The sequence below is a fragment of the Uliginosibacterium sp. TH139 genome, assembly GCF_002855595.1.
GTDB classification, from domain to species: Bacteria; Pseudomonadota; Gammaproteobacteria; order Burkholderiales; family Rhodocyclaceae; genus Uliginosibacterium; species Uliginosibacterium aquaticum.
In genome coordinates this window covers 56,322-167,050 of the sequence record NZ_PKRR01000005.1, presented here as the reverse complement: position 1 = coordinate 167,050, position 110,729 = coordinate 56,322, and the positions used below count along the sequence as shown (strand labels likewise).

The following is a 110,729-nucleotide window of genomic DNA, read 5'->3' as shown; positions in this document are numbered from 1 at the left end:
AGCCATGTGCTGCTGGCCCCGGCGGGGGGCGTAACACTCGGCAACGCACTGGCCTATGCCCGGGCTGGGGCGGATTTTCTCGTCAGCTCCGCGCCGTATTTTGCCGCCCCGAAAGACGTCAAGGTCACCTTCTCCGCGCGCTGAAGCTTTTCGCCGCTTCTGTTTCTGGCATGCAATTCGCTATATACAAAAATACATAACGAATGCGGATGCCGATCCGGAAAGGAGAGAAATTCATGAATGCCCTGAATCTATCTGCGCAGGCCAGTGGCCTGCCTCAAGCTGGGCGCTGCCAGCGCCGTGAAGCGCAGCCGGATTGGCGCGCCGTATTGCCCAAGCAATGGGCGAGCAGCGTGCTGGCACCGCGCGCTTTCGAGCGTTTCCGCGACTACGAAATCCTCTCCGAGCGTGTGCTGGGCTATCTCTGCGAGGGCGATGAGTCGCCTTGTTATTGCGAGCATTACTTCGTGCTGACGGATCTTCGCTCGGATGACGACGAGAACTACTACCTTGCACCGAGTTACGGCGAGCACCTGGTGGCTTGGCAGATGAAGGATGGCCGCTGGCTCATCCATCGCCGCATCACACATGGCGAGGCTTGCCAGTCACAGGCCTTTTTTTCCTTCGCGGATGAAATGCCGCGCTGAGCGGCGGGGAGCGTGTCATGAAACGAACAAGGTTCTTGAAACTGATTGGCTTCCTGCTGGCGCTCTTTCCCTTGCTGGCGATCGCGCAAGAGAGCCTGCTGATTGCGGGCGGGGCAGGCTACAAGCGGCCGATTGACGAGATCGCGCAGGCGTTTGAGGCGGCCAGTCGCATTAAGGTCGAGCGTATCTACGGCCATATGGGACAGGTGCTGGCCCAGGCTCGGGCCAGCGACAAAGTGGCGGTGGTGTTCGGTGAGCAGGATGTGCTGGAAAAGGCTGGTCAGCCTGCATTCAACCGTTTTATTCCGATAGGCAGGGGCAGGCTGGTGCTGGCCTGGCCGGTCGGGCGGGATTTCAAATCGCTGACAGATCTTCAGGCGGCTGGTGTGCAGCGGATCGGCGTGGCAGATCTGAAGCAGGCCATCTTTGGCAAGGCTGCGCGGGAGAGTCTGCAGAAGGCAGGGCTGCTGGATGTGCTGGAGCCTCGCTTGGTGGTGGTGCCGACGGTGCCGCAGGTGTCGGCCTACCTGATCAGTGGCGAGGTGGATGCCGGTTTCATCAATCTCACCGAGGCTCTGGGAATTCGCACGCGCATCGGGGGCTATCTCGAACTGGCCCAGGAGCAATATGCGCCAATCCACATTACGGCCGGCGTGCTTGCCGGGCAGGAGTCGCCGGCCCTCAAGGCCTTCCTGGATTACCTGCAGACCCCGGCTGCTCGGGCCGTGCTGCAGCGTTACGGGCTCTGAGTCGTCATGCAGGATCTGTTTGCCGCTGTGCTGCCGACACTGACCGATCCGGCTGTGCGCCATGCCGTGTGGCTGACCGCTGAGGTGGCCGGGCTGACGCTGCTGCTGCACGCGGCGGCGGGAGTGCTGCTGGGCTATGCCCTGAGTTGCAAGGGCTGGCCGGGGCGGAACTGGCTGGATGTAGCGGTGACCTTGCCGCTGGTATTTCCGCCGGTGGCGCTGGGCTTCTTGCTGCTCCTGCTGTTTGGCCGCGAAGGGGGGTTCGGTCGTTGGCTGCTGGCCTGCTGCGGGCAAACACTTGTTTTCAGTCTGTCCGGCGTGGTGTTGGCGGCTTTTGTGGCGGGTCTGCCACTGGTCGTGAAGCCGGTGCAGGCTGCGATGGAGTCCCTCTCAGCGAGGCTCGGCGAAGTTGCGCGAACCCTTGGCAAGCGCGAATGGGAGATTGCGTGTTTCGTGCTCCTGCCCAATGTGAAGCGGGCGCTGGTGACCGGGCTGGTCCTCGGGCTAGGGCGTTCGCTGGGGGAGGTCGGCATCACCCTGATGCTGGGCGGCAATATTATCGGGCGCACCAATACGGTGTCTCTGGAAATCTACAACGCCGTCTTCGCGGGTGAATATCCACGGGCAATGGTACTGACTCTGTTGCTCGGTGCACTGTCTGTGCTGGTGTTTGTTGGCTTGCGCCGGATGGGGGCGCAATGAAGCCCCGGAAACCGAAACGGGCCGCGCTGATGGCGCACGACCCGGCTCTGGCGGGCTCAGTTTCTGACCGCGATGATGACCGAAGAGGCCTTGATCACTGCCGTGGCGGCTGCACCTTCCTTGATGCCCAGTTCGGTCGTGGCATCACGCGTGATGCTGGCGAAGATCTCGGCGCCGCCGGGCAGGGCGATGATCACTTCGGCGCTGACCGGGCCCTGTGCCAGCTTCTTCACAGTGCCGGTGAGGCAGTTGCGAGCCGAGAGTTTCACCCCGCTGCCATCGGTCATGACCATGACGTTCGACGCCTTGACGAGGGCTACTACCGGCTTGCCAACGGCCAGCCCCAGCGTTTGCACGCTGCCCTGGGTGATGGTGGCGACGAGCTTGTCGCCGCCTGCCGTACTGATTTCAACTTCGGCACTCACCGGCCCACTGCTGAGGGCGCTGATCGTGCCTTCAAAACTGTTGCGCGCGCTGATTTTCATCTTCTTGCCTTTCCTGAGAGCTTGCGTGGAGGGATGGGCGGACTGTATCGGGTGCCTCTGCGACAGCTCAACCATAACGGGCCTGGATTCAGAATCTGGAATAAGCACAATTCAAGTCAATTCGCTGTATTAGTGAGAATATAACGATATGAACAAATCGGACATTTCTGGCATGAAAAAAGTCCCACGCATGATTGGCCGTTTCGGCGTCGATCTCGCCGCCGGCAGTTTTCTCGGCGATACCCGCATCCGCCTGCTAGAGGCCATCGAGCAGTGCGGCTCTATTTCGCAGGCGGCGCGCGAGGTGCCGCTTTCCTACAAGGCCGCATGGGATGCCGTGGATGCCATGAACAATCTGGCCGAGGAGCCGCTGGTGGAGCGCTCAGCCGGTGGCAAGCATGGCGGCGGAACCTTGCTGACCGCTTATGGCAAGCGCGTGGTGAGCCTTTACCGGGCTATGGAAGCGGAATATCAGCTGGCGCTGGACCGGGTGACCGCCAGCCTCAGCGATCCGGCCGGCGAAGATCCGCAAGCCCTGCGGCGCCTGATGCGCAGCGTGGGCGTGACACCCAGCGCCCGCAACCAGTTTGTGGGCCCGATCACTACCTTGCGCGCCGGAGAAGTGACCTTCGAGGTGGGCATCCGCTTTGACGGCATGAACGAGGTGGTAGCCCAGGTGTCGCGCGAAGGTGCCGAACAGTTGCAGCTGACCATCGGTCGGGAACTGCATGCCTGGGTCAATTCGTCGGCGGTGATCCTGATGACAGATGAAAGCTTGCGTATCTCGGCACGCAACCAGTTGTGGGGTGAGGTGCTGCGCATTCACGAAGGTCCGGTGTCGGTGGATGTGGTGCTGGGCCTGCCGGCCGGCCGCACGGTGAGCGCCCTGATCACACGCGAATCCCTGCATGAGCTGGGCCTGAAGGAAGGCTTGCGCGCCTGCGCGGTGTTCAAGGCTTCCAGCGTGATGCTGTGTTCTTTTGATTGATTTTCCTCCTGTTGTAGTCAAGAAAGGTCATTGTCATGAAGGTCCTGATTTCCCTGCTGGCCGCCATCGGCCTTGTTTCACCCGTTCTGGCCGATGAAGTGAAGGTGGCCGTGGCGGCCAATTTCACGGCTCCGATGCAGAAGATTGCCGCCGAATTCGAGAAGGACACCGGCCATAAAGCCGTGGTGTCCACGGGTGCGACGGGTGCTTTCTATGCCCAGATCAAAAACGGTGCGCCCTTCGAGGTCTTCCTTTCGGCCGATGACGAAACCCCGGCAAAACTGGAGGCCGAAGGCGCAGGGCTTAAAGGCAGTCGTTTCACCTATGCGATTGGCAAGCTGGTGCTGTGGAGCGCCAAGGCTGGCGTGGTCGATGACAAGGGGGCAGTGCTCAAGAAGGGGGATTTCGCAAAGCTGGCACTGGCCAATCCGAAGACTGCGCCTTACGGGGCAGCGGCTATCGAGCTGATGAAGAAGCAAGGCGTGTTCGATAGCCTGCAGGCGAAGATCGTGCAGGGGGAAAATATTTCGCAGGCCTTCCAGTTCGTTAGCACCGGCAATGCCGAACTGGGTTTCGTGGCACTGTCGCAGGTCTGGCAGGATGGCGCCCTGAAGAGTGGTTCGGCCTGGATCGTACCCGCCTCCGAGTACACGCCAATCCGTCAGGATGCGATCCTGCTTGGCAACGGCGCGGGCAAGCCCGCCGCTGAGGCGCTGCTGAAGTATCTGAAGGGCGACAAGGCGCTCGCCGTGATCAAATCCTACGGCTACGACATCTGAGGAAAAGCATGCTGCAAACCCAGGATTGGTCGGCCATCTGGCTCACCCTGAAACTGGCCACCACGGTTACGGCGCTCTTGCTGCTGCTCGGCACGCCGCTGGCCTGGTGGCTGGCCAATACGCGATCGCGCCTGCGTGGGGCGGCGAGTGCCCTGGTGTCGATGCCGCTGGTGCTGCCACCGACCGTACTGGGTTTCTACCTGCTCTTGCTGATGGGGCCTAACGGCCCGCTCGGCCAGCTGACCCAGTCCCTCGGGCTGGGCCTGCTGCCTTTCACCTTTGGTGGTCTGGTGCTGGCCTCCACCTTCTATTCCTTGCCTTTTGTGGTCCAGCCGATCCAGAACGCCATCGAAGCCATCGGCGCCCGTCCGCGCGAAGTGGCCGCCACCTTGCGCGCATCTCCCTGGGACAGCTTCTGGTCGGTGATCCTGCCCCTGGCCCGCCCCGGTTTTCTGACGGCTGCGGTGCTGGGCTTTGCACATACGGTGGGCGAATTCGGGGTGGTGCTGATGATTGGCGGCAACATCCCGGGGCAGACGCGAGTGGTCTCGGTGCAGATCTTCGATCATGTCGAGGCGCTGGAATATGCGCAGGCGCACTGGTTGTCGGCCGGCATGGTGGCTTTCTCCTTTCTGGTGCTGCTGTTGCTCTACAGCCTGAACCCGGATTCGCGCAGGAGGGGCGTATGAGCGAATCGATGAAGATCCGGGTTCGGCATGCCTTCACGGGTTTTACCCTGGATGTCGATCTGCAATTGCCGGGGCGCGGCGTGACGGTGCTGTTCGGCCACTCCGGTTCCGGCAAGACCACCTTGTTGCGCTGTGTGGCCGGGCTTGAGCATGCTGAGCAGGCGCACATCGCGCTGCAGGGCGAGTGCTGGCAGGACGAAGCCGGGCGCTTCGTGCCGACCTGGCAGCGCTCGCTGGGTTACGTTTTCCAGGAAGCCAGCCTGTTTCCGCACCTTGATGTGCGTGGCAACCTGGCCTTCGGCATGAAGCGTGCGACAGGGGCCGTACACGAGGATGAGATCCGGGCGATGGCTGCACGCTTCGGCATCGAGCACTTGCTGGCGCGCAAGCCGGATGGCCTCTCTGGCGGCGAGCGCCAGCGCGTGGCGATTGCGCGGGCCTTATTGACGCGCCCGCGCCTGCTGCTGATGGATGAGCCGCTGTCGGCACTCGATGCTGCGCGCAAGCAGGAGATCCTGCCTTACCTTGAGAGCCTGCACGATGAGCTGGATATCCCCGTGCTGTATGTGACCCATCAGATCGAAGAGGCTGCGCGCCTTGCCGATCATCTGGTGCTGATGGAACAGGGGCGGGTGCTGGCCAGTGGCCCGCTGGGTGAGACGTTGGCCAGGCTCGATCTCCCGCTGGCGCGCGATCACGATGCCGGGGTGGTGATCGAGGCGCAGGTGCTCGATCACGAGCCGGCCTGGCAACTTACGCGTCTGGGCTTTGCTGGCGGTGAGCTGTTTGTCTCGCAGCGCCCGCTGGCAGCAGGCAGCCCGGTGCGGGTGCGCATCGTGGCGCGCGACATCAGCATCGCATTGAGTGGCGATAATGCTTCCAGCATCCAGAATCGCTTTCCGTGTACGCTCAGCGGGATTGCCCCGGCTGAAGATCCGGCGCAATGCCTGGTTGGCCTGGATGCTGCCGGCGTGCCGCTGCTGGCCCGCATCACGCGGCGTTCGGCCGAGCAGCTCGGACTGCTGGTGGGGCAGAAAGTGTGGGCGCAGGTGAAGGCGGTGGCGCTGCTGGATTGAGCAAGCATGCGGCGGGTAGCGGGCAGCGGACAGGGATTGTGCAGCGCAGCTGCGTGCTATCTTGAGTCCTGCCACCGGGACTTTCGCCCGACTTCCAGAGGAGTTTGCTGCGTGACTGCCGCCCTTTCGCGCCAGGATGAAGTGCTCAGCCGCCTGCTCGATCTCGCGCGCAGCGAGACGCCCTTGCCCTGTCTGCGCGTGCGGGCCTGCCGCGCCCATCTGGTCAAGGCCTTCGATGTGCCGGGGCCTTCGATCGGTTTTCTCCTGCAGGGGCGCAAGCGCGCCCTGCAGGGTGGGCAATGGCTCAGCGTTGAACCGGGCGAGTTGTTCCTGGTGCCTGGCGCGCGCAGCGTGGACGTGGAGAACATCCCGGATCCACATAGTGGTGAGTACCTCACGATTTTCATCGTGCTGTGCGAGAACGTGCTGGAAGCTGCGCGCCAGTTGCTGCCGACCTTCCCCCAGGGGGAGCCGGGGCCACTGGCGGCCGTGCCGCTGGCGGGGCTACTGGGGCCGCTGGAGGACTGGTGCGAGGCACTGCAGCGAGGGGATGAAACGCTGGCAGCCCACGCCATGCTCGGGCTCGTGCTGCATCTTTGCCGGCTGGGCCATCAGGGCCTGCTCAATCGTCCGCCGCCAAGCCTGGCGGCACAGATTCGCAGCATGGTGACGCAGAGGCCTGAGCGTGAGTGGAGTTCGGGTGAGATCGAGGAGGCGCTGGCCATGAGCGGCGCTACCCTGAGGCGCCATCTCGCGGCGGAAGGGACGAGCCTGCGCGAGCTGATTGCCAATGTCCGCCTCGCGCATGCCCTGCAGTTGCTGTATTCGACGCGTTTGCCGCTCAAGGCGGTGGCGCAGCGGGTGGGCTATGCCTCGGTCTCGAGCTTCAGCAAGCGCTTTGCCGAGCGCTACGGGATGGAGCCGTCGCGCATCGGCAATGCCTGAAGGTCCGGTCTGAACGATTGGCGCGTGTTTTTGAGCGTTTTGCGGCGCTTGGGCGACCTACACTGCATGCGTGCGCCGGCTTTGCGGCGCTCACGACTGCCGTGTCCATCCAGGAGAAGAACGCGATGATCCGATTCCCCACTGTCCTGACCCGTAAACTGCTCAGCGCCGCACTGGCCCTGAGCAGCCTCTCTGCCGCCATGGGTGCGCTCCCCGCCCAGGCTGCGCCACCCGCCCAGCTCAAGACCCAGGTGCCCGGCTTCTATCGCTACGCGGTGGGTGATTTTGAGGTCACCGCACTGTATGACGGTTATGTCGATCTCGACAGCAAGCTGCTCAAGGGCATGCGTGCCCAGCAGATTCAGAGCCTGATGGCGCGCATGTTCATGCAGGACAGCAAGGGTGTGCAGACCGCGGTGAATGCCTATCTGGTGCATACCGGCGAACGCCTGATCCTGGTGGATGCCGGTTCGGCCAGCTGTTTCGGCCCGACCCTCGGGCGCGTGCTGGAGAATGTACGGGCTGCGGGCTATGCGCCGGAAGCCGTCGATACCGTACTCCTGACGCATATGCACCCGGACCACATGTGCGGGCTTCTGGGCGCCGATGGCAAGCCGGCCTTTAGCCGGGCCACGGTGTGGGCTGCGCAGGAAGATGCCGACTTCTGGCTTAGCGAGAAAATCGCTGCTGCGGCACCTGAAGGCAACCAGCCTTTCTTCCGGATGGCACGCGAGGCGGTGGCGCCTTATCAGGCCGCCGGCACCTTCCGCACCTTCAAGGCGGGGGAGGCCATCGTGGCGGGTGTGAGCGTGCTGCCTACGCATGGGCACACGCCTGGCCACAGCTCCTATCTGCTCACTTCCGGTACCCAAAAGCTCCTGGTGTGGGGCGATATCGTGCATAACCACGCGGTGCAGTTCATGCATCCGGAAGTTTCGCTGGAGTTCGATACCGATAAGAAGAAGGCCATTGCTACGCGCAAAGCCTTGTTTGCGCAGGCGGCCAAGGCCGGGTGGGGGATTGCCGGTGCGCATCTGCCTTTCCCGGGCCTAGGGCACATCCGCAAGGATGCCCAGGGCTATGCCTGGGTGCCGGTGGAGTTCGGACCGATCCGCTCGGATCGTTAAAGCATTGCGCGACAAGTCGATTGTTAAAGGCGATGCCTCCTCTTCAGCCCAGGGGGCTGATTGTGTGAGTGCCGCTGCCTTGACCAATCCAGCGCAAAGCTATTGGGCCAGCCTGTCTTTCAGGCTGGCCTGGGCTGTGCACAGCACACCGGCTGCGGCAGCGCAGAGCAGACTCTGCTACACCTTGCCTCAGCCTCTGCTGACGGCCGCTCGCTACAGATCGTGAACAGCTTCTTGGATAGCCTGAAACCCAGCCCCTAAAACAAACGGCGCATCGCAATCGATGCGCCGTTTGTTTTAGGGGTTCAGTAGTGCTGAAAAGGGCTTTTCTACGGCTTCAACCCGGAGGCTGACTTGGGCTCCGTCCTCTGCCTAGCTCCGCGAGTGTGTGAGTTGTGAAATGGTAACGCCTGTGTAACCTGGGCTGACTAGGCTGCCGCTCACTCTCAGCCGCAGCTCAACATCACCGTGCAATCAATCTGTCGTCGCGCATCTTTGGCTGCTGCGGCCGTATTCATGCTCACCGTGCTCACAGCCTGTTCGCCGCGCCAGCTGGTGGTGCGCAGCATGGCCGATGAGCTGGCTGGGCAGGGAATGGGCGCGGAGTCCGATCTCGATCTGGCCCGCGAGGCCAGTGCCTTTTACCTGAAGCTGTCCGAGTCGGTGCTGCAGCAAGCGCCCGATCATCGCCTGCTGGCCGAGTCCGTCGCGGCAGGTTTCACCCAGTACGCCTATGCCTTCGTGGCCTTTGATGCCGACCGCATCGAGGCGCGCGATGTGAAGCAGGCCGAGCGCCTGCGCCAGCGCGCTGCGCGTTTGTATCTGCGGGCACAGCGCCATGCCATGAATGCGCTGGAAACTGCCCGGCCGGGTTTTGCTGCGGCCTTGGCGCGCCCGCAGGCGAGTGAGTGGCCCGTGCTGCGTAAGGATCAGGTTGGGCTCGCTTACTGGGCTGCGGCTGCCTGGGGCGGTGCGATTTCCTTGTCCAAAGATGATCCGGATGCGGTGGCCGATCTGCCGCTGGCGATCCGTCTCGCCGAACTGGCCTGGGCGATGGATCCCGAGTGGGGCGAGGGCGCCCTTACCAGCTTAATGGCGACGTTTGAAGCGGCCCGCCCGGGCGGCAGCAGCCAGCGTGCGCAGGCCTTGTTCGAGCGCAGCTTTGCACAGAGCAAGGGCCGCAGCATCGGGCCGCTGGTGGGGCAGGCTGAAGCGATTGCCTTGCCTGCCGGAGATCGTGCCGTATTCGAGACATTGTTGAACCAGGCGCTGGCCTTCAAAGACGCCCCGGCCGGCCCGCAAGCCTTGCAGAACGAAGTCATGCGCCGCCGTGCGCGTTGGCTGCTGGACGCTGCAGACGATCTGTTCTGAATTCCTCCCGGAAGATGTTCATGACAAAACAATTCATTGCATTGCTTGCCGGCTGCCTGCTGGCGCTTAACGCATTCGCGGCCGACAAGCCCTTGCGTATCGGCACGCTGGCGCCGAAGAACTCGCTCTACCACCGCCAGCTGATGGAGCTGGGTGAAGCCTGGCGCCAGTCGCAGGGCGAAGGCGCGAAGTATCTGGTCTATCCGGATGGCAGTCAGGGTGGCGAGACCGACATGGTGCGCCGCATGCGTATCGGCCAGCTGCAGGGTGGCTTGCTCTCGGTGGTGGGTCTGCGTGAGATCGAGCCTTCGATTGCCGCCTTGCAGAACATGCCGCTGATGTTCCGCAACTGGGAAGAAGTGGATTACGTGCGCGAGAAGATGCGCCCGGCCATGGAGAAGAAATTTCTCGACAAGGGCTTCGTGGTGCTCGCTTGGGGCGATGCTGGTTGGGTGCGTTTTTTCTCCCGCGAAGCCGCGCTTTGGCCGGATGACTTCAAGAAAATGAAATTCTTCACCTGGGCCAGCGAGCTGGAGCAGCAGGAAATCATGAAGAGTTTGGGCTACACGCCGGTGCCGCTGGAAACGGCGGACATCCTGCCTTCGATCCAGACCGGCATGATCAACGCGGTACCGTCCACTCCGTATTTCGCGCTCGCCACGCAGGTCTACACCAGCGCGCCGAACATGCTGGACCTGAACTGGGCGCCGATTGTGGGCGCATTGGTCGTCACCAAAAAAGCCTGGGACGAGATGAGTCCGGCCACGCAAGCTGTGGTGCGCGCTGCCGGCGCCAAAGCCGGCGGCCAGATCCGCACGCAAGCGCGCAAGGAAGTGGATGAAGCAGTCGAGGCGATGAAGAAACGCGGGCTGAAAGTGAATGTGCCGGACGCCGCGCAAAGCCGCGAATGGGCCGAGCTGGCGGACAAGCTCTATCCGAAGATTCGCGGCAAGATGGTGCCGGCCGAAACCTTCGATGAAGTGCAGGGCTATCTCAAGGCTTTCCGCGCCGGGCAGGCTAAATGAAGCGCATGTTTGCGCGCCTGATCGGGCTGGATGAATGGGTGGTCAGCGGCGCACTGGCGCTGATGCTGGCCATTCCCCTGCTGGAAATTGCCTTGCGCCCTCTACTGGGCAAAGGCATCGAGAACGCGCCGGTGCTGGTCCAGCATCTGGGCTTGCTGCTGGCGATGTTTGGCGCGGTGATGGCAGAACGCGGCGGGCATCTGAGCAGTCTGGGCAGCGGTTTTGGCTCGACCAGCAACCCGCAGGTCCGCGAGGCCGCACAGCTGTTCGCGCGCAGCAGCACGGCGCTGTGTTGCGGCTTGCTGGCACAGGCGAGCTGGACTTTTGTGATCAGCGAAATGGAAGCGCCGCGTGCGCTGGCCTACGGCCTGCAAGGCTGGTGGATCGAAGCCGCCATGCCGTTGGGATTCCTGCTGCTGGGCATGAAGCAGGCCTCTCGACTGAGCACGCGTTGGCCGCTGCGATTCGTGCTGGCCATCGTTCTGCCGGGCCTGGGATTTCTGTTTGCGCAGCATTTTGATGGCAGCGTGTTACCACTGTGGCCCTTTGTGGTCTGTCTGCTTGCGGCCTTGTTCTGTGGCGCGCCGATCTTCGCGGTGCTGGGCGCGCTGTCACTGGCCTTGTTCTGGCAGGAAGGTCAGCCGCTGGCTTCGGTGCCGCTGAGCCATTACCAGATCACGGTGAATCCCTCCCTGCCGGCTTTGCCGCTGTTCACCCTGGCCGGGCTGATCTTCGCGCGGACCGGCGCAGCGCAGCGCCTGGGCGCACTGTTTACAGCCTTGTTTGGCACTGGCGTCACCGGCACTGCGCTGGCCGCAGCGGTGCTGTGCTCATTTTTCACGGCCTTCACGGGCGGTAGCGGCGTGACCATTCTTGCGCTGGGTGGTCTGCTGCTGCCCTTGCTGACCCGGGCCGGCTTTCCGGAGCAGCGCGGCATCGGTCTGGTCACCAGTGCCAGTGCGCTGGGCGTTTTGCTGGCGCCTTCGGTGCCGCTGATCATGTACGCGATCATCGCGCGCGTGCCGATCAATGACATGTTCCTCGCGGGCGTGCTGCCTGCCGGCGTGATGGTGATCAGCCTGCTGGTGTTTGGCGGCTTTCTGAAATCGCAGAGCATGCAAGCACCCACGCACCGGCCGGACTTGTCGGAAGTTGCTGCCGCAGCCTGGGCTGCGCGCTGGGAAATCCTCGCCCCGGTGGTGGCGATCGTGTCGCTGGTGGGCGGCCTTGCCACGCCTACCGAGAGTGCTGCGCTGACTGCGGCTTATGCGCTGCTGACTCAAGCTGTCGCGCACAAGGAACTGGACTGGCCCAAGCTGCGCGCCGTGTTCGCCAATTGTGGCGAAATCATCGGCGGCATCATGCTGATTCTCGGCATGGCGCTGGGGCTGACCAATTTTCTGGTGGACGCGGGCGTGCCGGATGCGGCCATCGAGTGGGTGCAGTCGGTACTGCCCAACAAGTTCGCCTTCCTGATCGCGCTGAATGTATTCCTGCTGATCGCTGGCGCGCTGATGGAGATCTATGCCGCCATCGTGGTGCTGGTGCCGCTGCTCCTGCCCGTGGCCCTGGCTTATGGCATCGATCCGCTGCATTTTGGCGTGATCTTTCTCGCCAATATCGAGATGGGTTTCCTGTGCCCGCCGGCCGGCATGAACATCTACTTCGCCTCGGCCATGTTCCGCAAGCCGATCCGATATGTTGGCGTGTCGGTCTTGCCTGCCTTGCTGGCGATTCTCATCGGCGTGCTGGTGATCTCCGCGCTGCCATTTCTGGCCACCGGGCTGCCGGTCTTTTTCTCGACGGCACCTTGATCTGACCCGGGCTGTGACCGTAGGTGCGACTTCAGTCGCACGCCACGCGTGACTGGCCGACTGAAGTCGGCCCTACGGAAACATGATTTTGATAATACAAGGAGTGACTTCAGTCGCACGCGGAACTTGGTGGCGGACTAAAGTCCGCCCTACGAGCAGCCTGATCAGGCAATCACTGCCTGCGTCAGGCGGGCGACTTCCTGCAGCCATTCCGCGCGCTGTTCAGGCGTGCTGGCGATCACCGATTCGAAGTTGCGGCGCTCGACTTTCGGTACCCCGCAGAAGCCCCATACACAGGCTTTCCAGAAGTTATCCAGCGGATCGCCGTAGAGGCGCAACTCGGCTTCGCGCGGGGTGTTCGAGGTTGTAAATACCAGCGCAGCCTTGGCCTTGAGCAAGCCGATGATCACGCCTTCTCCTTGCTCGTTGGTGCCGAAGCGATAGGCTTCGCCGGCACGCAGTACGCGGTCCAGCCAGCCCTTGAGAATGGCTGGCGCTTGCGCCCACCAGTTCGGGTGCACCACAACGATGGCATCGGCATTCAATACGAGGTCGGCGTGTTCGCGCACTTCAGGCGTTGGCACATGCCCCCGCGCCAGTTCATCCGGCGTGAAGAGCGGATCGAAACCTTCTCCATGCAGATCGCGCAGGGTGACCTGATGGCCAGCGGCTTCCAGCGTGTTGCGCACGGTGTCGGCAATCGCGTGGTTGAAACTGCCGGGCTTGGGGTGGGCGAGAACGATCAGGATGTTCATTTTTTTAGTGCTGAGTGCTGAGTGTTGGATGGGACTTCCCGGGTTCCGGTTTTCGCCTTCATCCGGGCTACTTTCTATTTCCAGGTATTGAGTGCTGGGGACTTCGCTGATTTTTCTGCGCATATTGACCCAGCACTCAGTACTCAGTACCCAGCACTGCTTTTACACCGCGCCGCGCATTTCGCGCTGCTTGCCGTTGGAGAGCGCCGGCACGTCGGCCAGAGCCACGCTGACGGCATTGCGCGGGCGGAAGCTGGTCAGCTCGCGATATACGGCCTGAATCTTGTCCGGCGAGGAGAGGCTCTTCACGTCAGCCTTCTCGAGCCCGGCTAGTTGCATCAGCTCGGACCAGGGCAGGCCATCGTCCATCGGGATCAGGTACACGGTGCTGGTGTAGTAGTCGAAGATGGCCGGCTTGTTGATGTTCACCACGAAGATCACGCTCAGGGTATCGGCAGCCATGTCTTTGCCATAGCGTTCGAGCAGAGTGGGCACATCGGCCACGTCGTCGAGCATGCCAGTGAAAAACTTGAGCTGACTGTCGTCGGCCAGCATGGCAGCCTGCTGCAGCACTTTCAGGGGCGGCTTGCGGCGGCCGGAGGTATCGAGCATGGCACCTTCCAGCAGGATCAGTTCGCCACGATAGGCTTCGAGTTTGCCATCGCTGCAGGCTTCGAACAGGTTGGCGTTGAACAGGTGGCCGGCTTCTTCGTATTTCTTCAGCAACATTTTCAAATCCTTCGGGAGTGGGTAATGGCGTGGTCTGCGCTGAGGGCGTGATTCAGGATTGATCCGGTTTGCAATCGCAGCCGGTTTGCTGACCGGGGCCGCTGCAGCAATCATTTTTCGGCGTGCGCCCGAGGATCAGATTGAACAGCGAGCCGATGGCCTGTGCAGCTTTGCAGGGCACACCATGGGTAGCAGCACAGAATTTCTCGTGCAGGTTCTGGGCTTCGCCTGCGGGCTTTCCTTGGCACATGAGGGGTTCTCCAGAGGCTTCAGCAGCATTCCATTTCGATCTTGTCGAGCAGCTGCAGGGCTTCGACATCGTTCAGGGTTTCCAGCTGGTCGCGCAGGATGTTGATGTGCGCGTGGATCAGGAACAGCTCGTCATGGCGCGGCCCACTGATGGGAGAGAGCTTCTTCGCAAACAGCGTCCAGAATGGATTGCTGTACTCGGGCTGCTCCATGTAGGGGCGCAGCATGCCCACCAGCTTGCGGGCCTGGCCGTTGCAATCGAGGCCGACAAAACTCACGTAGCGATCGCGCGCCTCGCCGGTTTCATCGGCGCCTTCCTGCAGGCAGGGGCAGGGGGCGTCATTCCTCATCGTTGAGCAGTCCGATCGCAAGGCCGCCTGCGCCTTCAAGCTGGGCGGTGAGAGCGGCGCAGTGCTCGCCGGTGTTGATGGCATACAGCGCAAAGCCTTCTCCTTCGGCTACCGGTTTGAGGCGCGAAGGGATGTCGTTGTCGTCGCAGACCTTGAAGATGAGGCCGGGAAAGGCCTCGCGCAGCTCGGCGTCTACGCCCGGGCGGCGGGCATTGCCGTTGGCGAGTGCGTGGCACACGGTGTCGAGAAACTCCGGCGTGAGGCTCATGCTTCCTCCTCCTCGGCCTCATCGATCATGCTGGCAAATTGGGCCAGTGAGGGGGGGGCCATGCCCATCACCCGGGCCAGCCAGGGCGGTGGACTGGAAAGGCTGCTTTGCAGACGAGCTACGCTGGCGCGGGCCGGGCCGGTCTGCGGGATCTTCACCGGATGCACGCTGGCGCGGATGACCTTGGCAGCGGCCGGACCACCGATGGATTGCACGTAGAGCACATCACAATCGGCGATCAGATTTGCGCGGGCGACGTTTTTGTCCTCGGCCATTTCGGTGTCGAGGGTCGGGCGGATGCCGATCAGGCGGGATTCACTGGCCGAAACCTGATAGATCAGGAAACGTTCGCAGCTGCCGAAGTGCCCATCCAGGATTTCGCCGGTATTCGATGCGCAGGCGAGACGGATCGAACCGGGCATGTCGCCTTCGAGGTAGATATCCAGCGCCGGCAGGTCGCTGCCGGATACGCCTTCACCCCATAGCAGGCGCACAGCGCGCTTGAGATCTTCCTTCTCCATCTGGCAGATGCCACCATCGCCATCCATGGCTTCGCGCAGCAACTCGACCGAGCAGGTGGCGAGCTTGGTTTCGGTGAGGGGCAGGTCGATCTTCTCGGCGATCGCAAGGGTCAGCTCACGTGGCGTGACCTTCAGTTCGAGCGCCGCCAGACCAATGCGCAGTGCGGCTTCGCGGGTGATGGAGGTGTTGGTCATGGCGAGGCTCCCTTTTGGGGCTGGGGTTCAGGGGTGGTTCGGCGGGAGGCGGTGGGTCGTCCGGCGGGAAAACCCACTTGGGCTGTCACATATAGACGATGCAGGCATCACCCGAAGCGCAGGTGGCCTGGCACTTGGGGCCATCGTCACCGTCTTCGCATTCGTTGCAGGTATCGGCCTTGATCTTGACGATGCCGCCCTTGTCGAAGATCGAATTGGTCGGGCAGACCGGGATGCAGTCGCCACAGCTGCTGCATTCGGCGACGAGGATTTTCATTGCCATGATGTGCTCCTTGGTCTCAGGTTCATTCCACGCCATCTACACGCCTGGCCCGTACGGAAATGGGCAGGCGTGGCGCGGGGATCGGATCGATGTAATAGACGCCCCCGTTCCCCAGCTTGATTTCGCCGCCCCATTTTTCCGGGGAGTCGAATTCGATGGAGGTGATGCTGTCCTCGATGTCGCGTTTGGGCAGGTAAAACGAGAGACCGCCGTCTGCGCTTTTACGAACCATGATGTTGGCCATGGGGAAGTACCGGGTGCTGGGTTAGGCGTTGTAGGGTGCGCACCGCGCACCGTATGCGCGGGTACGGTGGTGCGCAGTGCGCGCCCTAAGCTTGGGTTAGCGAACGATGTCGAAGTTGTAGTCCGTGTCGGCCATGAACTTGGTCTTCTCGTCGAGTTGCTCCAGCACTGCGTTGGTCAGCGTGGTGACGAGGTACATGCCGCCCTCGTAACCCAGCGTGGTCATGCGGTGCAGGTGGTGACGATCGAAGATCGGGAAGCCGATACGGATCAGCGGCACTTCGAATTCCGGCCCCTTGTGCAGGGTGTCGCGCTGGATGGTCTTGCCGTAGGTGCTGCCGACGATGAAATCAGGCTTGTCGGTGAAACACAGGCTGCGCATGTGCCACAAGTCGTAACCCGCATACACCTTGCCATGCACGCCGTAGGGCGAAGATTCGAGCAGGGCCTTCATCCGCTTTTCCCAGCGTTTGTTGCTGTTGTTGCAGAGGATGTGGGTCGGCTCGATACCCAGTTCCAGCATCACCTTGACGAGGCCCAGCAGGAAGTCCGGGTCACCGAACACGGCCATCTTCTTGCCATGCAGCCAGGCGTGGGAGTCGGTCATCATGTCGACCAGGCGGCCACGTTCCTTCAGCAGCGATTCCGGGATCGGCTTGCCAGTGACTTCCGAGACCTTCATCAGGAACTCGTCGGTCCACTCCACCCCCATCGGGATGTTGATCTTCGGTACTTCGTGGCTCCAGGTGCCTTCCACGAACTTGCGGCTCTTTTCCAGGCTGGTGGGCTGGAGCATGAAGGTGGTGATGGCGTTCGGAGCATCCACCACTTCTTCAATGGTCGTGCCGCCGGCATACATTTCGTATTCGCCGTTGGCCGGGGTGTCGAGCACTTCTTCCGGGTCGCACAGGAAGCTGTAGCCCACGCCCATCTCGCGCATGTAGCGCTTGATCACGCGGTAGTTGCCCAGGTAGGTTTCGAAGCCCGGCACGATGTTGATCTTGCCATTGCTGCCCGGGGTGGCCGGCACTTTTGTGGTGGCCTGGCCAGTGGCTTCATCCACGCCTGCCGTGAAGTAGCTCACGATGCCTTCGAACATGTTGTCCCAGCCAGTGATGTGGGAGCCGACGAAGGACGGAGTGTTGGCGTAGGGGATCGGGAAATCCTTATCCACATAGCCTTCCTTGCGGGCGTTGCCGATGAAGGCGCCCAGGTCGTCACCGATCACTTCGGCGATACACGTGGTGCACACCGCGATCATCTTCGCGCCGTAGAGCTTGGTGGCGTTCTGCAGGCCTTCATGCACGTTCTTCTGACCGCCGAACACCGCAGCATCTTCCGTCATCGAGTCGGCGATGTAGGCGATCGGCTCCTTGAAGTGACGGTTGAAGTAGGTGCGGAAGTAAGCCACGCAGCCTTGCGAGCCGTGGATGTACACCATGGTCTTCTCGAAACCCATGCCGCACAGGGCACCACCGAGCGGCTGGCAGACCTTGGCCGGGTTGATCGTCAGCGCTTCGCGCTTGAAGTTCAGGTCCTGATATTCCTGAGTGGTGGTCCAGGCAAAGGTCTCGGCAACCTTGTCCTTGGAGGGCATTTCTTCCCACAGCTCACGCTTCTTGGCGAGCAGGTCCTGATATTCCGGTTCGTTGAAGAGCGGGAAACAGGTCTTGGTATCTTCGACGGTTTGCATCTTGTATCTCCTTGCCCGGCCAACTAGCTGTGGACGCGGGCGAAGCTTGATTGATCGCGGCGCATACATGCCGCGGCTCATAGGTAGGGTGCGCAATGCGCACCCTACGGTCCGGCTTAGGCTGCCTTCAGTTCGCCTTCGGCCTCATCCTTGAGCCAGGGCGCCTTGAGCATGTTCCAGCACGGGTTATTCACGGTCATGTCCATGTCGCGGGCGAAGATGGCGAAACCATCGAAGCCGTGATACGGGCCGGAGTAATCCCAGGAGTGGAGCTGGCGGAAGGGCACGCCCATCTTGTGGAAGGCATACTTTTCCTTGATGCCGGAGCCGATCAGATCGGGCTTCAACTGACGCACGAATTCTTCAAACTCGTAGCCAGTGACATCGTCATAGATCAGGGTGGCGTCCTTCATTTCCTTCATGGTGCGATCGTAGTCATCGTTGTGCGCGAACTCGTAACCGGCACCGATCACTTCCATGCCCAGATCTTCGTAAGCACCGACGGTGTGGCGCGGACGCAGACCACCCACGTAGAGCATGACCTTCTTGCCCTGCAGACGCGGCTTGAACTTGGCGATGATCGCGTCCATGGCCGGGGTGTACTTGGCGATGACGCGCTCGGCACCTTCCTGGATCTTTTCGTCGAAGTGCGAGGCGATTTCGCGCAGGCTCTCCTTGATCTTGGTCGGGCCGAAGAAGTTGTATTCCAGCCAGGGAATGTTGTACTTCTCTTCCATGTGGCGCGCGATGTAGTTCATCGAGCGGTAGCAGTGGAGGAGGTTCAGCTTCACCTTGGGGGTGTTTTCCATTTCGGTGAGGGTGCCGTCGCCGGACCACTGGGCCACCACGCGCAGGCCCATCTCTTCGAGCAGGATCCGCGAGGCCCAGGCGTCGCCGCCGATGTTGTAGTCGCCGAGGATGGCTACGTCATATGGCGTGCCTTCGAAGGCTTTCTCGTCGCGGTTGGAGATGATGAAGTCGCGCACCGCATCGTTGGCGATGTGGTGACCGAGCGATTGCGACACGCCGCGGAAGCCTTCGCAGCGCACCGGGATGATGGTCTTGCCGATTTCAACCGCCTTTTTCTTGGAGACGGCTTCGATATCGTCACCGATCAGGCCGACCGGGCATTCGGATTGCACCGAGATGCCCTTGGAGAGCGGAAACAGGCCTTCCAGCTCATCGATCAGCTTGGCGAGCTTCTTGTCGCCGCCGAACACGATGTCCTTTTCCTGGAAGTCAGAGGTGAAGTTGATGTCGCAGAAGGAATCCACGCCCGAGGTGCCGACAAAATAGTTGCGGCGGCCACCACGCGAGTAAGCGCCACAGCCAACGGGGCCGTGCGAAATGTCGATGATGTCCTTGATTGGACCCCACACCACGCCTTTGGAGCCTGCGTAGGCGCAGCCGCGCTGGGTCATCACGCCCGGCAGCGACTTGCGGTTGGAGGTGATGCACTTCTTGGATTGCTCGATGGACTTGTCATTCACCATCAAGTGTTTGGCACGGTCCTTCTTGGCCTTCTCGGGATAAACCTCCAGCACCTCTTCAATGAGGGCCTGGGCTTGCTCGCGGGTGAGCTCAGACATTTGATTCTCCTTTGCACCGGGCTATAGCGCGCCACGGGGCACAAGCGTTGAATATTCACTCTGGCGTCACCCCGGCACAGGCCGGAATGACGTCTTGTTTGATGCTTTGCTTGTGATCAGGCAGCCAGTTCGGCGGCGGTCTTGCCGACGATCTTTTCGTCTTCCACTTCCATGATCCCGAACTCCATCAGCAGCTCTTCCAGCTCTTCCATTTCGAGCGGGTTGGGGATGATGAACTTCTTGTTTTCCACGATCTTGCGGGCCAGTTCGCGGTACTGATCGGCCTGGCCGTGGGTCGGGTCATACTCGATCACCGTCATGCGGCGGATCTCGGCGTGCTGCACCACGTTGTGACGCGGCACGAAGTGGATCATCTGGGTGCCGATCTTGGCGGCCAGGGCTTCGATCAGTTCATCTTCGCGGTCGGTGTTGCGGCTGTTGCAGATCAGGCCTGCGAGGCGCACACCACCCGAGTTGGCATACTTCACGATGCCCTTGGAGATGTTGTTGGCGGCATACATGGCCATCATTTCGCCGGACACGACGATGTAGATTTCCTGTGCCTTGCCTTCACGGATCGGCATGGCGAAACCGCCACACACCACGTCACCCAGCACGTCGTAGAACACGAAGTCCAGGTCTTCCTCGTAAGCGCCTTCTTCTTCAAGGAAGTTGATGGCGGTGATCACGCCGCGGCCGGCGCAACCCACGCCCGGCTCCGGGCCACCGGATTCGGCGCATTTCACGCCCTTGAAACCCACCTGCAGCACGTCTTCCAGCTCCAGGTCTTCCACGGAGCCGGCATCAGCGGCCAGCTGCATGACGGTGTTCTGCATTTTTGCGTGCAGGATCAGACGGGTCGAGTCGGCCTTCGGATCGCAACCAACGATCATGACCTTCTTGCCCGCCTCGGCCAGTGCGGCCACGAGGTTCTGGGTAGTGGTGGATTTTCCGATACCACCCTTGCCGTAAATTGCGCATTGACGCAGTTTTGCCATGGTGCTTCTCCTTGTGGAACAGTGAGTCGGGGGTCAGGCATATGTGTTGCGTGATTTCCTGCGACACTGGCCTGACGGCTCGCACTACAAGTCGCAACGCTCGTGCCAGAAGCCCGAAAACCCACCCAATGCCTTGTGTGGCAAGGAGAAAGCCCGAAATGAATGATTCCTCAGGCAGTGCGGCTTGCGACAAAGCCCCGGCGCTGTGTAGGGATGGCGACAAGGCTGGAGGCGCAAACGAGGGGGTTGTTCACGACAATCCCACTTTGCCGAGCTGGGCCCGCTTGCCGATCAATCGTTGCAACCTGCCGGCGGTGATTCTGGGCAGCCTGACCTATCAGCACACGCCTGCGCCGCTCATGCTCGACGGAGTACATGAGCTGCACCGCGACTTCTTCCGCATGCTCAATACACGTGAGACGGCGGAAGAGCGCGTGCAGCTTTTTCACGACTACATGACGATGTGCTTCCGGCTGGAATCGCTGGAGGACGCCGGCTTCGCGCCGGGCATGGCGAAGAACCGCGGCAAGCTCAATTACCTGAAGCTCATCCGCGGCTGGCATTTCAACTCCGACAGTGTTGAAGGCGCGGTGCTGAAAGCCTGGGTGGAATCACGCTTCGGCCTGCTGCCGCGCCATCACCGCGCCCCGATCCGTGATTTCTCCAGCGAACCTTACCGCCTCTATCTGGAGCAGCGGGCCACCGGGCTCTACAACACCAATGCCCTCGAATCCCAGCTTGATCTGGTCTACACCTTTACCCAGATCGAGCTGGCCCGCCGCTATCCGGAAACGCAGCACTTTCGTCTCTATCGCGGCGTGAATCGCTGGGAAGCGCACGAAATTCTGGGCGAGCGGGTTTCGGGAGGAAAGCGCGAATCCATCCTGCTGCTCAATAACGTGAACTCCTTTTCCACCGACTTTGAACGGGCCGGCGAATTCGGCGATCACGTGATTGCCAGTGAGGTTCCGCTGACCAAGATCATCTGCTGTGCGCAGGTGATGCCGGGGAAGCTGCAGGGGGAGGGCGAAGCGCTGGTGGTGGGCGGTGTCTATGAAGTCAGGCGCATGTAATGCTCAGGCGCTCTGCAACTGGCGATGGCCGGCTTCGGCCCGACGCAGCTCGGCCAGCCGGATCAGGCGCTGATTGGCCGAGCCGCGCCAGGGCAGGGTAGTGGGCTGGTCCTGCAGATAGGGGCCGTCGATCAGCACATCGACATCCTGCAGCAGTGCCAGATGCTGTATGTCTTCATACAGGTAGCCGGTCCACAGCCAGATGTCCTTGTGTGGATAGCGCTGCTTGAAGGCGCGGCACAGCGCAGCGATGGCTTCGCGGTTGGCCGGCAGTAGCGGGTCGCCGCCGGAGAGGCTCAGGCCATCGTGATCGGCGCACAACTCCAGAATCCGCTCGCGGACTTCAGCCGTGAAGGGCTGGCCGGCGAGCCGGTTCCAGGTGCTGCGGTTGTAGCAGCCGGGGCAGGCATGCGCGCAGCCGGTGACGAACAGGGTCAGGCGCAGGCCTTCACCATTGACCACGTCACAGGCGTAATAGCGCTCGTAATTCATGCCATCAGGGCTTCGCTCTGCGCGGCTTGAACTGGCATGGCTTCCGGTGTCTGGGTGGCCAGATGCTTGACGCGGCGCATCACCTCTTTCTGCTTGCCGGCATTGAAGGGGCGTGCGTTCGGGCTGCCGAGGTAGCCGCAGACGCGGCGCGTAACCGAGAGACTGGCGCCATCGTGGTTGCCGCATTCGGGGCAGGTGAAGCCTTCGGCGGTGGCCAGTGCTTCGCCCATGAAGCCGCACTTGCCGCAGGAGTCCACCGGGGTATTGGTGCCGAAGTAGGGCACGCTTTCCACGGCGTGATCCCAGATGCGCTCCAGGGCCTTCAGGTTGTGGCGCATGTTGGGCAACTCCACATAGGTGATGTGGCCGCCCGAGGCGGAGTCGGCGAAGCCTTTTTCGTACTGGATCTTCTCGAAGGGCGAAACCTTGCGTGCCACGTCGAGGTGGAAGGAGTTGGTGTAATAGCCCTTGTCGGTCACGCCAGGCAGCTCGCCGTAGCGCGCCACATCCAGCTTGCAGAAGCGGTGGCAGAGGGATTCGCTGGGCGTTGAATAGAGCGAAAAGCCCCAGCCGGACTCGGCTTTCCAGCGTTGTACGGTGTCACCCAGATAGGCCACCACCCGGCGCAGGAAGGCTTGCAGGGCCTCATTGTCGAAGGGGTGTTCGCCGCCCGACATCAGCAGCGCCACTTCATGCAAGCCGATGTAGCCCAGCGAGATCGAGGCGCGGCCATTCTTGAACATCGGCAGGATTTCCTCATCCGGCTTCAGGCGCATGCCGAAAGCGCCTTCGGTGTAGAGGATCGGCGCAATGTTGGCCTTCACGCCTTCGAGGCGATCGATGCGCGTCATCAAGGCCTTGTGCGCCAGGGCCAGGCGTTCGTCGAGAATCTCGAAGAAGCGCGTCTGGTTCTGCTGCGCTTCGATGGCGATGCGTGGCAGATTGATGCTGACCACGCCGAGGTTGTTGCGACCGGCCAGAACCTCTTGCCCGCTCTCGTTGCGCCACACGGACAGAAAGCTGCGGCAGCCCATCGGCGAAACCGGCACGCTGGAGCCGGTAAGCTCGCGATTGAGCCTGGCGGAAATGATGTCCGGGTACATGCGCTTGGAGGCGCACTCGAGGGCGAGCTGCTTGATGTCGTAGTTCGGATCTTGCGGCTTGAGGTTGAGCCCTTCCTCGATGAAGAACACCAGTTTGGGGAAGACCGGCGTGATGCCTTCCTTGCCCATGCCCTTGATGCGTACCTGCAGGATGGCGCGTTGCACGGCGCGCTCCTGCCAGCCGCGGCCCATGCCGAAGGAGAAGGTCACGAAGGGCTGCTGGCCGTTGGAGGAAAACAGGGTGTTGATTTCGTACTCGCAGGCCTGGATGCCGTCGTAGGTTTCCTTCTCGGTGCGCTCGCGGGCATAGCGTTCCGGCTCGGCGATGGCGTACTGGCGCGCCACTTCCAGGTTCTTCTCGTAGCTCTTCTGAACGTAGGGTGCGAGGGTCTCGTCAATGTTCGGAATGGTCGTGCCGCCGTACTGATGGCTGGCGACCTGGGCAATGATCTGGGCGGTGACCGCGCAGGCTACGCCGACCGACTTGGGGCTCTCGATGCCGGCATTGCCAAGGTGAAAACCGTTGGCCAGCATGCCTTGCAGATCCACCAGGCAGCAGTTGGTGAAGGGCAGGAAGGGGGAGTAGTCGAGGTCGTGGTAATGCAGGTCGCCGCTGTTGTGGGCCTGCATCACATCCTTGGCGAGAAAATTGCCGGCGAACTGCTTGGAGACGATGCCGGCCATCAGATCGCGCATCACCGGGAAGACGTTGGCATCCTTGTTGGCATTCTCGGTCACCGCATCCTGATCGGTTTTGTCCACCAGGCCCATCAGTTGCGCATGCATCTGGGAGCCGCGCACGCGGATGCTGTCGCGATCATGGCGGTATTCGATGTAGAGACGCGCAACTTCCGGATGCGATTGCATCAACGCGTCTTCCACATACTGCTGGATGGTCGGGATATCGAGCGAGCCAGCCGGGTGTTCGCGGCACTGGGCTTCCACCGCGGAAGCCACCGTCAGTGCCACCGCATTCGGGTTGGGCAACTCGGCTGCCATGGCGGCCTTCTGGCAGGCCACGGCAATCTTCATGATGTCGAAAGGCGCAGAGGTGCCGTCCCGCTTGAGAACTCGCAGCATGGAGATATCCAGGAAAGTAAGAGGTGGAGAGGCCAGGAGGATTGGCCGATTGACTACATATAGTGGCGCTGACGATATTACGCACTACCTATAGTTGGATTGATTCAGGTCAACTTCCGCCACCCCTCCTGCCTCGGCCCACCGGCGCCTGCCTCAATGGGCAGGCGCCCCGGTCTGCAATGCCGGTTTTCAGGTCTGCCCGGGCTTGCTGGCGGGCGCCAGGATTGCCACCGGGATGGCCAGCGCAGCCATGGCCATGACGATCAGTGGCCCGCTGGGCAGATCGAACAGGGCTGAGAGGGTCAGGCCCAGCCCATAGGCCAGTGCGCCCATGCCCCAGGCCACGGCGAGGGCACGTTGGCCCCAGTGGCGGGTGGCCAGTGCCGGGATGATCAGGCTGGCGAATACGAGATAAACGCCGACCAGTTGTACCGAGGCCGTCACGGCCAGGGCGAAGAGCAGGTAGAAGCCGACGCGCCCGAGGTGCTCGCCACTGGCAAACCAGGCGCACAGCACGGCAAAGCTCAGTGCGCCGGTGATGACCAGCTGGGGGGTACTGACCCACAGGATCTGGCCGACCAGCATGTCCTTCAGATGCTCACCACCTTGCGGGTTACCAGCCAGCAGTAGCAGCGCGATACAGGAGGCGAGCACGAAGAGCACGCCAATCAGGGCTTCCTGGATCTCGGGCCAGCGCGCTTCGCTCCAGGTCAGCAGCAGGGCGCCGAGGCCGGCCGCTACGAGGGCGGCAAACTGCACCGCGAGCGTCGAGTCGGCCAAGCCCAGGCTGCCGGCGATGATCACGCCGAGCCCGGCAATCTGCGCGATGGCCAGATCAATGAACACGATGCCGCGCGCCAGCACCCGCTGGCCGAGCGGCACATGGGTGGCCAGCACCAGCAGCCCGGCCACGAAGGCCGGGCCGAGGATGCTGAGTTCGAGCCCGGCGCTGTTCATCGCGCAGCTTTCAGGAGCTGCGCGAGAGTCTCGTCGAAGAGGCTGAAGAGATCCTTGGCGCGCTCATTGCCGCCCACCGTGAAAGGCAGCACCACGACCGGAATTTTCGCGCGGCTGGCAAACCACTCGGCGGCCCGGCCATCGTTATAGGCCGCGCGCAGCACCATGCGGGCCGGGTTCTGCTGCTGGCGCTCGATCAGGGTGGCGAGATGGCCGCTGCCCGGCTCGATCCCCGGCTTGGGCTCGAGCGTGGCGACTTCACGCAGGCCCAGCCAGTCCTGCAGGTAGGGGAAGGCCTTGTGCTGGACGACGATGGGCAGGCCGCGCAGCGGTGTGGCAGCGGCTTCCCAGCGCTGGATCGCGGCTTGCCAGCGGGTACTGAAGTCCGCCAGGCGACGGGCATAGTCCGGGCTGCCGGCCGGGTCCAGCTGGCTCAGGCGCTGGCTCAGCGCTGTGGCCACGCGGGCGATATTGCGCGGATCGGTCTGGATGTGCGGATTGCCGGCAGCATGCACATCGCCATCGGCGCGGTCGGCCTTTGTCGGCACCTCCAGCATGCGCACCGTACTGGCGGCCTCGAAGTAGCCGGGCTGGCCCACCTGTACCGCGGCATTGCCGGACTGGCGCTGCAACACCGGCAGCCAGCCGGTTTCCAGCTCGGCTCCGGTGCATACCAGCAGGTCGGCCGTGCGCACGGCGGCGATCAGGCTCGGGCGGGCCTGGATGTGGTGTACGTCCTGCAGTGCGGTGGTGGCGGTGTAGAGGCTGGCGCGGGGGCCGGCCAATTCCTGGACCAGTGCGCCCCATTCCGGTTCGCAGGCCACCACCTTGAGGCTGGCATGGGCCAGGTTGGCGGCCAGCAGGCCGGCCGCGAGGGCGAGGAGTTTGAGTCGTTTCATGTGGGCCTCCTTAATAGCTGTGGGCGCCGTGGGCGCCGAGGCTCATCTGGTACTGGAGGAAGAACTGATCGTCCTTCACGCCTTCGCGGGATTTATCCAGCGCGTACTGAAAGCGGATGCGCGAGAACTCGGTGGGGGACCAGTCCAGCATGGTGCTGGTGCGCTTGGGCTTGTAATCGCTGTTGGCGAGGAAGGCATTGTTGCTGGCGTAATCGACTGTGCCCGAATCGAGCTGGTCGTAACGCAGGCCCACACGCCAGCGCGGCATGAACTGGAATACGCTTTGCGCATACCAGCCCGATTGTGCCGAGCGGTAGGCATCGCTGAGATTCTGGTTGGCTGTGTCGTAAGCGAGCTCGCCCGTTTCGCGGCGACGGAAGTACTCGCCCTGCAGCTTCAGGTTCATGCGCTCGCCGTTGCCGGCCGGCGCCCACTTCCAGACGCCGTCCAGCACCCATAGCTGGCTGCGGCCGGAGAAGCTGTTGCTGACTTCGGTGCCGGTGAGATCGCTGCTGTCATAGCTGCGCTCGCGCGGGGCAGCCCGCAGCCAGCCCGCGCCGAGCTGCCAGCTGTGGCTGTCGCCCACATCGCCGCCCAGCTTGGCGAAGAGACTGGTGCTGCCGGCGCCGTTCTGCTTGCGCTCAGCGCCGGGGAAGTTTTCGCCTGCGCCGAGTTCGCCGCCGAACTCGAGGTAAGTGCTGGAGGGGGCCAGCCAGCGGAACTGCAGACCGTCCTGGCCATACTGGCCGCCGAGGAAGGCCTGGTAGGCCAGCGGCGCATCAACGAAATCCCAGGTGTGGGCATGCTGGCCGTTCAGGTAGCCGATGCCGGAGAAGAAGCGGCCGGCCTTGAGCTGGGTGCCGGCGGGCAGCGCGCGGGTCTGCACGAAGGCTTCCTCCACGCCGACTTCATTGTCTGCCGAGAGCGCCAGGGTGGCCTGGCCGTAGAAGTAGGGGTCGATGTTGGAGCGCAAACCCAGTTCGGTCTCGCCCAGGCTGAAGCCTTTCTTGCCCGGACCAGTCTCGTCACCGGAAGGCACGAAGTTGCTCATCTGCCAGTTGGCCGGATCGCGCGAGAGATTGGCGTAGGTGCCGGAGAGGATCAGCGAGATTTCCGGGTTGAAGGCATTGGCGGAGGCGGGTGTTGCGGGCGGCGTGGCGGCTGCGGCGGCGACTTTTTCGGCGCTGGCCTGGGCACTCTGGCTGGCTTGCTCGGCGGTGCCCTGAACCTTCTGGAGGCGGGCTTCAAGCTCGCGGATGCGCGCTTCGTAGCCCTGGCGCAGGGCGTCGATCTCCTGGCGGATCTGGTTCAGATCGGTGGCGTTGGCGGGCGTGGCGGAATAGGCGGGGGCGGCGCTCAGGGCGAGCACGGCCAGGGCAATCGAGTTGCGGCGGAACATGGGGAATCCTCGTGAAATACGCTGTGGCGCCCGGTATCGGGCGCGGGAGGCCGAGCCGTGCAAGGGCTGGCTCGGCTGGCAAAGCGGATCAGGCGAGGAGGGCGGGTGGTGCGCGCGAGCGATAGTGCGGCAGCGTGCTGTGCGCGAGGTGCTGAGCGGGAGTGATGAAGCTGATGTGGGTAACGGGCTGGAGGAGCCCGAAGCTTGCCTGGCCGGGCGCAGCCGCGTCGAAAACGGCGAAGGCCAGGCAGAGGGTGCAGGCTTGTTCGCCAGCCGGGTGTTTCCCCCCTTGAGGCAGGTGCTGCACCGTGCTGAGTGCTTCTTCGGCGTGCCCCAGTGCATGCAGCAGGCTGCCCTGCAGCGAGAGCAGGAGGGCGCAGGCGAGTAGCAGGGACAGGAGGGGCCGGAGCGGGCGACGCAGCATGGCCGGCAGGATACGGGGAAGCTGATTTACATGCAACGTTGTTGCATGTGTGGTTTTGCGGGGCCGAATGCGCCTGAAGTGCTGCTCAGCATGCCTGCCAGGCAGGTGAACGCTCGATCAGCGCATCGGCATAGTCGTTGCAGCGGCGCAGCGTTGAACTCTCCAGCTCGCGCAGCCAGCGCTCCGGCAGGCCGGCCTCGCCCACCAGTGCGCCTATCACCATGCCCGCTATCGCGCCGGTGGTGTCGGCATCGCCGCCGCAATTGACCACGTGCACCAAGGCGGACTCGAAGTTGTCGTTGAAGGCGATTCCGCGCAGCACCACGCGCATGCTGTCCACGATGTAGCCGCTGGGGTTCTCGGCGGGGTGGGTGCGGAACTGGAAGAGCGGGAATTCGCGTACCAGCAGATTGGCCTGGGCCATCACGGCGCGCAGGCCACCGCCGCCAGCCTTGCCGACGATGCCGGCCTGCACCATGTTGACCACCGCCAGGGTGGCAGCGTCGGTAAGGATGTTGTGATGGGTGACGCGGGCCTGGGCCAGGGTGGCACGGCCGACCGTATCGGCCGGCGCGCCGAGCAGCGCGATGGCCGTGGGGGCGCAGCGCATCGTGGCACCGTTGCCGGCGTCCTCCGAATACGGCGTGCAGGCCAGACCGGTGTTGCGGAAGCGGGCGATGCCGCGGCGCACGGTGTGGCCGATGTCCACCGGTTTGGCGCGCATCCAGGCATCGAAGGCGCGGGCGTAGTCCTCGGCAGACGGAGCGTGATGATGGGTGAGCCAGGCTTCAGCGAGGGCGAAGGCCATGGTGGTGTCATCCGTGACCTGGCCCGGTGCAAGGCGCAGCCAGCCGCCGCCGCGAATACGATCGTGGCACCCGTACTGGCTGCGGATCTCGCGTGGCGTCATGAACTCCACCGTGGCGCCCAGCGCATCACCCAGCGCCAGGCCCTGCATGGCGCCACGGGCGTGGCTGCGCAGGCGCAGGCGCTCCGGATGGCTGCTGATGCCACGCAGGCTCAGCGCGATGGACTGGAACAGGGGCAGGGTGGCGAGCATGGCGGCGTGGCTCAGCCGCCGCAGGTTGCTTCAACGGCGCTGCAGGATTCGCCTACAGCTTTTACGCCCAGGCCGATCAGGGCATCGAGGCGCTCGGTATCGAAACCGGCGACGCAGGTCGTGCCAATCTGAAGCAGCGGGCGGCGGATCAGCAGGGGCTCGGCGATCATTGCGCGCAGGGCCGAGCTGGTATCGAACATGCCCGGGATCACTTCGCCGGATTTCACGCGTGGGGCGTTGTGGTTGAACCAGTCGCGTACCGGCAGATCGATGAAGAAATCCAGCAGGCGCTGGGCGCTCCAGGGTTCGCGCAGCAGGTCGTGAACGATGAGCTCATGGCCGGCGGCCAGCAGCGCGACCTTTTGCCGGGCATTGGTGCGGCAGCCCGGTTTCTCCCAGAAGTGAACGGTGGCCATCTCATGCTCCTTTCCGTATTTCGGGTGCTGCCAGCGCAGCGATGCAAGCCGTGAGCGAGCCGGGCGGATTCAGTGCGACCCCCAGCTCGTCGAGGATCACGCCTTCAACCGGACAGATTGCCGCGCACTGCGGTGTGGCATACGCCTCCACACATTCGGTGCATAAAGCGCCATCGATCAGGAAGTGCGGACTGGCCTCAAGGATGGCCTCATTCGGGCACACGGGCAGGCAAGCCCAGCAATTGACGCAACCTTCAACGATTTCGAGTGCCATGCATGGACCTCTTGCCGGCTTGGCTCAAGCCATTCATTGCAGGTTTCATGCCCGCATCTGTTCCGCAAACGGAGCCCGCTCGAGCTTGCCCGCAGCCAGCATCTCCTGCCAGACACTCAGCACTGCAGCCTCGATCGCTTCCATGGCGTGCTCGCCATTGGGCTGGATGCCTGCTGCTTCGAGCTTGCTCCAGGGCTCGAAGCCGATGCGCGAGCACAGCACCACTTCGCAGTCCGCCAGGGTGGCGATGGTGCGGGCCAAGGTGTTTTCGGCCTCGCCGCACTCGCTCTCGCCGCCGCAGTATTGCGCGGCGCGGCGTGAGCCGAGAAAGCGCACGCCGGCACTGCTAGCCTCGTAGATCAGGAATTCGCGCGCATGGCCGAAGTGCTGATTGACCAGATCCTGCCCGCTGCTGGCAACCGCCATCTGCACCGGGCGTCCGCGGCTCGGCGCCTTGATCTGCACCACCGGCGCAGCATGGCGGGCGGCTCGTTTCGCTTCCAGCTCGGCATTGATCGAAGCACGCAGGGCCACGCGGCGCGCCATTGCGGCCACTTCATCGATCTCCATGGCCTCGATCTTGTCGAGCGTGAATTCAGCGCCGCGATCCTCGCCGAGCATGCCTACCGCATCGGCGCGGCACTGGCGGCAGTGGCGCATCATGTTCATGTCGCCTGCGCAGGCATCCTGCAGGGCCTGCAGCTCGGCCGGGGTCGGGCCGCGCTGGCCGCTGAGACCGAAGTGGGTGCCGTGCTCGGCCTCCGAGATCAGCGGCATCACGTTGTGCAGGAAAGCACCTTTGGCGCGCACCACACGCGAGACTTCCTTCAGATGTTCGTCGTTAATGCCGGGGATCATCACCGAATTGACCTTCACCAGAATGCCGCGCGCCACCAGCATCTCAAGGCCCTTCTGCTGCTGGGCGATGAGGATCTCGGCGGCCTCGCGGCCGCTGACGCGGCGATGCTCCCAGAAGATCCACGGATAGATCTGTGCGCCCACGTCCGGATCAATGCAGTTGATCGTGATGGTGACGTGATCCACATTGGCGGCAGCGATCTGCTCCACATACTGCGGCAGCATCAGGCCGTTGGTGGAGAGGCAGAGCTTGATGTCCGGTGCGCGCTGCTGCAACGCGCGGAACACTTCAAAGGTTCTGGCCGGATTGGCCAGGGCGTCGCCCGGCCCGGCAATGCCCAGCACGCTCATCTGCGGGATCGCCGCAGCGACAGCCAGAGTTTTCTTGATCGCCTGAGCAGGGCTCAGCACTTCGGACACCACGCCCGGGCGCGATTCATTGCTGCAGTCGTACTTGCGATTGCAGTAGTTGCACTGGATGTTGCAGGCGGGGGCCACCGCCACATGCATGCGGGCAAAGTGATGATGGGCTTCCTCGGAGTAGCAGGGGTGATCCTGCACCTTCTTCTGGATGTCGGCCGTGAGGCCGGCCACCCGGGAGGGCTTGCTGCCACAACTGCCGGCGCTGCAACCGGAATGGGCGGGCGGCGCGCTGAGCGGAGTGCCGAGAATCTGGGAAAGGCTGGGGGCGGACATGCTGGACTCCCGATGTGCTGTTTGCGAAGAGTTCAGCAAATGCCGTGCCCATGGCCGGAAGCCTTTACGGATCAATGGCTTGTTGGCTTCGTGGAGGCTTTGTGTCGGCTTGGTGACAGAGTTGTTTGTGGGGAAGGGCACAGCGACCCCGAGCGCGGTTTCCCGCGCGGCAGACCATCCGGTCTGACAGGCTTGTCACGTATGATGCGTGCCCGCTGTCTTTGAGCCAGACCCCACATGAGATTCGACCTGAAGGTTCCCTTTGCGGAAAAGGATGCAGCCAAGAAACTGGGCGCCCGCTGGGACGCGGCCAACAAACTCTGGTACGTGATGGACAAGGAAGACATGGCGCCCTTCGCGAAGTGGTCGCCCAGCCCGCGCGATGCAGCGAGTGCCACCGCTCCGCAAAATCGTGCGCCGTCAAAATCCCAGATGGAAACCAGCGGCAAACTGCATGTGGGCAGCCAGTACGTGGAGCGGCCGCGCGTGTGTGAATGCCTGCCTTGGGAAGACTGTGCCACATGCCGTGAAGCGTCTGTGTAAGCAGACCTTCAATTTGTAGGGCGTGAAAGCCGAAGGCTTGCGCACCCTCCTGTGTTCAAGTTACGCAGGGTGTGAGTGAGGCCTTGATCCGCGTGCGCAAGAAAAAATTGCGCGTCCTGGCTGTCTCATGACGACCCGTTTCAGTCGATCAGACTTTTTGAAAGCTGACGTTCAACGTGGAGGACTCCGCTGCTGCTCGGCCTTATCGCACAGCATCCAGCGACCGAAGGGAGCGAGGTTGAGCGCAATGTTAGACATACGGCAAGCCGGCGAGTGCAAGCAGTTCTTTACGATTTTGTTTGTCAAGCCAGATCAAAAAACCACTATCAACAACTCGAAGCCTTAAATTGGTTTGGTCGTAGTCAAGGATAATCGGCTTAATTTCTTTCTTGACTTGAAGTGCGGCAGTTGATTGGAGTGCCTGCGTTACGTTTCCGGGATTCAAATCTCCTTTTGATGGATGGTTGGCCTCCAGAATTTCTCGAATTTTGCTGTACTTAAGACCCGCACGTAGATCGTTGATGCTCGAAGTCAGAACGGGGAAAAGTAACCATTTGTGCATTTCTAGTGCAGTGGTTTGAAAACCTTCCGAGAACTGAGTTATGAAGGAATTAAATCGTCCAGTCTGTTGCGAAACAACCTCACTAACAATACCTTCGACCTGTATTTTGTCACCGATTTCGATTGTTTGTTTTTGTGTCTCGTAAATATTGGCTCTTATACAGCACTGGTGACATGACTCCTGAAGTATGTAGACACTCCCGTGGCATTGATTTATTAGTGCAGATACAAAGTCACCATTGAATTTGATATTCAGTAGACTCTCGCCTTCGGTTAGGACTTTTTCCAAATCATCAACTTCCCACTTGTCTGCATTGATGGAGGTTATTCTGCCCGTAAGGTCGCCGTTGTAAACGGTCAGTCGATTCTCCTCAAGCCACACTCCAATGATAATAAAGCAATATTTTGATTCTTCGTGAAATGCTTTAAGTGCAACCGAAAAGTCTTTTTGCGTGTCAGTTGGGAGGTAGTGAAAGTCTTCGAGAACAATGTATTTATTGAACTTAATGCTGTTTAGGGCGGCAATAATGTCATTAACATCATCTGGGTCAAGTTCGAGAGGTGCCGTTGTGCTTCCATTGGTGTTTTCTTTTTCCGCTTCAGCCCCGCCTTCAGCGCTCGCCCCGAAAATACCAGCAGTTATTTTGGCAAATATTTTTGACTTGCCTGTTGTTGATTTTGAGTTGGATTGGGTTAGCTCAAACCCAGTTTTCTTTAAAATCGCAGAGTTTACATCGGCCACCTGCCACTTATTTGAGCAGTGAACAACTATGTAATCAGTATCGTTCAGGGCATGCTTTCGGAGACTGGTTTTTCCTTGCTTTGAGCTCCCAAATATCACAAGGTGTTTTTCTCGCGTAAGGTTTTCGACGAGCTTATTGTCCGCTGAATTCCGCTCCACATAATTCAGTGGAAGGTCCCTTGTGATTCCGAATACGTCCGATGTTTTGTGCATGTTTGACGGTTTTCCTAAAGATGAATGCCGAAAAAATAATATTTTTCCGTCGTAGAGCTAACCGGCGCTACGCGGTTTTATCGTGCAGCGCCCAGTTAGGTAGCGCGGGCTCGGTGAGCTCACGCGTTTGTCGATGGCCTCTGATCGTATGCTGCGTGGGCACACCGTAAGCTGCACCTTATTATTGCCTATTAGCTAGCGCGCGAAGCTTCAAACCTTCTGCCATCTTTCCATAGGGGTCGGCCTGATGGAGCGCGCCATGATATGTAGAGGTAACCGCGCCCGAATCATCCAAGAACTGACTGCAGTGCGAATGCGCGTTACTCAGTGCAGACCAGTCCGCAAAAGAAAGTTTGACCTGAACATATGGATCGTTTCCTTCGGCCTTGAACCACCCAACTTGCTTTTCATTAGCGTCGAACTTCATTTTGACGAGGTGTACAAAGGAGAGCTTGTCCAAAAGCGAAGGATCATCTTTCGCAATAGTAAAAACCAACTCTAGCTCCGAAAATTTTTGTTGGACATCCATGAGAACTCCTGTGTTGCCTAACTTGTTAGTAGACGGACCCAGGGGGCCGTCTACGGTTAATAGTGCGGGCAGGTATAGGACGAGGCACGACAGCGCATGAGCGCCCGCTTACGGTGCGTATGTCTGAAGGTCCGTTCATGGCCGATAACGGTCAGAAGCCTATGGGTAGTCAAGATAACTACTTCATGATGCTTTTAGCATGAGAAAGTATGCGGTTTGTGATCTGCGTCACATTGCCGTGGCAACAACATGCTTTACGGTGTTGCAGTAGTGCCTTGCTGGGTGTCTGATGGCTGCTTCCGGCCAAGTACGGACGCTCGGGGATGTGTGCCGAAAGCGGTCATTGGCAGGGTGCAGCGAGGAACAATCAGCAAAGCGAATTGCTCCGGAAGGTGTGGTTTCATCGGGAAATGCTTCAAGTAAAGACCTGCCCCCGCTATGCACGCTAACGTTTATTGCCCCTACGTGCGGTCTCCACATAACCCGGGGAGATTCAGGCGACCACGATCCACGCGATACAACTTACCTCTTGGCAACTTTGATTGAATTTGACGTTAGTCAAAAAGTGGCATTGCGACCCCGCCTGGATTCGCTCAGGTTAGCGCGGGCTGCGATTAAACGTGCCATTATTATCAACAACGAATATCAGCAATTTCTCGGCAAAAAATGAGCGCACACGAACTGGATTTTTTGTATGACACCGAAGAAAAATCCATAGATGCCTTCTCCAAGAGCATCGAAAACCTTATCCGCACCGGGGATTACCCGAGCAAGCTATCACTACCACTGAGCATCCAGCTTGAGCTCACAGATAAATGCAATCTGCGCTGCAAGCATTGCTACAACAGGTCAGGCGTTGGTAATGATTCTAATAATTTGAAGCCTGCAGAATGGGTTCAAATCGCAAAGGACATTACAGACCATGGTGGCGTTTTTCAGGTAATTATTTCCGGCGGAGAGCCGTTTATGTTGAAATCAGATTTATTCAACATAATGGATGTATTTCATAAGGACAATGCAAGGTTTGTGCTTATAACAAACGGGTATTTTATAGACAAACAGAAGATAGAAAAGCTGAAGTCGTATAATTACGCATGGATGCAAGTTTCGATTGACGGATTAAATCCCAAGACGCACGATGAGTTTCGGGGAAAAGAAGGCAGCTGGGAAAGAGCAATAAATGCGGCCTCAATGATTTCGAATAGCGGAATTCCGTTGAAGATAGCAAGCTCATTGCAGCCGTCGGAAGTCGCCAAAATTGATTCTTATATAGAGCAGGCGTACCAACTTGGCGCTTCAGCAATAGTAATTGGGGATATTATGCCAAGTGGCCGCGCCACCGACTATCCTGACCTCATCCTGACAAACGAGCAGAGATTTGTTTTTTTAGAAAAAATCAAAGAGTCCAAACAGCGTTTTTACAAAAAAATTGATGTTCAAACGAGTAGTTTCATAAAGCTTCAGCTTCAACAGGCATCAGCTGGGGTTGTTGATAGTGCAATAATTCGCCCCAATGGTGATGTTCGGCTAGATTGCGTTGCCCCATTCGTAGTTGGCAACGTTCGAGACATGAAGTTTAGTGATGTATGGAAAGATATTCCAGGCGACATCTGGAAGAGCAAAGCAGTTTCTGGATACATTGATAGCGTCGACAAGTATACTGGGCGCTCATCCTTAATCTCTAACTACAACGACAAGGACGTTCTGCTAATACCATGAAAACTTACAAACAACCAAATTTTGTCGAAGTTTGTAGCTGCGCAACTTCTTTTGAAAGCATCCTCCCCTCTGTTGGCGCTATAACAGGGGCCGCGTCAATGCTGGCTAGATCTGCCGCAAAGAGTTCAGCCCATGAAAAAAGCTGCAAACCACTGCAAAGCATGAGCGCACATGAATTCAAGCATATTTGATTTAATCAAATCGCAAGTCCCCCGAAAAATATGCATTAAAGAAAGGCACGAGGGGGCGACAACGATTGTGCTTTCGTTCATGGGGGAAATCGAATTTTTGAACGAAACAGCTTCAGACATATTTAAGCTGATTGACGGCAAGCGGAGCTTGCAGGACTTGTATGCTCGTCTCCTTGCGGACTACGATGTTGACGCCAATACGTTGCAGAACGATCTCATAAGTATGGTGAGAGGTTTGCAATGGAAAAGACTTGTAGTTTTGTCGGATTAAGGCCGTAACTCCGATACGCGCCCGATTCGTAGTTTGGGAATTCTTGATGGATGGCGGCGTGAATTGACCGGCACAAACGTCGGAAGTCGCTTAAGGCTTTTCTGACCTACCGTTGTCACAACTGAGTGTCCGCTTTCCAAAAGTCCGGCCGTCCGCAGCGGGTCGGTAGCTGTCGTCCAAACGTCGTGCACTGAATGACCGTTCTGGCCGAGTTGTGTGAATTGACCATCCGGTTGGTGTCAAAGCACAGCGACTATTCATTGCTCACCGCACGCGCTCGTTGCCCAGAATGGCGTGAATCCTTCACTTGGAGCGCGGTGTGCTGATGAGTGACCAAACTCAGGAACGCCGCCCGTTTGGTGCTGCAGTGTCCGGGGTGAGCCGGGTGCTCACTGCGCAGACTTTGCCGGGCTGATCCCGTCTCGGGCCGGGGGCGGTGTGGCTGAGTGGTTTTTTCATCTTTTTTACACCTGCGGCGCTAAGCTGCGGACATGTCTGGTTTCACCCGCATCCGCGCCTCGTTTGTCCATCCGCTTGCTGGCTATGCGGTAGCCAGCCTCGGGGTGATTCTGCTGACGGCCATCACCTTGCCGTTGAGCCAGGCCATCGAGCCGACCAATCTGGTCATGCTCTATCTCTTGCTGGTTGTCGGCATTGCCTTGCGTTTTTCGCAGGGGCCGGCGGCCTGGTGTGCGATCAGCGGCGTGCTGGCCTTCGATTTCTTCCATATCCCGCCGCGCCTGTCGCTCGCCGTCGGGGATGTGCAATATCTGCTGACCTTTGCCGTGATGTTGCTGGTGGGCCTGCTGCTGGCGCACCTCACGGCCCGTCTGCGCGAGCAGGCGGTGTTGGCGGAGGCCGGTGAGCGTAGCGCGCAGCGTCAGTACGCGCTGGCGCGTGAGCTGGCCGGCTGCATCGATCAGGCCCAGGTGCCGCCACTGGTGGCGGCCTTCATGGCGCGTGAGCTGCAGGCGCGGGCCGAGTTGTGGTGGTTGCGCAGCGATGAACGCCTGGTGTGTCTGAATGCCGGAGCGAACTCGCCTGACGTACTGCGGGCGATGGTCGAAACCGTGCTGCGGGATGGCCAGCTGCATGAGCAGGCTGACCTCTTCGATGCCGCGCGGCGCCTCGTGCTGCTGCCGCTGGATGCGCCGATGCGCCGGCGTGGCGTGCTGTTGGTGTCCCTGCCGCAGACGCGTCTGGCGCGCCCGCAGCGCCAGATGCTGGAGGCGGTGGCCGTGCTGGTGGCGATTGCGCTGGAGCGCCTGCACTACGTGAAAGTGGCCCAGGCCGCCACCCTCGACATGGAGCGCGAGCGCCTGCGCAGCACCATCCTTGCGGCGCTTTCGCACGATGTACGCACGCCGCTCACGATCATGGTGGGGCAGGCTGATGCGCTGTGCGAGGCCGAGGGCGCGCCTGCCCGTGCGCTGGCGCTGGCTTTGCGCGAGCAAGCCATGCGCATGAGCGAGCTGGTCAACAATCTGCTCGATATGGCGCGCCTGCAGTCCGGCGGCATGGTGATGCGGCGCGACTGGCAATCGCTGGAGGAAATCATCGGCGCAGCCACTGCGCATCTCGGTGATCGCCTGAGCACGCATAAGCTCGAAATCGCGCTTCCGCCGCAACTGCCGCTGCTGGAGTTCGATGCCGTATTGATCGAGCGCGTGCTGTGCAATCTGCTGGAGAACGCAGCGAAGTTCAGTCCCGCGGGCAGCACCCTCCGGATGGCCGCCGAGTTGCAGGCCGATGCCGTGCGGGTCAGCGTGGAAGATGAAGGCCCTGGCCTGCCGGCGGGGCAGGTGGCACGCCTGTTTGAGCCCTTCGTGCGCGGCGAGGGCGTGGCGCATGTGGCCGGCCTGGGGCTGGGGCTGTCGATCTGTCGGGTCATCGTCGAGGCCCATGGCGGACGCCTGACGGCGGCCAATCGTGAGGTGGGAGGGGCTGGTTTCGCCTTCACCCTGCCGCGCAGTGAGCCGCCGCCGCTGGCGGAAGAAGTGGAGCTTCCGGATGCTTGAAACTCCGCTGGCCCTGGTGCTGGAGGATGAGCCGCAGATTCGCAGCCTGCTCTGCGATGCGCTTGCCAGCTTGCCGCTGCGCTGTGTGGCAGCAGGTTCGATGGCCGCCGCGCGCGAAGCGCTGGCGAGCGCAATGCCGCAGATCGTGGTGCTCGATCTGGGCCTGCCGGATGGCGATGGCAAGACCTTCATCGGCGAGCTGCGGGCCTGGAGTGCGATGCCGGTGCTGGTGCTCTCCGCGCGCAGCCAGGAGCGCGACAAGATCGAGGCGCTGGATGCCGGGGCCGATGATTACTTGATCAAGCCCTTTTCGCGCGGTGAGTTGCTGGCCCGGGTGCGTGCCCTGCTGCGCCGCGCCGGGCGCAGCGAGGCGCCGCGTCTGGCCTTCGGCGAGATCGAGGTGGATTTTGTGCTGCGTCAGGTGACGCGCGCGGGCGTGATGGTGCATCTCACGCCGATTGAATACCGCCTGCTGTGCGCGCTGATCGCCGGACAGGGCAAGGTGCTGACCCACCGCCAGCTCTTGCGCGAGGTATGGGGGCCGAGCTTTGTCGACAGCGCTCACTACCTGCGTATCTATCTGGGCCATCTGCGCCACAAGCTGGAGGCCGACCCGGCCCGGCCACGCCACTTTCTGACTGAGACCGGTACGGGTTACCGCTTCGTTCTCTGATCCTGTTTCCCCTGATTTTTTCCGTGGAGTTCTCTTCATGAGCAGTTCCCATGGCGCTTCGGCGCAATCAATGCCCAAGCTGATGCTGGCCGCGCTGGGCGTGGTCTACGGCGATATCGGCACCAGTCCCCTGTATGCCTTGAAGGAAGCTTTTCTGCCCGGCGGAGCGCACTCACTGCCGGTGACGCTGGAGAACGTGTATGGCGTGCTCTCACTGATCGTGTGGAGCCTGCTGGTGATCGTGACCTGCAAGTACGTGCTGATCGTGCTGCGTGCCGACAACCATGGTGAAGGGGGTGTCGTGGCGCTGATGGCGCGGGTCCTCTCCAAAGCGGCGGACACGCCGCGCAAGAAGACCATTGCGGTGTCGCTGGGGATCTTCGGGGCCGCCCTGTTTTATGGAGATGGCATCATCACGCCGGCCATCTCGGTGCTCTCGGCGGTGGAGGGGCTGGAGGTGGCGACGCCGGTGCTCAAACCCTTCGTTGTGCCGCTGACTTTGCTGATCCTGATCGTGTTGTTCCTCGTGCAGCACCATGGCACCGCCAGGGTCGGCACCTTCTTCGGCCCGATCGTGGTGCTGTGGTTCCTGAGTCTCGGGGCGATTGGCCTGCACAATGTGTTGGCCCATCCTGAAGTGCTGGCTTCGCTGTCGCCGCACTACGCCTTGAACTTCGCGATGCATAGCCCGAAGCTGGCCTTCTTCGCGATGGGGGCCGTGTTCCTGACCATGACCGGTGGTGAAGCACTCTATGCCGACATGGGCCACTTCGGCGCCAAGCCCATCCGCTATGGCTGGCTGTGCCTGGTGATGCCGGCGCTGGTGCTGAACTACATGGGGCAGGGGGCGTTGTTGATCAACGATCCGGCCGCTGCGGCCAACCCTTTCTATCTATCGGTGCCCGGCTGGGCGCTGTATCCGATGGTGGGGCTGGCCATGCTGGCGACCGTGATTGCCTCGCAGGCCCTGATCACCGGGGCGTATTCGGTCACCCTGCAGCTGATCCAGCTGGGCCTCGCTCCGCGCATGGCGGTAAAGCACACCTCCGGCGCCCAGATCGGGCAGATCTATCTGCCTTTCGTGAATTGGGCTTTGCTGCTGCTGGTGCTGGCTACCGTGCTGGGCTTTCGCTCCTCGGGCAATCTCGCGGCGGCCTATGGCATCGCGGTGACCCTGACCATGCTGGTGACTTCGGCACTGGCCATCACGGTGGCTTTGCGCGACTGGCGCTGGCCGCCGCTGCTTGTACTGCTGGTGTTCGCTCCGCTGGTGGCGCTCGAACTGGTCTTCCTGGCCTCGAATGGCATGAAGATTCTCGATGGAGGCTGGTTCCCGCTGGTCTTCGGAGCCGGCGTGAGCCTGCTGCTGTTCACCTGGCGGCGTGGCCGGCAATTGCTGGCTGAAGTGCAGAAGGGTGATTCGGTGCCGCTCGAAACCTTTGCCCGCATGCTGGATGCCGAGCCGATCCATCGTGTGCCGCACACCGCTGTGTTCCTCAATCCACGCTCGGAGCAGATGCCCGGTGCGCTGCTGCATAACCTCAAGCACAACCTGGTGCTGCATGAGCGCACCGTGTTCGTGAGCGTGATCATCGAGTCGGTGCCGCGGGTGCCGATCGAGGATCGTGTCGAAGTGCAGCGCCTTGGCAACACTTTCTCGCGTGTGCTGGTGCGTTTCGGGTTCATGGAGGAGCCGGATCTGCCCGAGGCGCTCACGCGTTGTGCCGAGCAGGGTTTGCCACTCGAGCCGCAGCAGGTCTCTTATTTCCTGAACCGTGACACGATCTTGCCCTCATCGGAAGTGCACGGCATGGCGCTGTGGCGTGAGCGCCTGTTCGAGTTCCTGTTTCGCAATGCTTCCAGCGCGGCCAACTTCTTCAAGCTGCCCACAGCACGAGTGGTGGAGATGGGCAGCCGGGTAGCGATATAACTGCAGCCCCTTGGCGAGGGGCAGTACAGGCGTTTTCATGGTTTCGTAGACGCCATGCAATGCCCGCGGCCAGGTGTGGTGGCAGCTTTAGAAGCTGTTCCCGATCGGACTAGGCCGCTGATTGATAACTGGGAGGGCGCATGCGCAGCTCGGAATCCTCGTTGATCAACATCCTGTGCTGCGCTGCCCCACGCTTTGCTTTGCACAGCAAACCGGCTGCGGCAGCGCAGGGCAGGCTCTGCTCAACCTTGCCTTGCCCCTGCTGACGGCCTCTCGCTACAGATCGTGAACAGCTGCTTAGAATTGCTTGACCTCGATGCCCAGGGTCAGGATGCGGTAGGCGATCTGGCGCGGCGTCATGTTGAGCAGGCGCGCAGCCTTGGCCTGCACCCAGCCGGCCTGTTCGAGTGCGGCGATGACTTTGCTGCGCTCGTCCACATTGGGGTCGTCGAAATCGATGCGCGGGGCAGTGCTGACCGCACTGCTGAGCAGGCTCTCGCGCTGGCGGTCGATGCGGATCAGATCGGCGTCGATGTGGCCGCTCTCCGACATCACGGCCGCGCGCTCAAGACAGTTTTCCATTTCGCGCACATTGCCCGGCCATGAATACTGGGTGAGGCGGGCGAGGGCGGCATCGGAGAGTTCCAGCGGACGCCCCTGGGCTTGACCGATGCGTCCCACCAGAAAGCGGGCGATGGCGGGAACGTCTTCGAGGCGCTCGCGCAGGGCAGGCAGGCGGATCGGCATCACGTTGAGGCGGAAGTACAAGTCCTCGCGGAACTTGCCGGCATCCACCGCATCTTCGAGATCGCGGTGCGTGGCGGCGATCACGCGCACATCCACTTTCACGGTGCGGCCGCCGCCCACGCGCTCCAGTTCGCCTTCCTGCAAGACTCTCAATAGCTTGGCCTGGAAGGCGGGCGAGATTTCGCCGATCTCATCGAGGAAGATGCTGCCGCCATCGGCCATTTCGAAGCGCCCCTTGCGCGAGGCGATGGCGCCGGTGAACGCGCCTTTTTCGTGGCCGAAGAGTTCGGACTCGAGCAGGTTCTCGGGTAGTGAGGCACAGTTCAGGCGCACATAGGGGCCGCGTGCGCGCGGCGAGTTGTAGTGGATGGCATTGGCGATCAGTTCCTTGCCGGTGCCGGTTTCGCCGCGGATCAGCACGGTGGTATTCCACTTGGACACCATGCGGATCTGCTCGAAGATCTTGCGCATGCCGGAGGAGTGACCCACGATGTTGTCGAACCCGTGCTGGGCGCGCACGGTGCGGCGCAGGGTGTCGCGCTCCTCTGCAATGGATTTCTTTTCCTCGGCTACGTCCAGCGAGAGCTTCACGCTCTGGCCGATCAGGTTGGCCACCATCTCCACGAAGCGCGCGCGCACCGCGAGCAGTCCGTCATCCAGCCGGTTGGGCTGCAGGGCGAGCACACCCTGCAAGGCGCCACCGACGTGGATGGGTGCGGCGATGAAAGGCAGGCGCCGCTCGTAGATGCCGAGCCGGTTCAGGAAGCGCGGATTGGCCGATACCTGCGGCAGGGCCACGGTCTTGCCTTCTTCGAGGATCAGGCCCAGCACGCCTTCGCCGCTCTGGTAGCGCACCGGCTCGAACTCTTGCTCCTCAATGCCTTGCACGGCATTCACGACCAGCTCGCCGGAGCTGGCATCGAGCACGCTGATCATGCCGCGGGTCAGGCCGGCATTCTCTTCCAGTGCGCGCAGCACCTCTTGCGGTGCCAGCTTTACATCGAGCGAGCGGGACAGGATCACGCTCACCTTGTAGAGCGTTTCCATCAGCGTATGTTTCAGTGCGCCTTCGGCGTCCATGGCCATATCGTTACCTTCAGCTGCTTGTTCAGTCGGCAGGTGCGAGAGCGTTCCGCGCCTGCAGTGTTGTGGCCGGTTTGAGCCGGCTCCACTCAGTCCTCAGTACCCGCTACCTCTTTTGATCGGTAAGACCAGTTTGGCGACGCAACCGCCCTGCGGCCCGCTGCCCAGTTCGATACCGCCGCCGTGATCGACGGCGACCTGCTGCGCTGACGAGAGCCCGGTGCCGAGGTGCTTGCCATGAGCCTTCTTGGTGCTCCAGAAAGGCTCGAAGGCTTTCAGACACAACTCGGGCGCGAGGCCGGGGCCGCTGTCGGCAACCGTGATCTCGATGCATTCGGCATCCGCATGGGAGGCGATGGAGAGTTCGCGCAGCTGCCAGCCCTTGCTGTTCATGGCTTCGATGGCATTGTCGATGAGCGCCTTGAGCAGGCTGCGCAGGCGCGCTGGCGAGCCCTGCAGGCTGGGGAGCACGAGCTGTGGTGCCCAGCTCACGCTGACGCCGGCGGCGAGGAATTTCTGTGCCGAAAGATCCAGTACATCGCGCACCGCTTCGTTCAGATTGACCCGGCTGAGGGCCGCACTGGTAGGCGCCGGCGCCGCGCTGCGCAAGGCTTCAAGGGCGCTCTGGCCGGCCTTCAGGGCTTCCACCAGGGCTGCCTGGGTGGGATCACACCCGCGCCGGCCCATCAGGTTCACCACCGATTCGAGCACGTTCAGCGGCCCCTCCATCTGGTAAACCGCCGCCGTCATGCTCTCGCGCAGACTCTGCTCGCGTTCTTCATCGGCCATCAGCGCGTGCAGGGCTGCTACGCGTGCCTTCTCCTGTTCCATCACTTGGCGGCTCACATCGGTTGCGACCAGCAGCAGGCAGGGCAGGGGTTTGGGATCGAAGAAGGCATCGGCACTGTCAGGGGTGGCGGTGAGCCAGGTGCCCGAGCAGTTGTACCAGCGTGGGTTGCGCCACTGCGGATGATCGAGGCGCACCTGCTGGTCCGTGAAGGCCATGGCGCCTGGCTTGAAGGGGCCAAAGCCGCTGCCGATCTCGTGGCGCACGGCCTCGAGCAGCACGCTGGCCGCTTCGGTCATGCCCAGATCGGCGGTGAGGGCCTTGTAGGCGTGGTTGTCGAGCAGAACCCGGTCTTCCATGTTGAGTAGTGCCAGCACCATTGGCGCGGTGTCCACCACGGATTCGATCAGGGCTTTCTGGTTGCGTACCGCGCACTCGAGGCGATGCATCTCGGTGATGTCGCGATGCAGGCCGAGGAAATGCACGATGTTGCCGTTGTCATCAAGCAGCGGCGAGATCGTCAGATCGGCGATGTACTGGCTGCCATCCTTGCGGCGATTCACGAGGCGGCCGCGCCAGGGCTGACGGCTGGCGATCTGCTCCCACAGCGCGGCATACACCGGGCGCGGCGTGGTGTGGCTGGCGAGAATGGACTGAGGCTTGCCCACCGCGTCCTCCAGCTCGAAGCCTGTGTGCCGGGTGAATGCCGGGTTGACGTACTGGATCGTGGCATGCGGATCGGTGATCGAGATGGCGATGTCCGCCTGCTCGACAGCGGCCTGCAACAGATCCGCCGGGATGCCGGCGGCAGGGGAGGGGGTGGGCGTTTTCCTGGAGCGGGGCATGGCGGGCCTTTGCGTTGCGTTCATGCCTCTTGATGCAGATTTCATGCCCTGCACGATGGGCTGCTGCGCATTCCTTGAGCCTGCTCAAGTCGGGTGTTTGCGTAGAGGCTTTGTTGCATCCGTTTGTCGCCTTGTCGTATCCCCGACAGAGTCCGACATCGGTTCTGAGCACCTGTAGAGAGACCTGAAAGCCCCTGCCAGAAGGGGGACGGGCACCGTTGCGGTGCTCCGCGCACCGGCCTGGCACAGCTCATGCACCACAGCGACCAGGGGCTGGATGCAAGCGTGTGTTTGCCAGCCTGACATTGATTCCGGGAGAAACAGCTCCATGAGCGAATACCTGATCCTGCTGGTAACGACCGCGCTGGTGAACAACGTGGTGATGATGAAGTTTCTCGGCCTATGTCCCTTCATGGGCGTATCGAAGAGTCTCGACAGCGCGCTTGGCATGGGCATGGCGACTACCTTCGTGATTACCGTGGCCTCCGCCGCGGCCTGGGTGCTTGATCACTTCCTGCTCTCGCCCTTCGGCCTGCAGTACCTGCGCATCCTGACCTTCATTGTGGTGATCGCCGCCACCGTGCAGTTCATCGAAGCGGTGATCAAGAAGAGCATGCCGGCGCTGTATCGCGCGCTAGGCATCTACCTGCCGCTGATTACTACCAATTGTGCGGTGCTGGGCGTGGCCCTGCTCAACGTGCAGGAGGGCAATAGCTTCGTGAAGACGCTGGTGTATGCCTTCGGCTCCTCACTGGGCTTCGTGCTGGTGATGGTGATGTTTGCCGGCCTGCGTGAGCGCCTGGCGTTGGTGCGCGTGCCTGACACCTTTGATGGCGTGCCGATCACCTTCGTACTCGCCGGTTTGCTGGCCATGGCTTTCATGGGCTTTGCCGGTCTGAATTTCGCCTGAGGAGACAGACATGATCGGAATCCTGAGCCTGACTTTTCTCGGACTCTTTCTGGGCCTGTTGCTGGGCTACGCCGCCAAGGTGTTTGCGGTGGAAGCCGATAGCGTGGCGGTGGAGCTGGCCGAAATGATGCCCGGCACCAACTGCGGCCAGTGTGGTCTCGCCGGTTGCACCGCAGCCGCCGAAGCGCTGGTGCGCGGTGAGGCGCCGGCCACGGTCTGTCCCGGCGGCGGGGTGGCGCTGGCTCAGGCCATTGCAGCCAAGCTGGGCATCGCCTTGAGTCTTGACGGGCTGGAGGACCCAGGCCCACAGGTGGCGATAGTGGCTGAAGAGATCTGCATCGGTTGCGGCAAGTGCCTGAAGGGCTGCGCGACCGATGCCATCGTGGGGGCGGCCAAGCAGATACATGGCGTGCTCGACGAGGCTTGCACGGGCTGCGGCGGTTGCATGGATCTATGCCCGACGGGCGCCATCGTGCTGCGGCCGTTGCCGCAACAGTTGAAAGATTGGAATTGGGCTAAGCCCGCCTTTGCCTGAACGGAGACCGAAACATGGGCTTTCTCGACAAGATCACCGGCGTGCGCTGGGGGGTGCATCCGCATGACGATCACAAGCGACCGGCCGCTGATGTGCCGCTGCGCGTGATGCCGATTCCTGCCACGCTGTGCGTGCCCTTGCTGCAACACGTGGGGGCGCCGGCCAAGCCGGTTGTCGCGGTGGGAGACAAGGTGCTGCGCGGCCAGCTGCTTGCTTCAGCCCAAGGCAACGTATCGGCCCCGGTGCATGCGCCGACTTCCGGCGTGGTGACGGCCATCGGACCGGTGATTGCGCCGCATCCTTCCGGCCTGCCTTTCGATGCGATCACGATTGCCTGCGATGGCGAAGATCAGGCGCTGCCCGCGAGCGAGATGCCCGATCCGCTGAGCCTGGCGCCGGACGAAGTGACACGCCAGATCGCAGCGGCCGGTATTGTCGGCCTCGGCGGAGCCACCTTCCCGTCGGCGCCCAAGGCCCAGCTCGGGCGCAAGCATGCGGTCGAGACCCTGATCATCAACGGCGGCGAGTGCGAGCCCTATCTTTCGAGTGACGATTGCGTGATGCGGGCGCGGGCTGAGGAGGTTGTTGATGGCATTCGCATTTTGATGCATGCCACCGGAGCGGCCAGCGCGCTGGTTGGGATTGAAGACAACAAGCCCGAAGCGATTGCCGCGATGCGCACTGCCGCCGAGCCATTCGATGCCATCCGCATCTGCCCGGTGCCGGCGCGCTACCCGATGGGGTCGGACCGCCAACTGGTGGAAGTGCTCACCGGCAAGCAGGTGCCGGCCGGCGCGCGTACCGCCACGGTGGGTGTGCTGGTCAATAACGTCAGCACCTGTGCGGCGATCCACCGGGCCTTGCGCCACGGCGAGTCCTTGTATCGGCGCATCGTCACCGTGAATGGTGGCGCGGTGATGGATCCGGGCAATGTGCTCGCGCCGATCGGTGTGATGGTTGAGGACTTGCTGGCTTTCGTTGGCCTGAAAGAAACGCCGGCACGCTTGGTGATGGGCGGACCCATGATGGGGGCCGCTCTGCCGCATGCTCGGGTGCCGACCGTGAAGGGCTGTGGCGGCATTCTTGCCCTCAGCGCTGCCGAGATCGCCAAGCCGGAGCCTTCGCCCTGCATTCGTTGCGGCAGCTGTGTATCGGCCTGCCCGATGGGGCTTTTGCCGCTGGAGATTGCGGCCCGGGTGAAGGCCGGGGATTACGACGGGGCCGATGCACAGAAGCTCGACGATTGCCTCGCGTGCGGCTGCTGCGCCTACGTATGCCCATCGCATCTTCCTCTGGTGCATGCCTTCTATCACGCCAAGGGCGAGCTATGGAAACGAGCCCAGCAGAAAAAGCGCAACGAGTTCACCAAGGGCCTGGCCCAGGCCCGCACTGCACGCCTCGAACGCGAGGCGCGCGAGCGTGCCGAAGCGGCTGCTCGACGCAAGGCTGAGCGTGCTGCCCAGCAAGCTGCGCAAGCCGCTGCTGCAGCGGAATGACACAAGGAGAGGTCCATGAATAGTCCGATTTCCACCGCCCTGCCATCCGTTGCCGCCTCGCCGCATGCCAAGGAACTTTCCAGTGTCAGCTCCGTGATGCTGAAGGTCATGCTGGCGCTGGCGCCGGCCACGCTGTGTGGCTTCTGGTACTTTGGCTGGCCCGCAATCAGTCTGTGGCTGCTCACCGTAGCCTCGGCCCTGGCCGGCGAAGCGGCGTGCCTTGTGCTGATGAAGAAGCTGGTGCGCCCCGCGCTGCTCGATGGCTCCGCGCTGCTTACCGGTTGGCTGTTGGCGATGTCCCTGCCACCTTGGGCGCCCTGGTGGATCGGCGTGGTCGGCGGCCTGTTCGCGACGGTGGTCGGCAAGCAGGTGTTTGGGGGCCTCGGCTGCAACCTGTTCAACCCGGCCATGGTGGCGCGGGTGGCGCTGCTGGTGTCCTTCCCGGTGGTGATGACGGCCTGGGTCGGCCCGAGTGGTCAAAGTGCTTCGCCGGGTTTGGTCGAAAGTTTGTCGATCACTTTCGGTGGCAGCATCCCCGATGCTTATACCAGCGCCACCTTGCTGGGCCAGGCCAAGACGGAGCTCTCGCGCGGTGTCACGCTGCTGCAGACCTTCGCCCAGGGATTGCCGGTGAGCTTCTCCGGGCAGCGCCCCGGCAGCATGGGCGAGACCGGCATCGTGCTGCTCGCGGCTGGCGGCCTCGCCTTGCTGGCGATGCGCATCATCAGCTGGCATATCCCGCTGGCCATGTTGCTGGGCATCGCGATTCCGGCGTTGATCGGCCATGCCGTGAATCCTGCGCGCTACCTGGATGCCGGAGCCCACCTGCTGTCGGGTGCGGCCGTGCTGGGGGCCTTTTTCATTGCTACCGATTACGTGACTTCGCCTTCCTCGCGTGCGGGGCAACTGGTTTTCGGTGCTGGCTGTGGCTTCCTCACCTGGGTGATCCGCAGTTATGGCGGCTATCCGGAAGGTGTGGCCTTTGCTGTGCTGCTGATGAACGCCCTGGCGCCGGCGATCGACCGTCTGTGTCAGCCGCGCATCTACGGCCGCGACTGGCGTGGCAACCCCATCAAGCTGAACAAGGAGAAATGAGCATGCTGCTCACCCTGGAAAACCTCCGCGAGCGGATTCCCTATCACGGCGCCTTACTTGGCTTCTTTACCTTGATGACGAGTGCCGCACTGATTGGAGCCAATCTCGTGACGCTGCCTGCCATCGAGCAGGCTGCGCGTGACGACCTCAAGGTTTCGCTGCTGCAGGTGCTGCCAGAAGGGTTGGCCGATAACGACTTGCTCGCCGATACGCTGAGTGTGGCGGATCAGGGCGTGAGCCGTACGGTCTATCGCGGTCGCAAGGCGGGGGCTTTTTCGGCGGCGGTGTTCGACTACAGCGCACGTGGCTACGCTGGCGAAATCAAGGTGCTGATTGGTGTGGATGCGGCCGGTACGGTGATGGGCGTGCGGGTGTTGAAGCATGCCGAAACACCGGGCTTGGGTGACAAGATCGAGGTCGCCAAGAGCGACTGGATTCATGCTTTTGAAAAGAAGTCGCTCGAAAACCTGTCCCTCGCACGCTGGGCCGTGAAGAAGGATGGTGGCGAGTTTGATCAGTTTGCGGGCGCCACCATTACTCCGCGTGCGGTGGTGAAGGCTGTCAAGGAAGGTCTGCAGTTCTACGCCGCGCACCGCGCGGAAATTTCGGGAGAAGCCAAATGAGTGGTCAGACACAGAGTTTCTCGAAGCTGTTTCGTGACGGGCTGTGGGACCAGAACGTGGTCTTCGCCCAACTTCTCGCGATGTGCCCGACCATGGCGGTGACCACTTCCGGCACCAACGGGCTGGGCATGGGCCTGGCAACCACAGCGGTGCTGGTGATCTCCAACATGCTGATTTCGGCGATCCGCGATTTTGTGTCGGATCAGGTACGCATCCCGGTCTTCGTGGTGGTGATTGCGACCCTGGTGACCTTGGTCGATATGTCGCTGAACGCCTGGCTGCATGAGCTTTACAAGGTGCTGGGCCTGTTCATCGCACTGATTGTGGTGAACTGCGCGATTCTCGGCCGCGCCGAAGCTTTCGCCTTCAAGAATGGCGTGGTCGCCTCGGCCGTCGATGGTCTGGCGATGGGGCTTGGCTTCACTCTGGCGCTGACGGTGATGGGCCTTGTGCGCGAGCTGATTGGCAGCGGCACGCTTTTCGCCCAGGCCAGTCTGCTGCTCGGGCCGGCTTTTTCCTTCCTCGAAGTGAAGGTAATCCCGGACTACGGTGGCGTGCTGATGATGATCCTGCCACCGGGCGGCTTCCTGGTGCTCGGGGGGCTGCTGGCTGTGAAGCGCCTGATCGACCAGCGCGTGGCCAAACCCGCATGCCCGGCGCCCGCAGCACATTGCGCCTGAGTGTGTTTCTTAGAAGCTGTTCGCGATCCGTAGAGAGGCTGTCAGCAGGGTGAAAAGCAGCGCGCAGGAGCCGGAGTTTATGTTGATAAATGAGGGCTCCGAGCCGCGCATGAGCCCTGATCACGGCCTCGCAGTAAGAGCGGAAACAGCTTCTTGGTCCTGAGCCTGCCTCCTGAACGGATGCGGGATGCTTCAAGAAGTCGCGCTGCGACTTTCACGCCAAAAGGAGAGAGTCATGAAAGTAGCCGTTGCCTACCATGAGCCGGGTGTCCAGTCCTGGCAGCATATCGAGTTGCCGGAGGGCGCGAAGGTACAGGAAGCCATTGATGTGTCGGGCGTTCTGCAGAAGTATCCGCAGATTGATCTTGCCCGCCAGCGCGTGGGCGTGTTCGGTAAAGCGGTGAAGCTGGATGCACCGCTGCGTGCCGGTGACCGGGTCGAAATTTATCGCCCGATCGTGTGTGATCCGCTGACGGTGCCGCGCCGGCCAGGCTTTGAACTGGATACAGAGGAGTGACAAGGCAGTGACGCTCATCGCGGATCGGCGGAAACTCACCCATTGTTGCCAAATAGTTACGCTGCTTCTGCGCTGCTCTGGCTTATCCTCCGCGCCTTGCAGTTCAACATCCCCCGCTTCATGAGCCTCAAGTTCCGCCCCGCCCAACTTTCAGACTTGCCTGAGCTCGCCGCCCTGCTGGCGCAGCTGTTTGCCATCGAGAAGGATTTCGCCGCCGATGCCAGCCGCCAGCTGGTTGCCCTCAAGCTGATGCTGCCGCGTGAGGACATTCTTCTATGGGTGGCCGAGGAGAGTATTGCCGATGAAAGCCAGGTCGTCGGCTTTTGTTCGGTGCAGAGCCTGATCTCTACTGCCGAGGGCGGGCCGGCCGGATTGGTCGAGGATCTGGTGGTACGCGAAGGCTGGCGCGGTGCCGGCATCGGCCGCCGCCTGCTCGATGGGGCCGAAGCCTGGGCGCGCCGGCGTGGTATGAGCCGGCTGCAACTGCTGGCTGACGAAGACAATGCCCCGGCGCTGGAGTTCTACCGCCATCTTGGTTGGACGCGCAGCAATATGCGTAATCTACGCAAGATCCTGCGCGACTGATTTCCGGCCTCCGGGCGTCCATCCGGAAGTCGTGTAAGACCGCTTCCTACAAGGCTTTGCGCCCTGGCAGAAATTGCCGATTCACCCCGCCGAATTGCCGCGTTTTTACCGTTTTGTTCCCTTTCTTGCCGGCCTCCCACAGGGCGAATAATCCAGCCGTGGAAACCGCGTTCATGCGTTTCCCGGATGGGTCTGGCAAGCGGAGGTGGCGTCATGGTGAAGGTCAAACGGTATGTGGGGAAAACGGCGCGTGAGGCGCTGGCGGCACTGAAGGCGGATCTGGGGCCGGATGCCGTGGTGTTGTCCAATCGTGCGGTGGAGGGCGGGGTGGAAATTGTTGCCCTGCCGGCCGAGCAGATGGGGGAACTCTCCGCCACCGTGCAGCAGGCTCGTGCTCCACAGCCCTCGGCTCCGGTTTCGCGCCCCGTGGCTGCGCCGGCAGTGCGATCGCCCGCCAGAGCAGCGACGCAGCGTGTTGAAGCCGAAGAAGAGGACGATTTCACGGTCACCCTCGGTCAGCATATTGCCCGTCTCTCGCGTGAGAACGCCGCCCAGAGCCTGCCGCCGCGCAGCCGCCCGCAAGCGAGCTTTGAAGCGGATCTTGGCGCCCGGCGTGCCGATGAGCCGGTCGGGCGTCAGCTTGATGTGCGTCCCTTCACGCCGCCGCGTGTGCAGCCCAATGGTGAGCCCTGGAGCGAGCCGGCCGCTGTGGCCCCGGTCCGCGAAGAGCCACGTTCCCAGCCTGCCGCCAGGCCTGCCAACCCCCGTCTGGCCGCACCGATCGGGCAGATCGAGCGTGATGCTCACATCGATGCGCTGGAGGCTTCCAACGCCCGCATGGCCGAGGAGCTTGGCTCGATCAAAGGCATGCTGGAGCGCCAGTTGGCGGGCTTTGCCTGGAGTGAGCTGTCGCGTCAGGCGCCGGCACGCACCCAGATGATGAGCGAACTGCTCGAATCCGGGTTTTCGGCCAAGCTGGCCCGCAACCTGACCGAGGGGGTCAATGGCGAGCTCGGCGCGAGCGAGGTTCGCAACGAAATCCGCAACCGCCTTGCGCGCCGTCTCAAGCTGGTCGATAGCGATGCCGACCTGATCGAGCGCGGTGGCGTTTACGCCCTGGTCGGCCCCACTGGGGTGGGCAAGACCACCACCGCCGCCAAGCTCGCCGCACGCTGCGTGGTGCGCCACGGCGCCGACAAGCTGGCTCTGATCACCACTGATGGCTACCGGATCGGCGCGCATGAGCAGCTGCGCATCTATGGCCGCATCCTCGGCGTGGCCGTGCACGTGGTGCGCGATGCGGCCGACCTGCGCCAGACCCTGCAGGATCTGCGCAACAAGCACATGGTGCTGATCGACACGATGGGCATGAGCCAGCGCGACAAGATGGTCGTCGAGCAGGCTTCCATGCTGACCTCAGCCGGTGTCGTGCGACGCCTGCTGGTGCTGAATGCCACTTCACGGGGTGACACACTGGATGACGTGGTGGCCGCCTACGATGGCCCGGATCTTGCGGGATGCATCCTGAGCAAGGTTGATGAGGCCGCTTCGCTGGCGCCGGTGCTGGATGTGGCGATGCGCCGCGAACTCCAGGTGTATTACGTGGCCAATGGTCAGCGGGTGCCCGAGGATCTGCATCTGCCCAACCGGGGTTATCTGGTGCACCGCGCCTTGCGTGAGTTGAAGGCAGATTCGCCTTACAAGCTCGAATCGCTCGACGCCTGCATGCTGATGGCGGCCACGCCGGAAAGCAGCAGCCAGCAGCGAGCCAACGCAGGAGGAGGCTTTCGATGAATGACATCATGCAGCGTGCTGCCAGGGTGAGTCGCCAGGTCGATCAGGCCGACGGCCTGCGCCGCCTGCTGCATGCGGCGCCGCCCGAGGTGTTGGCGGTGCTGCCCTGTGGTGGTGGCGCCAGCCGCTGGCTGGCTGCGCAGTTGCGGGTGAGGGCTGAGAGCGGCTTACGTCTGCTGGTGCTCGAAGAGCGCTTGGCCGCCGGCAACATGGGTGACTGCCTGGGGCGTAATCCGCGCTTCGATCTGCGCATGGCGGTGGAGGGCTTGATGCCGGCTTCCAGCTGCCTGGTTGAAGCCCAGCCCGGACTGGAGATCGCGCAGGTGGCGGCGTTGGTCGAGCAGTTGGGGAGCGAGCGCATCTTCAATCAGCGGGCTATCGAACAGCTGCGTGGTCTGCGTGCCGGGCACGATGAATGGGTGATCGTGGCCCAGCCGGCTGAGTTGCGCAGCCTCTCGGCGCTGGCTTTTGCTGCGCCGCGCCTGCTTTTGCTGCTGGATGCCCAGCCGATGTCCATCACCACTGCCTATGCCAGTCTCAAGCGTCTGTGTCAGGCCGGTGGCGAGCGACATGTGTCGGTGTGTTTCACGCAGCCCCCGGGGCCTCGTGAGCAAGGGCTTCTGACGAGCTTCTGCGAGACGGCGTTGAACAGGCTGGAGCTGCCTTTGCAGCCAGTTTCGAGTCTCGGTGAGGCTTTGCGCGAGCGTGCCCGAGAGACTGGGGAAAGTGCCGATGCTTTCATCGAGCGGCTGGTCCAGACTACAAGCGGTGCCACCCGCTTGCATGGCAAGGGGCCGGGGCGCGTGTGATGCGTAGAAACCGCGCCGACGAAGATGGAATAAGGCGGAACACACTGGGCTTTTCCAGCCGTCACGGCGTGCAGAAGTCTGCACAATGGTGACAAAGAGCTTTCAGGCGCCGCAATCTCCGGGAGCGGCACAGAGCCTGGATCGAACCGAAGGAAAGAGGTCGCCATGTACAACGCAGCTGGAACACTGGACAAGAACCAGCTCATTACGCGCTATGCGCCGCTGGTCAAGCGGATTGCCTACCATCTGATGGCCAAACTGCCGGCCAGCGTGCAGGTGGAAGACATCATCCAGAACGGCATGATGGGCTTGCTGGATGCCATTACGCGCTATGAGGAAGGGCTCGGCGCGCAATTTGAGACTTATGCCGTGCAGCGCATCCGTGGCGCCATGCTTGATGGCCTGCGTGAAAACGACTGGTTGCCACGCAGCCTGCGCCGCGAGATGCGGCGCATCGAAGGTGCGGTGCATACCCTGGAGCAGCAGCATGGCCGCCAGCCCACCGAGGGCGAACTTGCTGCACTGCTCGACATGCAGCTGCCCGAGTATCAGAAGATGCTGCAGGAAGCGCGTGGCTACCAGCTGGTTTATTTCGAGGACTTCGGCGATGACGATGAGGATGATTTCCTCGAGCGCCATATCGTCGGTGAAGGGGCTGATCCGCTCAACCTGCTTGAGGACGCCAACATGCGCAAGATTCTCATCCAGGCCATCGAGGATCTGCCTGATCGCGAAAAGATGGTCATGGGCCTCTACTACGAGGAAGACATGAACTTGCGTGAAATCGGCGAGGTGCTGGGCGTCTCCGAATCCCGGGTGTGTCAGCTTCACAGCCAGGCCATTGCCCGTCTGCGTTCGCGCATCTCGGGGGGGCGTGAGACTGGGCGTGGGCGTCAGCGCCGCGCCGCTGCGGCCTGAGCGGGAGACTGAGCGAGCATGGATCTGGTCAGTATTGCCGGTCTCCTGCTGGGCGTGCTGGCCATCGTTCTGGGCCAGATCTTCGAGGGCGGGCATATCGGCTCACTGGTGCAGCCAACAGCCTTCCTGATCGTGATCGGCGGCACTCTCGGTGCCGTGATGCTGCAAAGCCCTTGGAAAACCTTCCGCACTGGCCTGCAGATGGTCAAATGGGTTTTCAGGCCCCCGCTGCCGCATTTACCGGACATCATCGCCCAGGTCGTGGCCTGGAGTGGGGTGGCGCGCAAGGAAGGCCTGCTGGCGCTCGAATCGCGCATTGATCCGCACCCTGATCCCTTCGTGCGCAAAGGCCTGCAGTTGCTGGTCGATGGCGTCGAGCCTGAGCGCATCCGCGCAGTGCTGGAAGTGGATGTTTTTGCCTGGGAAGCGGATCTGAAACGCGCCACCAAGATCTGGGAAGCCGCTGGTGGCTATGCTCCCACCATTGGCATCCTCGGTGCGGTGATGGGTCTGATCCACGTGATGGAGAACCTCTCCGACCCCTCAAAGCTCGGCGCAGGGATTGCCGTGGCTTTTGTGGCTACGATCTACGGCGTGGGTTCGGCCAATCTGATCTTCCTGCCGGTCGCCAAGAAGTTGCAGGCCACGGTGGCCGATCTGGTGGCTGTGCGCGAGATGATCATCGATGGCCTGATCGGCATTGCCCACGGTGATAACCCCCGTCTGATCGAGTCGCGCTTGCAGGGATACATCGTCTGAGGCAGGCCTACAGGGCCCAGAACACGAATACGCCGAGGGTTTCCTGGCTGTCGTTTTCCAATCCGTGGCTCTGGCCGATTTTGGTCAGGATTACGTCTCCAGCCTTCACGCGGCGCGTTTCACCATCGATGCGCAAGAGGCCTTCACCGTACTGGATTGCATACACTTCCTCGCGTGCATCCTGGTGATCGTGTTCGCCGATGGAACTGCCGGGCGGCAATTCAGTAAATGCGATGTAGCGCAGGCCCGAGGCGAGATCCTCTGCCCCGAAGAGCTTGCGGCTGAGCGCCTTGCCCTTGCCGTCATGGATGGGCTTTTCGATGGCGGGTGTGCTGTGAAGGTTGCGGATCTGCATGGTGCTTGGGCGTGAAACTGAAATTTATTGTGAAGGAGAAGGGCAATGAAAGCCGTGCTGGCCCTTGTGCTGACTTCAATGATGATAGTGGCTTTGCCGGCTGCGGCCAAAAAGGAAGGTCATGGCAATCCTCATGCGCAGGATGATGCTTACAGCCAGGGCGGAAAACCAGCCAAGGCGGGCAAATCCAAGGATGGCGGTGGTGATGCTGTCTCCATCAGCATCTCGGCTGGCATCTCGGTGGGCGGAGCAGGTGATATCGCCCGCGATGTCGGCATCCGACCGGGTACCTATCAGTCGCTGCCCCCGGGCATGCACAACCGGCTCGCCAAGGGCAAACCCTTGCCGCCCGGGATTGCCAAGAAACAGGTCAGTCCGCAGATGCTGGCGCGCCTGCCGGCGCACCCCGGCCATGAATGGCTGGTGATCGGTATCGATCTGGTGCTGGTGAATATCCAGACAAAGATTCCGGTGGATAGCCTGCCCGGCGTGTTCTGAGCGTATCTGGCATACCCCTTGGTACGGCTGCGTTGGAGCAGGTCGCTGTTTAGACTCGAGCCGGCGTGCACAAGGTGCATATCAATAAGGGGAAATGCATGAAACAGGTCATGGCTGCCGTACTGCTGACTATGCTGGCGCTGCCGGCTTTTGCAGCGAAAGATTGTGCAGAACTCAAGGGCGAGATCGAAGCCAGGATTCAGAGCCACGGTGTGAAGAGCTTCACGCTGGAGATCGTGGAAAAGGGCAAGGGTGGCGAGGCCAAGGTAGTAGGCGCTTGCGAGGGCGGCACGAAGGAAATCACCTACGTGCGTCAGTGAGGCAGCAGCGTCTGGACAAAGAAAAAGGGCCGTAAGGCCCTTTTTCTTTGTCCGTTATCCGGCTGCTATTTGTAGCCGCGAAAGCCTTCGAGCAGCAGCACGCTGGCTTCGCGTTTGAGTCCTGGCTCTACTTCCACCACGATGCGCGCAATCTGTTCGCTGCGCGCAAAGCGGCTGGCCACCGAAGAGTTGTCGTTGCGCGTGACCAGCAGCATAGGGCGGCTGCTCGGCTCGTCGCGTAGCGGCACGCTGAGCTGGTAGTGATCTGCCGGATGCGGTAGTGGCGCCCAGGCAGCATGCTCGGGTTTCAGGTCGCGCAACTCATAAAGCAGGTGCGCCATCATTGTGCGGTCTTCAGCCAGCAGCAGTGCCCCCGGATGCGCGGCGAGCAGCGGGCGGACCTGTGTGGCCAGGGTGTCCCAGCCCTTCGCACGCTTGATCGGATCGAGCTTTGCGGGCTGCGGTTGGCCACGCAGGGCGAAGTAATCGCTCAGGTGATAAGCGCCCAGCATCAGGATGATGTTGAGCGCCATAGCCCCTACCCACCAGCGGTTCTTGAGGCGCGCGAGCCACTTCACGCTGAGCAGAAGTGCCGTCAGCAGGGCCGGAGCCGCCCAGTTGCCATTCGCTTCGGAGCGTAGTGCCTGCAGGAATACGAGGCCCAGCAGCGGCAGCGAGAAAGCCAGCACGAACTGATAACGTGGATCGCGCCACTTGCGCAGGGCCAGCAGCAGGCCACCGATGAAGGCGAAGGCGAAGCCAGGGCCCAGCGAGCCGATCTGGGCGAGCAGGAACTCCCCCAGGTTGCCACTCTTGTCATTTGCGCTGACGTGGGTGATGTCGGCCGTGTGGCGCAGGGTGGGGAAATCATTGGCCCAGTTCCACACGATGTTTGGCAGTACGATCAGGCTGGCCAGTACGATCGCGGCCCACAGGCCGGGATGAGCGAACACGCGGCGGCGTTTGGCGTCGCCCAGGAGATACAGCGTGGCCGAGGCTGCAAAGGCTGCCATGGTGTATTTGGCCATCATTCCCAGGCCAACCACGGCGCCCAGCAGCAGCCAGTCGCGCAGGCGGTCGCGTTCGATGGCATGCAGCAGGCACAGCATCGCAGCGGCCCAGCAGAACAGCAGCGGCGCATCGGTGGATACGGCCAGCCCCAGCGCCGAGACGATCGGGATCAGTGCAAAGGCGAGACCGGTACGGAAGCCGATGCGTGCGTCGAAGAGCTTTTCACCGAGGCGGAACATCAGCCAAGCAGTGGCTGGATAGAGCAGTAGCGAGGGCAGTTTCACCGCCAGCAGGCCATCGCCGAACACGGCGGTGCTGGCCGCGATCAGCCAGGCCACCAACGGTGGCTTGGAGAAATAGCCCCAGTCCAGATGTTGGGCCCAGGTCCAGTACTGCGCTTCGTCGATGTAGAGCGTCACGCCCAGGCGCGGGATGATCCACAAGCGGTAGGCGGTCAGCAGCGCCAGCAGGAGCAACAGCAACCATGCCTGGGCCAGACGTGTGCTGGGGCGAGCTTCCTCGCTGGCGAAGCGGATGCGGGTCCAGTCTTCCATTACTTCACCCGCACCAGCACTACGCCGCCTTCGCGATACAGCTCCTCGACCTTTGCGTCGGCCGGCAAGCGGTCCGTGCGGGTCAGTGCGATCTGGCCTGGCTGGGCTTGTACCGTAGGTGTTACGCGCTGGCTGTAGACCGAGAAGCTTGGCGCATGGAAATTCCACAGCACGGTTGGTTCGTCGTACTGGCGCGCGACGAAGCCGGCCCGCTTTACCGGCCCCTGCAGCACGTCACCCATGAAGGGCGCGATGGCCAGTGCCAGCAGCAGGGTGTTGAGGCAAGCGATGACCAGCACACGGCGGGCCGGGTCGAAGGGCAGGCGCAAGGCGGCGGCACTGCCGAGCAGAGCCAGTGCGGCGAGTGGGTAGTAGGCCGCAGGGATCGCCTCGGCGAAGCGTGAGACCTGTGCGAGGTAATAGCTATCCTTGACCCAGCCAGCATTGGCGCTCAGTGCGAGCAGGCTCGGCATGGCAATGAAGAACAGCATCAGCAGCAACAAGGGCAGGGCGCCGAGGAAGACCGACTTTACGCGCTCGCGATGCAGGGCCAGCAGCACGAAGAGCGGCGTGCAGCCGTACAGCGCGTAGTGCGGCAGCTTGGTGCCGGAGAGCGAGAAGAAGGCGGTGACGAAGATGAACCAGATCCACAGGAAGCGTGGCAACGGCTCTTTCCAGTCGCCCGGAATGCGGCGCACCGACGCAATCAGCCAGCTGAGCCAAGGCAGCAGCAGTACCGGGATCATTAGCACGTAATAGAACAGGCTGCCGGAGTGCCCTTCCATCGAGCCGGAGAAGCGCTCCACGTTGTGCTTGAGGATGAAGCCGTTGATGAAATCCTGACCATGGATGGCGAGCGCGGCGGCATACCAGGGCACCGTCACGGCGAGCAGAATTGCCCAGCCGGCCGGATTGAACACGCTGCGCAGCCAGTCGCGGAAGCGCCCGGCGGTGAGGCAGTAGATCAACGTGGTGGCGCCCGGCACGAGCAGGGCGATCGGGCCTTTGGTGAGTACGCCGAGGCCGATCCACAGATAGCTGCGCAAGAGCGGTGTGCGCTGGCCGGATTCGAGGTGACGCCAGCCATCCAGCAAGGCCAGCGCAAGCAGCATGTTCAGCAGCGCATCCGCCGTGGCGGCACGGCCGATCACATGCACGCCCAGGCTGGTCGCGGCGATGCCGCAGGCCAGCACGCCGGCGGCACGGCCAAAGCGCTGCCAGGCAAAGAGGCCCACCGCATAGCACCAGGCCGAAGCAGCCAGCGCTGAGGGCAGGCGGAAGCTCCACTCGTTCGGGCCGAACAGCCATACGAAGACGGCCTGACACCAGTAGATCAGGATCGGCTTGTCAAAGCGTGGCGCGCCATTGAGCCAGGTCGACAGGAAATCGTGGCGCACGAACATCTCGCGCGTGGCTTCCGAGAAGGCGCCTTCGTCCACGTCGAAGAGCGGCGCGCCGCCCAGGTTCATCAGGAACAGGACGGCGGGCAGCAGGAACAGAAGCCAGCGTGCCGAGCCCGAAGGGGTATTGCCGGAAACTTGCATCGCGTGGTTCAGCCCTTGTGCCAGGCTTCGTCGGCCGTCAGATTGTCCGGGTTGCGCACCTGATAGAGCTTGCCGGCACCGGACTCGAAGTAGATGCGCGCGAGCGTTTCACCGAGGATGCCGGAGAGGATGAACTGCACGGCCATGATGATCGAGAAGAAGCCGACCATCAGCAGCGGGCGGGTGCCGATGTTTTCATGGCCGACGAACTTGAGGAAGGCCATGTAGGTGAGGATCAGGCTGCCGATGCCGCCGAGGATCAGGCCGGCGCCGCCGAAGAAGTGACCGGGGCGGGCACGGAAGCGCATGAAGAAATACACCGAGATCAGATCGAGGATCACGCGGAAGGTACGCGAGATGCCGTACTTGGATTCGCCGTGGATGCGGGCGTGGTGATTGACGACTTCTTCGGCGATGCGGCGCGGCGTGGTGACGGTGGCCAGCCAGGCCGGGATGAAACGGTGCATCTCGCCGTAGAGGCGCACATGCTTGAGCACGTCGGCGCGGAAGGCTTTGAGGCTGCAGCCGTAGTCATTCAGGGTGACGCCGGTGATGCGAGCGATCAGCCGATTGGCGATGCGCGAGGGGATCTTGCGCAGGAAGAGGCCGTCCTTGCGGTTCTTGCGCCAGCCGGCAACCATGTCCAGATCTTCGTTCAGGAGGCGGCCGACCATGCGCGGGATATCCGCCGGATCGTTCTGCAGGTCGCCATCGAGGGTGACGATCACCGAGCCGCGCGCGGCGTCGATGCCAGCCTGCATGGCGGCGGTCTGGCGGAAATTGCGCATCAGCTCGACAGTGCGCACATGCGGGCCGAACTTGGCGCCGACTCGGCGCAGTTCGGCAGGCGTGGCGTCCGAGCTGCCGTCATCAACGAGGATCAGTTCCCAGGGATGGGCATAGCCCGCGAGGCCTTCATGCACGCGGGTGATCATCGGCTCGACGTTGTCGGCCTCGTTGTACATCGGGATCACGATGGACAGGGTGTGGGCCGGAATCTGGATTTCGCTCATGGTGCGGAGGTCTCGGGTTTTGAATCGGTTTGAGGATCGGCGGCGGCTGTTGAAGCGGGCAGGAGGGCCAGGGCCAAGGCGCCGGCTGCCAGCGAGCAGGCGATCACGAAAAGGTGCAGAACCAGCGCGGCATTCAGGCCGGCGGCGAAGGGAATGCCGTGCGGGGCGAGCAGGGCTGCGCCACCGGCTTCGTAGGTGCCGAAGCCTGCCACGCCTTGGATCGGCAAGATGGCGGCGAGCTCCACGCCCAGCGCGCCGGCCAGCCCGGTGAGCAGGCCGGCCTGTACCAGCGCGGCGAGCAGCCAGGCTTGCGCGGCCAGCTTTACGGACCAGTTGGCCAGGGTCCACAGCCAGCCGCGGCCGTGATGGCGGGTGGACTCGGCCAGTGCTGTGCGTACTCGATGCACGGTGCTGGCGAGCTTCCCGGCCTTGGCTTCGATTTCGGGGTGGCGTGCAGCCCAGGCCGGGATCAGCCAAGCGGCGAAGACCACGGCGGCGATCCACAGCGCGCGTAGCGCCGGGTGCAGGTCTGGCCAGATGAAGGCCGCCAGCGCCAGCACCACGAAGGCATCCTGGATGCGCAGCCACAGCAGCGCGACGATGGCGCGGGTGGTCGGTACGCCGAACCAGCGGGAAAGCAGGATCGGGAAGGTGGCCTCTCCACTGCGGAAGGGCAGGATGTTGATGGAGGCGTTATGCAGGAGTGTGAGGCGCAGAATTGCTGCGAAACGTGCGCCGGTTTCTTCCGCAAACTCGTCATGCACGCGGGCTGCGCGTAATAGATAGCTGGCTGCGAAAGCGGCAACGGCCAAAGCAATATCCAGCCCCCTGATCTGCGCCAGGGCGGTGCCCAGATCCTGCCAGCGCGCACCCGCCAGCACCCAAGCCAGCAAGGCGAGGCTAATGGTCAGACCCAGTATGCGTTTGATCCAGGTCTTCAAGAGCGTGGCTCCGCGTGCCGATTGATATAAAACACGGGTAGCATCGGGCCGCGACTGGCTGGGTGGCGCATCTGGAGTCAGGCTTGCGGCCCGGAGATTGCTTGAAGGAGTGCGGATTTTAGCATCGGGCCGCGTTGGCCGCCCCATTTCCATCCGCCAGCTTCTTTCTGCGTGAAGTACCCCCAAAAACATCGAAAACAATGAGCGACTCTTTCATTACCCCTGCTTCTGACGCAGAGGCCAAACCTGGCCTGGAATCGGACGAACTGCGCTTCATCCAGCGTGTGGCGCGTCTGCTGCTGCAATACAACATGCGCACTGCCTCCCTGCGTGAGCGTATCGAGGAAATCGGCATGGCCCTGTGGCTGCCGCTGCAAGTGCATATTGGCTACCGCACGGTAACGGTGTTTGCGCCTGATGGGGTAACCGTACATGCTCAGGCACCGGAGTTCCGCATCAACGTAGCGGTGAGTGCCCAGGTGAATCTCACCATCGATAAAGTGTGTGCCGGCAAGCTGAGTCTGCCCGAAGCGATCCGCATTCTTGATGAGGTGGAGAAGACCGCCGGGCGGCATGATCGCTGGACTCTGTCCGTGATGTTCGGCCTTGCCGCCGGTGCGCTGGCCTGGCTGCTGTCGGCGGACTGGGGCGGAATGGCGGTGATTGCACTGTCTTCTGCAGTGGGCATGCTGGTGCGCCAGGAAATGCATAAGCACCATCCGGTGCTCTTCGCGTTGCCGTTCGTGGCGGCGCTGATCGGCTCCTTGATGGGAGGGCTGGTGATCCAGTTGGGCTGGACCGAAACCCCCGGCATCTGCCTGATCGTGCCGGCGCTGATGCTGGTGCCGGGGCCGCATCTGATCAATGGTCTCTACGACATGATCGAGAACAATATGCAGACCGGCATTCCGCGCCTGGGCCTGGCGGCTGGCATTCTGGTGGCTGCGGCGATGGGCATTTTCCTTGGCGGCTGGATCACCCTGGGGATGACCACCGTGCCAATCTATAAAGGCATCGTGCTAGCGCCCATTCCGTTGTGGCAGGACGTGCTGCTTGCCGGTGTGGCCGCGTGCGGCTTCGGTGCTTTCTACAATGCACCCTGGCGCGTCTTGTGGACTTCCATCCTGTGCGGCATGGTGGGGCATGGGGTGCGCTTCCTGTGCCTGAAGCAGGGCATGCAAATCGAGATTGCGACCCTGTTTGCCTGCCTGGCCATTGGCTTCATGGCGATCCGCTGGGTGTCGTCGATGCGTATTCCGTTTGCGGCCGTGGCCTTTGCCGGTGCTGTGCCGATGATGCCAGGGGTGCTGATGTTCCAGACCATCGGTGGGGCGATGGATATTTCATTTGCCGGTGCGAATGCGCCGGTGACACTGGTATCGACGACGTTGGCCAGCGGTTTCAAGGCAGCTTTCGTGGTGGGGGGCATGGGCATGGGCTTGCTGGCGGGAGCCTGGATCGGTGCGCACTGTTTCCGTTTGCTGGAGGGCTTGCGCAAATGACGCAGAGCATAGTCCTGATCGGTGCGCCGACCGATATCGGTGCGGGAGCCCGTGGTGCCTCGATGGGGCCAGAAGCCCTGCGTGTGGCGGACATCAAGCCGATCCTGGAAAGCCATGGATTGAGCGTTGAAGATCACGGCAATCTAGCCGGGCCGACCAATCCTTGGTTACCGCCGGTGGCGGGCTACCGGCATCTGGCTGAGGTGATCGAGTGGAATCGTGCAGTACACGACGCGATGCTGGCTGCGCTGCAGGCTGGGCAATTGCCTATCCTGCTGGGCGGTGACCATTCGCTGGCGGTCGGCTCGATTAGCGCCGTGGCGCGCCACTGCCGGGCTGTGGGCAAGAAGCTGCGGGTGCTGTGGCTGGATGCGCATGCTGATTTCAACACCTCCACCATCACGCCGAGCGGCAATCTGCACGGCATGCCGGTGGCCTGCCTGTGCGGCCACGGCCCGGCTGAACTGGTTTCGATGTCGGATCAGGTGCCGGCCATCGAGCCCTGGAATATCTACCAGATCGGTATCCGTTCGGTGGATCAGGGGGAGAAGCGCTTCGTGCACGAGATGGGGCTGGATGTGTTCGACATGCGCTTCATTGACGAGAACGGCATGCGCCACACCATGGAGCAGGCGCTGCTGGGCTTGGACGACAACACCCATCTGCATGTGAGTTTCGATGTGGACTTCCTTGACCCGGAGATTGCGCCGGGTGTGGGGACTTTGGTGCCGGGCGGGCCGACTTACCGCGAAGCTCAGTTGTGCATGGAAATGATCGCAGATACCGGGCGGCTCGCTTCACTGGACGTGGTGGAGCTGAACCCGGCGCTGGATGTGCGCAACAAGACGGCGGATCTGGCGGTGGATCTGATCGAAAGCCTGTTCGGCAAATCCACCTTGATGCGCAGGAGCTGAGATAGCGCCAGCCGGAGCCGCGTCTCAGTGATGCGCGGCTGCGTCCTGTGCCTGGTCGCCTCGCTCATGGGCAGAAAGCGCCCACATGATTTCCAGATCAAATTGGCGTAGCGGGCGTTGCTCCTGCGTGACCACGGCGTGCCAAGCGCGCGCAAGTTCTGAAGCCTCTTCGACTTGATGAACCTCTTCAAGCAGAAGGGGGGTGTCAGCGTTGATACTGCGCAGGAAAAAACCACGTGAATCGGCGATGGCAATGCCGACCCCAGCCAGCAGCATGGCACCAGCGGTGAATTCCCAGAGGGTTTCAACCAGGGCCGAGTTGGTCTGGATCAGCGAGCCAGTGATCACTGCCAGCAGCAGGATCGGTGCGATGGCGGCGAGCGTGGTGGAGATGCGACGCCAGCGCAGGGCCTGGGTATCAATGCTGGCGGCTTTGCCAAGATACTGGCGGGCAAGGCGAACCGAGCGGGCTGCATGAGGCGCAGCAAGATCGAGAAGTTGTTGAGCGGTGTGAGACATTGCAGATGAAGCAGAAAGAAAAATCGGTCAGCTCGGACAGTTGAGTCCGTAGGCGCGGAAGACGGCCTTGACGGCTTCGGTCTCTTCGGGCTTGGGCGTCGGCGTGTCGGTCAGCTCGTACTTCATGCCGAGCTGTTCCCACTTGAAGCGGCCCAACTGATGGAAGGGCAGCACGTCCACGCGCTCCACATTGCCCAGTGACGCGGCAAATGCGGCCACGCCCTTGATGTTGTCCGGCGCATCGGTGTGGCCCGGCACGAGGACGAAGCGCACCCACATCGGGCGGCCGCGTGCGGCGAGGCGGCGGGCAAAATTGAGCACCGGTTCGACTTGCTTGGCGGTGACCTTGAGGTGGGTCTCCGGATCCCAGCTCTTGAGGTCCAGCAGGAACAGATCAATCTGGGAAAGGTCGGCATCGCTGAGGCGATCACCGAGGTAGCCGTTGGTATCGAGACAGGTGTGGATGCCCATCTCGCGAGCACCGCGGATGATGTTCATCACGAAGGGCGCTTGGACCAGGGGCTCGCCGCCGGAGATGGTGAGGCCGCCGCCCGAGAAGCGCAGGTAGTCCTTGTACTTCTTCAACTCGTCGAGAATGTCATCCGCGCAGACGACCTGGCCGTGCTTCAGTTTCCAGGTGTCCGGGTTGTGGCAGTAGGTGCATCGAAATTCGCAGCCAGTGGTCCAGAACACTACGCGCATGCCAGGGCCGTCCACGGCCGAACCGGTTTCTTCTGAATGCAGGAAGCCCCAGCGCCCCTCCTGGGCAAGGCGCTCGGCATCGGCGTCGTCCATGTTGCTGTCGAGGGCGCGCAACTCGAAACGGCTGCCTTTGAGCGGGCGTTCGATCTTGTGTTCAGTACTCATCAGTCGGGAGTCCGGAAAAAAAAGTCCCGACACCGCTTCCGCAGTGCCGAGACTTGATTGTGACGGAAGTTTGATACTCCGCCTACGGGGTTCGATCAAACCCCGCTGTCATGTGCAGATCAAACTTCGCCGTGGAAAGTACGGTTGATCACATCGAGCTGCTGTTCCTTGGTGAGCTTGATGAAGTTCACCGCGTAACCCGAAACCCGGATGGTCAGCTGCGGATACTGTTCCGGATGCTCCATGGCGTCGACCAGCATGTCGCGGTTGAGCACGTTGATATTGACGTGGAAACCGGTGACGCCGAAGAAGCCATCCAGCGAACGGGCTAGGTTGGCAACCTGATCGGCACGGGTGGAACCCAGACCGCTCGGCACGATCGAGGAGGTCATCGAGATGCCGTCCTGACAGTGTTCGTACGGAATCTTGGCAACCGACATGGCTGAGGCCACGAAGCCCAGCTTGTCGCGGCCATGCATCGGGTTTGCGCCCGGTGCGAACGGTTCGCCCAGACGGCGGCCGTCCGGCGTGTTGCCCGTGCTCTTGCCATACACCACGTTGGAGGTGATGGTCAGGACCGACTGGGTGTGCAGCGCATCACGGTAGGTGCTGTGCTTGCGCAGCTTGTTCATGAAGGTCTCGGCCAGCCAGGTTGCGTACTGGTCGACGGCGTCGTCGTTGTTGCCGAACTTCGGGAAGTCGCCTTCGGTGATGTAGTCGGTCACCAGACCGGTTTCATCACGCACCACCTTGACCTTGGCGTTCTTGATGGCCGACAGCGAGTCAGCTACTACGGACAGACCGGCGATACCGAACGCCATGGTGCGCAGCGGGTTGTAATCATGCAGTGCCATCTCGATACGCTCGTAGGCGTACTTGTCGTGCATGTAGTGGATGCAGTTCATCGCATTCACATAGGTTTTGGCCAGCCATTCCATCGCGATGTCGTAGTTCTTCATCACGGCGTCGAAGTCCAGCACATCGCCCTTGACCGGTTCGAAAGCCGGCATGACCTGATCACCGGTCATTTCATCACGGCCACCGTTGATGGCGTAGAGCATGCACTTGGCGAGGTTCACACGAGCGCCGAAGAGTTGCATCTGCTTGCCCACGCGCATGGCGGACACACAGCAGGCGATGGCGGTGTCGTCACCCCAGGCCGGACGCATCAGCTCGTCCGATTCGTACTGGATCGAGGAGGTGTCGATCGAAACCTTGGCACAGAACTTCTTGAAGCCTTCCGGCAGCTTCGGCGTCCAGAACACGGTCATGTTGGGTTCCGGTGCCGGGCCCAGGGTGTAGAGCGTGTTCAGGTAGCGGAAGGAGGTCTTGGTGACCAGCGGACGGCCATCTTCGGAGACGCCGCCGAGGGATTCGGTCACCCAGGTCGGGTCGCCGGAGAACAGAGCGTCGTATTCCGGGGTGCGCAGGAAGCGGACGATACGCAGCTTGATGACGAAGTCGTCGATGATTTCCTGCGACTGGGATTCGGTCAGGGTGCCTTCGGCCAGATCACGCTCGAAGTAGGCGTCCAGGAAGGTGGAGGTGCGGCCCAGCGACATGGCGGCACCGTTCTGTTCCTTCACCGCAGCGAGGTAACCGAAGTACAGCCACTGAACGGCTTCCTTGGCGGTTGCGGCGGGCTTGGATAGATCGAAACCGTACTTGGCAGCCATCACCTTCAGTTCGGTCAGGGCCTTGAGTTGTTCGGAGAGTTCTTCACGGTCGCGGATGATCGCGTCGGTGGAGTGGGCGCCGTCGATGGAACGCTTTTCGGCCTTCTTGGCTTCGATCAGCTTGTCCACACCATACAGGGCCACGCGGCGATAGTCGCCGATGATGCGGCCACGGCCATAAGCGTCAGGCAGACCGGTCACGATGTGCGAGCGACGGGCCTTCAGCACGTCAGCCGGGTAGGCATCGAACACGCCTTCGTTGTGGGTCTTGCGGTACTTGGTGAAGATCTCGGCAACTTTCGGGTCGACCGGGAAGTTGTAGGCCTTCAGGCTGTTCTCAACCATGCGCCAGCCGCCATTCGGGAAAATGGCGCGCTTGAGCGGGGCTTCGGTTTGCAGACCAACGATGACTTCGTTGTCTTTGTCGATGTAGCCAGCGTCGTGAGCGGTGATCGAGGACGGGATCTGGGAGACATCCAGCACGCCCTTTTCACGTTCCTGCACGAAGAGTTCGGAAAGTTTGGCCCAGATCGCGGTGGTACGCGGGGTGGCGCCGGCCAGGAAGCTGTCATCACCTTCATAGGATTTGACGTTCTTCTGGATGAAGTCGCGGACTTCGATTTGTTTTTGCCATTCGCCGCCCTTGAAACCGCGCCAGGCGTGCGCTACTGCTGAGTCGAGATTGATAGTGTCGCGTTCAGACATGATGCCTCCGAGTTGAATTGAAACTGTTGAGGCCCTTTTCAGGGCTTGGCGTACGTATCCGCTCTCAGAGGATTCGCTCGCCGCAATTCTTTGCTGTCGGGAATGGGCTTTTTGTTCTGTTTGACTTCTTTGACCGTAATGCTAGTGGGTGTTCTGTCATAAGCCGAATCGAATGTTCGGATTCCGGCATAAAGGATTATGAAGGTGCGCTGCAACAATAATTATGAGCTCGCAATTCATTGATTTATAGGGTGAAAATACCCTATCAAAGCCCTCGGGAATTAAGCCGTCAAGTCGATTCATGGAAGGAATCCGACAAATTAGGGGTATACCCAGAACGGATTCCGCCTGTCAGACTCGCGGGCTTGCTCTATGCCGGATGCCAGCCCGCGTTTGCAGGAGGGGGCGATTACATCGCGACGAGGCTCTGGCGACCCCACCAGCCTTCTCCAGCGGGCAGTTCGACCGGGCTTTCGATGGCACCGGCTTCCACGCACAGGAAGCGCCGGAAAGCGCTGGGTGGCAGGTCTGCGATTGTGGCGCAGGTGGCTTCCCAGGGGTTCCACACGACGGTGTCGGGCATGTTTTCGGCATTGATGCCGAGTGCGCGGCGATCGTCGCGCAGCAGCAGCGGATTTTCGGTGGCGAGGTATTGGCGCGTGGTTTCGCGATCAATGGCCACGAAGGTGCCGCTGTCAGAATGCATCTGGCCGGTCAGCAGATCACGGTATTGCTGGCCGCGCAGCCCTTCGAGGTGAGCCTCTTCGGCTTCTTTCACGCGGATGTAGGTGTGCAGCGCGGTGGTAAAGCGTAGCGGTGCCTCGCCGGTATTTTCGACTTCAAGCTCCATGTCGAGCCGGCTGGCCGTGATTGCCACGCTGAATTCGATCTTGAAGGCGTGCGGCCACAGAGCGCGGGTGGCTTCCGAATCTGTGAGGCGCAGCACGGCCATGGCGAAGTCGTCGCCGGCGCGGGCGGAAACCTTTTCCCAGGAGCGATCACGCACGAAGCCGTGCTGGGGCAGGGGGCCGGTTTTGCCGAACTGCGGAAAACAGATTGGCACGCCACCGCGTACCGGCTTGCCATCTTCGAAGAGGGCTTTTTCCGACATGTACAGGCGCTCTTCGCCGCCGGCCGGTTTCCACGATACGAGATGTGCACCGTGCAGCAGGATGATGGCTTCGGCGCCATCGGGCGCGCGTAGGTGGATGGCGGGCAGGCCGTGGTAATCGATGTCCTGGGCAAGAGGTGCGGGCATGGGCAGGTCTTTCGTAAGGGAAACAGGTCAGCCAGGACGAGCCTGGTCGGGATGGCAGAAGCAGGTCGTGGTGTGGTCATTGACCATGCCGGTGGCCTGCATGAAGGCGTAGCAGATGGTGCTGCCAACGAATTTGAAACCAGCTTTGAGCAGCGCTTTTGACAAAGCATCGGATTCAGGCGTGCGCGCTGGAATTTCGCTCATGCCTGACCAGTGATTGACGCGCGGCTGATTACCGACAAAGCGCCACAGCCAGGCTACGACATCGCCTTCGCGCTCGCGCAGCGCCAGCCAGGCGCGCGCATTGCCGATGGTGGCGGTGATCTTGGCGCGGTTGCGGACGATGCGGGCGTTCTGCATCAGGGCTTCGATGTCGGCCTCGGTCATGGCAGCAATCCGAGCGATGTCGAAGCCGTGAAAGGCGTTGCGGTAGCCCTCGCGTTTTTTGAGGATGGTGATCCAGGCGAGGCCTGCCTGGGCGCCTTCGAGGCAGAGCATTTCGAAGAGATGGCGCTCGTCGCGGCAGGGGATGCCCCATTCCTGATCGTGGTAGTCACGATAGAGCGGATCGGCTGCGCCAGCCCAGGTGCCAAGCCAGGCGCAGCGGGTGCGGCCATCCTGCCAGTCGGCAGCGCTCACTCGTCCAGCTCGCTGATGGCGCGAAGCACGCGGATGTCGGGTAGGCCGCGCATCTTGCCAAGCAGGCTCAGGACGCCACGCGCAACATGGGCTGAGTCCAGATGGCGCTGGTGCGCATCGCGGCTCTCCCAGGTTTCGATGGTGTTGAGGGCAAACGGACGCTTGCTGTCGGCATATACGTCAAAGCGCAGGCAGCCTTCTTCCTGACGGCACAGATCCGCCATTCCCGAGAGGGTGCGGGCAACTTCCGGGAAATGCTCGGGCAGGGCTTCGGCGAGGGTGATGACGTGAATGGCGCTGGCAGGCATGAGGCTTTAGTCCATAAAACTGGGGTGATTGTCAGGCGGCCTGATTGGCTTTGGCAAGGTCCAGCGTGCCGTGCTTGATGGTTTTGTCTTCAGGGTCGTTGCGTAGCACGAAACCGATGCGTTCCACAAAGCGCAGCATGCGTTCATTGCTGGCAAGGAATTCGCCCTTCATGGTTTGCAGGCCGCGCTGCCAGGCTGTGGTGACGAGCACCTCCATGAGCTTGCGGCCCAGGCCGCTGTGCTGGTAGGTGTCGTCCACCACGATGGCGAATTCGCAGCTGAAGCCATCCGGGTTGGTGGTGTAGCGGCATACGCCGATCTGGATTTCGCTGCCCTCTGTGATGTGGGTGGCGATGAAGGCCAGTTCGCGGTCGTAATCGATCTGGGTGAGCTTGGCGAGCAGCGAGGGTGAAAGCTCGCGCAGGGCGCTCATGAAGCGGAAATATTTGGTCTCTGGCGAGAGCTTGCGCACGAAGGCCTGGTTCATCTCCGCGTCTTCCGGTTTGATCGGGCGGATGGTGATTAGTGCGCCGTCCTTGAGCTGCCATGGATAGATCAGATTGCTCGGGTAGGGGTGAATCGCCATGTGGTCGTAACGGCCGGCGCTGCGCGGGAGCTCGCCGATCTCGATGCGCGCGTCGGCAACCTGCAGGCCACGATCGTCCACGCACAGCGGGTTGATTTCCAGCGAACGGATCCAGGGCATTTCGCAGATGATGTCGGAGACTCTCAGCAGGGTGTGTTCGAGCGCATCGAGATCGGCTGCAGGCATGCCGTCGAGTGCGCCGAGCATGCGTTCGGCGTGGGTACTGTGCAGGAGATCGCGCACGAGGAAGGCGTTCAGCGGCGGCAGGCCAACCGCACGGTCCGGCCAGTAGTTCGGATCCAGGCTGCGCTCGCCAATCCCGATGACGGGCCCGAAGACCGGATCGCGCCACACGCGCAGCATCAGTTCGCGGGTGTAAGGGCTCTGCCAGCTTGGCTCAATGCACATGCCGGCGGCGAGTTCTGCGGGGAGTTGCTGCTTGAGTTGGCTGGTGAGTTCTTCGTAGGCCAAATGCAGGGCGACGGTACTGGCTAGGTTATGGCGTCCGGCCAGGTGCTGCAGGCGGGTGCCCGCGAGCGCTGCATCCGGTTTGATATCCACCGGGAAGCCGAAATGCATGGCCGCTTCGATGCCTTCGGCGGGGCTGTGCACCACGCGTAACTCGGTAACGGGGATGTGGAAGGCGGCCAGCAAGGCGATGGCTTCGTGGCGGCGCAGTACGGTGCGGTGAGCCTTGAGTGCGCTCTCGATCATGCTGCGGGCGAGTTCGCGCAGCGGGGCTTTTTCGTATTCGAGGGGGGCCGGCACCTGGGTCAGCAATTGCTGGTTGCGGTAGTAGGAACTGATGTGGGAGAACAGGTCGACCGCACTTTCCGGTGTGCGCAGCGAAGGGATGCGTGCCTGACGGAAGATCTCGCGGGCTTCAAGGCAGGCATCGTCTCCAAGCCAGCAAGTGAGGATAGGCTTGTCCGAGCCCTTGGCGAGTTCCACCACGCGGCGCGCCACTTCACTGGGCTGACTCATGGCGAGTGGTGAGAGCAGGCACAGCACACCGTCGACATGCTCGTCCTGCAGCAATGTCTGGAGTGCGCTGGCATAGCGCTCGGGGCTGGAGTCACCGATCAGGTCGATCGGGTTGTCGACGCGCGAATGCGAAGGTAGCAGCTCTTCCAGATGGGCGATGGTATCGGGTGCCAGGCGCGCCAGTTCGATGCCGAGGTCACCGGCGCGGTCGGCGGCCATCACGCCCGGGCCGCCACCATTGGTAATGATGGCGAGGCGGTTGCCGCGCGGCCGGAAGTGCACGAAGAGCCCTTTGAGGCCGGAAAAAAGCTGGGTCAGGGTGTTCAGGCGGATCACCCCGGAGCGGCGCAGGGCGGCGTCGAATACGGCATCGTCGCCCGTGACCGCGCCGGTGTGCGCCTGAGCTGCGCGTGAGCCGACCGGATGGCGACCCACTTTGAGGACCATCACCGGTTTGGCCCGGGCGGCGGCGCGGATCGCGCTAAGAAAGCGGCGTGCATCGCGAATGCCTTCGATGTAGACAAGGATGGCTTCGGTGCGGAAATCCCACACCAGATAATCGAGGATCTCGCCGAAATCCAGTTCGGCCGAAACCCCTAGTGAAATTACATTCGAGAAGCCAACCTGGTTCGGCCGGGCGTAATCGAGCACTGCCGCGCACAGGGCGCCGGATTGAGAAACGAAGCCGATCGAGCCGGCAATCGGCTGGCTGCCGGCGAAGGTGGCGTTGAGCCCCAGCAGCGGGCGGGCGACGCCGAGGCTGTTCGGCCCCAGCACACGCATGCCGTACTGACGGGCGATGTGTACCGTGTCTTCCTCCAGCTGAGCGCCCAGCGTACCGCTCTCGCCGAAGCCCGCGGAGAGTACGGCGGCGACTTTGACGCCGGCACGCCCGCATTCATCGATCAGTCCCGGTACGCTGCCGGCCGGAGTCGCGATGACGGCCAGGTCCACCTTGCCCGGTACGTCGCCGATATGCGCGAAGCAGGGCACGCCCTGAACGCTGTCGTATTTCGGGTTGACCGCATGCAGGGCGCCCTTGAAGCCCGCCCCTAGCATGTTGCGCACGAGAATCGCACCGAGTGCGTTGTCGCGCTCGGTGGCGCCGATGATGGCCACACTGCGCGGCTCGAACAGCGGCGAGAGGTAGTGTTTTTCGTCCACGGGGCTTCCTGCGTGCAGGCTCCGGCGATGGCCGGGCAGTGACTTGAGTATGCCGCATGGACAGGGCGCCTGACGCCCGGGATAACCCTTTCGGGAGTGCTACATCTCCATCTCGGTGACGGGTTCGTTCGTCAGTACGTCGATGTAGCCCTCATTGACGAGGGTTTCGATGGCGGCGTGTGCTTCATTGCCCAGCATCAGGCGCTGCTGCAGCTCAATCCAAGGGGTGTGGCCATCAATGAGGATCAGGGTGCTGCGCAGACGCGCGGGCAGGTGGTGGCTGCGGTGGGCGATTTCTTCAATGCCCTTGCGGGTCTTGCAGTAAATGGCGGTGGCGGGCATGGCACATCTCCGGCTGTAGATGCCTTGACGCTAGCTGCAGGCGCCGGATGCCGCAATGCGGGATCTTCCGCAGAAGGGTGAAAACAAATGTTACAGACGTGCGTTGCAGGCGTGAAAAAGGCGCCGCTGCACGGGGCAGGGGCGCCTTCTTGCGGGAGCAGAGTCGCTCAGGCCGCTTTCTTCAGCGCTACGGCCTTGGCCTTGGGCTTGCCCATCGGCAGCACGTCGCGGCCGTAGATTTCGTTAATGATCTGGGCGGCCGCGTCGTAGATCGCGAAGGCGCCGCAAAGGATGCCTTCCCAGCCGGCCAGATGCTTGATGGCTTCGTTGCCGGTGGCGTCACCGATGGCGAGGAGAGCGAAGAGCACAACCAGCGAGCCGAACACCAGCTGGGTGATGCGTGAGAGCTTCAGGGTGCCGACGAACAGGACCGCGGTAAAGATGCCCCACATCACGAGGAAGGCCACCAGACCGCCGGTGGAGGTGGCGTCCATCAGGCCGGTCTTCGGGAAGGTGACCAGACCGACCAGGGTCAGCCAGAAGAAGCCATAGGAGGTGAAGGCCACGGTACCGAAGGTGTTGCCCTTCTTCCATTCCATCAGGCCGGCAATGACCTGGGCGATACCGCCGTAGAAGATACCCATGGCGAGGATCATTGAGTTCATCTCGAAGAGACCGGCGTTGTGCAGGTTCAGCAGCACAGTCGTCATGCCGAAGCCGAGCAGGCCCAGCGGGGCGGGATTGGCGGTGGTGTCGTGAAGCTTGGCGTCGGCCATGAGGGAGGCTCCGGAGTAATCAGGGAATGAAAGACGGCGCATCTTGCCAGCGAAGCTGGTCAAAACATTTCGTCTGGATCAAAAGTGTTAGGGGTTTGTCCTTATCGGGCGCGCAGATTACCGGGCTGGGACAGGCTTCGGGAAGCTTTTTGAGTGGCCGGGCCAAAAACGCAAACAAATGTAAAAGCCTATAAAGAAAGCAGGGTTTTTGGTCTGGGAGGCAGGATGACACAGCAAGCGCCGCGCGCTGAAGCGTGGCATGCCCGAGCGGCAAGCGAGGTGCTGGCCGTCCTGAATACCGATGAGGCGGGCTTGTCGGCTAGCGAAGCCGAGCTCCGTTTGCAGCGTTATGGCCCCAATCTTCTGCCTGTGGCTCGGGTGCGGCCGGCCTGGCTGCGTTTTCTGGATCAGTTCAATAACCTTCTGGTGCTGGTTCTACTGGCTGCCGGCGTGCTCACTTTGTTGTTGGGACATGTGCTGGATGCCGCTGTGATTATCGGCGTGACGATCGTCAATGCCCTGATCGGCTTTGTTCAGGAGGGGCGAGCCGAAGCGGCATTGGCCGCAATCGGCAAGATGCTGACTCCTACGGCGAGCGTGCTGAGAGGCGGCCAGCAACTCCCCATGGACGCTGCCCGACTGGTGCCGGGAGATATCGTGCTGCTAGCGGAAGGCGACAAAGTGCCGGCGGATCTGCGCCTTTTTGAGGTCAAAGCCTTACGCGTCGAGGAGGCTGCGTTGACAGGGGAGGCTGTGCCGGTAGAGAAGAGCGTGGCACCGGTTGGCCGAGAGGCTGTGCCCGGTGACCGGCTATGCATGGCCTTTTCCGGCACGCTGGTGGTGCACGGCCAAGGGCGTGGGGTGGTTGTGGCGACGGGCGCGGCAAGCGAGATCGGCCAAATCAGCGCCATGCTGGCAGCCGTGGAACGTATCGATACGCCTTTGCTGACGCGTATGGCGAGTTTTAGCCGGCAACTTACCCTGGCAATCGGCGTGCTGGCGGTGATGGTGTTTGCGCTGGGGGTGTGGGGCGCGGGCTATGCGTGGAGCGAGATGTTCATGGTGGCTGTGGGGATTGCAGTGGCGGCGATCCCGGAGGGCCTGCCGGCCATCGTGACGATCACTCTGGCCATTGGCGTGCAGCGCATGGCCAAGCGTAATGCCATTGTGAGGCGCTTGCCTGCAGTGGAAACGCTCGGTTCGGTCAGTGTGATCTGTACCGACAAAACCGGCACCCTGACCCGCAACGAGATGACGGTGCTGCGCGTGGCGACCGGCGAGCAGGTGTTTGAACTGGGCGGCACCGGTTATGGCCCGGAGGGGGGCATCCATGTGGGTGGTCGGCGTATCGAGCCACGTGACTATGTCGTGCTGGGGGAATTGGCACTGGCAGGCTTGCTATGTAATGACGCGCAGGTTCGTCAGGGCGCGCATGGCTGGCAGCTACAGGGCGATCCGACCGAAGGCGCACTGTGTACTCTGGCGCTCAAGCTCGGGCTGGAACATGCTGAGGAGGCCGCACGGGCGCCGCGTCACGATGTGATTCCGTTTGCAGCCGAGCATCGTTACATGGCTACTCTGCATGATGCAGCCATTTACCTTAAGGGCGCGCCGGAGGCCGTGCTGGCGCGCTGTGACCGACAGCGGGGCGATTCTGGTGATATGCCGCTTGACCAGGCTTACTGGCTGGCGCAGGAAACAGCCCTTGCTGCCGAGGGCTTGAGGGTGCTGGCTCTCGCGCGGCGGGTGCCGGATGCCGGGCAGGCCGAGCTGAGCCTCGACGCGCTCGGAGGTCACTTCGTGCTGCTCGGGTTGGTGGGCATTATCGATCCGCCGCGCGAGGAGGTGCGTGCCTCGCTGGCACGCTGCCATGGCGCAGGCATTCGCGTGAAGATGATTACCGGGGATCACGCCATCACGGCGCGGGCCATTGCCAGCCAGCTCGGAATTGGCGGTGACGCGGGGCGCACGCTCACCGGCAGCCAGATCGAGGCCATGAGCGATGCCGATCTCCGGGCGATGGTGCATGAGGTGGATGTCTTCGCGCGGGCCAGCCCCGCGCACAAGCTGCGCCTGGTCGAAGCTTTGCAGGCGGGCGGTGCAGTGGTGGCGATGACGGGAGATGGCGTGAATGATGCGCCGGCCCTCAAGCGTGCCAGCGTGGGGGTGGCGATGGGGCAGAAGGGCACCGAGGTGGCGCGCGAAGCTGCGGGCATGGTGCTTACCGATGACAACTTCGCTTCGATCGGTCATGCCGTGGAGGAGGGCCGCACGGTCTATGAAAACATCCGCAAGGCTATCCTCTACATCCTGCCTACCAACGGCGGCGAGGTCGGTGGCATCGTGCTGGCGATGCTGCTGGGCTGGCAAATGCCGATCACGCCGGTGCAGATTCTGTGGGTGAACATGTTCACCGAGATCACCCTGTCGATCTCACTGGCCTTTCTGCCCGCCGCTGCGGCCTGCATGCAGCGCCCGCCACGTGATCCGGCCGAGTCCCTGATCTCGGGCTTCCTGCTTTGGCGCCTCCTGCTGGTCTCCCTTCTGATGGCCGGTGCAAGCCTGCTGGTGTTCCAGCTTGAACTCGCCACAGGGGCGAGTATTGCCCAGGCACGCACGGCGGCCGTGAACATGATCGTGGTGGGTGAGGCGGCCTATCTTCTCAATTGTGGCGATCTGGAGCATTGCGTGCTGGGCAGTCTGTTGCGCAATCGTCCGGCGTGGCTCGCAATTGCGGTCGTGATGAGCCTGCAACTGGCCGTCACCTATCTGCCCATGTTGCAGCTGCTGTTTGGCACGGCAGCCCTGCCAGTGGCCAGTTGGGGCTGCATCCTGCTGCTTGGCTTGATGCTCCTGTTGCTGGTGGAGGGTGAGAAAGGGCTCCGGATGTGGCTGGAACGGCGTACGTGAAAGCCCCTACTGGATACCTTCGGGCATCAGGGCTTTTGATAATTATCAATTGCTTGACATGGTCATAGCATGTTGGCTCCCACCGCAGGAGAGAGACAAAAATGAGCACAATCAATTCAGTCATGCAGGAAACCCGGGTTTTTCCGCCTTCTGCCGAGACAGTGGCGTGCGCCACGATCTCCGGCATGGCCGCCTATGAGGCTTTGTGCAAGGAAGCCGAAGCTGATTACAGCGGCTACTGGGCGCGTCTGGCGCGCGAGCACGTCAGCTGGAAAAAGCCCTTCACGCAGAGCCTGGATGAGTCTGAAGCGCCGTTCTATCACTGGTTTGCGGATGGCACGCTGAACGTCTCCTACAACTGCCTGGACCGTAACCTCGAGAACGGCAATGCCGACAAGGTGGCGATCATCTTTGAAGCAGATGACGGCAAGGCCAGCAAGGTCACCTATCGTGAGCTGCATGCCCTGGTCTGTAAGTTTGCAAATGGCCTCAAGGCACGCGGCATTGGCAAGGGTGACCGGGTGGTGATCTACATGCCGATGTCGGTTGAAGGGGTGGCCGCCATGCAGGCCTGCGCGCGCATCGGGGCGACCCACTCGGTGGTGTTCGGCGGCTTCTCGGCCAAGAGCCTGCAGGAGCGTATCTCGGATGCCGGCGCGGTGGCAGTGATCACGGCTGACGAACAGTGCCGTGGCGGCAAGAGTCTGGGCCTCAAGAGCGTGGTGGATGAGGCGCTGGGCATGGGGGGCTGCGAGAGCATCCACACCATGATCGTGTATCGCCGCACCGGTGCCGCGATTGCCATGCAAGAGGGGCGTGACATCTATCTGGATGAGCTGATCGCCAAGCAGCCTGCTGAATGCGAGCCGGAGTGGGTGGGCGCCGAGCATCCGCTGTTCCTGCTCTACACCTCAGGCTCCACCGGCAAGCCGAAAGGCGTGCAGCACTCCAGTGGCGGCTATCTGCTGCATGCCATTCTGACCATGAAGTGGACCTTCGACATCCAGCCGCAGGACACCTTCTGGTGTACCGCCGACATCGGCTGGGTGACAGGCCACACCTACATCGCCTACGGCCCGCTGGCCTGCGGTGCGACGCAGATCGTGTTCGAAGGCGTGCCGACTTATCCGGATGCCGGGCGTTTCTGGCAGACCATCGAGGCGCACAAGGTCAGCGTTTTCTACACTGCGCCGACGGCGATCCGGGCGCTGATCAAGGCCTCCGAAGTCGATCCGAAGGTCGCGCCGCGCAATTACAAGCTCGATTCGCTGCGCCTCCTGGGCTCGGTCGGCGAGCCGATCAATCCGGAAGCCTGGATGTGGTACTACGAACAGATCGGCGGCGGCCGCTGCCCGATCATGGACACCTTCTGGCAGACAGAAACCGGCGGCCACATGATCACGCCGCTGCCGGGTGTCACGCCGCTGGTGCCGGGCTCCTGCACCCTGCCGTTCCCGGGTATCCAGGCTGCCATCGTGGATGAGACCGGGCATGACGTGGAGTGGGGCAAGGGCGGCTTCTTGGTCGTCAAGAAACCCTGGCCGTCGATGATCCGCAACATTTACGGCGATCCGGAGCGTTTCAAGAAGAGCTACTACCCGGATGACCTGGGCGGGCGCCTGTATCTGGCCGGCGACGGTGCGATGCGCGACGCCAAGACCGGCAATTTCACCATCATGGGCCGCATCGACGATGTGCTGAATGTGTCCGGCCACCGCATGGGCACCATGGAAATCGAGTCGGCGCTGGTGGCCAACCCGCTGGTGGCCGAAGCTGCTGTGGTCGGGCGGCCGGATGAGCTCACTGGCGAAGCCATCTGTGCTTTCGTGGTGCTCAAGCAGGCGCGGCCCAGTGGCGATGCGGCGAAGGCCATGACCAAGGCTCTGCAGGACTGGGTGGCCAAGGAAATCGGCCCGATTGCCAAGCCGAAAGACATCCGTTTCGGTGACAACCTGCCCAAGACTCGCTCCGGCAAGATCATGCGGCGTCTGCTCAGGGCTCTCGCCAAGGGTGAGGAAATTACCCAGGATGTGTCGACTCTGGAAAACCCCGCCATTTTGGAACAACTCAGGCACTCGGCCTGAGCCGTTTCTGCAGCAGACCTGAGGGGCTGTGGCTTCAGACGCCACAGCCCTTTTTCTTGCGCGGGCGCCGGAGGGCTGGGGCGTGGTTCAGTCGGCAGTGAGGGTCAGCAGGATATCGGCGTACCAGGCGCAGTTAAGACCCAGCGCTTCATCCAGCTTCAGATCACGGCCGCCCACATCGAGGCGGGCCGAATGGATGCCCAGCAGGACCCACGGCAGCTGCCCCTGCGTGCAAAGCGTTGCGGCCCGGCGTTTGACGACCGGTGCGCCGCTGCCGCCGCGATGGGTGCGGGCATCCGTGAGAAAGTAGCCCTCGCCCTGAAAGCGCATGCCGAAAGAAGAGGCAATGCCCGCCTGGCGCACGACCGGCAGGTGATGGAAGTCGTCGTGAAAGCCCAGCGGAAAACCCAGGATCAGAATCGATTCACCTGCTTCGATCTGGTCTGCTGGCGTGACCAGACTCTCTGGCCCGAAGGTGGCAATGACGCTGCCCGCAGGCAAGGCGGTGCGTTCGATTTCGATAATGGCGACATCGATTTCACCGGAGCCGTCGCTGCCCTGGCGCCACAGACTCTTCCCGTGACGATAGAGCGGAATCGAGAAACCTGTGGAACTGGCCATGTTGTGCGGATCGGTATGCAGCTCGATGACCAGCCGATCCGGGTTGTGCTTGCTGGGTTCGTCGAACATCACATGGCGGCTGGTGACCAGGAACAGGCGTTCGCCGCGAGCGAAGAAGAAGCCGCTGGCGTTGGTCAGGGATTGCGCGCCGTAGTAGGTGACGATGCGGGTGGTTGTGAGCAGGAGGGCTTCGATCATGGCAGGAGTGACTTGCACTCGCGGCTTCGGAGGAGGGATGAGCAGCATACGCCGGCTCGCGCCGCTTGCCAGAACGAATCGTCGCTATGAACGCCTTGCAGATACGGGAAACTCAGAAAGGCAGGCGCCGACGGCCTTTGGCGGGAGAGATGGGGGCATTGGGAGCAGGGCCGAGCTCGGCGCGTTGTGGCTTGCGTGGGGCATTCAGCTCCGGATTGGCGAAGCGTACCTTGCCTTCGAGTTCGCAGCCGCGCATGCCTGGCGAACAGACGGCGCCCTGAACGCGCTGACAGACGCCGTTCACGTCGTGCGGGCAGCCCCACGCGCTGCTCATGGCGTGATTTCCTTGTGTGCGTGCGCTTCGGAGGCCTGCGCAAGGCGTGCATCGCGTCGCATGCGCCAGATCGTGTGGCTGTTCACCGCCAGGATCACTATTTCCAGCGCAGTGCCGCCAATCGAACCGGAGATGATGTTGTTGGCCACCCATAGCAGCGTGCCCAGCAGCATCACTACGCGCATGCGCACGCCGTGAAGCAGGAACAGGGCAAGTGTGCCGACGCAGGATGCGATCAGCGGAAACCAATTCCACCAGTGCTGGACCAGGGTGATGCCCAGTGCCAGATTCACGATTACCACTGTGATCGCTACCCAGATCGAACGGGTGTAGAGCGAGAGCGCTGAACGGATCGCCGAGATGCTTGAGCTGGCCATGGCGGTGGGATTGCCGAGCAGCCAGAAGTGGATCACGTAGGCGATGCACTCACCGAACATGTAGAGCTTGAAGTGGCGATCACTCTTCTGCAGGAAGGATGCAACGCCGAGGATGAAAGCCACATAGCCGACTAGCTGGGCGGGGGAAAGGACTTCGGTAAGCATGGAGGCGGACTGTGCTGCGCGGGTGGTTACTTTACGCCGGCACGGGCGGGCTGGTCGAGGCGCTGCCGGGTTATCTTGCAGTCAACTGGTTGACTGGAATACTGCAGATATCCATCCTGAATTGGATTTTCTGATGAGCTTGATCAGAATTCTGAATCTTGATCTTGATTCATGCGGCTGAGCTTGAGAAAAATCATCGCAGCGAGCACCGCATCGTTGAGTGGATCGTGGCGTGGCAGATCCGGCAGATCCAGATCCTGCAGGATGCTGGAGAGACGCAGGTCCACTTCAGGGCGGTAAGCGGTGACCTTGCGGTCGTAATAAAGGCCGGAGACTTCGATGGCCGGGTTGGGCAAGTGGATGCCCAGGCGCGGCTGGATCTGACGGTTGAGCACGGCCAGATCGAATTCAAGGTAATACCCCAGCAGGGGGCGGGCACCGATGAATTCGAGTAGTAGGGGTAATGCCTGGTCCACGCTGAGGCCATCTGCCAGATCCTGCGCGCGCAACTGGTGGATCGGAATGCTGCCTGGCGCGATGCTGCCCTCCGGTTTGAGCATCAGACGCAGCGCTTCAGAGCGGTAGATGCGGTTGGCACGCACCGGCACCGCGGCAATGCTCAGGATCTCGGCCTGCTGCGGATCGAGGCTGCTGGTCTCGCAGTCGATGCTGATCCATTCATTGGCTGGCGGCCTGGTGAAGAGGAAGGCGTAAGCCGGATCGCGCAGAGCGCGGCGGGCGCGCCAGCGGCTGAGGCGATTGAGCAGGTTCATCCGAGGCGGGCCAACTGGAAGTGATGCTCGATAAGCTGGCGGAAACGCTTGACTACCCCCAGCGCGTCCTTGAGCAGATCGCGTTCCAGGGTGGAGAGCGCTGCGGGCTCGATCAGATTGTCCGGCGCGCGGCCCTGGGCGATGGAGTTGAGACCGTGCTGCAAGCGTAGTCCATGCAGAAAGCTGAGCGTTTCGCGCAGATCCTGCGCCAGCTCGGTGGGCAACTGACCGCAGGCCAGCAAGGCATCGATGCGCAGATGGCTGTTGGATGCTTCGATGCTGGCTTCGAGGGCGAGGCTGCGCAGGCCGTGCACCAGAGGAAAAATGCCGCCCTTCTTGATGTCCAGACGGTCGCGTTCACTGCCAGCATCGAGTACTAGGCGTGAGAAGAGGGACAGCGGTACGTTGAACTGCAACACCGGCAGGGCGAAGCGGGCGAGGAAAGGGGCGTCAAGCTCCGGCAGCGCCTGTAGGCGTACCGGCCCCAGCAGGCTGGCCTTGCCGGCGATCGGACGGGCATCGGCCCAGATGGCCAGACGCATCACGTTCTCGGCGCTGGCGCTGCGAATCCAGCCGAGCAGGCGGCTGCGCATCTCGCTGACCCCGCAGCACCAGTCCGGCTGGTTCAGCATGATGCCGCCAGGGCAAGGTGGGTAGCCGAAGGCCAGCAGGGTCTGGGTGAAGCGCTCGCAGATGGCGGCAAGATCGGGGTGCTCGAAGCCGTCCTCGATGAGCAGTGCGTTGTCCTGATCGGTCTTGAGTATCTGCTCGCCGCGCCCTTCCGAGCCCAGTACCAGCAGACAGGTGTGTGCCAGCATTTCAGGCGGCGCCAGCAGCGTGAATACACGGCCGAGCAGGTGGCGGCGCAACTCGCTCAGAAGATCGGCGATCTGGCTGACTTTCACGCCGTTGCGATGAAGCAGCGCAACCAGCTCTTCCATGCCGCGATTAGCCGCCATCAGCTCGACGATGGATTCGGCGCGCTCGATCTGGGCCAGCACGATGTGGGACTGGTTGGAGAGGAAGGAAAGCAACTCGACCTGCTCAAGGATGCCGATGATCTCGCCCTTGCGGGTGACGACCAGGCGCTGGATGGTGTGCGTAGCCATCAGCAACTGAGCGTGATACAGATAGGCCTCAGCTTCGATGGTGAGCAGCGGGCTGCGCGCCAGCGGGCCGACCGGGGTACTGGCAGCAGGGGCTTCGCTGATCACGAAATCACGCAGATCCGAGCGTGTGAAGATGCCCGCCTCTTTTTCGCCCTGAACCAGTACGCAGGTGGCGTGGTGCTTCTGCATTAGTTTGGCTGCGGCCAGCACCGGCTCTTGAGCCTCTACCCACAGGGCTTTGGAGAGGTAGGCTGCGTCCACCTTGCTCATCAGCATGGACTGTAGTTGTCCCTGTAGCGGGCGATTGGCCAATACTGCGAAGCGTGCCGCCACGTCCTGGTAGAAGAAGGCTCCAAAAACCGGGTTGCGCTGAGTGAGATCGAGCACCTGCTCGCGTGGCAAGCAGAACACCAAGGTGTCTTCCACCGCCAGCAAGCGGTGCTGGGCGCGGCCGCTGAGCATGGCGCGGGCATCGAAGATGTCCTGCGGACCGTAGTAGCCGAGGATCTCACCCTCGCCGTGTTCGGAAATCAGGCCCTTGATTACCACATAGAGTGTGTCGACTAGGCTGTTGGCTTCGTGCAGACAGGCATTTTTCGGGAAATAGGCGACATCGACACACTCGGCGAGGCGCTGGCGCTCAGCGGGGCTGAGGCAGTCAAACGGAGCGTGGTTGAAGTCGAATGGGGTGGTCACTCAGGTTCGCCTTCGGATGTTGTCCGGCACAATGAAAAACCCCGGGCCGAGGCCCGGGGCAAGTTGCTGCGGGAGGAAATCAGTGCTTGCTGGTCGCGCCTTCGGCACCCACGCCGGTCATTGAACGGATGAACTGGGGCAGGAAGGCTGCGCGTTCCTTGTTGGCCGATTCGCTGTTGTCCATCACCGAGAACAGCCAGGTGAAGAAGAAGGCTGCGGTCATCGAGAACAGGGCGGGGTTCTTGTAGGCAAAGATGGCTTCCTTGTTTTTCAGCACATCCACCCACACCGTCGGCCCCAGCACGATCAGCGCGACGGCCGAGATCAGGCCGATCAGGCCGCCAAGCACTGCTCCGCGGGTGGTCAGGCCTTTCCAGAACATGGACAGGAACAGTACCGGGAAGTTGGCCGAAGCGGCAATCGAGAAAGCCAGACCGACCATGTAGGCGATGTTCTGTTTCTCGAAGGCAATGCCCAGGAAGATCGCGACGATACCCAATGCGACGGTGGCCATCTTGGAGACGCGGATTTCCTGTGCTTCAGTGCTGCGACCATGGCGCCACACGCTGGCATACAGATCGTGCGATACCGCCGAGGCGCCGGAGAGCGTCAGACCCGATACCACCGCGAGGATGGTGGCGAAAGCCACGGCCGAGATGAAGCCCAGGAACAAGTCACCGCCCACCGCGTTGGCCAGATGGATGGCCGCCATGTTGTTGCCACCGATCAGGCCCTTGGCGTCGGTGTATTGCGGCTGGTTCAGCACCAGCATGATGGCGCCGAAGCCGATGATGAAGGTCAGGATGTAGAAGTAGCCGATGAAGCCGGTGGCAAAGAACACGGATTTGCGGGCTTCCTTGGCGTCTGCCACGGTGAAGAAGCGCATCAGGATGTGTGGCAGGCCGGCGGTGCCGAACATGAGGCCGATGCCCAGCGAGATGGCATCGATCGGGTTGGAGACCAGCCCGCCCGGCGACATGATGGCCGTGTGCTTGGGATGCGCGTCGATCGCTGTCTTGAACATGGTTTCAAGGCTGAAGCCTGAGAGCTTGAGCACCATGAAGGCCATGAAGGTGGCGCCGGAGAGCAGCAACACCGCCTTGATGATCTGCACCCAGGTGGTGGCCAGCATGCCGCCGAACATCACGTAGAGCACCATCAGGATGCCGACCATGACCACGGCCGAGGCGTAATCCATGCCGAAGAGCAGCTGGATCAGCTTGCCGGCACCGACCATCTGGGCGATCAGGTAGAGCGCCACCGTAACCAGGGTGCCCACTGCCGAGAAGGAGCGCACAGGGCCTTGCTGCAGGCGATAGGAGGCTACGTCGGCAAAGGTGTATTTGCCCAGGTTGCGCAGGCGCTCGGCCACCAGAAAGGTGATCAGTGGCCAGCCCACCAGAAAGCCGATCGAGTAGATCAGGCCGTCATAGCCGGAGCCGTACACCAGCGCCGAGATGCCAAGGAAGGATGCGGCGGACATGTAGTCGCCCGCAATGGCCAGCCCGTTCTGAAAGCCGGTGATGCCACCGCCGGCAGCATAGAAATCTTTCGCTGAGCGGGTGCGCTTGGCGGCCCAGTATGTGATGTAGAGCGTGGCGCCAACGAAGATGAAGAACATCACGATGGCGTGCATGTTCAGGGAGCGCTGCTCAACCGCGCCACCAATGGCATCTGCAGCCCACACTGGCAGGCTTGCCAGCAGGCTCATGAGGAAAATGGAAAGACGCTTCATTGCTGTGCCTCCTCGACCACTTCGCGGGTCAGCTGGTCAAACTCGGTATTGGCTCGGCGCACGTAGATGCCGGTCAGTACGAAGGCCGACAGGATCACGCCGACGCCGACCGGGATGCCCCAGGTGATGACGGTGTCCGGGCCGAGCGGCGTGCCGAAGAGCTCCTTTTTGAAACCGATGATCAGGATGAAGGCGCAGTAGATGGCCAGCATGATGATGGACAGGGACCACGAGAACACACGTTTGGTGTGAACCATGGCAATGAACTTCGGATTATTTTGTATCCGTTCGATCGTGGGTGAAGTCATGTCTCTCCTCCGATGATGGGCCCGGCTAACAGTCGGGTTGCGCAGACTCTATTCAAGTCATGGTCTTTGTGGCTAATGACTATTCCTGATAGGCGATATCATTCACAGCGATGCACAATCTGAAAAGCTTGCAGAGCAAGGGTTTTCAGGGTGCTCCGACCATTCGGGCAAAAGTCCCGGCTAGGTGTTAACCATTATCGGAATGTCATGGAACTTTATCAGCTGCGCAGCTTCCAGGTCGTTGCCCGTCAGGGGCATCTGACCCAGGCTGCCGAACTGCTGCATCTCTCGCAGCCAGCCGTTACCGCACAGATCAAGGCCCTGGAGGAAGAGCTTGGGGTAAGTCTGTTCGATCGGGTAGCCGGCGGCGTGCAGCTCACCGATGCCGGCAGCCGCTTGCTGGTCGATGCCGAGCGTGTGTTGAGCGATGCGCGCGCCCTGATTGACCACGCGAAAAGCATGGAAGGCGAGCTGCGCGGAAGGGTCCGAATCGGTACCCTGATCGTGCCGGCGCGCCTGCGTCTTGGCCAGTGGCTACGAGATGTACAGCGGCGCCATCCTTTGCTGGAAGTGCATACGCGCCTTGGGCTGTCGCGCGATCTGCTGGGCGAGATCCGCCGCAATAACTTTGATTGCGGATTCTTTCTGGGCCGGGACAGTTTTTCCGGCATGTCTGCGATCACCCTGGCCGAACTGGGCTTCTGCGTGGCGATTCCCTCTGAGTTGGCCGATGCCCTGGCTCATGCTGACTGGCAGCAAATGAACAATACGCCCTGGTTGGGCGTGTCGCCACGCTCGACGATCGCCACCATGACCGCCGAACTCTGGCGTCAGCACAACATCCATCCAAGGGTGGTGGGGGAGTTCGATGATGAGGCGACGCTCGCCGAACTCATCAAGAACGGGCTGGGCCTCGCATTGCTGGCCGAGCGCACCGCCAGGCGCTTTGCGGCGGATGGTGCGTTTGTATTGTGGCGTGGCGGTGAAGTCGTCAGCCGCGCGCCTTTGCAGTTCATCTACCCCTCCGAGCGCGAGGGGGATCCACTGCTGATGGGCTTGCGTGATTCGCTCAAGACGATCTGGGATTTGCCATGAGTGCGGGCATAAGCGAAACCGGCAAGACCCGGCCGCGCCTGTGGGTGGATGCCGATGCTTGCCCGGTGGTGATCAAGGAGATCATCTTCCGCGCCGCCACCCGCAAACAGCTCGAAACCATTCTGGTCGCCAACCAGATGTTGCGCACGCCGCCCTCACTGCATATCCGTGCTGTGCAGGTGCCTTCAGGCTTTGATGTTGCCGACAACTACATCGCCGCCCAGGTGCTGCCGGGCGATCTGGTGGTGACGGCGGATATCCCGCTGGCGGCGCAGGTGATCGAGCGTGGCGCGAGTGCCATCAACCCGCGTGGCGAGCTATACACCGCCGCCAATATTCGCGAGAGCCTGTCGATGCGCGATTTCATGGAAAGCCTGCGCAGCAGTGGCGTGCAGACTGGCGGCCCGGCCGCCTTCAGCCAGGCCGATCGGCAGGCCTTTGCCAATCAGCTGGATCGCTTGCTGGCCAAGTTTGCGTAGCCTGGATGGAATGAAATGGAATCCGGGACGGGCTCCCGGATTTCACAGAGCTGCATCCTGGCTACACCGAGCTTTCGGCCAGAAGCCGCTTTGACAGCCCCCTTCAAGCGTGCTTGCGCTGGTGGTTCTGAACCACTTCCAGAAACTGCATGCCGTAGGCATCCAGCTTGCGGTCGCCCACGCCCGAAAGCTCGTACATGGCTTCCAGGCTCATCGGGCGGTGCTCCAGCATTTGCTTGAGCGTGGCGTCGCCGAAGATCATGTAGGCGGGTACGTTCTGCTCTTCGGCGAGATCGCGTCGGCACTGTCTCAATGCGGCCCACAGGGTGCGTGCTTCGTCCGATTCGAACTCCATCTCGCGGCGTACGCTGGTGGCGGCCTTGGGGGCAGCGGCACGCACGCGTTTGGCCATAAAGCTTGCTTCGCCGCGCAATACGGGCCGGCAGGCGTCCAGCAGCATCAGGCCGCCGAACTCGTTCACGCCGAGCAGACCCTGAGCGACAAACTGGCGCAGCAGCGAGTTCCACTGCGCTTCGGGCAGTGCCTTGCCGATGCCGAAGGTGCTGAGCTTGTCGTGACCACGCTCGGTGATCTTGGCGACGGACTTGCCCATCAGGATGTCGATGATGTGCGCCGCCCCGTAGCGCTGGCCGCTGCGGTAGATGGTGGATAGGGCTTGCTGCGCCGGCAACGAGGCATCAAAGGTCTCCGGCGGCGTGATGCACATGTCGCAGTTGCCGCAGGGCGTGGATTCTTCGCCGAAGTAACGCAGCAGCACTTCGCGGCGGCAGGCCGGGGCTTCCGAGTAGCCCAGTAGCGCTTCGAGTTTTCTCCGCTCGACGCGTTTGACTTCATCCGGCGCTTGCGACTGCTCGATCATTTCGCGCTGCAGCACCATGTCCTGCAGGCCGTAGGCCATCCAGGCGTTCGACGGCAGGCCATCACGGCCCGCACGGCCGGTTTCCTGATAGTAGGCTTCGAGTGACTTGGGCAGGTCGAGGTGGGCCACGAAGCGCACATCTGGCTTGTCGATACCCATGCCGAAGGCCACGGTGGCGCACATCACGATGCCATCGCCGCGCACGAAGCGGGTCTGGTGATCGGCACGCACGGCCGCGTCCAGGCCGGCGTGATAGGGCAGGGCAGAGATGCCCTCGGTGCGCAGCCAGGCGGCGGTTTCCTCCACTTTCTTGCGCGACAGGCAATACACGATGCCGGCATCCCCCTCGTGGTGGGTGCGGATGAATTTCAGCAGCTGTTTGCGCGGATTGTCCTTCTCCACCACGGTGTAGCGGATGTTGGGGCGGTCGAAGCTGGAGACGAAGACGCGCGCTTCTTCCAGCGCCAGGCGTTCGATGATCTCGGCGCGGGTGGCCGCGTCCGCCGTGGCGGTCAGCGCAATGCGCGGGATGTCTGGGAAGCGCTCGTGCAGGATGGTGAGCTGGCGATACTCGGGGCGGAAGTCGTGGCCCCATTGCGAGACGCAGTGCGCCTCGTCAATCGCAAACAAGGCGATGCGCGAGGATTCGATGAGTCCCTGGCAGCGCGGATTGAGCAGGCGTTCAGGGGCAACGTAGAGCAGATCCAGTTCTCCAGCCAGTAAACGGCGCTCGATGGCGCTGGCTTCGCCAGCTTCCAGCGTGGAGTTCAGGAAGGCGGCGCGCACACCCAGCTGGCACAAGGCCTGAACCTGATCTTGCATCAGGGCGATCAGGGGCGAGACGACGATGCCGCAGCCCTCACGCAGCAGCGAGGGAATCTGGTAGCACAGCGACTTGCCGCCGCCGGTGGGCATCAACACCAGTGCGTCGCCACCGCCTTGCACATGCCCGACGATGGCCGCCTGCTCGCCGCGGAAAGCCGGGTAGCCGAAGGTGTGGCGCAGGGTGTGGAGCGCGGGATCGAGAATTTCAGGCGAATTCATGATGCATTGGCGAGACGCCAGAGAGAGGTGACTTCACGTGAGCGGGCTGCATGCAACGGGTCGTTCGCGTCCATCGCCTTGGGGTGCTGCGGGCGGGTGTCGAGGCGATTGACCACGCGCAGGCCGGCGTCCTGTATCCAGCCGAGCAGTTCGTCGCGAGTCCGCAGGCCGAGCAACTCGGCAATGTCCGAAATGATCAGCCAGGCTTCGCCGCCGGGTGCGAGATGCGCGGGCAGGCCGGCGAGAAAACCGCGCAGCATGCGGCTATCGGGGTCGTACACGGCAGCTTCAACCGGCGAGGTCGGCGTTTCCGGCAGCCAGGGCGGGTTGCATACGATCAGCTTGGCCTGGCCGGGTGGGAAGAGGTCGGCCTGCAGCAGTTCCACCTGATTTGTCAGTCCGAGGCGTTGCAGGTTGTCGGCCGCGCAGGCCAGCGCGCGCGGCGCCATGTCGGTGGCGATGATCTGGGCTATGCCGCGTTTGGCGAGCAGGGCGGCGATCACACCTGAGCCGGTGCCGATATCGAATGCGGTGCTTTTGCCCGGCAGGGGTGCTTTGGCGATCAGGTCCAGATACTCCCCGCGCAAGGGGGAGAACACGCCGTAGTGGGCGTGGATTATTTCGCCAAGCGCTGCGACCTGCACACCCTTTTTGCGCCATTCGTGCGCGCTGACCACGCCCAGCAATTCGCGAAGCGATACCACGTAGCCGGCTTCGACCGGGCCGTAGGCCTCCAGGCAGGCTTGCTTCACATCCTGCGCACGGCGGGCCTGAATAGCGTGAGTCGCGTCGACTTCGATCAAGAGGCGCGCCAAGGTCTGAGCGCGCGTCGCTTGAGTAGCGCGATGCTGACGGAAGGCTTCGAGGGCCGTTGCGGGGGCTTTGCCGGGGCGGCTTTGCTGCTTGTCCGCACGGCGGCTCATGGCCTGCAGCAAGTGGCGGGCGTTCTGCCAGTCGCCACGCCACAACAGGCTAATACCGGCCTGCGCGAGGCGCCAGGCTTCGGCGGCGGGCAGGGTGTCGTCAATCAGGCGCAGTTCGGTAGGAAGCGGGGCTGCGGCTTCGGATTGCCAGCGCGCCGTGCGTTCGCTGTCCGCTTCTTGCCATGTCAGGTTGGCGTTCATGCCTGCTGCGCCAGAATATCCAGCGCCACAGCTTCGGCCAGCTCGATGCCATCCACGGCGGCCGACATGATGCCACCGGCGTAACCGGCGCCTTCGCCGCCAGGATAGAGGCCGCGGGTGTTGATGCTCTGGTAGTCCGGCCCGCGCTTGATGCGGATTGGCGAGGAGGTGCGCGTTTCCACGCCGGTGAGGACCGCGTCGGGCAGGTCGTAGCCACGGATCTGGCGGGCCATGGCCGGGATGGCTTCGCGCATGGCTTCGATCACGTAGTCCGGCAGGGCGGTGGCAAGATCAGTCGGCGTAACCCCGGGTTTGTAGGAGGGCTCGACGCTGCCAAGTTGTGTGGATGGGCGGCGGGCCAGAAAATCACCGACCAATTGCGCTGGCGCGAAGTAGTTGCGCCCGCCCAGCTCGAAGGCGCGCGATTCCCAGTGGCGCTGGAAGTCCATGCCGGCCAGCGGGTTCTTAGGCGTGGCGCCAAAGTCTTCGGGATTTACATTCACGACGAGGCCGGCATTGGCATTGCGCTCGTTGCGTGAGTATTGGCTCATGCCGTTGGTGACTACGCGGCCTTCTTCGGAAGTGGCGGCCACCACCGTGCCGCCCGGGCACATGCAGAAGGAATACACGGCGCGGCCGTTCTTGGCGTGATGCACCAGTTTGTAGTCTGCCGCGCCAAGCAGTTCGTGACCGGCAAAACTGCCGAAGCGGCATTCGTCGATCAGGCTCTGCGGATGTTCGATACGAAAACCGATGGCGAAGGGCTTGGCTTCAACGTAGATGCCACGCTGATGCACCATCTGGAAGGTGTCACGGGCGCTGTGGCCGACCGCCAGCACCACATGACGCGAGGGGATGAACTTGCCATTCACGGTCACGCCTGTGACCTGTCCATTTTCGACGGCGATGTCTTCCACCTTGGCTTCGAAGCGGATTTCGCCGCCCAGTGCGATGATCTCGGCGCGCATCTTTTCGACCATGCCCACCAGGCGGAAGGTGCCGATGTGTGGGCGGTTGATCCACTGGATCTCTTCCGGCGCGCCGGCTTTCACGAATTCGTCCAGCACCTTGCGAGTGAGGAAGCGCGGGTCTTTGATCTGGCTGTAGAGCTTGCCGTCCGAAAAAGTGCCGGCACCGCCTTCGCCGAACTGCACGTTGGATTCGGGGTTGAGCTTCTGTTTGCGCCATAGGCCCCAGGTGTCTTGCGTGCGCTCGCGCACCGCTTTGCCGCGTTCCAGCACGATGGGGCGAAAACCCATCTGTGCCAGCACGAGCGCGGCGAGGATGCCGCAGGGGCCAAAACCGATGATCACCGGGCGCTCGGCAAGGCCGGTGGGGGCTTGCCCGACGAACTTGTAGGCCATGTCGGGCGTCGGCCCGATGTGGGATTTGCCGGCGAAACGCGCGAGGACGGCGGCTTCGTTGGCGAGAGCGACGTCCACCGAGTAGCTCAGCAGGATGGCGCTCTTCTTGCGCGCATCCGGGCTGCGTTTGTAGACCTTGAAGCTCAGCAGCTCGCTGGCAGGAATGCCCAGGCGCTCAAGAATGGCGGCGGGCAGGGCGGCCTCATCGTGGTCGATGGGCAGGCGGATTTCGTGGAGACGGAGCATGGCAGGGGCCTGATGACTATTCAGGAGGGTAAAACGGAGAGCGCCATTTTACCTGCTCGCGCAGCTCTCTCCCCACATGTTTGCCGACACGGCGGCCAGTTCCGGCAGCAGATGGCTGACCAGAGCCAGCTGGCGGATGATGCGACGCTCCTGTGGCGGGGTGTCTGACGGGATTTCGTCCAGTTCCGTCAGGGACGGGAGTGGCAGCGCTTCTGCCGTCACGACCTGGCGTTGCTCAAAGGCTGTCGCCAGGCGCGCTAAGCAATCGCAAGCCTGACGACCCGCTTCGGCCACCAGTTGGCCGTGCTGCCATTGGCTGATCTTCTCGCGGTGAGCCCCAAGCGCCGAGATGTAAGCGAGCAGGGTGTGGCTGGAGGTGAGGAAATGGAAAGCCTGCTCCGGCGTGAGGCGGTGCTGGTCGGGCTCGCCGAGCATCGCTGAGAGGGTCAGCGAGAGTTCGGCGTCGGCGTTGTGGGCATCGCGCCGGGCGATGCGGTAGCCGAGGTGATCGTCCTTGCCGCTGTTGTACTGGGCGAGGACTTCATTCAGATAAGTACTGGAGCGTGCGAGGGTCTTGCTCATCGCCAGATGCAGGCGCCGGCCTTGCCAGTCCGGCAGGATCAGGGCGACTGCACCACCGGCCAGTAGCGCGCCGAGCACGGTGTCGAGCAGGCGCGGCCAGATCAGCGCATAGCTGCTGCCGAGCTGGTTAAAGCACAGTAGCACCAGTACCGTGATGCTGGCGGTGGCCAGCATGTAGCGGTCTGCACGCCAGAAGAAGAAGGCCACGCCGGAGACGACGGCCAGCCCGAGCTGGGCCTCGTCCTGTGGGAAAATGTGCAGAAAGGCCCAGCCGCCGACCAGCCCCAGCATGGTGCCGCTCACACGCTGGCCGAGGCGCTTCCAGGTGTCGCTGTAAGTGGGTTGCAGCACGAATACGGTCGTCAGCATCACCCAGTAACCCTGCGGCAGGTTCAAGAGATGCAGCAGGCCGTAACCGGCGGCCAGCGCCAGGCTCAGGCGCAAGCCATGGCGGAAACGGCCGGACTTCGGGGTGAACTGCATGCGGATGCGCTGTAGCGCTTCGCGCAGGCTGGCCGGATTGCTGTCGCGCAGGGTGGTGTCGTCCGTCTGCAGCAAAGCGTCGGGATTGCCGGCGTTGGAGAGCTGGCGGTCGATGGTGGTCAGATTTCGGGTGAGATCGGCCACCGGATCGGCGTTGCGGCGCCAGTCGGTCTCGGTGCTGGCTTGTACATGGCGCAGGGCGGCGCCGAGCTCATCGAGGGCTGGCAGGCTGTCGCGGCCGTAGTTGAAGTACTTGTCCAGCGCGATGGCGCGGGCCAGCTTGGCGCAGGCCTCGCCCTGCAGGCTCATCAGGTGGGCACAGCGGAAGAGGATGTCGCTGCGTGCAAATACCCGGGAAAGCTCGGTGTAGCTCTGGTGAGAGGAACTGGCGCGCTCGTGGATGTCTTGCGCCAGGAAATACCATTTCAGAAAGCGCGCACTGCGCGGACGCGGCTGGCCATCCTTCATCCAGCCCAGTAGCACCTGACGGGCCCGGTTCATGCGCTGCACCAGCAGGCTGTTGTGTTCGGCCAGTGCCAGGCGCAGGGCGTCCGGGTGACGGCCGGGAATCGGCTCCAGCAGTTTGGCTTTCAAGGCCAGGTAACTGGCCAGCCCTAGATAGACTGAGGCGAGGATCTGGCGGGCTGGGCGCGCCGCGAAAGCCAGCACCCATACCAGAGAAATCCCTTCGTACCAGGCTGCGCCGGCAAGCAGTTGCAGCGGCTCATGCCAGATCGGCGCCAGCTCCTGTCCGGGCCGGCTGGCGCTGAGCATGGCGTAAATGCCCAGAATCAGTGAAGCGCTGGCGACCCGCGCGTAGCGTTCGCTGATCGCGCCCAGCATCACAAAGCCGAATGTAGAGAGCAGCAACCCGCATACGAAAAGCCAGGGCCAGGCAAACAGCAGGCGAACCGAAAAGGCTGTGGCGGCAAAGCAGGAGAGGGTGACGAGTACCGCCAGCAGGCGGCCCAGCGGGCGATCTTCGGTTTCGGCCAAGGCGGCGGCGATCACTCCGAGGATGGGGCCGATCAGCCATTCCGGCCGGTCGAGTGCCAGGCATAGCCAGACCACGCCGCCCAGGGCGAGCGCCACCTTTACGCTGTCGCTGGTCTTGTCATGCGCCCAGAACTGGCGCCAGAGTTCGAAAAATGAGGTTTGCATGGAGGGCAGCAAAAAAGGTGGCTTCCTGTTTCTACGCGACAGCCTAAGGGCAGGCGTGGGACAATTCCACCCTTTGCATCAAATAAGCGGCATATGGCTATCCAGTGGTTTCCCGGACACATGACCTCGGCGCGTAAGAAGGCGGCCGACGCCATGGAGAACATCGATGTGATCATCGAGGTGCTCGACGCACGCCTGCCGCAGGCCAGTTGCAACCCCATGATCACGCAGTTGCGCCAGCATCGTCAGCGCCCCTGCCTGAAGATCCTGAATAAGGCCGATCTGGCGGACCCTGTTGTGACGGCGGCCTGGCTGGAGTATTTCAACCAGCAAGCGGGCGTCAAGGCGGTCGCTTTGTCCTGCAAGAAGGCCTCCGACGTGGCGCGTGTGCCCGGCCTGTGCCGGCCGCTGGCACCACACCGCAACGACAACGTAAAGCCGCTGCGCATGATGATCATGGGGATTCCGAACGTCGGCAAATCCACCCTGATGAATGCGCTGCTCGGGCGCAAGCTTTCGGCCGTGGGCGACGAGCCGGCGGTGACCAAGAATCAGGTACGTGCCGATATCGATATCCGTCACACCCTGGTTGATACGCCCGGCATGATGTGGCCCAAGATTGAGTTCGACAGCGACGGCTACATGCTTGCTGCCAGCCACGCGATTGGCCGCAATGCGGTGATCGATGAGGAGGTGGCGGGGTTCCTGGCGGACGTGCTGCTGGCGCGCTATTCACAGAACCTTGTCGAGCGCTATGGTTTTGACGTGAAGGGCATGGATGGCGTGGCGGTGGTGGAAGCCATCGGCAAGCGGCGTGGTTTTCGCATCAAGGGCGGTGGGCTGGATCTGGAAAAAGCCGCGCTTACCCTGCTACAGGATTACCGCGACGGGCGTCTCGGACGTATCACGCTGGAAACGCCGGAAACCCGGTTGGCGATGATCGCCGAGCATCAGCGTCTCAAAGCGTTGGCGCTGCCAGATGACCGGGCCAAGCCGGATGCGGCTGAGGAAGAGCTCGAGGATTGAGTCGTTTGGCCGACTTCAGTCGGCCAAACAGGTCTGCTTTGCGACTGAAGTCGATCCTATGGTTGAGCTGCAGCTCCTACAGCAATGAACTTGTCCGCGAAGCCTTGAGCAGCACGATCAGGGCGCCGGCGCCGCCATCCGGCAGGCGTGCCTGGCAGTAAGCCATCACGTCTGCGTAGTTCATTAGCCAGCCCGCCACGAGTTTCTTCAGAACCGGTTCGCGACCGGGGGAGCCGCGCCCCTTGCCGTGCACCACGCGCACGCAGCGGATGCCTTCCTTCTTCCAGCGCCCCATGCAGGCAGCCAGCAGATCGCGTGCTTCATCGCGGTTGCAGCCATGCAGGTCGACCTGATCGTGAACCACCCAGCGGCCTCGGCGCAGGTCGCGGATGATCGCGCGCGGCACGCCGTTGGCGAGATAAAACAACTCGTCGCCGCCTTCCAGGTGCAGATCCAGCGAGGTGGGTGCGTAGATGGATTCGGCCAGTGCTGCCGCCTCATCGCGTTCCAGTTGGAGCGGTAGCGGCTTGGGTTTGGGCGCTTCGATCTCCACGCGTGTGTTCTGGATGGGTTTTACCCCGCGCAGAGCAGCAGCCAGATCGCCGGTTTCGCCCGCCAGCGGTTTGGCATCTTCGGCTAGCCAGGCAGCGGGAATCCACTCGTCCTGATTCGTCTGTACGACGGTAGTTGGCGCCAGTTCTTCGGCACTGCGCGTGCGCGGAATGGGCGCTGGCTTGGGGCGCTCGATCTCGGCATGGTTACCGGGCGGCAAGGCCTTTACACCGGACAAGGCCTCGCGCAGCAGGCTGGCTTCATCTGGCGCGTTAACGGCAACAACCCGCCGTGGGGCGGGTTGTTCTTTGAGCTTGCGCTTGAGTTCAGCTAACGCAGGCAGGCGGGTCTTGCTCATGCAGTTTAGAGCCCGCCGAGGTAGCGCTCTGCATCCAGTGCGGCCATGCAGCCAGTGGCTGCCGAGGTGATAGCCTGACGGTAGTTGTGGTCGGCCACATCTCCAGCAGCAAACACGCCCTTGATGGTGGTCTGGGTGGCGTTGCCGTGCTGGCCAGTCTGCACTGTCAGGTAGCCAGCTTCGTTCATGTCCAGTTGGCCCTTGAAGATATCGGTGTTTGGTGCGTGCCCGATGGCAATGAACACACCTTGCAGCGCGATGTCCTTGGCGGCACCGGTCTTGAGGTTCTTGATGCGCATGCCGTTCACGCCCTTGGCGTCGCCGATGACTTCGTCCAGCGTTGAATCCAGCTCCAGTACGATCTTGCCTTCTTGAACACGCTCCATGAGCTTGTCGACCATGATGGCTTCAGCGCGGAACTTGTCGCGGCGATGCACCAGCGTCACCTTACTGGCGATGTTGGCCAGATACAGGGCCTCTTCCACAGCGGTGTTGCCGCCGCCGATCACGGCGACTTCCTGATTCTTGTAGAAAAAACCGTCACAGGTTGCGCAAGCCGACACGCCGCGACCGGAGAACTTCTCTTCCGAGGGCAGGCCCAGGTACTTAGCCGTAGCGCCGGTGGCGATGATTAGCGCGTCACAGGTGTAAGTGCCGGCGTCCCCCACCAGCGTGAAGGGGCGCTCGGTCAGCTTCGTCGTGTGGATGTGATCAAAAATGATCTCAGTGTTGAAGCGGCGTGCGTGTTTTTCGAAGCGGGCCATCAGATCGGGGCCTTGCACACCGTCGGCGTCAGCCGGCCAGTTATCGACTTCGGTCGTCGTCATCAGCTGGCCGCCCTGGGCCATGCCGGTGATCAGCACCGGCTTGAGATTGGCACGCGCAGCGTAAACGGCCGCGGTATAGCCGGCAGGGCCGGAGCCAAGGATGATCAGGGGATGATGCTGGGTCGTTCCACTCATGATGGGCTCCTTCAGGAAAATTTCTTGTGCCGGATTATAGCCGAGCCCTTGGCAGCCTCCCTGATTGTCCCTGCCAATCGGAGGCATTGGCGGGCACTACTTGTCTGCTATCGGTGATTGTGAATGCGGGATGTTTCCAAGCGTGAAGCTTGTCACATATACTCGTGGCACAAGTTGGCATTTCAATCAGAATTTCCCGCGCATAGGCTGCGGCCGGCACGGAGGGTTAATGGCAATCAAGCACACGATTTCTGCAACTGCGCTGCGAACGGTGCCGATCTTTCAGGGACTGGACGCCGAGCGTCTCGAAGAAGTAGCCCGCTGCGCCACCCTGCGCCGGGTGGCCCGTGGTACTACGGTGGTTCAGGCCGGAGAGCTGACCGATAACGTCTATTTCGTACTGAATGGCAGTCTCAAAGTACTTGTCAGCGATGAAGATGGCCGTGAGGTGATCCTGACGATCATCGGTCAGGGTGATGTTTTTGGCGAAATGGGGGTGCTGGATGAGGAGCCCCGTTCTGCTACGGTGACCGCAGTGGCGGCTTCCGATCTGATCGTGATCCCGCAAGCCGATTTCCGCCAGATCATGGCGCACAACTTCGAGGTTTGCCTGCGCGTGATGTGCAACATGGCGCGTCGGCTGCGTGCAGCTGATCGCAAGATCGAAAGTCTTGCCTTGATGGATGTGTATGGGCGCGTGGCCCGTCTTTTGCTGGATATGGCCGAGACGGTCGACGGTCGCAGCGTCGTGCGCAAGAAAATTTCCAAGCAGGACATTGCCCGCATGATTGGCGCTTCGCGTGAGATGGTTTCGCGCGTGATGAAGGATCTGCAAGCACGCGGCTTGCTCGAAGAAACGCCGGATGGTCTGGTGATCATCGAACAGGTGGCCGACGCCTGATGCGGGCGGCCGCGAGAGCAGCCAGCCCGCGCGGTATAATCGGCCGCATCCTGTCTGCCCCCGGCAACCTCATGTTGTTCAGAGCCTCTTCGCGTCCCGCAAGTCAGCCCCTGCCAGAAAAGATCGGCCTCCTGTTGCGCGAGGCCGGCTGGTTGCTGCTGGGGGCTGCGGGCGCTTATCTGACGATGATCCTCGCGGGCTACAGTAAGGCCGACCCGAGCTGGTCCCATGCCGTTGAGGTTGGCCAGATTGCCAATCCTGGAGGGCGTTTCGGAGCTTGGTTTGCCGATATGCTGCTGCAGCTCTTCGGTAGCTCGGCCTGGTTGCTGGTGGTGCTGATGTTCTGGGGCCTCTTCCTCGGCGGGCGTCGTTTCCGCAACGAGCTTGAATCCGACCGCCGCTCGCTGTTCATCGTGCTGGCAGGTTTTGTGATCCTGCTGCTGACCAGTTGCGGCATCGAAGCGGTGCGCTTTCATACCAGCCATGCCCTGTTGCCGGGCCAGCCCGGTGGCGTGATCGGTACCGAATTTGGCCGACTGGTAGTGCGCTACCTCGGTTTTACTGGTGGCACGCTTCTCATGCTGGCCGCTTGGGCAGGTGGCTTGAGCCTGTTTGGCGGTTTCTCGCTGGTCGAAGCAGTGGAGAAGCTCGGGCTGGGCTTGGAGCTCTCGTGGGCCTTCATCCTGCGCAAGTTGCATTCCTGGCGTGATCGTCAGGCAGGCAAGGAAATTGCCGTCAAACGCGAAGAAAAGGTCAAGCGCGAGCGCAAGAAGCGTGAGGATGCGCCACCGGTGGCGATCCATATCGAACCGGTCATGAAGGCCGAGCCGCTCAAGATCGTTGAGGCCCCGAAAGCGGACAAGGAACGCCAGGTTGGCCTGTTTGGCGAAACGCCTGCGGGTGCCGGTCTGCCCGGTTTGACCCTGCTGGATGCGCCGAGCAACGACGTAGAGCCGCCGTCTGTCGAAACCCTTGAATACACTTCACGCCTGATTGAACGGAAGCTCGCGGACTTCGGCGTCGAGGTGAAGGTGCTGGCGGCTTATCCCGGCCCGGTGATCACGCGCTACGAAATCGAGCCAGCCATCGGTGTGAAGGGTGCCCAGATCATGAATCTGGTCAAGGATCTGGCGCGCGCCCTGTCGGTGATGAGCATCCGGGTGGTCGAAACGATCCCAGGCAAGGCCTGCATGGGCCTCGAAATTCCGAACGTGAAGCGCCAGACCGTACGTCTCTCGGAAATCATCGGCTCCAAGGTCTATCACGACATGCATTCGCCGCTGACCGTGGCGCTGGGCAAGGATATCGGCGGCAATCCGGTGGTGGCGGATCTCGCGAAGATGCCGCACCTGCTGGTGGCGGGTACGACTGGTTCGGGCAAGTCGGTTGGCATCAACGCGATGATCCTGTCGCTGCTCTACAAGGCCGAAGCGGATAAGGTGCGCCTGATCCTGGTGGATCCGAAAATGCTCGAACTGTCTGTTTACGAAGGCATTCCGCATCTGCTGGCGCCGGTTGTGACCGACATGAAGCACGCCGCGCATGCGCTCAACTGGTGTGTGGGCGAGATGGAGCGCCGCTACAAACTGATGTCCGCTATGGGCGTGCGTAACCTGGCTGGCTTCAACAAGCAGATCGCTGATGGGGTGAAGGCCGGCTCACCGATCAAGAATCCTTTCTCGCTGACTCCCGAAAATCCCGAGCCACTGGAACACATGCCGTTGATTGTGGTGGTGATCGACGAGCTGGCTGACTTGATGATGGTGGTTGGCAAGAAGATCGAGGAACTGATTGCGCGTCTGGCGCAGAAAGCGCGTGCGGCGGGTATTCACCTTGTGCTCGCCACCCAGCGCCCATCAGTGGATGTGATTACTGGCCTGATCAAGGCCAATATCCCGACGCGCATGGCCTTCCAGGTCTCCAGCAAGATTGATTCGCGCACCATCCTCGATCAGATGGGGGCTGAGTCCCTGCTGGGCATGGGAGATATGCTCTATCTTGCCCCGGGTACCGGTTTTCCGACGCGGGTGCACGGCGCTTTCGTGGACGACAAGGAAGTCCACAAGGTGGTCGAGTATCTCAAGAGCACTGGCCAGCCCAATTACATCGAAGGCATGCTGTCGGGCGCCACGGAAGAGGGCGGCGAGCTCAGCTCTGACATCTTCGGCGAATCCGGCAACGGCGGTGGCGAAGCCGATGAGCTTTACGACAAGGCCGTGGCGGTGGTGCTGCAGACCCGTCGCCCGTCGATTTCGCTGGTGCAACGCCATCTGCGCATTGGCTACAACCGCGCGGCACGCCTCATCGAACAGATGGAGCAGGCTGGCTTGGTGTCGTCGGCCAATGCCACGGGTAATCGCGAAGTGTTGGCACCTGCCCGCGAGCAATAACTCTTTCCCGGAATTTCCTGTATGAAAAAAATGCTTCTTTCGCTGCTGTGTCTGGCAGCGCCGACACTTGCTTTTGCCGCCGCTATCGAGCAGTTGCAGCAGTTTCTGGACGGTAGCAAGACGGCGCGTGCCAGCTTCACCCAGAAAGTCATCTCAAAAACTGGCCGAGCCGGGCAGAACGCCTCCGGCACGATGAGCTTCCTGCGCCCCGGCAAGTTCCGCTGGGAGTACACCAAGCCTTACAACCAGCTGATCGTTGCTGACGGCAGCAAGCTGTGGAGTTACGACAAAGAGCTCAATCAGGTCGTGATCAAGCCGATGAGCCAGGCGCTCGGCGCCACTCCGGCAGCCTTGCTGGCCGGAAGCAATGATTTCCAGAAAAACTTCTCCCTGCGCGAGGATGGTGCTGCTGACGGACTGGAGTGGGTGGAAGCCACGCCGCGCAGCAACGAAGCCGGCTTCGAACGGGTGCGTATCGGCATGAAAGGCAATCTGCCGCAGGCCATGGAAGTGCGTGACAACTTCGGCCAGCTCACCGTGCTGCAGTTTTCCGCTTTTGAACGCAATCCGGTGCTGCCGGCCGATGCTTTTCGCTTCACGCCGCCCAAGGGGGCGGATGTGGTAGGCGAGTAGGCCAGACTGAATGGCCGATCTTTTCTCAAGCCCGCCAGCACCTGACAAGGTTCCACTTGCTGAACGTCTTCGGCCGCAAACGCTTGACGATGTGGTTGGCCAGATCCATCTGCTCGGGCCGGGCAAACCCTTGAGGTTGGCGGTGGAGTCTGGCAAGCCACACTCGATGATCCTGTGGGGGCCGCCGGGGGTGGGCAAGACGACGCTGGCACGCCTGATGGCACGACATTTCGATGCCGAGTTCATGGCCTTGTCAGCGGTATTCGCGGGCGTCAAGGATATTCGCGAGGCGGTGGCTCAGGCCGAAATGCTGCAGGGCACCACGGGCCGCCGCACCATCCTGTTCGTGGATGAAGTGCACCGCTTCAACAAGAGTCAGCAGGACGCGTTCCTGCCTTACGTTGAATCCGGTTTGCTGACGTTCATTGGCGCGACCACTGAAAACCCGTCGTTTGAAGTCAATTCGGCGCTGCTTTCACGCGCCGCCGTGTATGTGCTGGACAGCCTCAAACCAGAGGAAATGCAGCAGCTTTTTGCCCGCGCCAGCCGTGAAGCCCTGCCGACACTCCGATTTACCGACGAAGCGCGCGATCGCCTGATCGGCTGGGCCGATGGGGATGCACGGCGTTTTCTGAACGTGCTGGAAACCCTGGAAACTGCATCCAGTGCTGCCGGGGTGAAGGAAATCACCGGGGAGTTCGCCGAGTCGACGCTGGCCCAGAATCTGCGCCGCTTCGACAAGGGCGGCGAAGCTTTTTACGACCAGATTTCTGCGCTGCATAAATCGGTGCGTGGCTCGAACCCTGATGCAGCACTCTACTGGTTCGTGCGGATGCTTGATGGTGGTGCGGATCCGCTGTATCTGGGACGGCGCATCGTGCGTATGGCTGTAGAGGATATCGGTTTGGCCGATCCACGTGCGCTGACGATGTCGCTTGAGGCCTGCCAGACTTACGAGCGCCTCGGCTCACCCGAGGGCGAACTGGCACTGGCTCAGGCAGTGCTGTATCTGGCGGTGGCCGCCAAATCGAATGCGGCCTACATGGCCTACAACGAGGCACGCCGTTTCGTGAAACAGGACGTTAGCCGTCCGGTACCGATTCATTTGCGTAATGCGCCGACCAAGCTCATGAAGGAGTTGGGCTACGGCAAGGAATACCGATACGCACACGATGAACCTGGCGCTTATGCTGCGGGTGAGGATTATCTGCCAGAGGGGATGCCGGCGATCAGCTGGTATGAGCCAACCGATCGCGGCCTGGAGGGCAAGATCGCCCAGAAGCTCGCCTACCTTAAGGGCCTGGATCGCGCGGCGCGAGACGCTGAGGATCGCTAGACCGGATGTGCCGAACGGAATTCGGCATACACGTGAAGCACGTGTTCGGCTTTGTCGATAGCACCTTGCGTCATGGCGTCCGATACAAGGTCTGAAAGGCAACTGCAGATTATCTCCACGCCTTCGTCGGTCTGCACCAGACTGCAGGCCATCGGGCCGGCGATTTCCTGCGGGATGTGTTCGTGTTCGGCAAACAGTTCAACTTCTTCATCGGTCAGGTCACAGTAGTCTAGGCAGTCTTGCATCGTTAACATCTTGGGCTCCTCTGCAGCTTGTTCGCCTCGCAAAGCGTGGCTTTTTGACTTCACTACACACTCCAAGCTAGAGCACAGTGATTTGATCGCCAGTTGCAATTGGCTATGCGGCTCCCTGTGTGCAATTGCATTTTCTAATGTCAGCCCGAAAGCCTTGCTGGAAGGGCGCAATACGGGCGGGTATGCGACAAAACTTTGCGCTGCACAAAGGGCTGAACGGGTGCCTCGTGTAAACTGCGCGCTTCTAAGAAATCCGCCATCCAGATCACCATGCTTGATATCCAGCTTCTCCGCACCCAGCTCGACGCCGTTGCCCTGCGCCTGGCCAAGCGCAATTTCGTGCTCGACGTAGCCGTCTTCCAATTCATGGAAGACGAGCGCAAGACTCTGCAGACCCGCACTCAGGAATTGCAGTCAAGGCGCAACAGCCTTTCCAAGCAAATCGGCATGTTGAAGGGCAAGGGCGAAGATGCTTCGGCTGTGATGGCGGAAGTGGGTGGTCTGGGTGATGAGCTGAAAGCCTGCGAAGAGCAGCTGGGTGCTTTGCAGACCCGCCTGAACGATTTTCTTGCGCGCATCCCGAACCTGCCGAATGAAGACGTGCCGGTCGGCAAGGATGAGTCGGGCAACGTAGAGGTGCGCCGTTGGGGCAGCCCGCGCGCTTTTGATTTCGAGGTCAAGGACCACGCTGACCTCGGCGAGCCGCTGGGGCTGGACTTCGACACTGGCGCCAAGCTTTCAGGCGCGCGTTTTTCCTTCCTCAAGGGCGGCATGGCGCGCCTGCACCGTGCGATTGCTCAGCTGATGCTGGATACCCAGACTGGCGAACACGGCTACACCGAGTGCTACACGCCGTACATCGTGAATCCGGACGTGCTGTTCGGCACCGGTCAGCTGCCCAAGTTTGCCGATGACATGTTCCGGGTGGAGCGTGGTGGTGAAGATGGTCAGACCCAGTACCTGATCTCGACTTCCGAAATTTCGCTGACCAATATCGTCAAGGACACAATCCTCAAGGCTGAAGATCTGCCACTCAAGCTCACCGCGCATACGCCGTGCTTCCGTTCGGAGGCTGGCAGCTATGGTCGTGACACCAAGGGCATGATCCGCCAGCACCAGTTCGACAAGGTCGAGATGGTTCGCATCACCCGTCCGGAAGAGAGTGCAGCGGCGCTGGAGGAAATGGTGGGCAATGCTGAGGCGGTGCTGCAGAAGCTGAAGCTGCCGTATCGGGTGGTGGCTTTGTGTACCGGTGATATGGGCTTCTCGGCTGCGCGTACTTACGATCTTGAAGTGTGGTTGCCGGCGCAAGGCACTTATCGCGAGATTTCTTCGGTGTCCAACTGCGAAGCCTTCCAGGCCCGCCGCATGCAAGCTCGCTACAAGGCTGAAACCGGCAAAAACGAGCTGGTGCACACCTTGAACGGTTCCGGCCTGGCAGTGGGGCGTACGCTGGTGGCTGTTCTGGAAAACTACCAGCAGGCCGATGGCTCGGTTGTGATTCCGGAGGCGCTCAAGCCGTACATGGGTGGGCTGGAAGTGCTCGCACCGCAGGCCTGATCCTTCGCTTCTTTAACAACAAAGGCTCCTTCGTGGAGCCTTTGTTGTTTCTGCTTAAAGCAGCGTTGCCAGCCAGGGCGCCAGCAATACCATCAGGATGCCGGCAATGATCATGGTCAGGCTCGAAATCACGCCTTCCTCTGTATCTCGTTTGTGGGCTGTGACTGTGCCAACAGCGTGGGCGCCGGCGCCGAACAGCGCGCCCTTGGCCAGCGCCGAGCGTACCGGTAGCCAGCTCAACAACCATTCGCCCAGCACCATGCCGACCAGCCCGGTGATCACCACAAATACTGCCGCGAGTTCTGCCTGACCTCCTAGCTGGGGGGCGGCGGCCAGCGCGAACGGGGTGCTGATCGAGCGCACCGCGAGGCTGCGGGCCAGAAGATCCGGTAGGCCCATCAGATGGCTGAACCAGGCGGTGCTCAGTACCGCGACCGTCATGCCGACCACTACGCCAACGATCAGGGGAAGCCAGTGGCGACGAATGACTGACCGGTATTCGAAGATCGGGATTGCAAAGGCGACTGTCGCCGGCCCCAGCATGGCAGAGAGCCAGTGGCTCTGTGCGTTGTATGCGGCGTAAGGCACGCGGGCCAGGAGCAGGATGGCGATCAGGATGGCTGGTACCACAATCAGGGGTGAGAGCAGCGGGTGGGCTATGCGGCGATGCAGGCCGCGCGCTGCGGTGTATAGCAGAACGGTTAGTGCGAGCCAGAAGAGACCATGCAGTAGCGTCATGCGTCTTCTCCATGTTTGCGCCAGCGCGCTTCAAGCTTCCAGACGAGATCGACGGCCAATGCCGTGGAGAGCATGACGCAGGCTGTGCTGCCGACGATGACCAGACCGATCGCAACGAAGCGCCCCTGTAGCACTTCGCCGTATTGCAGCACGGCGATTACCACCGGGATGAAAAACAGCAGCATTTCCCGCAGCAGCCAGCCTGCACCGTCTGCCAACCATTCGCGACGCAAGAGGCCCAGTCCAAGCAGGACCAGGGCCAGTGCGATGCCGGTAACGGTAGGTGGCAGGCCGTGCAGCCAGGTGCTTGAGAGTTCGACGGCGGCGAGCCAGATCAGGATCAGCAGGCCGATCTGCAGCAGGGTGCGGCAGAACTGGTGGAGGCGTGGGGGCAGGGCAGGCATTTGTGCGGCAATGAAACGAAGCCTTGTAATGATACGGCGCTGCACAAGAAAAAACCCGCCGGAGCGGGTTCTTTCTGAGTTTGCAGCCTTCTTCAGTCGGCAAAGAAGTCCTTGACCTTGTCCATCCAGGATTTGGCACGCGGATTGTGGCTGTCTCCGCCATCTTTGCAGATGGACTCGAACTCGCGCAGCAGTTCTTTTTGACGTTCGTTGAGCTTGACCGGCGTCTCGATCACCACATGGCAGTGCAAGTCGCCATGGTAGCCGCTGCGCACATTCTTGATGCCCTTGCCGCGCAGGCGAAAGACTTTTCCGGTCTGGGTCTCGGCCGGGATCTTGATCGCGGCTGCGCCATCGAGGGTCGGGATTTCTATTTCGCCACCAATCGCAGCGGTCACGAAGCTGATCGGCATCTCGCAATGCAGATCATCCCCGTCACGCTCGAAAACTGCGTGCTGCTTGATATGGATCTCGACGAACAGATCGCCCGGAGGCCCCCCATTTACGCCGGGTTCGCCGAAGCCGGCGTGGCGCAGACGCATGCCGGAGTCGATGCCGGCCGGGATCTTCACTTCCAAGGTCTTCTGTTTCTTTACGCGACCCGCGCCGTGGCAGTCACCACACGGATCGGTGATGACGCGGCCAGAGCCGTGACACTTCGGACAGGTCTGTTGGATCGAGAAGAAGCCTTGCTGCATGCGGACCTGGCCTGCGCCGCCACAGGTGCCGCAGGTCTTGGGCTGGGTGCCGGGCTTAGCGCCGGAGCCCTTGCAGGTGCCACATTCTTCCTGAACCGGAATGCGGATCGTCTTTTCGACACCGCGTGCAGCTTCTTCGAGCGATACCTCAAGGTTGTAGCGTAGGTCACCGCCGCGATAGACGCGTGCGCCACCGCCACCACCACCGCGGCCACCCCCGAAAATCTCGTCGAAGATGCCACCGAAGGCATCGCCGAAGTCCTGCCCGCCGCCGCCGAAGCCGCCATGGCCGGCGGACTGATCCACGCCGGCATGGCCGTAACGATCGTAAGCGCCGCGTTTCTGGCTGTCCGAGAGCATCTCGTAGGCTTCTTTGGCCTCCTTGAATTTCTCTTCCGCGCCCTTGTCATCCGGATTGCGGTCCGGATGGTGTTTCATGGCCAGCTTGCGATAGGCCTTCTTGATGTCGTCGTCCGAAGCGTCGCGGGCAACGCCCAACACTTCGTAATAATCTCTTTTTGCCATGGGTCTTCCTCAAGGCAAGAGCGCAAAGAGCGTCTGCACTGCGGCGTGGCTCTTTGCGCTCCAGGCGCCTCTGCGGTGAGTGGAATTACTTCTTGTCTTTGACTTCAGTGAATTCCGCATCCACTACGTTGTCGTCTGCCGGTTTGGCTTCAGCCTGAGCGCCGCCTGCGGCCGCGCCTTCAGCGGCTTGCTGCTGGGCGTACATAGCTTCGCCGAGCTTCTGGCTGACCGTTGCCAGGGCTTGTGCCTTGGCTTCGATTTCTGCCTTGTCGTCGCTCTTGATGGCGTCTTCCGCTTCCTTTAGAGCCGCTTCGATCTTGCCCTTCTCTTCAGCAGAAACCTTGTCGCCGTGCTCGCTGAGCGCCTTCTTGGTGGTGTGGATCAGGCCGTCGCACTGGTTGCGGGCTTCCACCAGTTCATGCTGACGTTTGTCTTCTTCAGCGTGGGCGGCGGCATCGTTCACCATCTTCTGGATTTCGTCTTCCGACAGGCCAGAGTTGGCCTTGATGGTGATCTTGTTTTCCTTACCGGTGGCCTTGTCGGCGGCCTTCACGTGCAGGATGCCGTTGGCGTCGATGTCGAAGGTCACTTCGATCTGCGGCATGCCGCGCGGGGCGGGCGCTATTCCTTCCAAATTGAATTCGCCGAGCAGCTTGTTGCCGGCGGCCATTTCGCGCTCACCTTGATAGACCTTGATGGTCACGGCGGGCTGGTTGTCGTCAGCGGTCGAGAAGACCTGTGCGTGCTTGGTCGGAATGGTGGTGTTGCGCTTGATCATGGCGGTCATCACGCCACCCAGGGTTTCGATACCCAGGGACAGCGGGGAGACGTCCAGCAGCAGCACGTCCTTCACGTCACCCTTGAGCACGCCACCCTGAATTGCGGCGCCGACGGCCACGGCTTCGTCCGGGTTCACGTCCTTGCGGGCTTCCTTGCCGAAGAACTCTTTGACCTTTTCCTGCACCTTGGGCATGCGGGTTTGGCCGCCGACGAGGATCACGTCGTCGATGTCAGTGATGGACAGGCCGGCGTCCTTCAGCGCCTTGCGGCAAGGCTCGATGGTGTTGTTCACCAGCTCTTCGACCAGCGACTCGAACTTGGCGCGGGTGATTTTCATGGTCAAGTGGGCGGGCGCGCCGTTGGCCATGGTGATGTAGGGCTCGTTGATTTCGGTCTGCTGGCTGGACGACAGCTCGATCTTGGCGCGCTCGGCAGCTGCCTTGATGCGTTGCAGGGCGATAGCGTCCTTCGAGAGGTCGATGCCGTTGATGGTCTTGAACTCGGCCACGATGAAATCGATCAGGCGCTGGTCGAAGTCTTCGCCACCAAGGAAGGTGTCGCCATTGGTAGCGAGCACTTCGAATTGCTTGTCGCCATCCACGTCGGCGATTTCGATGATCGAGATATCGAAGGTGCCGCCGCCCAAATCGAACACGGCGATCTTCTGGTCTTTCTTGCCTACCTTGTCCAGACCGAAAGCCAGCGCAGCAGCGGTCGGCTCGTTGATGATGCGCTTTACATCCAGACCGGCGATGCGGCCGGCATCCTTGGTGGCTTGGCGCTGGCTGTCGTTGAAGTAGGCCGGCACGGTGATCACGGCTTCGGTGACTTCTTCGCCGAGGTAGTCTTCAGCGGTCTTCTTCATCTTGCGCAGCACGTCAGCGGAGATTTGCGGCGGGGCCATCTTCTTGCCGCGCACTTCCACCCAGGCGTCGCCGTTGTCTGCCTTGACGATGGCGTAGGGCATCATGTGGATGTCCTTCTGCACTTCCTTCTCTTCGAAGCGGCGGCCGATCAGGCGCTTGACGGCATAGAGCGTGTTCTTGGCGTTGGTCACGGCCTGACGCTTGGCGGGTGCGCCGCACAGAACTTCGCCTTCTTCCATGTAAGCCACGATGGACGGCGTGGTGCGCGCACCTTCCGAGTTTTCGATCACCTTGGGCTGGCCGCCTTCCATGATGGCCACGCAGCTGTTGGTGGTGCCGAGGTCAATACCAATGATTTTTGCCATGTTCAAAGCTCCTTGATGTCTTTCCGGGAAGCGCGGGTGCGCGCTTCGCATTCATTCCTGTTACTGAAGTGGGGGCATGCCCCTGAATTTCAAGCCGATTGGGCGACAGCGACCAGCGCCGGGCGCAGCACACGGCCTTCCAGTGCGTACCCCTTTTGGAACACTTGCACGACGGTGTTCGCCGGCTGATCCGAGGGGACGGCGGAGATGGCCTGATGCTTGTGCGGGTCGAACTTCTCGCCGAGCGGATTGATGTCCTGCAGGCCGCTCTTCTCGAAGGCCTTGGCGAGGTTCTTGAGGGTCAGATCAGCACCTTCGCGGATAGACTCCAGACTGGCACCCTCGACAGCAAGGGTCTGCTCCAGGCTGTCTTTCACCACCAGCAGTTCATTGGCGAACTTCTCGATGGCGAACTTTGCGGCTTTGCTGATGTCTTCCTGAGCACGGCGGCGCACGTTTTCGGTTTCGGCCTTGGCGCGCAGCCAGGCATCATGGTGTTCAGCAGCCAGCAATTCGGTCTGGCGCAACTGCTCTTCGATGCTCGGCAAGGTGTCAATGTTTGCCTGGGCCTGACCGTCGTCAGCGTTTTGGGGGTCTTGCGGGCTGCTTGCCGGTTCCAGCCCCTGCTCGAGACTATCCTGATTTTGCGACATCAAACGTGCTCCTGAATTGAATCCAGAGGCTCAGATGGGGTATTGACGCTGTTTTTCAAGCGCTTTCCTTCTTTTTTTTTATAATCTTTGTCACACTCCCATCTGAGCCGGAGTGTGACCGGCAGGGGGCAGGGTAAGTCATGGCGGATATGCCGGAACGCGTCGGGAAATACAAGATCATCCGCGAGATCGGGCGGGGGGCGACGGCCGTCGTTTATCTCGCCGAGAATCCGTATTACCCGGAGCCCGTGGCCCTCAAATACATCTCCTTCCGCGACAAGGCCAAGGATGAGGCCAAGTGGAACCGACGCCTGCTCAAGCTCTTGCGTGCCGAGGGCTCGGTGGCGCGGCGTCTGGATCATCCGAACATCATCAAGATCTACGAGGCGGTGATCGAGAAGGATGAAGCCTACGTTGTGATGGAGTATTTTCCCGGCGGTTCGCTGGAAGATTTCTGCAGCTACGAAAAGATGCTGCCGGTGCATCGCACCACCAGCATCATTTTTAAGGTTGCCATGGCGCTCGATTACGCCTACCGCCAGGGCATCGTGCACCGCGACATCAAGCCGGCAAACATCCTGGTCGACAGCACGGATAACGTGAAGATCACCGACTTCGGTCTGGCGATGAACGTGAACAAGAAGAGTGCCGAGGATTCGACCTTCATCATGGGGGTGGGGTCGCCGGCCTACATGTCACCCGAGCAGATCAAGAACTACCCCCTCAATCAGAAGACCGACCTTTACTCTCTGGGCGTGGTGCTCTTCCACATGCTCACCGGGCGCTTGCCATTCCGGGCCAAGAACCCGGCACAGCTGGTCTACAAGATCATCAATACTGATCCTCCCTCGGCCAGCGCGCTGAACCCGGATGTGCCGGAAGCCATGGATACGGTGATCCGCAAGTCACTGGAGAAGGATCTGTACTCGCGCTACAAGAATGGTGCGGAGTTCGCCAAAGATCTCTCCGGGATTCAGTTTAAAATTTACGATGAAAGCGATGTCGTTCCGGATGGCTCGCGTTTCGCCCAGATTCGTCGGCTGGCGTTCTTTACCGAGTTTGACGACATAGAGATTTGGGAAATCGTGCGGTTTTCGGCTTGGCGTCTGGCGGAGCCGATGACCCAGATTGTGCGCGAAGGCACTACGGATCAGCGTTTTGGCATCCTGCTCGAGGGTGAGGTGGAGCTTTCGATCAATGGCAAGGCGGTGTCCGTTATTGGCCCGGGCGATTGCTTTGGTGAAACGGCGTATCTGGACAGTATCAACCACCGCCAGGTGTGCTCCGTGGTGAGCAAGAATTTCGTGCGCTATCTCGAAATCACTCCGGCCGCACTGGCCTTGACCTCCGAGGAGTGTCTCGAGCACTTCCGTGAGCGTCTCATGACCACTGTTGTGCAGCGTATGGCACGGGCCGATACGCGCTTGGCAGAGCAGGGCGCTCCGGCCCTGCGTGCTGTTAATGTCACCAGTTCCAGCATGGAGCTGACACTGGTGGATGACTGATCCCGCAGTGGATCTGCATCCGGTTCAGTAGCTGCCTCGAGAGTCGTTCAGCGCTTGCTGAGCTGCCTCGCGAGGGCCAATTGCCCTCTCAGACCACCAGATCTACTTGCTGGATCCCGCGCGCTTCACCTGCTTCGGTGAGGAAGATGCCGCTGCTACGCACCATTCCCAGTGTTTCTCCCTGATCCTTGATACTGAAGGGCGTTTGGCGGTGTTCCAGTGCTATAGCGCCGACGCCAGCTTTTGCCAGACTTTGTGAGCCGGTATCGGGGCGCCACACGCTGAGGGCTGCGAAGCTTGAGTCTGCTTCGTCGATCCAGCCATTGCCATCCTCATCCAGTTCGGCCAGTTCGCTGAAGCCATTGCCTGAACTTGGGCCGAAGAGCTCGCTGCCGTCGTCGATCTTCCCGTTGCCGTTGCGGTCCAGCGCGAGCCAGGCGCTCCCAGCACCGAGCCCGGCCAGCTTTTCCTTTTCCCCATCCATATTGAGATCGAAGGACCAGGCACCAGCTTGCAGGCGTACCTGGTCTGTAGCCAGATTCAGGACCAGCGGATCGGTCGCTTTGGGCGTGTTGCCGGCTTCGATCAGCAGGGAGCTTTCCTGCCGCTCATAGCGCTGCATCGCGAGGTCGAGCGAAAAGTTGATGCGGCGGCCGTCCGCCGTGCTCACTTCTCCGCTGGCGCTGAAGGCCGCGAATTCAAACTCTTCATGGACCTGACGGGCTTCGATGCGTACAGACCACTGTGGTTCTGTTGCTGATGTTGCAGCGGGGGCTGGCGTGCCTGGCGAGCTCGAGGTATCGCTGCTTGTGGCGTCCAGGCTGCCCGGGTCGAAGAGTTCGATCTTGCGTCCGGTGATGGCTTCAATGACCGCGATGAGCAGTTTGAGGCGGCTGTCCATGGACGGCTCGCCCTCCTCGGAAGCCGCTTCGGCTTGTTGCACTGCCAGACCTTGCGACGACAGCTCTGCCTGGGTCTGAGGTGGGCGGCTAGAGAGGTTCTCGAGCTTGAATGTGAAGCTGCTCTCCTGGCGGGTGCGCTGCCAGGCGAGTGCTGTTCCTTCCGTCTGGAAGTCGCTGTGTGTGATTTTCATGCGTTTCTCCTGTGGCCCTTGTTGATGCGGCCATCTGTAGGAGGATTACCGGCGTAGCAGGGAGGAGCTTGAATTCCTGATGGGGGGACGCCCCCTTCAAGGGCAGGTAGCGATGTCATTGTGGCAGCGCGTTATGATGGCCACTTCATCGTGGGTAGGAGCTGAGCATGGAAGGCTTGTTTGTTGTTGTAGCCCTGCTGGTGTTCGTGATTGTGACGATCGCCAAGGGCGTGCGCATCGTGCCGCAAGGCGATGAATGGATCGTCGAGCGCTTGGGCAAGTATCTGACCACCATCAAGCCTGGCCTTAGCA

General features: G+C 61.8%; 108 protein-coding genes (2 of these 108 cut by a window edge). 48 read left to right on the top strand and 60 right to left on the bottom strand.

Annotated features, from left to right (window positions below; genetic code table 11):
- The 4 genes from modD to modB (C0V76_RS13395) form a co-directional block, all read left to right on the top strand.
- Positions 1 to 144, top strand: partial view of a ModD protein gene (modD, locus tag C0V76_RS13410; protein WP_101943028.1) — the final stretch only. It extends 702 nt beyond the left edge of the window; 144 of the gene's 846 nt are visible here — the last part of the coding sequence; its start codon lies beyond the left edge, outside the window; its stop codon occupies positions 142 to 144.
- Positions 145 to 236: 92 nt separating this feature from the next.
- Positions 237 to 647 carry a hypothetical protein gene (locus tag C0V76_RS13405; RefSeq protein WP_101943026.1) on the top strand — a complete coding sequence of 137 codons (411 nt, stop codon included), beginning with the start codon at positions 237 to 239 and terminating at the stop codon, positions 645 to 647.
- A 17-nt stretch (positions 648 to 664) separates the two neighbouring features.
- Positions 665 to 1,396, top strand: a complete 732-nt coding sequence (modA, locus tag C0V76_RS13400; RefSeq protein WP_101943024.1) for a molybdate ABC transporter substrate-binding protein — start codon at positions 665 to 667, stop codon at positions 1,394 to 1,396.
- Between the two features lie 6 nt (positions 1,397 to 1,402).
- Positions 1,403 to 2,098 (top strand): molybdate ABC transporter permease subunit, encoded by a 696-nt coding sequence (gene modB, locus C0V76_RS13395; RefSeq protein WP_101943022.1) that lies wholly within the window; start codon positions 1,403 to 1,405, stop codon positions 2,096 to 2,098.
- A 56-nt stretch (positions 2,099 to 2,154) separates the two neighbouring features.
- Here the strand turns inward: modB (C0V76_RS13395) and C0V76_RS13390 are convergent, their stop codons facing one another.
- Positions 2,155 to 2,583, bottom strand: a complete 429-nt coding sequence (locus tag C0V76_RS13390; RefSeq protein ID WP_101943021.1) for a molybdopterin-binding protein — start codon at positions 2,581 to 2,583, stop codon at positions 2,155 to 2,157.
- A gap of 172 nt (positions 2,584 to 2,755) precedes the next feature.
- On the opposite strand from C0V76_RS13390, the gene C0V76_RS13385 reads away from it, so the two are divergent.
- The 9 genes from C0V76_RS13385 to C0V76_RS13345 all read left to right on the top strand — a co-directional run bounded on the left by C0V76_RS13385 (position 2,756) and on the right by C0V76_RS13345 (position 12,397).
- Positions 2,756 to 3,571 carry a TOBE domain-containing protein gene (locus C0V76_RS13385; RefSeq protein ID WP_254048244.1) on the top strand — a complete coding sequence of 272 codons (816 nt, stop codon included), beginning with the start codon at positions 2,756 to 2,758 and terminating at the stop codon, positions 3,569 to 3,571.
- Between the two features lie 35 nt (positions 3,572 to 3,606).
- The gene (gene modA / locus C0V76_RS13380; protein WP_101943019.1) at positions 3,607 to 4,350 is read left to right on the top strand and encodes a molybdate ABC transporter substrate-binding protein; all 744 of its coding nucleotides are present in this window, start codon (positions 3,607 to 3,609) and stop codon (positions 4,348 to 4,350) included.
- 8 nt (positions 4,351 to 4,358) lie between these two features.
- On the top strand, positions 4,359 to 5,039 hold the full coding sequence (gene modB / locus C0V76_RS13375; RefSeq protein WP_101943018.1) for a molybdate ABC transporter permease subunit: 681 nt from the start codon (positions 4,359 to 4,361) through the stop codon (positions 5,037 to 5,039).
- On the top strand, positions 5,036 to 6,115 hold the full coding sequence (gene modC, locus C0V76_RS13370) for a molybdenum ABC transporter ATP-binding protein (protein ID WP_101943016.1): 1,080 nt from the start codon (positions 5,036 to 5,038) through the stop codon (positions 6,113 to 6,115). The genes modB (C0V76_RS13375) and modC overlap by 4 nt, the downstream gene beginning before the upstream one ends.
- 111 nt (positions 6,116 to 6,226) lie before the next feature.
- Positions 6,227 to 7,060, top strand: coding sequence for a helix-turn-helix transcriptional regulator (locus C0V76_RS13365; protein ID WP_216821737.1), 834 nt, complete (start codon positions 6,227 to 6,229; stop codon positions 7,058 to 7,060).
- 125 nt (positions 7,061 to 7,185) lie between these two features.
- Positions 7,186 to 8,187 carry an MBL fold metallo-hydrolase gene (locus tag C0V76_RS13360; protein ID WP_101943012.1) on the top strand — a complete coding sequence of 334 codons (1,002 nt, stop codon included), beginning with the start codon at positions 7,186 to 7,188 and terminating at the stop codon, positions 8,185 to 8,187.
- 516 nt (positions 8,188 to 8,703) lie between these two features.
- On the top strand, positions 8,704 to 9,558 hold the full coding sequence (locus C0V76_RS13355; protein ID WP_101943202.1) for a TRAP transporter TatT component family protein: 855 nt from the start codon (positions 8,704 to 8,706) through the stop codon (positions 9,556 to 9,558).
- 20 nt (positions 9,559 to 9,578) lie between these two features.
- The gene (gene dctP / locus C0V76_RS13350) at positions 9,579 to 10,583 is read left to right on the top strand and encodes a TRAP transporter substrate-binding protein DctP (protein ID WP_254048243.1); all 1,005 of its coding nucleotides are present in this window, start codon (positions 9,579 to 9,581) and stop codon (positions 10,581 to 10,583) included.
- Positions 10,580 to 12,397, top strand: coding sequence for a TRAP transporter large permease subunit (locus C0V76_RS13345; protein WP_101943009.1), 1,818 nt, complete (start codon positions 10,580 to 10,582; stop codon positions 12,395 to 12,397). The genes dctP and C0V76_RS13345 overlap by 4 nt, the downstream gene beginning before the upstream one ends.
- Positions 12,398 to 12,561: 164 nt before the next feature.
- Here C0V76_RS13345 and C0V76_RS13340 read toward each other — a convergent pair whose 3' ends face one another.
- The 11 genes from C0V76_RS13340 to nifH form a co-directional block, all read right to left on the bottom strand.
- Positions 12,562 to 13,152, bottom strand: a complete 591-nt coding sequence (locus C0V76_RS13340; RefSeq protein WP_101943008.1) for an NAD(P)H-dependent oxidoreductase — start codon at positions 13,150 to 13,152, stop codon at positions 12,562 to 12,564.
- A 162-nt stretch (positions 13,153 to 13,314) separates the two neighbouring features.
- On the bottom strand, positions 13,315 to 13,881 hold the full coding sequence (locus C0V76_RS13335) for a hypothetical protein (protein WP_101943006.1): 567 nt from the start codon (positions 13,879 to 13,881) through the stop codon (positions 13,315 to 13,317).
- Positions 13,882 to 13,933: 52 nt separating this feature from the next.
- Entirely contained in the window at positions 13,934 to 14,131 is a 198-nt protein-coding gene (locus C0V76_RS13330) for a hypothetical protein (protein ID WP_101943005.1), read from the bottom strand.
- A 19-nt stretch (positions 14,132 to 14,150) separates the two neighbouring features.
- Positions 14,151 to 14,480 carry a N(2)-fixation sustaining protein CowN gene (gene cowN, locus C0V76_RS13325; protein ID WP_101943003.1) on the bottom strand — a complete coding sequence of 110 codons (330 nt, stop codon included), beginning with the start codon at positions 14,478 to 14,480 and terminating at the stop codon, positions 14,151 to 14,153.
- Positions 14,470 to 14,748, bottom strand: coding sequence for a DUF6129 family protein (locus C0V76_RS13320; RefSeq protein WP_101943002.1), 279 nt, complete (start codon positions 14,746 to 14,748; stop codon positions 14,470 to 14,472). The genes cowN and C0V76_RS13320 overlap by 11 nt, the downstream gene beginning before the upstream one ends.
- Positions 14,745 to 15,464 carry a dinitrogenase iron-molybdenum cofactor biosynthesis protein gene (locus tag C0V76_RS13315; RefSeq protein ID WP_101943000.1) on the bottom strand — a complete coding sequence of 240 codons (720 nt, stop codon included), beginning with the start codon at positions 15,462 to 15,464 and terminating at the stop codon, positions 14,745 to 14,747. The genes C0V76_RS13320 and C0V76_RS13315 overlap by 4 nt, the downstream gene beginning before the upstream one ends.
- Before the next feature lie 85 nt (positions 15,465 to 15,549).
- The gene (locus C0V76_RS13310; protein ID WP_101943200.1) at positions 15,550 to 15,747 is read right to left on the bottom strand and encodes a 4Fe-4S binding protein; all 198 of its coding nucleotides are present in this window, start codon (positions 15,745 to 15,747) and stop codon (positions 15,550 to 15,552) included.
- A gap of 22 nt (positions 15,748 to 15,769) precedes the next feature.
- Entirely contained in the window at positions 15,770 to 15,991 is a 222-nt protein-coding gene (nifT, locus tag C0V76_RS13305; protein WP_101942998.1) for a putative nitrogen fixation protein NifT, read from the bottom strand.
- Between the two features lie 96 nt (positions 15,992 to 16,087).
- Entirely contained in the window at positions 16,088 to 17,683 is a 1,596-nt protein-coding gene (gene nifK / locus C0V76_RS13300; protein WP_101942997.1) for a nitrogenase molybdenum-iron protein subunit beta, read from the bottom strand.
- A 116-nt stretch (positions 17,684 to 17,799) separates the two neighbouring features.
- Complete coding sequence (gene nifD, locus C0V76_RS13295; protein WP_101942995.1) at positions 17,800 to 19,272, bottom strand: nitrogenase molybdenum-iron protein alpha chain; 1,473 nt, start codon at positions 19,270 to 19,272, stop codon at positions 17,800 to 17,802.
- Between the two features lie 116 nt (positions 19,273 to 19,388).
- On the bottom strand, positions 19,389 to 20,270 hold the full coding sequence (nifH, locus tag C0V76_RS13290) for a nitrogenase iron protein (protein ID WP_101942994.1): 882 nt from the start codon (positions 20,268 to 20,270) through the stop codon (positions 19,389 to 19,391).
- 158 nt (positions 20,271 to 20,428) lie between these two features.
- Here nifH and C0V76_RS13285 point away from each other — a divergent pair, with 158 nt between their 5' ends.
- Positions 20,429 to 21,343, top strand: a complete 915-nt coding sequence (locus C0V76_RS13285) for an NAD(+)--dinitrogen-reductase ADP-D-ribosyltransferase (protein ID WP_101942992.1) — start codon at positions 20,429 to 20,431, stop codon at positions 21,341 to 21,343.
- Positions 21,344 to 21,346: 3 nt separating this feature from the next.
- Here C0V76_RS13285 and nrdG read toward each other — a convergent pair whose 3' ends face one another.
- The 10 genes from nrdG to nifB form a co-directional block, all read right to left on the bottom strand.
- Positions 21,347 to 21,835: an anaerobic ribonucleoside-triphosphate reductase activating protein gene (gene nrdG, locus C0V76_RS13280; protein WP_101942991.1), complete on the bottom strand. Its 489-nt coding sequence runs from the start codon at positions 21,833 to 21,835 to the stop codon at positions 21,347 to 21,349.
- Positions 21,832 to 24,018 carry an anaerobic ribonucleoside-triphosphate reductase gene (gene nrdD / locus C0V76_RS13275; RefSeq protein ID WP_101942990.1) on the bottom strand — a complete coding sequence of 729 codons (2,187 nt, stop codon included), beginning with the start codon at positions 24,016 to 24,018 and terminating at the stop codon, positions 21,832 to 21,834. The genes nrdG and nrdD overlap by 4 nt, the downstream gene beginning before the upstream one ends.
- A gap of 189 nt (positions 24,019 to 24,207) precedes the next feature.
- Positions 24,208 to 24,975 (bottom strand): metal ABC transporter permease, encoded by a 768-nt coding sequence (locus tag C0V76_RS13270; RefSeq protein ID WP_101942989.1) that lies wholly within the window; start codon positions 24,973 to 24,975, stop codon positions 24,208 to 24,210.
- A complete protein-coding gene (locus C0V76_RS13265) occupies positions 24,972 to 25,874 on the bottom strand; it encodes a metal ABC transporter solute-binding protein, Zn/Mn family (RefSeq protein ID WP_101942988.1) in 903 nt (300 codons plus the stop codon). Before C0V76_RS13265 ends, C0V76_RS13270 begins: the two co-directional genes overlap by 4 nt.
- A 10-nt stretch (positions 25,875 to 25,884) precedes the next feature.
- On the bottom strand, positions 25,885 to 27,273 hold the full coding sequence (locus C0V76_RS13260; RefSeq protein ID WP_101942986.1) for a TonB-dependent receptor: 1,389 nt from the start codon (positions 27,271 to 27,273) through the stop codon (positions 25,885 to 25,887).
- 88 nt (positions 27,274 to 27,361) lie between these two features.
- On the bottom strand, positions 27,362 to 27,697 hold the full coding sequence (locus C0V76_RS13255; RefSeq protein WP_101942985.1) for a hypothetical protein: 336 nt from the start codon (positions 27,695 to 27,697) through the stop codon (positions 27,362 to 27,364).
- Between the two features lie 85 nt (positions 27,698 to 27,782).
- Positions 27,783 to 28,757, bottom strand: a complete 975-nt coding sequence (locus tag C0V76_RS13250; protein WP_101942983.1) for an ADP-ribosylglycohydrolase family protein — start codon at positions 28,755 to 28,757, stop codon at positions 27,783 to 27,785.
- Positions 28,758 to 28,768: 11 nt separating this feature from the next.
- Complete coding sequence (locus C0V76_RS13245; protein ID WP_101942982.1) at positions 28,769 to 29,173, bottom strand: ArsC/Spx/MgsR family protein; 405 nt, start codon at positions 29,171 to 29,173, stop codon at positions 28,769 to 28,771.
- A gap of 1 nt (position 29,174) precedes the next feature.
- The gene (locus tag C0V76_RS13240) at positions 29,175 to 29,447 is read right to left on the bottom strand and encodes a 4Fe-4S dicluster domain-containing protein (RefSeq protein WP_101942980.1); all 273 of its coding nucleotides are present in this window, start codon (positions 29,445 to 29,447) and stop codon (positions 29,175 to 29,177) included.
- Between the two features lie 45 nt (positions 29,448 to 29,492).
- Complete coding sequence (gene nifB, locus C0V76_RS13235; RefSeq protein WP_101942978.1) at positions 29,493 to 31,001, bottom strand: nitrogenase cofactor biosynthesis protein NifB; 1,509 nt, start codon at positions 30,999 to 31,001, stop codon at positions 29,493 to 29,495.
- Positions 31,002 to 31,238: 237 nt separating this feature from the next.
- Here nifB and C0V76_RS13230 point away from each other — a divergent pair, with 237 nt between their 5' ends.
- Complete coding sequence (locus C0V76_RS13230) at positions 31,239 to 31,544, top strand: DUF5710 domain-containing protein (protein WP_101942977.1); 306 nt, start codon at positions 31,239 to 31,241, stop codon at positions 31,542 to 31,544.
- A gap of 250 nt (positions 31,545 to 31,794) precedes the next feature.
- On the opposite strand, the gene C0V76_RS13225 is transcribed toward C0V76_RS13230, so the two are convergent.
- Positions 31,795 to 33,060, bottom strand: a complete 1,266-nt coding sequence (locus tag C0V76_RS13225; protein ID WP_101942976.1) for a hypothetical protein — start codon at positions 33,058 to 33,060, stop codon at positions 31,795 to 31,797.
- A gap of 181 nt (positions 33,061 to 33,241) precedes the next feature.
- Positions 33,242 to 33,589, bottom strand: coding sequence for a hypothetical protein (locus tag C0V76_RS13220; protein ID WP_101942974.1), 348 nt, complete (start codon positions 33,587 to 33,589; stop codon positions 33,242 to 33,244).
- Between the two features lie 666 nt (positions 33,590 to 34,255).
- Here C0V76_RS13220 and C0V76_RS13215 point away from each other — a divergent pair.
- From C0V76_RS13215 to C0V76_RS13195, 5 genes are all read left to right on the top strand, one after another.
- A complete protein-coding gene (locus tag C0V76_RS13215; protein ID WP_101942973.1) occupies positions 34,256 to 35,308 on the top strand; it encodes a radical SAM/SPASM domain-containing protein in 1,053 nt (350 codons plus the stop codon).
- Positions 35,309 to 35,479: 171 nt separating this feature from the next.
- Complete coding sequence (locus tag C0V76_RS13210) at positions 35,480 to 35,770, top strand: PqqD family protein (protein WP_101942971.1); 291 nt, start codon at positions 35,480 to 35,482, stop codon at positions 35,768 to 35,770.
- A gap of 491 nt (positions 35,771 to 36,261) precedes the next feature.
- Positions 36,262 to 37,788, top strand: coding sequence for a DUF4118 domain-containing protein (locus C0V76_RS13205; protein WP_101942969.1), 1,527 nt, complete (start codon positions 36,262 to 36,264; stop codon positions 37,786 to 37,788).
- Positions 37,781 to 38,461, top strand: a complete 681-nt coding sequence (locus C0V76_RS13200; RefSeq protein WP_101942968.1) for a response regulator — start codon at positions 37,781 to 37,783, stop codon at positions 38,459 to 38,461. Before C0V76_RS13205 ends, C0V76_RS13200 begins: the two co-directional genes overlap by 8 nt.
- Positions 38,462 to 38,498: 37 nt before the next feature.
- Complete coding sequence (locus C0V76_RS13195; RefSeq protein ID WP_254048242.1) at positions 38,499 to 40,391, top strand: potassium transporter Kup; 1,893 nt, start codon at positions 38,499 to 38,501, stop codon at positions 40,389 to 40,391.
- 297 nt (positions 40,392 to 40,688) lie between these two features.
- Here the strand turns inward: C0V76_RS13195 and nifA are convergent, their stop codons facing one another.
- Positions 40,689 to 42,218, bottom strand: a complete 1,530-nt coding sequence (gene nifA, locus C0V76_RS13190) for a nif-specific transcriptional activator NifA (RefSeq protein ID WP_101943197.1) — start codon at positions 42,216 to 42,218, stop codon at positions 40,689 to 40,691.
- Between the two features lie 99 nt (positions 42,219 to 42,317).
- Complete coding sequence (gene nifL / locus C0V76_RS13185; RefSeq protein ID WP_101942966.1) at positions 42,318 to 43,853, bottom strand: nitrogen fixation negative regulator NifL; 1,536 nt, start codon at positions 43,851 to 43,853, stop codon at positions 42,318 to 42,320.
- Between the two features lie 328 nt (positions 43,854 to 44,181).
- Between nifL and rsxA the strand changes: the two genes are divergently transcribed.
- From rsxA to C0V76_RS13125, 12 genes are all read left to right on the top strand, one after another.
- Positions 44,182 to 44,763, top strand: coding sequence for an electron transport complex subunit RsxA (gene rsxA, locus C0V76_RS13180; RefSeq protein WP_101942965.1), 582 nt, complete (start codon positions 44,182 to 44,184; stop codon positions 44,761 to 44,763).
- A gap of 10 nt (positions 44,764 to 44,773) precedes the next feature.
- Positions 44,774 to 45,298 (top strand): RnfABCDGE type electron transport complex subunit B, encoded by a 525-nt coding sequence (locus C0V76_RS13175; protein WP_101942963.1) that lies wholly within the window; start codon positions 44,774 to 44,776, stop codon positions 45,296 to 45,298.
- 14 nt (positions 45,299 to 45,312) lie between these two features.
- Entirely contained in the window at positions 45,313 to 46,794 is a 1,482-nt protein-coding gene (gene rsxC, locus C0V76_RS13170; protein ID WP_101942962.1) for an electron transport complex subunit RsxC, read from the top strand.
- A gap of 15 nt (positions 46,795 to 46,809) precedes the next feature.
- Positions 46,810 to 47,889, top strand: coding sequence for an RnfABCDGE type electron transport complex subunit D (locus C0V76_RS13165; protein ID WP_101942961.1), 1,080 nt, complete (start codon positions 46,810 to 46,812; stop codon positions 47,887 to 47,889).
- A gap of 2 nt (positions 47,890 to 47,891) precedes the next feature.
- Positions 47,892 to 48,512: an electron transport complex subunit RsxG gene (gene rsxG / locus C0V76_RS13160; protein ID WP_101942959.1), complete on the top strand. Its 621-nt coding sequence runs from the start codon at positions 47,892 to 47,894 to the stop codon at positions 48,510 to 48,512.
- The gene (locus C0V76_RS13155; RefSeq protein ID WP_101942957.1) at positions 48,509 to 49,192 is read left to right on the top strand and encodes an electron transport complex subunit E; all 684 of its coding nucleotides are present in this window, start codon (positions 48,509 to 48,511) and stop codon (positions 49,190 to 49,192) included. Before rsxG ends, C0V76_RS13155 begins: the two co-directional genes overlap by 4 nt.
- A gap of 235 nt (positions 49,193 to 49,427) precedes the next feature.
- Positions 49,428 to 49,709, top strand: a complete 282-nt coding sequence (locus C0V76_RS13150) for an RnfH family protein (RefSeq protein WP_101942955.1) — start codon at positions 49,428 to 49,430, stop codon at positions 49,707 to 49,709.
- Positions 49,710 to 49,829: 120 nt separating this feature from the next.
- Positions 49,830 to 50,294: a GNAT family N-acetyltransferase gene (locus tag C0V76_RS13145; protein WP_101943195.1), complete on the top strand. Its 465-nt coding sequence runs from the start codon at positions 49,830 to 49,832 to the stop codon at positions 50,292 to 50,294.
- Between the two features lie 213 nt (positions 50,295 to 50,507).
- Positions 50,508 to 52,088 carry a flagellar biosynthesis protein FlhF gene (flhF, locus tag C0V76_RS13140; RefSeq protein WP_254048241.1) on the top strand — a complete coding sequence of 527 codons (1,581 nt, stop codon included), beginning with the start codon at positions 50,508 to 50,510 and terminating at the stop codon, positions 52,086 to 52,088.
- A complete protein-coding gene (locus tag C0V76_RS13135) occupies positions 52,085 to 52,897 on the top strand; it encodes a hypothetical protein (RefSeq protein ID WP_101942954.1) in 813 nt (270 codons plus the stop codon). Before flhF ends, C0V76_RS13135 begins: the two co-directional genes overlap by 4 nt.
- A 165-nt stretch (positions 52,898 to 53,062) precedes the next feature.
- On the top strand, positions 53,063 to 53,815 hold the full coding sequence (locus tag C0V76_RS13130) for an RNA polymerase sigma factor FliA (RefSeq protein WP_101942953.1): 753 nt from the start codon (positions 53,063 to 53,065) through the stop codon (positions 53,813 to 53,815).
- A gap of 18 nt (positions 53,816 to 53,833) precedes the next feature.
- Positions 53,834 to 54,574: a flagellar motor protein gene (locus C0V76_RS13125; RefSeq protein WP_101942951.1), complete on the top strand. Its 741-nt coding sequence runs from the start codon at positions 53,834 to 53,836 to the stop codon at positions 54,572 to 54,574.
- A 7-nt stretch (positions 54,575 to 54,581) separates the two neighbouring features.
- On the opposite strand, the gene C0V76_RS13120 is transcribed toward C0V76_RS13125, so the two are convergent.
- Positions 54,582 to 54,929, bottom strand: coding sequence for a cupin domain-containing protein (locus C0V76_RS13120; protein WP_101942950.1), 348 nt, complete (start codon positions 54,927 to 54,929; stop codon positions 54,582 to 54,584).
- 45 nt (positions 54,930 to 54,974) lie between these two features.
- On the opposite strand from C0V76_RS13120, the gene C0V76_RS13115 reads away from it, so the two are divergent.
- On the top strand, positions 54,975 to 55,427 hold the full coding sequence (locus C0V76_RS13115) for an anti-virulence regulator CigR family protein (protein WP_101942948.1): 453 nt from the start codon (positions 54,975 to 54,977) through the stop codon (positions 55,425 to 55,427).
- Positions 55,428 to 55,525: 98 nt separating this feature from the next.
- Complete coding sequence (locus C0V76_RS13110) at positions 55,526 to 55,747, top strand: DUF1161 domain-containing protein (RefSeq protein ID WP_101942946.1); 222 nt, start codon at positions 55,526 to 55,528, stop codon at positions 55,745 to 55,747.
- A gap of 65 nt (positions 55,748 to 55,812) precedes the next feature.
- On the opposite strand, the gene C0V76_RS13105 is transcribed toward C0V76_RS13110, so the two are convergent.
- From C0V76_RS13105 to C0V76_RS13090, 4 genes are read right to left on the bottom strand one after another with little or no spacing between them, the layout of a single operon-like run.
- Positions 55,813 to 57,312, bottom strand: coding sequence for a glycosyltransferase family 39 protein (locus C0V76_RS13105; RefSeq protein ID WP_101942945.1), 1,500 nt, complete (start codon positions 57,310 to 57,312; stop codon positions 55,813 to 55,815).
- Entirely contained in the window at positions 57,312 to 58,856 is a 1,545-nt protein-coding gene (locus tag C0V76_RS13100) for a glycosyltransferase family 39 protein (protein ID WP_101942943.1), read from the bottom strand. Before C0V76_RS13100 ends, C0V76_RS13105 begins: the two co-directional genes overlap by 1 nt.
- Before the next feature lie 8 nt (positions 58,857 to 58,864).
- Positions 58,865 to 59,869 (bottom strand): glycosyltransferase family 2 protein, encoded by a 1,005-nt coding sequence (locus tag C0V76_RS13095; RefSeq protein WP_101942942.1) that lies wholly within the window; start codon positions 59,867 to 59,869, stop codon positions 58,865 to 58,867.
- Positions 59,866 to 60,810, bottom strand: coding sequence for a lysylphosphatidylglycerol synthase transmembrane domain-containing protein (locus C0V76_RS13090; RefSeq protein ID WP_101942940.1), 945 nt, complete (start codon positions 60,808 to 60,810; stop codon positions 59,866 to 59,868). Before C0V76_RS13090 ends, C0V76_RS13095 begins: the two co-directional genes overlap by 4 nt.
- 200 nt (positions 60,811 to 61,010) lie before the next feature.
- Between C0V76_RS13090 and C0V76_RS13085 the strand changes: the two genes are divergently transcribed.
- Positions 61,011 to 62,312: a threonine/serine exporter ThrE family protein gene (locus C0V76_RS13085; protein ID WP_101942939.1), complete on the top strand. Its 1,302-nt coding sequence runs from the start codon at positions 61,011 to 61,013 to the stop codon at positions 62,310 to 62,312.
- Entirely contained in the window at positions 62,309 to 63,226 is a 918-nt protein-coding gene (rocF, locus tag C0V76_RS13080) for an arginase (protein ID WP_101942937.1), read from the top strand. The genes C0V76_RS13085 and rocF overlap by 4 nt, the downstream gene beginning before the upstream one ends.
- Before the next feature lie 24 nt (positions 63,227 to 63,250).
- Here the strand turns inward: rocF and C0V76_RS13075 are convergent, their stop codons facing one another.
- The 9 genes from C0V76_RS13075 to C0V76_RS13035 all read right to left on the bottom strand — a co-directional run bounded on the left by C0V76_RS13075 (position 63,251) and on the right by C0V76_RS13035 (position 73,050).
- A complete protein-coding gene (locus C0V76_RS13075; protein WP_101942936.1) occupies positions 63,251 to 63,745 on the bottom strand; it encodes a hypothetical protein in 495 nt (164 codons plus the stop codon).
- Positions 63,746 to 63,772: 27 nt separating this feature from the next.
- A complete protein-coding gene (gene pflA / locus C0V76_RS13070; protein ID WP_173894000.1) occupies positions 63,773 to 64,612 on the bottom strand; it encodes a pyruvate formate-lyase-activating protein in 840 nt (279 codons plus the stop codon).
- 119 nt (positions 64,613 to 64,731) lie between these two features.
- Positions 64,732 to 66,993, bottom strand: coding sequence for a formate C-acetyltransferase (gene pflB, locus C0V76_RS13065; protein WP_101942934.1), 2,262 nt, complete (start codon positions 66,991 to 66,993; stop codon positions 64,732 to 64,734).
- 409 nt (positions 66,994 to 67,402) lie between these two features.
- Complete coding sequence (locus C0V76_RS13060; RefSeq protein WP_101942932.1) at positions 67,403 to 68,251, bottom strand: D-hexose-6-phosphate mutarotase; 849 nt, start codon at positions 68,249 to 68,251, stop codon at positions 67,403 to 67,405.
- 27 nt (positions 68,252 to 68,278) lie between these two features.
- Positions 68,279 to 68,890, bottom strand: coding sequence for a DNA-3-methyladenine glycosylase I (locus C0V76_RS13055; protein WP_101942930.1), 612 nt, complete (start codon positions 68,888 to 68,890; stop codon positions 68,279 to 68,281).
- Positions 68,887 to 69,198, bottom strand: a complete 312-nt coding sequence (locus C0V76_RS13050) for a putative quinol monooxygenase (RefSeq protein ID WP_101942928.1) — start codon at positions 69,196 to 69,198, stop codon at positions 68,887 to 68,889. Before C0V76_RS13050 ends, C0V76_RS13055 begins: the two co-directional genes overlap by 4 nt.
- A 31-nt stretch (positions 69,199 to 69,229) precedes the next feature.
- Positions 69,230 to 71,932 carry a bifunctional acetyl coenzyme A synthetase (ADP forming), alpha domain/GNAT family N-acetyltransferase gene (locus tag C0V76_RS13045; protein WP_101942926.1) on the bottom strand — a complete coding sequence of 901 codons (2,703 nt, stop codon included), beginning with the start codon at positions 71,930 to 71,932 and terminating at the stop codon, positions 69,230 to 69,232.
- Positions 71,933 to 72,031: 99 nt separating this feature from the next.
- Positions 72,032 to 72,274 (bottom strand): hypothetical protein, encoded by a 243-nt coding sequence (locus C0V76_RS13040; protein WP_101942924.1) that lies wholly within the window; start codon positions 72,272 to 72,274, stop codon positions 72,032 to 72,034.
- Between the two features lie 167 nt (positions 72,275 to 72,441).
- Positions 72,442 to 73,050, bottom strand: a complete 609-nt coding sequence (locus C0V76_RS13035) for a GPR1/FUN34/YaaH family transporter (protein WP_101942923.1) — start codon at positions 73,048 to 73,050, stop codon at positions 72,442 to 72,444.
- Positions 73,051 to 73,275: 225 nt separating this feature from the next.
- On the opposite strand from C0V76_RS13035, the gene C0V76_RS13030 reads away from it, so the two are divergent.
- Together C0V76_RS13030 and acs are read left to right on the top strand one after the other, a co-directional pair.
- A complete protein-coding gene (locus C0V76_RS13030) occupies positions 73,276 to 75,960 on the top strand; it encodes an HAD-IC family P-type ATPase (RefSeq protein WP_101942922.1) in 2,685 nt (894 codons plus the stop codon).
- Positions 75,961 to 76,061: 101 nt separating this feature from the next.
- On the top strand, positions 76,062 to 78,044 hold the full coding sequence (acs, locus tag C0V76_RS13025) for an acetate--CoA ligase (protein WP_101942921.1): 1,983 nt from the start codon (positions 76,062 to 76,064) through the stop codon (positions 78,042 to 78,044).
- Between the two features lie 87 nt (positions 78,045 to 78,131).
- Here the strand turns inward: acs and C0V76_RS13020 are convergent, their stop codons facing one another.
- The 7 genes from C0V76_RS13020 to C0V76_RS12990 form a co-directional block, all read right to left on the bottom strand.
- Positions 78,132 to 78,881, bottom strand: a complete 750-nt coding sequence (locus C0V76_RS13020) for a trypsin-like peptidase domain-containing protein (protein ID WP_254048240.1) — start codon at positions 78,879 to 78,881, stop codon at positions 78,132 to 78,134.
- 94 nt (positions 78,882 to 78,975) lie between these two features.
- Positions 78,976 to 79,197 carry a hypothetical protein gene (locus tag C0V76_RS13015; RefSeq protein ID WP_101942918.1) on the bottom strand — a complete coding sequence of 74 codons (222 nt, stop codon included), beginning with the start codon at positions 79,195 to 79,197 and terminating at the stop codon, positions 78,976 to 78,978.
- On the bottom strand, positions 79,194 to 79,739 hold the full coding sequence (locus C0V76_RS13010) for a YgjV family protein (RefSeq protein WP_101942916.1): 546 nt from the start codon (positions 79,737 to 79,739) through the stop codon (positions 79,194 to 79,196). The genes C0V76_RS13015 and C0V76_RS13010 overlap by 4 nt, the downstream gene beginning before the upstream one ends.
- A gap of 143 nt (positions 79,740 to 79,882) precedes the next feature.
- Complete coding sequence (locus C0V76_RS13005) at positions 79,883 to 80,512, bottom strand: 3'-5' exonuclease (protein ID WP_101942914.1); 630 nt, start codon at positions 80,510 to 80,512, stop codon at positions 79,883 to 79,885.
- Positions 80,509 to 82,317: a putative nucleotidyltransferase substrate binding domain-containing protein gene (locus C0V76_RS13000; RefSeq protein ID WP_101942913.1), complete on the bottom strand. Its 1,809-nt coding sequence runs from the start codon at positions 82,315 to 82,317 to the stop codon at positions 80,509 to 80,511. The genes C0V76_RS13005 and C0V76_RS13000 overlap by 4 nt, the downstream gene beginning before the upstream one ends.
- Positions 82,318 to 82,396: 79 nt before the next feature.
- On the bottom strand, positions 82,397 to 84,052 hold the full coding sequence (locus C0V76_RS12995) for a cation acetate symporter (RefSeq protein ID WP_101942911.1): 1,656 nt from the start codon (positions 84,050 to 84,052) through the stop codon (positions 82,397 to 82,399).
- The gene (locus tag C0V76_RS12990) at positions 84,049 to 84,360 is read right to left on the bottom strand and encodes a DUF485 domain-containing protein (protein WP_101942910.1); all 312 of its coding nucleotides are present in this window, start codon (positions 84,358 to 84,360) and stop codon (positions 84,049 to 84,051) included. The genes C0V76_RS12995 and C0V76_RS12990 overlap by 4 nt, the downstream gene beginning before the upstream one ends.
- A gap of 207 nt (positions 84,361 to 84,567) precedes the next feature.
- Between C0V76_RS12990 and C0V76_RS12985 the strand changes: the two genes are divergently transcribed.
- Both C0V76_RS12985 and C0V76_RS12980 read left to right on the top strand, forming a co-directional pair.
- Positions 84,568 to 85,455: a LysR family transcriptional regulator gene (locus C0V76_RS12985; RefSeq protein WP_101942908.1), complete on the top strand. Its 888-nt coding sequence runs from the start codon at positions 84,568 to 84,570 to the stop codon at positions 85,453 to 85,455.
- Positions 85,452 to 85,934, top strand: a complete 483-nt coding sequence (locus C0V76_RS12980; RefSeq protein WP_101942906.1) for a YaiI/YqxD family protein — start codon at positions 85,452 to 85,454, stop codon at positions 85,932 to 85,934. Before C0V76_RS12985 ends, C0V76_RS12980 begins: the two co-directional genes overlap by 4 nt.
- A gap of 103 nt (positions 85,935 to 86,037) precedes the next feature.
- Here C0V76_RS12980 and recQ read toward each other — a convergent pair whose 3' ends face one another.
- From recQ to yccS, 4 genes are read right to left on the bottom strand one after another with little or no spacing between them, the layout of a single operon-like run.
- On the bottom strand, positions 86,038 to 87,858 hold the full coding sequence (gene recQ / locus C0V76_RS12975) for a DNA helicase RecQ (protein ID WP_101942905.1): 1,821 nt from the start codon (positions 87,856 to 87,858) through the stop codon (positions 86,038 to 86,040).
- A complete protein-coding gene (locus tag C0V76_RS12970) occupies positions 87,855 to 88,982 on the bottom strand; it encodes a class I SAM-dependent methyltransferase (protein WP_101942903.1) in 1,128 nt (375 codons plus the stop codon). Before C0V76_RS12970 ends, recQ begins: the two co-directional genes overlap by 4 nt.
- The gene (locus tag C0V76_RS12965; RefSeq protein WP_101942902.1) at positions 88,979 to 90,592 is read right to left on the bottom strand and encodes an NAD(P)/FAD-dependent oxidoreductase; all 1,614 of its coding nucleotides are present in this window, start codon (positions 90,590 to 90,592) and stop codon (positions 88,979 to 88,981) included. Before C0V76_RS12965 ends, C0V76_RS12970 begins: the two co-directional genes overlap by 4 nt.
- A 48-nt stretch (positions 90,593 to 90,640) precedes the next feature.
- A complete protein-coding gene (yccS, locus tag C0V76_RS12960; protein ID WP_101942900.1) occupies positions 90,641 to 92,818 on the bottom strand; it encodes a YccS family putative transporter in 2,178 nt (725 codons plus the stop codon).
- A gap of 93 nt (positions 92,819 to 92,911) precedes the next feature.
- Between yccS and ylqF the strand changes: the two genes are divergently transcribed.
- Positions 92,912 to 93,844 carry a ribosome biogenesis GTPase YlqF gene (ylqF, locus tag C0V76_RS12955; protein ID WP_101942898.1) on the top strand — a complete coding sequence of 311 codons (933 nt, stop codon included), beginning with the start codon at positions 92,912 to 92,914 and terminating at the stop codon, positions 93,842 to 93,844.
- Between the two features lie 76 nt (positions 93,845 to 93,920).
- On the opposite strand, the gene C0V76_RS12950 is transcribed toward ylqF, so the two are convergent.
- Together C0V76_RS12950 and trxB are read right to left on the bottom strand one after the other, a co-directional pair.
- Positions 93,921 to 94,754: a Smr/MutS family protein gene (locus tag C0V76_RS12950; RefSeq protein WP_101942897.1), complete on the bottom strand. Its 834-nt coding sequence runs from the start codon at positions 94,752 to 94,754 to the stop codon at positions 93,921 to 93,923.
- Between the two features lie 5 nt (positions 94,755 to 94,759).
- Positions 94,760 to 95,716 carry a thioredoxin-disulfide reductase gene (trxB, locus tag C0V76_RS12945; RefSeq protein WP_101943190.1) on the bottom strand — a complete coding sequence of 319 codons (957 nt, stop codon included), beginning with the start codon at positions 95,714 to 95,716 and terminating at the stop codon, positions 94,760 to 94,762.
- A gap of 229 nt (positions 95,717 to 95,945) precedes the next feature.
- On the opposite strand from trxB, the gene C0V76_RS12940 reads away from it, so the two are divergent.
- From C0V76_RS12940 to C0V76_RS12925, 4 genes are all read left to right on the top strand, one after another.
- Entirely contained in the window at positions 95,946 to 96,617 is a 672-nt protein-coding gene (locus C0V76_RS12940; RefSeq protein ID WP_101942896.1) for a Crp/Fnr family transcriptional regulator, read from the top strand.
- 71 nt (positions 96,618 to 96,688) lie between these two features.
- Entirely contained in the window at positions 96,689 to 99,007 is a 2,319-nt protein-coding gene (locus C0V76_RS12935) for a DNA translocase FtsK (RefSeq protein ID WP_101942895.1), read from the top strand.
- Between the two features lie 21 nt (positions 99,008 to 99,028).
- Positions 99,029 to 99,640 (top strand): outer membrane lipoprotein chaperone LolA, encoded by a 612-nt coding sequence (gene lolA / locus C0V76_RS12930; protein ID WP_101942894.1) that lies wholly within the window; start codon positions 99,029 to 99,031, stop codon positions 99,638 to 99,640.
- Between the two features lie 10 nt (positions 99,641 to 99,650).
- Positions 99,651 to 100,976 carry a replication-associated recombination protein A gene (locus C0V76_RS12925; RefSeq protein ID WP_101942893.1) on the top strand — a complete coding sequence of 442 codons (1,326 nt, stop codon included), beginning with the start codon at positions 99,651 to 99,653 and terminating at the stop codon, positions 100,974 to 100,976.
- Here the strand turns inward: C0V76_RS12925 and C0V76_RS12920 are convergent.
- Positions 100,973 to 101,221 (bottom strand): hypothetical protein, encoded by a 249-nt coding sequence (locus C0V76_RS12920; protein ID WP_254048239.1) that lies wholly within the window; start codon positions 101,219 to 101,221, stop codon positions 100,973 to 100,975. The genes C0V76_RS12925 and C0V76_RS12920 overlap by 4 nt on opposite strands.
- Before the next feature lie 279 nt (positions 101,222 to 101,500).
- Between C0V76_RS12920 and serS the strand changes: the two genes are divergently transcribed.
- A complete protein-coding gene (gene serS, locus C0V76_RS12915) occupies positions 101,501 to 102,790 on the top strand; it encodes a serine--tRNA ligase (RefSeq protein WP_101942890.1) in 1,290 nt (429 codons plus the stop codon).
- A gap of 54 nt (positions 102,791 to 102,844) precedes the next feature.
- Here the strand turns inward: serS and C0V76_RS12910 are convergent, their stop codons facing one another.
- From C0V76_RS12910 to grpE, 5 genes are all read right to left on the bottom strand, one after another.
- Positions 102,845 to 103,528 carry an LrgB family protein gene (locus tag C0V76_RS12910; protein WP_101942888.1) on the bottom strand — a complete coding sequence of 228 codons (684 nt, stop codon included), beginning with the start codon at positions 103,526 to 103,528 and terminating at the stop codon, positions 102,845 to 102,847.
- Positions 103,525 to 103,932 (bottom strand): CidA/LrgA family protein, encoded by a 408-nt coding sequence (locus C0V76_RS12905; RefSeq protein WP_101942887.1) that lies wholly within the window; start codon positions 103,930 to 103,932, stop codon positions 103,525 to 103,527. Before C0V76_RS12905 ends, C0V76_RS12910 begins: the two co-directional genes overlap by 4 nt.
- A gap of 92 nt (positions 103,933 to 104,024) precedes the next feature.
- Positions 104,025 to 105,155 carry a molecular chaperone DnaJ gene (gene dnaJ / locus C0V76_RS12900; RefSeq protein WP_101942885.1) on the bottom strand — a complete coding sequence of 377 codons (1,131 nt, stop codon included), beginning with the start codon at positions 105,153 to 105,155 and terminating at the stop codon, positions 104,025 to 104,027.
- Between the two features lie 85 nt (positions 105,156 to 105,240).
- Positions 105,241 to 107,166, bottom strand: coding sequence for a molecular chaperone DnaK (gene dnaK, locus C0V76_RS12895; RefSeq protein ID WP_101942884.1), 1,926 nt, complete (start codon positions 107,164 to 107,166; stop codon positions 105,241 to 105,243).
- Between the two features lie 89 nt (positions 107,167 to 107,255).
- Positions 107,256 to 107,819 carry a nucleotide exchange factor GrpE gene (grpE, locus tag C0V76_RS12890; RefSeq protein WP_101942882.1) on the bottom strand — a complete coding sequence of 188 codons (564 nt, stop codon included), beginning with the start codon at positions 107,817 to 107,819 and terminating at the stop codon, positions 107,256 to 107,258.
- Between the two features lie 140 nt (positions 107,820 to 107,959).
- Here grpE and C0V76_RS12885 point away from each other — a divergent pair, with 140 nt between their 5' ends.
- The gene (locus tag C0V76_RS12885; RefSeq protein WP_101942880.1) at positions 107,960 to 109,324 is read left to right on the top strand and encodes a serine/threonine-protein kinase; all 1,365 of its coding nucleotides are present in this window, start codon (positions 107,960 to 107,962) and stop codon (positions 109,322 to 109,324) included.
- A gap of 88 nt (positions 109,325 to 109,412) precedes the next feature.
- Here C0V76_RS12885 and C0V76_RS12880 read toward each other — a convergent pair whose 3' ends face one another.
- Positions 109,413 to 110,417 carry a hypothetical protein gene (locus C0V76_RS12880; RefSeq protein ID WP_101942878.1) on the bottom strand — a complete coding sequence of 335 codons (1,005 nt, stop codon included), beginning with the start codon at positions 110,415 to 110,417 and terminating at the stop codon, positions 109,413 to 109,415.
- A gap of 167 nt (positions 110,418 to 110,584) precedes the next feature.
- Here C0V76_RS12880 and C0V76_RS12875 point away from each other — a divergent pair, with 167 nt between their 5' ends.
- Positions 110,585 to 110,729, top strand: partial view of an SPFH domain-containing protein gene (locus C0V76_RS12875; RefSeq protein WP_101942876.1) — the start only. The gene runs 707 nt beyond the window's last position; the window shows 145 of its 852 coding nt (coding positions 1–145); the start codon lies at positions 110,585 to 110,587; its stop codon lies off the right edge, out of view.

Excerpts from the sequence above, each read along its gene's own strand:
- C0V76_RS13130 (WP_101942953.1), top strand. The coding sequence starts at position 53,063 with ATGTACAACGCAGCTGGAACACTGGACAAGAACCAGCTCATTACGCGC.
- dctP (WP_254048243.1), top strand. The coding sequence starts at position 9,579 with ATGACAAAACAATTCATTGCATTGCTTGCCGGCTGCCTGCTGGCGCTT.
- nifA (WP_101943197.1), bottom strand. The coding sequence starts at position 42,218 with ATGGACGCCGAAGGCGCACTGAAACATACGCTGATGGAAACGCTCTAC.
- C0V76_RS13250 (WP_101942983.1), bottom strand. The coding sequence starts at position 28,757 with ATGCTCGCCACCCTGCCCCTGTTCCAGTCCATCGCGCTGAGCCTGCGT.
- C0V76_RS13270 (WP_101942989.1), bottom strand. The coding sequence starts at position 24,975 with ATGAACAGCGCCGGGCTCGAACTCAGCATCCTCGGCCCGGCCTTCGTG.
- C0V76_RS13225 (WP_101942976.1), bottom strand. The coding sequence starts at position 33,060 with ATGCACAAAACATCGGACGTATTCGGAATCACAAGGGACCTTCCACTG.
- C0V76_RS12965 (WP_101942902.1), bottom strand. The coding sequence starts at position 90,592 with ATGCTCCGTCTCCACGAAATCCGCCTGCCCATCGACCACGATGAGGCC.
- C0V76_RS13120 (WP_101942950.1), bottom strand. The coding sequence starts at position 54,929 with ATGCAGATCCGCAACCTTCACAGCACACCCGCCATCGAAAAGCCCATC.
- C0V76_RS13155 (WP_101942957.1), top strand. The coding sequence starts at position 48,509 with ATGAGTGGTCAGACACAGAGTTTCTCGAAGCTGTTTCGTGACGGGCTG.
- nifH (WP_101942994.1), bottom strand. The coding sequence starts at position 20,270 with ATGGCAAAACTGCGTCAATGCGCAATTTACGGCAAGGGTGGTATCGGA.
- C0V76_RS13255 (WP_101942985.1), bottom strand. The coding sequence starts at position 27,697 with ATGCTGCGTCGCCCGCTCCGGCCCCTCCTGTCCCTGCTACTCGCCTGC.
- C0V76_RS13310 (WP_101943200.1), bottom strand. The coding sequence starts at position 15,747 with ATGGCAATGAAAATCCTCGTCGCCGAATGCAGCAGCTGTGGCGACTGC.
- C0V76_RS13260 (WP_101942986.1), bottom strand. The coding sequence starts at position 27,273 with ATGTTCCGCCGCAACTCGATTGCCCTGGCCGTGCTCGCCCTGAGCGCC.
- C0V76_RS13050 (WP_101942928.1), bottom strand. The coding sequence starts at position 69,198 with ATGCCTGCCAGCGCCATTCACGTCATCACCCTCGCCGAAGCCCTGCCC.
- C0V76_RS13320 (WP_101943002.1), bottom strand. The coding sequence starts at position 14,748 with ATGAGCCTCACGCCGGAGTTTCTCGACACCGTGTGCCACGCACTCGCC.
- C0V76_RS13335 (WP_101943006.1), bottom strand. The coding sequence starts at position 13,881 with ATGTTGCTGAAGAAATACGAAGAAGCCGGCCACCTGTTCAACGCCAAC.
- C0V76_RS12940 (WP_101942896.1), top strand. The coding sequence starts at position 95,946 with ATGGCAATCAAGCACACGATTTCTGCAACTGCGCTGCGAACGGTGCCG.
- modC (WP_101943016.1), top strand. The coding sequence starts at position 5,036 with ATGAGCGAATCGATGAAGATCCGGGTTCGGCATGCCTTCACGGGTTTT.
- C0V76_RS13015 (WP_101942918.1), bottom strand. The coding sequence starts at position 79,197 with ATGAGCAGCGCGTGGGGCTGCCCGCACGACGTGAACGGCGTCTGTCAG.
- C0V76_RS13145 (WP_101943195.1), top strand. The coding sequence starts at position 49,830 with ATGAGCCTCAAGTTCCGCCCCGCCCAACTTTCAGACTTGCCTGAGCTC.
- modA (WP_101943019.1), top strand. The coding sequence starts at position 3,607 with ATGAAGGTCCTGATTTCCCTGCTGGCCGCCATCGGCCTTGTTTCACCC.
- nrdD (WP_101942990.1), bottom strand. The coding sequence starts at position 24,018 with ATGCTGCGAGTTCTCAAGCGGGACGGCACCTCTGCGCCTTTCGACATC.
- trxB (WP_101943190.1), bottom strand. The coding sequence starts at position 95,716 with ATGAGTGGAACGACCCAGCATCATCCCCTGATCATCCTTGGCTCCGGC.
- C0V76_RS13110 (WP_101942946.1), top strand. The coding sequence starts at position 55,526 with ATGAAACAGGTCATGGCTGCCGTACTGCTGACTATGCTGGCGCTGCCG.
- modB (WP_101943018.1), top strand. The coding sequence starts at position 4,359 with ATGCTGCAAACCCAGGATTGGTCGGCCATCTGGCTCACCCTGAAACTG.
- C0V76_RS13085 (WP_101942939.1), top strand. The coding sequence starts at position 61,011 with ATGAGCGACTCTTTCATTACCCCTGCTTCTGACGCAGAGGCCAAACCT.
- rsxG (WP_101942959.1), top strand. The coding sequence starts at position 47,892 with ATGCTGCTCACCCTGGAAAACCTCCGCGAGCGGATTCCCTATCACGGC.
- C0V76_RS13355 (WP_101943202.1), top strand. The coding sequence starts at position 8,704 with ATGCTCACCGTGCTCACAGCCTGTTCGCCGCGCCAGCTGGTGGTGCGC.
- C0V76_RS12910 (WP_101942888.1), bottom strand. The coding sequence starts at position 103,528 with ATGACGCTACTGCATGGTCTCTTCTGGCTCGCACTAACCGTTCTGCTA.
- C0V76_RS13345 (WP_101943009.1), top strand. The coding sequence starts at position 10,580 with ATGAAGCGCATGTTTGCGCGCCTGATCGGGCTGGATGAATGGGTGGTC.
- modB (WP_101943022.1), top strand. The coding sequence starts at position 1,403 with ATGCAGGATCTGTTTGCCGCTGTGCTGCCGACACTGACCGATCCGGCT.
- C0V76_RS13150 (WP_101942955.1), top strand. The coding sequence starts at position 49,428 with ATGAAAGTAGCCGTTGCCTACCATGAGCCGGGTGTCCAGTCCTGGCAG.
- rocF (WP_101942937.1), top strand. The coding sequence starts at position 62,309 with ATGACGCAGAGCATAGTCCTGATCGGTGCGCCGACCGATATCGGTGCG.
- C0V76_RS13405 (WP_101943026.1), top strand. The coding sequence starts at position 237 with ATGAATGCCCTGAATCTATCTGCGCAGGCCAGTGGCCTGCCTCAAGCT.
- C0V76_RS13035 (WP_101942923.1), bottom strand. The coding sequence starts at position 73,050 with ATGGCCGACGCCAAGCTTCACGACACCACCGCCAATCCCGCCCCGCTG.
- C0V76_RS13040 (WP_101942924.1), bottom strand. The coding sequence starts at position 72,274 with ATGCCCGCCACCGCCATTTACTGCAAGACCCGCAAGGGCATTGAAGAA.
- C0V76_RS13215 (WP_101942973.1), top strand. The coding sequence starts at position 34,256 with ATGAGCGCACACGAACTGGATTTTTTGTATGACACCGAAGAAAAATCC.
- C0V76_RS12880 (WP_101942878.1), bottom strand. The coding sequence starts at position 110,417 with ATGAAAATCACACACAGCGACTTCCAGACGGAAGGAACAGCACTCGCC.
- C0V76_RS12925 (WP_101942893.1), top strand. The coding sequence starts at position 99,651 with ATGGCCGATCTTTTCTCAAGCCCGCCAGCACCTGACAAGGTTCCACTT.
- C0V76_RS13060 (WP_101942932.1), bottom strand. The coding sequence starts at position 68,251 with ATGCCCGCACCTCTTGCCCAGGACATCGATTACCACGGCCTGCCCGCC.
- C0V76_RS13125 (WP_101942951.1), top strand. The coding sequence starts at position 53,834 with ATGGATCTGGTCAGTATTGCCGGTCTCCTGCTGGGCGTGCTGGCCATC.
- C0V76_RS12935 (WP_101942895.1), top strand. The coding sequence starts at position 96,689 with ATGTTGTTCAGAGCCTCTTCGCGTCCCGCAAGTCAGCCCCTGCCAGAA.
- C0V76_RS13030 (WP_101942922.1), top strand. The coding sequence starts at position 73,276 with ATGACACAGCAAGCGCCGCGCGCTGAAGCGTGGCATGCCCGAGCGGCA.
- acs (WP_101942921.1), top strand. The coding sequence starts at position 76,062 with ATGAGCACAATCAATTCAGTCATGCAGGAAACCCGGGTTTTTCCGCCT.
- C0V76_RS12950 (WP_101942897.1), bottom strand. The coding sequence starts at position 94,754 with ATGAGCAAGACCCGCCTGCCTGCGTTAGCTGAACTCAAGCGCAAGCTC.
- C0V76_RS13075 (WP_101942936.1), bottom strand. The coding sequence starts at position 63,745 with ATGTCTCACACCGCTCAACAACTTCTCGATCTTGCTGCGCCTCATGCA.
- C0V76_RS13385 (WP_254048244.1), top strand. The coding sequence starts at position 2,756 with ATGAAAAAAGTCCCACGCATGATTGGCCGTTTCGGCGTCGATCTCGCC.
- C0V76_RS13240 (WP_101942980.1), bottom strand. The coding sequence starts at position 29,447 with ATGGCACTCGAAATCGTTGAAGGTTGCGTCAATTGCTGGGCTTGCCTG.
- C0V76_RS13095 (WP_101942942.1), bottom strand. The coding sequence starts at position 59,869 with ATGAGCGAAATCCAGATTCCGGCCCACACCCTGTCCATCGTGATCCCG.
- C0V76_RS13005 (WP_101942914.1), bottom strand. The coding sequence starts at position 80,512 with ATGAACCTGCTCAATCGCCTCAGCCGCTGGCGCGCCCGCCGCGCTCTG.
- C0V76_RS13010 (WP_101942916.1), bottom strand. The coding sequence starts at position 79,739 with ATGCTTACCGAAGTCCTTTCCCCCGCCCAGCTAGTCGGCTATGTGGCT.
- C0V76_RS12985 (WP_101942908.1), top strand. The coding sequence starts at position 84,568 with ATGGAACTTTATCAGCTGCGCAGCTTCCAGGTCGTTGCCCGTCAGGGG.
- rsxC (WP_101942962.1), top strand. The coding sequence starts at position 45,313 with ATGGGCTTTCTCGACAAGATCACCGGCGTGCGCTGGGGGGTGCATCCG.
- pflB (WP_101942934.1), bottom strand. The coding sequence starts at position 66,993 with ATGTCTGAACGCGACACTATCAATCTCGACTCAGCAGTAGCGCACGCC.
- flhF (WP_254048241.1), top strand. The coding sequence starts at position 50,508 with ATGGTGAAGGTCAAACGGTATGTGGGGAAAACGGCGCGTGAGGCGCTG.
- C0V76_RS12995 (WP_101942911.1), bottom strand. The coding sequence starts at position 84,052 with ATGAAGCGTCTTTCCATTTTCCTCATGAGCCTGCTGGCAAGCCTGCCA.
- C0V76_RS13245 (WP_101942982.1), bottom strand. The coding sequence starts at position 29,173 with ATGGCCACCGTTCACTTCTGGGAGAAACCGGGCTGCCGCACCAATGCC.
- serS (WP_101942890.1), top strand. The coding sequence starts at position 101,501 with ATGCTTGATATCCAGCTTCTCCGCACCCAGCTCGACGCCGTTGCCCTG.
- ylqF (WP_101942898.1), top strand. The coding sequence starts at position 92,912 with ATGGCTATCCAGTGGTTTCCCGGACACATGACCTCGGCGCGTAAGAAG.
- C0V76_RS13360 (WP_101943012.1), top strand. The coding sequence starts at position 7,186 with ATGATCCGATTCCCCACTGTCCTGACCCGTAAACTGCTCAGCGCCGCA.
- lolA (WP_101942894.1), top strand. The coding sequence starts at position 99,029 with ATGAAAAAAATGCTTCTTTCGCTGCTGTGTCTGGCAGCGCCGACACTT.
- cowN (WP_101943003.1), bottom strand. The coding sequence starts at position 14,480 with ATGAGGAATGACGCCCCCTGCCCCTGCCTGCAGGAAGGCGCCGATGAA.
- C0V76_RS12920 (WP_254048239.1), bottom strand. The coding sequence starts at position 101,221 with ATGCAAGACTGCCTAGACTACTGTGACCTGACCGATGAAGAAGTTGAA.
- C0V76_RS13210 (WP_101942971.1), top strand. The coding sequence starts at position 35,480 with ATGAATTCAAGCATATTTGATTTAATCAAATCGCAAGTCCCCCGAAAA.
- C0V76_RS13205 (WP_101942969.1), top strand. The coding sequence starts at position 36,262 with ATGTCTGGTTTCACCCGCATCCGCGCCTCGTTTGTCCATCCGCTTGCT.
- recQ (WP_101942905.1), bottom strand. The coding sequence starts at position 87,858 with ATGAATTCGCCTGAAATTCTCGATCCCGCGCTCCACACCCTGCGCCAC.
- grpE (WP_101942882.1), bottom strand. The coding sequence starts at position 107,819 with ATGTCGCAAAATCAGGATAGTCTCGAGCAGGGGCTGGAACCGGCAAGC.
- C0V76_RS12970 (WP_101942903.1), bottom strand. The coding sequence starts at position 88,982 with ATGAACGCCAACCTGACATGGCAAGAAGCGGACAGCGAACGCACGGCG.
- dnaJ (WP_101942885.1), bottom strand. The coding sequence starts at position 105,155 with ATGGCAAAAAGAGATTATTACGAAGTGTTGGGCGTTGCCCGCGACGCT.
- C0V76_RS13200 (WP_101942968.1), top strand. The coding sequence starts at position 37,781 with ATGCTTGAAACTCCGCTGGCCCTGGTGCTGGAGGATGAGCCGCAGATT.
- nifB (WP_101942978.1), bottom strand. The coding sequence starts at position 31,001 with ATGTCCGCCCCCAGCCTTTCCCAGATTCTCGGCACTCCGCTCAGCGCG.
- C0V76_RS13265 (WP_101942988.1), bottom strand. The coding sequence starts at position 25,874 with ATGAAACGACTCAAACTCCTCGCCCTCGCGGCCGGCCTGCTGGCCGCC.
- C0V76_RS12905 (WP_101942887.1), bottom strand. The coding sequence starts at position 103,932 with ATGCCTGCCCTGCCCCCACGCCTCCACCAGTTCTGCCGCACCCTGCTG.
- C0V76_RS12980 (WP_101942906.1), top strand. The coding sequence starts at position 85,452 with ATGAGTGCGGGCATAAGCGAAACCGGCAAGACCCGGCCGCGCCTGTGG.
- C0V76_RS12885 (WP_101942880.1), top strand. The coding sequence starts at position 107,960 with ATGGCGGATATGCCGGAACGCGTCGGGAAATACAAGATCATCCGCGAG.
- C0V76_RS13340 (WP_101943008.1), bottom strand. The coding sequence starts at position 13,152 with ATGAACATCCTGATCGTTCTCGCCCACCCCAAGCCCGGCAGTTTCAAC.
- C0V76_RS13115 (WP_101942948.1), top strand. The coding sequence starts at position 54,975 with ATGAAAGCCGTGCTGGCCCTTGTGCTGACTTCAATGATGATAGTGGCT.
- C0V76_RS13230 (WP_101942977.1), top strand. The coding sequence starts at position 31,239 with ATGAGATTCGACCTGAAGGTTCCCTTTGCGGAAAAGGATGCAGCCAAG.
- C0V76_RS13165 (WP_101942961.1), top strand. The coding sequence starts at position 46,810 with ATGAATAGTCCGATTTCCACCGCCCTGCCATCCGTTGCCGCCTCGCCG.
- C0V76_RS12990 (WP_101942910.1), bottom strand. The coding sequence starts at position 84,360 with ATGACTTCACCCACGATCGAACGGATACAAAATAATCCGAAGTTCATT.
- C0V76_RS13105 (WP_101942945.1), bottom strand. The coding sequence starts at position 57,312 with ATGGAAGACTGGACCCGCATCCGCTTCGCCAGCGAGGAAGCTCGCCCC.
- nifT (WP_101942998.1), bottom strand. The coding sequence starts at position 15,991 with ATGGCCAACATCATGGTTCGTAAAAGCGCAGACGGCGGTCTCTCGTTT.
- C0V76_RS13135 (WP_101942954.1), top strand. The coding sequence starts at position 52,085 with ATGAATGACATCATGCAGCGTGCTGCCAGGGTGAGTCGCCAGGTCGAT.
- modA (WP_101943024.1), top strand. The coding sequence starts at position 665 with ATGAAACGAACAAGGTTCTTGAAACTGATTGGCTTCCTGCTGGCGCTC.
- rsxA (WP_101942965.1), top strand. The coding sequence starts at position 44,182 with ATGAGCGAATACCTGATCCTGCTGGTAACGACCGCGCTGGTGAACAAC.
- pflA (WP_173894000.1), bottom strand. The coding sequence starts at position 64,612 with ATGAGTACTGAACACAAGATCGAACGCCCGCTCAAAGGCAGCCGTTTC.
- yccS (WP_101942900.1), bottom strand. The coding sequence starts at position 92,818 with ATGCAAACCTCATTTTTCGAACTCTGGCGCCAGTTCTGGGCGCATGAC.
- C0V76_RS13390 (WP_101943021.1), bottom strand. The coding sequence starts at position 2,583 with ATGAAAATCAGCGCGCGCAACAGTTTTGAAGGCACGATCAGCGCCCTC.
- nifD (WP_101942995.1), bottom strand. The coding sequence starts at position 19,272 with ATGTCTGAGCTCACCCGCGAGCAAGCCCAGGCCCTCATTGAAGAGGTG.
- C0V76_RS13330 (WP_101943005.1), bottom strand. The coding sequence starts at position 14,131 with ATGTGCCAAGGAAAGCCCGCAGGCGAAGCCCAGAACCTGCACGAGAAA.
- nifK (WP_101942997.1), bottom strand. The coding sequence starts at position 17,683 with ATGCAAACCGTCGAAGATACCAAGACCTGTTTCCCGCTCTTCAACGAA.
- C0V76_RS13195 (WP_254048242.1), top strand. The coding sequence starts at position 38,499 with ATGAGCAGTTCCCATGGCGCTTCGGCGCAATCAATGCCCAAGCTGATG.
- C0V76_RS13220 (WP_101942974.1), bottom strand. The coding sequence starts at position 33,589 with ATGGATGTCCAACAAAAATTTTCGGAGCTAGAGTTGGTTTTTACTATT.
- C0V76_RS13315 (WP_101943000.1), bottom strand. The coding sequence starts at position 15,464 with ATGACCAACACCTCCATCACCCGCGAAGCCGCACTGCGCATTGGTCTG.
- C0V76_RS13100 (WP_101942943.1), bottom strand. The coding sequence starts at position 58,856 with ATGCAAGTTTCCGGCAATACCCCTTCGGGCTCGGCACGCTGGCTTCTG.
- nrdG (WP_101942991.1), bottom strand. The coding sequence starts at position 21,835 with ATGAATTACGAGCGCTATTACGCCTGTGACGTGGTCAATGGTGAAGGC.
- C0V76_RS13285 (WP_101942992.1), top strand. The coding sequence starts at position 20,429 with ATGAATGATTCCTCAGGCAGTGCGGCTTGCGACAAAGCCCCGGCGCTG.
- dnaK (WP_101942884.1), bottom strand. The coding sequence starts at position 107,166 with ATGGCAAAAATCATTGGTATTGACCTCGGCACCACCAACAGCTGCGTG.
- C0V76_RS13175 (WP_101942963.1), top strand. The coding sequence starts at position 44,774 with ATGATCGGAATCCTGAGCCTGACTTTTCTCGGACTCTTTCTGGGCCTG.
- nifL (WP_101942966.1), bottom strand. The coding sequence starts at position 43,853 with ATGCCCCGCTCCAGGAAAACGCCCACCCCCTCCCCTGCCGCCGGCATC.